Genomic DNA, 115,343 nt, shown 5'->3' with positions numbered 1-115,343 from the left:
ACGTTCCTTCAGCATCACCTCGATCGTCTTCGGATAGATCTTGCGGACTTCGGCATACTGGACCCAGGGAAGCGCCGAGAGCTTGCGGCGGGCCGAATCGATATCGAGGGCGACAAGCGAGGTCGTGCCGTCGAGGCCGAGAAGCTGCAGGATGTCGATTTCGGAGGTCTGGTCGTTGCCCGAGACGCGGACGTCCTCGATCGCAAAGCCGACTGCTGCCGTGGTCGCCTGGGCGACCGTCTGGCCGTGACCGCCAAGCGACATGCCGTAGAGACCGACCGCCGCGAAGAAGCCGGCAGCGGCAACCGTCCCGGTATGGGCCGGGATATGGATGCGGCCTGTGGCGAGGCTGACGCAGAAGCGGAACACCCGGCGAAGCGGGCGCGGAAGCACCCGGCGCTCTTCGGCACCGAGATAAAGAGCCTGAGAACGGCCACGCGGTCCACCCGCCTTTCTGCCGATCAACGCAAACACGTAGCGTCCTCCACCATCCAACGGACGAGCTCACCAAACGAGTGGCCGGCATGGCCGGCCATTTCGGGCACCAGCGATGTCGGGGTCATGCCCGGCTGCGTGTTGATTTCCAGCCAGATAACCTCGCCGTTCTCGGAGAACCGGTCGTCGTAGCGGAAGTCGGAGCGACTGACGCCACGGCAGCCCATCGCCTGATGCGCCTTGAGCGCTAGTGTTTGAATCTTTTGGTAAATATTCGGTGAAATTTGCGCCGGGATGACGTGTTTCGAACCACCCTCCGCATATTTCGCATCATAATCGTAAAATGCGTGGCTGAGCGGCACCACTTCGGTAACCCCAAGCGCCACGTCGCCCATCACGCCGCAGGTCAGTTCGCGGCCATAGATATAACGCTCGACCAGGACGCGATCGCCGTAACGCCATTCGGACGAGCCGATGATCTGCGGCGGATGCGACTGATTCTCCTGAACGATCACGACACCGAAGGACGACCCTTCGCGCACCGGCTTCACCACATAGGGCGGCTTTATCGGATGGGCGCTGCCGATATCGAAGCGGCTCATGACCTTGGCTTCGGCGACAGGAATGCCGGACGCCTTGGCGACATGCTTGGCCTGGTGTTTATCCATGGCAAGCGCCGAGGCAAGCACGCCGGAATGCGTGTAGGGAATCTCGAGGTATTCGAGGATGCCCTGGATCGTTCCGTCCTCGCCGAAAGGTCCGTGCAAGGCATTGAAGGCAACGTCCGGCCGAAGATCCGAGAGAACGGCCGCGACATCCCGGCCGACATCGACGCGGGTGACGCGATAGCCTTCGCCTTCGAGAGCATCCGCACAGGCAGTGCCCGAGGACAGGCTGACAGGCCGCTCGGAGGAAAATCCTCCCATCAAAACAGCCACGTGCTTGTCGCCCATCAATCACTCCCGCCAAAAAGGACTACACTCTAAGCTACGGCGCTTGCGCCAGCCTGTTCCCAGACGATTCCCGCCGGATGTTAGGCATGCCTGCATTAGTGCCCGAATATGGTTAACAAACCGTTTACCTTGATTAACCCGGGCAGCCAAAATCATGAAAACAAAGGAAAAATCGAATCGCAGAATGTTAACGCGCAGTTTGCGGCAACATTCGGATCGGCAATAAGATGATGGTCGGGTCTCTCGAATCGGGGGGGGCGATTCCTGAGATCGAGACACAGAAAAGCCCGCGAAGCATTCGGCTTTGCGGGCTCTTTTACGTCGGCGGAACGCGCCGTTCTTCTTAAGATCAGGCTGCGGCCCGCTCTTCCGAATCGTCCACCAGCTTCCACGCCAGCGCGCCGAGGACGGCACCTACGATCGGAGCCGCCCAGAAAAGCCAAAGCTGTCCGAGAGCCCAGTCCCCGACGATCAGCGCCACACCGGTCGAACGGGCAGGGTTGACGGAGGTGTTGGTGACCGGGATCGAGATCAGGTGGATCAGCGTCAGCGCAAGGCCGATTGCGATCGGAGCAAACCCGGCCGGCGCCTTCGGCCCGGTTGCGCCGAGAATGATGAAGATGAAGAAACCGGTCAGAACCAGTTCTATCAACAGCGCGGAGGTCAACGAATAGCCGCCAGGCGAATGCTCGCCATAGCCGTTGGACGCAAAGCCGCCGAGTTGGAAACCAGCCTTGCCGGAGGCGATGAGATAAAGAACCAGGGCCGCGACAATGGCTCCCACTACCTGGGCGACGACATAGGCCAGGAGGCTGGATGCCGGGAACCTGCCCGCAACTGTCAGTCCCACCGATACCGCCGGATTGAAGTGCCCGCCGGAAATACCGCCGACCGCATAGGCCATGGTCAGCACCGTCAGGCCGAATGCGAGCGCGACGCCGACGAAACCGATACCGAGATCGGGGAACGCAGCAGCCAGAACCGCGCTGCCGCATCCACCGAAGACAAGCCAGAAAGTGCCGAAGAACTCGGCCGTTAATTTTTTGAACATTGGATATCCCCCTGCTCGTGCCCCGGCACCTTGCCGGTTTTCGGCACGAATCTCATTCACGACAGGATCATTATGCAATACACGCTCATGAATGCTCAATGAATAAGCAGGTCCTGAAAAACAGGTTCACATTACGGCGGCGGTTCTGGCCCGGTTTATGAAACCAAGAAGTGAGAGAACCGCCGTAAATCTCCGTTTTTGAATCTTCGCAGAGAACGCGTGATCGGCGCGTCGCAGGATGCTTTCACCTCAGCCTGCCGGCCGGTCTCCTGTCATTCGCTCGTCACGCCGTGGAACGGTTTCACCTCGCGGCCAGGCATGAAGATGCCGAGGCGCTTGATTTCCCATTCGAGCTTGATGCCGGAATGCTCGAAGACCCGCTGGCGGATGGTCTCGCCGAGATATTCCAGATCGTAGCCGCTGGCATGGCCGATATTGATCATGAAATTGCAATGCAGCGACGACATCTGTGCGCCGCCGCTGACCAGTCCGCGGCAGCCCGCCTCGTCGATCAGCTTCCACGCGGAATGGCCTTCCGGGTTCTTGAAGGTCGAGCCTCCGGTCTTTTCCTTGATCGGCTGTACCGTCTCGCGATGCTGGCGCACGGCATCCATCTCGGCGCGGATCTTCGACCGCTCCTCGGGATACCCTTCGAAGACCGCGTGGGTGAAGATCATCTCGGCCGGAACCGATGAATGGCGGTAGCTGTAGCCCATCTCGGCAGCCGAGAAGACATGGCTGACGCCCTTGCGGTCGACGGCATGCACTTCGACGACGCGCCCGGCCGTCTCACCGCCATTGGCGCCTGCATTCATCCGCAATGCGCCGCCGATCGAACCGGGAATACCGTAATAGAAGGCGAAGCCGCCGATGCCATTGTCCATCGCCATCGCCGCAATGTGCTTGTCGGGGCAGATCGCACCGGCCTTGATCCGGTTCTCGCCGACAAGATCGACCCCGCCAAAGCCCTTGGCCGAAAGGCGCAGAACGATGCCGGGAATGCCGCCGTCGCGGACGAGCAGGTTCGAACCGACTCCGACCACCGTCAACGGTACTTCCTCCGGCAGGATCTGCAGGAAGGTCACGAGATCATCGACGTCATGGGGCTGGAACATCAGTTCGGCGAGTCCGCCGGCCTGGAACCAGGTGACACGATCCATCGGCGCGTCCGGCGTCAGCCTTCCGCGCAGTTTGTTGACGTCATCCCCCAACGACGCCAGAAGCTTTTCCCCATTCACCTGTTTCATTTCCTATCGTCCCGATATGCTTTCCAGTTCCTTCGGCAATGCTGCCGCCCACTGCGTGATATTGCCTGCCCCCAGAAGAACCACGAAATCACCCGGTTTCGCAATGCCCGATACAATCGAAGCGAGTTCCGTCGGTGATGCCATGTATCGTGCGTCGCGATGACCGCCCGACCGGATGCGCGAAACCAGGGCTTCCGAATTGGCGCCTTCGATCGGCTCCTCGCCCGCGGCATAGACCGGCGCCAGGAGGATGCTGTCGGCATCGTTGAAGCAATTGGCGAAGTCCTCGAACAGGCTCGAAAGGCGCGTGTAACGATGCGGCTGGTGGACGGCGATGATGCGGCCCTGGCACGATTCGCGCGCCGCCCGCAGCACTGCCTTGATCTCCACCGGGTGGTGGCCGTAGTCGTCGAAGATCGACACGCCGTTCCAGGTGCCGGTCAACGTGAAGCGCCGCTTGACGCCGCTGAAATTGGCAAGCCCCTTGCGGATATCCGCTTCCGAAATGCCGAGCCGGTTGGCGACCGCGATCGCCGCGGTGGCATTGGAGATATTGTGGCGGCCGGGCATCGGCAGGGCCAGGTCCTTGAACTGAAACACCCGGCCGGTACGACGGCGGCGGATTTCCACGTCGAAGATCGACTTGGTGCCTTCCATGCGGACATTCGAGAAACGCGCGTCGGCTTGCGGGTTTTCGCCATAGGTGACGATCTTGCGGTCCTCGATGCGGCCGACCAGCGCCTGCACTTCCGGATGGTCGAGGCAGAGCACGCCGAAACCGTAGAACGGCACGTTTTCGACGAACTGCCGGAAGGCGGCGCGAACCGCATCGAAATTGCCGTAATGGTCGAGATGTTCGGGATCGATATTGGTGACCACGGCGACATCGGCGGGAAGCTTCAGGAAGGTGCCGTCCGATTCGTCGGCCTCGACCACCATCCACTCGCCCTCGCCCATGCGCGCATTGGTGCCGTAGGCGTTGATGATGCCACCGTTGATGACGGTCGGATCGAGATTGCCGGCTTCCAGAAGCGTCGCGACCATAGAAGTCGTCGTGGTCTTGCCATGCGTGCCGCCGATGGCGATCGCATTGCGGAAGCGCATCAGCTCCGCGAGCATTTCCGCCCGGCGCACGATCGGCAGCGATTTTTCACGCGCTGCCATCAGTTCTGGATTGTTCTTCTTGATGGCCGTCGAGACGACGACCACCTCGGCGTCCCCGATGTTTTCGGCCTGATGACCGACGAAGACCGGGATGCCTTTGTCGCGAAGGCGTTGGACATTGGCGCCGTCGGCCTGGTCCGAACCCTGGACCTTGTGGCCGAGATTGTGCAGCACCTCGGCGATACCGCTCATGCCGATACCGCCAATGCCGATGAAATGGACGAGCCCGATGGCCTTCGGCATCTTCATGAATGCACTCCCTTAAATTCCGAAATCGATTTCCGCTCGGCGATGGCCACCACCAGATCCGCGAGCAGGCCGGCGGCATTCGGCCGTCCGGCGGACTTGGCGGCTGCCGCCATTCTTTCGAGCTTGTCCGGATCCTTCATCGCACCCGAAATGATCGCGGCAAGCTTTTCCGGAGACAGATCCGACTGCTGCACCACCTTGGCGCCGCCGGTCGCTACCAGCGCCTGCGCATTCGCTGCCTGGTCGTGATCCAGAGCATGCGGGTAAGGCACGAGGATGGCCGGCCGGCCGATCACCGCGATTTCCGACACCGTAGAGGCACCGGAGCGGCAGATGACCAGATGTGCCGTCGCCAGCCGCTCGGCCATGTCCGAAAAGAACGACGAAATATCGGCCGGCGCCTTCAGCTTCGCAAAACAGGAACTGACCCGATCCTTGTCTTCCGGACGCGCCTGCTGGGTGACGACGACACGGTCACGCTCGGCCTGGTCGAGCAGGCTGAGCGCCGTCGGCACGGCCGACGAGAAGAACTGCGCGCCCTGGCTGCCGCCGAACACGACCAGCCGGAAGGGATCATCGCCGCGGGACGCCACATAAGGGATGTTGGAGGCCGCAAGCACGGCAGGACGCACCGGGTTGCCGGTCGTCACCGTCTTGTCCGCATAGGGACCGCCGCCCTCCGGCAGGAAACCGCCGGCGATCGCCTGGACCTTGGCGGCCAGCGCCTTGTTGGCGCGGCCCATCACGGCGTTCTGTTCATGGATCATCGTCGGCACGCCCATGGCCGTCGAGGCCATCAGCGGCGGCACGGTCGGGTAACCGCCGAAACCAACGACGGCGAGCGGCTTCAGCCGGCCGATCAGGCGGCGCGCGGCCCGCAGGCCCGTCCACAGCTTCCAGCCGGTGCGGGCAAGCGCGATCGGGTTCTTGGATCCGAAGGTGGCGGACGGAACGACATGGATTTCGTCGGCCGGAAAGGTGCCGGCATAACGTTCAGCCCGGCTGTCGGTGACGAGATGCACGGAATAACCGCGCTCCCTCAGTTCGTGTCCCAGCGCTTCTGCCGGAAACACATGACCGCCGGTTCCCCCGGCGGCAAGCAATATGATGCCCTTGGTCATTGGACTTTTACTCCGCGGGTACGCCCTGGGCGACCCGGAACAGGCTCCGCTCTTGCGCTCGCTTCTCCGGACGGTGGCGGGTGAGCGCCAGGATGAAGCCTGCTGTGATGCAGATCGCGATCATCGAGGAGCCGCCATAGGAGATCAAGGGGAGCGTCATGCCCTTGGCTGGCATGAGTTCGAGATTGACGCCGATATTGATGAGCGACTGCATGCCGATCTGCAGGACGAGGCCAGCGACCGCGAACCGGTTGAAGTCGTTGCGCTCCTTGAAGGCGTGGTTCAGGCCGCGCAGCACGATGAAGGCGAAGATCGCCACCAGTGCCATACAGAAGATAATACCGAATTCCTCGGCTGCAACCGAGAACACGAAGTCCGTGTGGCTGTCCGGCAGGATGCGCTTGACGATGCCCTCGCCCGGCCCCTGCCCGAACCAGCCGCCCTGGAGGATGGCTTCATGCGCGGTCTCGATCTGGAAACGGTCGCCCTCGCCGGTCAGGAACTTGTCGAAACGGGCGGTGACGTGCGGCAGCATGTAATAGGCGGTGACGATGCCGCCGGCGCCCACGCCGCCGAGCAGCACGATCCACAGCCAGGGCATGCCGGCCATGAAGAACATGCCGCCCCAGACGACGCTCGTCAAAATGGTCTGGCCAAGATCGGGCTGGGCGACGAGCAGGGCCGCGACGATGCCGAACAGGATGATGGCGAAGAGATTGCCGGGGATTTCCGGCTGCCGCGCGTGCTCGGCGAACAGCCAGGCGCAGACAACCACGAAGGCCGGCTTCATGAATTCCGACGGTTGGATGGAGAACATGCCAACGCCGATCCACCGCCGAGATCCCTTGACCTCGACGCCGAAGAACAGTGCCAGCACCATCAGCGTCAGCGAGATGATCAGCAGCACGATCGCGGTCCGGCGCACCTGCCGCGGCGTCAGGAAGGACAGGCCGACCATCACCACCAGCGACGGCAGCAGGAAGAGCGCGTGACGCTCGACGAAGTGGAAGCTGTCGAGGCCGATCCGCTCCGCCACCGCCGGCGAGGCGGCGAAGGAGAGCATGAAGCCGACCCCCATCAAAAGCACGAAGGCGACGAGGAAGAAACGGTCGATCGTCCAGAACCAGTCTGCGAGCGGCCCACGGTCTGCGCGGCTTACCATCTGTCGTTCCCCTTTTCCGTCTCGATCAATCCAAATCGACCAACATCGTGACGCCATCGAGGCCCGCGACATGACCGACAAAGGCATCGCCGCGAACCTCGAAATTCTTGAACTGATCGAAGCTGGCGCAGGCCGGCGACAACATCACCGCGGACGGTGTCGTATCGGCGCTCGCATCCGCCGCGGCATGCGCGACCGCTTTCTCGAGCGTGCCCGAAATCTCGTAGGGCACCGCCTCGCCAAGCGTCGCCGCGAATGCCGGTGCGGCTTCTCCGATCAGATAGGCCTTGACGATACGCGGGAAGAGTGGAGCGAGGCTGACTATGCCGCCCTCCTTTGGCAGACCGCCGGCAATCCAGTAGATCCGCTCGTAGCTGGAGAGCGCCGGCGCCGCCGCATCCGCATTGGTCGCCTTCGAATCGTTGACGAACACCACCTGCACCCGGCGGCCGACCGGCTGCATGCGATGCTTGAGGCCGGGAAAGGATTTCAGCCCCGCACGGATCTCATCCCTCGAAATGCCGACAGCCAGGCAGGCCGCGATTGCCGCCGCGGCATTCTGGGCGTTGTGGCTGCCTTTCAGCGTCTGGATGCCGTCGAGATCGACGAGCTGCGACGCAACTCCGCCATGCGCCTCGATGATCCGGCTGCCCTCGGCATAAACACCGTCGGCAACGACGACGCGCTTGGAAATCCGCTTGACCGTAACGCCGGTCCGTTCGACGCGGTCGGCAATCAGGGCGCAGAAGGAATCATCGACACCGATCACTGCCGTCCTGCTCCCGGCGACGAGGCGTTCCTTGACGTCGGCATAGTGCTGCATGGTGCCGTGGCGGTCGAGATGGTCGGGCGTGAGGTTCAAAAGAATGCCTGCGGTCGGATTGAGCGTCGGAGCCAGATCGATCTGGTAGGACGAACATTCGACGACGAAGAAGCGCTGATCCTTGGGTGGGTCGAGCGTTAAGATCGCCGTGCCGATATTGCCGCCGAGCTGCGTGTCGCGACCGCTGGACCTCAGAATGTGGGCAATCAGCGCCGTGGTGGTGGATTTTCCGTTGGTGCCGGTAATCGCAATGAACGGGCAATCGGGTGCACGCGCCCGGCGCTCGCGCACGAAAAGCTCGACATCGCCGATGATCTCGACGCCGGCGGCGTGGGCGAGATCGACGCTCCAATGAGGTTTAGGATGGGTGAGCGGCACGCCCGGCGACAGAACGAAGGCGGCCTGCACAGACCAGTCGATGACGCGCAGGTCGGCGGTCGCGATCCCCTCGGCCGCGGCCTTGGCGACGCTGTCGGGATTGTCGTCCCAGGCGACGACCTGGGCGCCGCCCGCGACGAGCGCCTTGGCGGTCGCGAGGCCCGAGCCGCCGAGGCCGAACAGCGCGACCGGCTTGTCCTTGAATGTGGTGACTGCGATCATCCCCGCATCACCGCAGCTTGAGCGTCGAAAGGCCGAGCATGGCAAGGCCGACGGCGATGATCCAGAAACGGATCACCACCTGGCTTTCCGTCCAGCCGAGTTTTTCGAAATGGTGATGGATCGGCGCCATCAGGAAAACGCGCCGGCCGGTCATCTTGAAGAAACCGACCTGGATGATGACAGACAGAGTCTCCATGACGAAAAGGCCACCGACGATCGCCATGACGATCTCGTGCTTTGTGGCAACCGCGACGGAGCCGATCAGGCCGCCGAGCGCCAGAGAACCGGTATCGCCCATGAAAATCGCGGCAGGCGGTGCATTGAACCACAGGAAACCGAGACCCGCCCCGATCACCGCGCCGAGGATAACCGCAAGCTCGCCGGTACCGGGCACGAAATTGATCTGCAGGTATCCCGCAAATACCGCGTTGCCGGCGAGATAGGCGATGATGCCGAACGAGGCCGCGGCGATCATGACCGGCACGATCGCCAGCCCGTCGAGCCCGTCCGTCAGGTTCACAGCATTGCCGGCCGCAACGATGACGAAACCGCCGAACAGTACGAAGAAGATGCCGAGATTGATGAACAGGTCCTTGAAGAAAGGGAAGGCGATAGAAGTGCCGAGCGTCGGATTGCTCGACTGGCCGGTCGTGAGCGCCACCCGCATCATGAAGAAGACCGCAATGCCGGCGATCAAGAACTCGATGCCGAGACGCGCCTTGCCGGAAAAGCCCTTGTCGGTCTGCTTGGTGACTTTCAGATAGTCGTCATAGAAGCCGATCGCGCCGAAACCGAGCGTCACGAGCAGGGTCGCGACCACATAGACGTTGGAAAGGTCGGCCCAGAGCAGCGAGCCGCCGACGATGCCAGCGAGGATCATCAGGCCGCCCATGGTCGGCGTACCGGCCTTCTTGAAATGGGTCTGCGGCCCGTCGGCGCGGATCGGCTGTCCCTTGCCCTGGCGCAGGCGAAGCGACGCGATGATCATCGGCCCGAACAGGAAGACGATCAGCGCAGACGTGAAGAGCGCAGCGCCCGTCCTGAAGGTGATGTACCGGAACAGGTTGAAAAATTGGACTTTGTCCGCCAGTTCCACAAGCCAGATCAGCATTCAGCGCCCTTTCCAGAAGCCCGTCTCAATTAGTGGCGCTCCGTGTCGGAGAATGCCGGGTAGTTGTCAATAAGCGCGGCCACGATCTTGCCGAAACCGATACCAAGCGAAGATTTCACCATCACCACGTCGCCCGGCATCACCGACCGCACCGCGTAATCGGCGAGATCCGCCGTTTTTTCGAAATACGTCACTTGGACGTTTCCCGGCAGCGATTCCTTGAGTGCCGCCATTTCTTTTCCTGCGAGCCAGACATGTTCTATGCCGGCGGCAAGCAGCGGACCTGCCAGGTCCTCATGCACCTTGGCCGAAAATTCGCCCATTTCCAGCATGTCGCCGAGGACCGCGATCCGCCGGCCGGTCAGTTCCGGCACCGAGGATGCGAGAAGCGCGATCGCCGCCCGCATCGAGGCCGGGTTGGCGTTGTAGCTCTCGTCGATCAGCGTCAGATGACCCTCGCCGATACCGAGCCGGTGGCGTTCGCCCCTGCCCTTGACCGGCTTCAGCGCCGCAAGCGCCGCCGTGGCGCCGGCCATGTCCGCGCCGACCAGCAGGCAGGCGCCGAGGACAGCCATGGCGTTCTCGGCGATGTGTCGGCCGGGAGCGCCGATATGGACTTCCGACGTCTCGCCGTTCAGCACCGCCCAGACGACCGAGTTCTCGGCATTGCCTTCGAAATCCGCCAACCGGAAATCCGCCTTGGCATGCTGGCCGAAGGTGTGGATATGCGAGACACCCGCTTCCTGCGCCTTCTTCTGAAGAAAGCCGAACTGCTTGATGTCGCGATTGAGGATCGCAGAACCGCCAGGCTCCAGGCCTTCGAAGATCTCGGCCTTGGCGGCGGCGATCTCTTCGAGGTTCTTGAAATGCCCGAGGTGGGCTGCCGCGATCGTGGTGATGATCGCCACATGCGGGCGCACCATCTTCACCAGCGGGCGGATCTCGTCGGGATGGTTCATGCCGATCTCGAAGACGCCGAAATCGATATCCGCCGGCATGCGGGCAAGCGTCAGCGGCACGCCCCAGTGATTGTTGAACGATGCGACGGCGGCATGCACCTTTCCAGAGGGCGCCAGCGCATGACGCAGCATTTCCTTGGTGGTTGTCTTGCCGACCGAACCAGTCACCGCAACGATACGGGCTCTGCTGCGTTCGCGCGCGGCGAGCGCCAGTTTTCCAAGGGCGGCAAGCACGTCTTCGACGACGATCATCGGCACGCTCAGCTTGCCAAGTGCGGGCAGTTTCGCTTCGTTGACGACGATCAGCGTCGCGCCGTTGGCGACGGCGAGGCTTGCATAGTCATGACCGTCGACGCGGTCGCCCTTGATGGCGAAGAAAGCCTCGTCCTGGCCGATGGAGCGGCTGTCGATCGAAATACCGGTAATGCCCGCCGGAAGCGCACCGATCGGCCGGCCGCCCATGGCAGACGTCAAATCCTCCGAGGTCCATAACCAGCTCACGATTTCAGCTCCTCCAAAGCCTTGCGGACTTCGACGTGATCGGAAAACGGCAGGACCGTGGTGCCGATCGTCTGGCCGTGTTCATGGCCCTTGCCCGCAACGATCAACGTATCGCCCGACTGCAGCATATTGACTGCCTCGCGGATCGCGTTCGCCCGATCGCCGATCTCGATTGCGCCCGGAGCAGCCGCCAGAATCTCGGAACGAATGACTTCGGGAACCTCGGAGCGCGGATTGTCGTCGGTAACGATGACGATATCGGCGAGCCTCGTCGCCACGTCACCCATGATCGGCCGCTTGCCCTTGTCCCGGTCGCCGCCGCAGCCGAACACCACGATGACGCGGCCGGTCGTGAAGGGCCGGACGGATGTCAGCACGTTTTCCAGCGCGTCCGGCTTGTGGGCATAATCCACATAGGCAAGCGCGCCGTCCTTTGTCTGGCCGACCAGTTCGAGGCGACCCGAGGCGCCGACCAGCTTTTCGAGCGCGGCCATGGCGACGGCGGCCGGAACCCCGGTCGACATGGCAAGCCCTGCCGCGACAAGCGCGTTCGCCACCTGGAAATCGCCGGCCAGCGGAATATCGACTTCGAAGATCTGGTCGCCGATATGGATCTCGGCCATCTGCTTGTGGCGGAAATGCTCGACCCGCTTGAGGCAGATATAATCGCCCCTTCGGCCGACCGTGCGGACGTCGAGGTCGGCAACCGTCGCCACCCGCATCGCTTCTTCCGACCAGGCGTCATCAGCGAAGATGACGGCCGGCGAGCCCTTCGGCATCAGCGTATCGAAAAGCCGCATCTTGGCGGCCATATAGCTCTCGATCGTCGGATGGTAATCCATGTGGTCGCGGCCAAGGTTGGTGAAACCGGCCGCGGAAAGACGCACGCCGTCGATCCGGCACTGGTCGAGGCCATGACTGGAAGCCTCCATCGCGGCATGGGTGACGCCTTCGGCAGCCAGTTCCGCCAGCAGCTGCTGCAGTTCGACCGGATCCGGCGTGGTCAGCGTTCCGTAATCGTTGCGGGTCGGGGAAACGACACCGGTCGTGCCGATCTGGGCAGCAGGATGGCCGGCATGCGCCCAGATCTGGCGAGTGAAGGAAGCGACCGACGTCTTGCCGGCGGTGCCGGTGACAGCGACCATGGTTTCCGGCTGCGCACCGTAGAAGCGGGCGGCGGCCAGCGCCAGCAGCCGGCGCGGATTGGAAACAGCAAGGACGGGAATGCCCGCCTCCGCCCCATGCCCCGCAATCGCCGCGACCGCGCCGCGCGCGGCGGCATCGCCGATATAGCTCGAACCGTCCGACTTGGTACCGGCAAGTGCCGCAAACAGCATGCCGGGTTTTACCTGGCGGCTGTCGGACGTGAGACCGGTCACCTCGAGATCACCTGCCGGCCCAGCCATCAGGTCGGCTATTTCCGGGAAGTCTCGTCCGGCGAGTTCTCGCAATTTCATCGGCTGATTGTCCATTCTGAGCGTCGTCCCCTCGATTCGTCCGCCCACGTTGTTATCGCTCAATAAGACACAAGCAGGGCAGAGCCGTCATTGCCGAATTTCGGCTTCACACCGAGAATGGGCGCAGCCCGGGTAATGATCTCCTTGACCATCGGAGCGGCGGATGTGGCGGCAAGAGCCGCGCCATTGCCCTTCTCGGTCTTTGGCTCGTCGCAGAAGGTCAGCACGACGTATTGCGGATTGTCCATCGGGAAGGCGGCAAGGAAGGCGTTGAAGTTCTTGTCGTGGGCGTAGCGCCCGTTGACGACCTTGTCTGCCGTCCCCGTCTTGCCGCCGACGTTGAAGCCCGCGACGCGCGCATTTCTGCCCGATCCGTTGACGCCGTTCCATTCGAACAGGAAGCGCATGTCCTTGCTGGTCGAGGGCTTCAGCACCTGGGTCGCGATCTTGTCGGCCTCCGCGCGGTTGCGCGGCAGGAAGGTCGGCGGGATGTATTTTCCGCCGTTGACGAGCGCGGCACCGGCGACCGCCGTCTGCAGCGGCGTCGTCGAGACACCGTGGCCGAAGGAAATGGTGACCGAGTTGATCTTCTTCCATTCCCGCGGCTGGCTCGGCGTGGCGACTTCCGGAAGTTCGGTACGCATTTTCGTCAGCAGGCCGAGCTTGGTCAGGAAATCCTTGTGGCCTTCGATGCCGACCGTATCGGCAATCTTGGCGGTGCCGATATTGGACGAATACTGAAAGATTTCCGGAACGCTCAGCATGCGTCCCTTGCCGTGGAAATCCTTGATGGTGAAGCCGCCAATACGGATCGGGAACCGCGCGTCGAACATGCTCTGCAGGTTCACCTTGCCGGAATCGAGACCCATGGCAATGGTGAAGGACTTGAAGGTGGAGCCCATTTCGAACGTGCCGTTCGACATGCGGTTGAACCATCCCTCCTCGCCGCCCTCGGCCGGATTGTTGGGATCGAAATCGGGCGCGGACGCCATGGCGACGATTTCGCCGGTATGGACGTCGAGGACAACCGCGCCGGCCCCGATCGAGCTGTACTTGCCGATCGCCTCGGTCACCACCTCGCGGACGATGGACTGGACGCGCAGATCGATGGATAGCTTGACCGGCTCCAGCGGCTGGCTGGACGTCATGCCGACCGCCGCCAGATCCGCAAGGCCCTGATTATCGACGTAACGCTCCATGCCGGCTACGCCGCGGTTGTCGATGTTGACGTAACCGACGACATGCGCGGCCGTCGGGCCGCCCGGATAGAAACGGCGCTTCTCGGGCCGGAAACCGATGCCCGGAATGCCGAGCGCCAGGATCTGGCTCTGCTGCTTCGGGGTCAGCTGGCGGCGCAGCCACTGGAAACGCGAGTTCGAGGTCAGTTTCGAATAGGTGCCCTTGACGTCGAGATCGTTCAGGACCGTCCCGAGCTTCTCGATCACCTCGTCGGCATCGATGATCTTGTTGGGCTCGGCAAACAGCGAAACCGTGCGGATGTCGGTCGCCAGAACCGCGCCGTTGCGGTCGACAAGGTCGGGACGCGAGGCCAGCAGCCGGTCGGCCGGCAGGATGCTCGACGTCGTCAGCGGCTGTGCCACGCCATATTGCATCAGGCGGCCGCCGATGACGCAGTAGAAGACCGTGAAGCCGGCGATCAGCAGACCGACGCGGTTTTTTGCCTGGGCGGACTTGCGCTTGCGGGTCCCCTCGAAGGACGCCTTTTCAGAGCTTCGGCCACGGCTGCCGGACGAAAAATGCGCGCGGCTCTTGACGATCATGATGCGGGACAGGAAAGACATCAGCGTTTCACCGATCCTGTGGAAATGACTTCGATGGGACCACGCCGCAGCGGCACAGGAATTTTCTGAGCGGGCTTGGCCTTGGCGGCGGCAACCCCCTTCAGCGCGGCGGCAACCTCGCTGTTCTTGCCGGCGATGATGTCCTCGATGGTCGTCTCGGGCTGCGGCAGCCGCGCCTTCGGCATCGGCAGTTCCTTCGGCATCGCCAGCTGCGTCGTCTCGGTCGGCGCCAGCGCCAGCTCGGAACTGTAGACGTTGATCAGCCGGTGCAGGCGGTTCGGCTGCGTGAGCAGGGCCCAGTCGGCCTTGAGCAGGTCGATCGTGTCCTTCTCCAGCTTGATTTCGGACTCCAGCCGGCGAACCTCGTTGAGCTTTTCATCGGCGCGGTGCTTGATCGAATAGGTGACGACGGCCGCCGCCGTCATCACGCCGATCAGGACAAGATCGAAGCTACGCAGCATGTATCAGGCTCCCATCTTTGCGAGGCTGGCGAGATCGGGCAGATCGAATATCGACATGTCGGCGGCCCGCGGCGGGGCTTCCGTCCGGATACCGGCGCGAAGCTTGGCGGAACGGGCGCGCGGATTGAGCTCCGCCTCCTCGTCGCTCGCCGAGATCATCGACTTGCCGAGGGGTTCGAAGATCGCGGGCTTGGCCTCGACCATCGGCAGGTGTCGCGAGCCGGAGGCCTTGCCGGAACGGTCGGCGAAGAACTGCTTGACGATCCTGTCCTCGAGCGAATGAAAGGTGACGACCACAAGCCGACCGCCCGGCTTCAAAGCCCGCTCGGCGGCAAACAGTGCCCCGGCCAGCTCGCCGAGCTCATCATTGACGAAGACGCGCAGCGCCTGGAAGACGCGGGTCGCCGGATGGATCTTGTCCTTGGCCTTGCGCGGGTTGACGGTCTCGATGAGATTGGCGAGCTCGCGCGTGGTGGTGAACGGCTCGGTGAGGCGGCGCTTCTCGATGGCGCGGGCGATGCGGCCCGACTGCTTTTCCTCGCCGAGGAAACCGAAGATGCGGGCGAGATCGCCAACCTTGGCGCGATTGACGACATCGGCCGCCGAAACGCCGCTCGAAGACATCCGCATGTCGAGCGGACCATTGCGCTGAAAGGAGAAGCCGCGGTCGGCCTCGTCGATCTGCATCGAAGAGACGCCGATATCGAGCACGACGCCATCAAGCCCGCCCTCCGGCGCGTGATCGGCAAGGTTGGAAAACTGCGAGTGAATGAGGCTGAGGCGCCCCTTGTGGGCATCGACCAGCGCCTTGCCGGCGGCGATCGCATTCGGATCGCGATCGAGCGCGATCACCTCGGCATCCGCGGCAAGGATCGCGGATGTGTAGCCGCCCGCCCCGAACGTGCCGTCGAGAATGACCTTGTCGGCCCGGGGCTCGAGCGCCTCGAGGACTTCCTTCAGAAGAACCGGAATGTGACGAACCGGTCCGCCTTCGGGCTCGGTTGTTCCGTCGCCTGGATTCGCCGCCATTCCGTTCCCCTGTCTTACGCGGGGCGCGAACCGAAGCGCCCCTCTCTCGCCGCCGCCTGCGCCTCGTGAAACGCCTGCGGCTGCCAAAGTTGAAAATGATCCGAGCGCCCAACGAAGGTGATGTCCGAGCTGATTCCCGTGAAGTCGCGGATGAAATCCGTGACCATCAGCCGGCCCTCCGCATCGAGCCGCATGAAGACGCCGCCACCGTGAACCAGCAGCGACATCCGGTTCGCTTCCGGCGAAAACGGATCGACGGAAGCGATCTGCCGCTCGTAACGATCGAGCAGATCCGGCCCGCCGACGCTGATCGCCGGATAGGTGAAATCCTGGAGGCAATAAAGCTCCTGGATCCCACGCTCCGAAAGGACCGAACGAAAACTCGCCGGAACGGAAACCCGCCCCTTCGCATCGATCCTGTTCGTCGCATTCGACAGGAAGCGGCTCATCACGCCAAACATCCGCCTCGTTATGGCTCAAGACGGAAGCCCGTCCGCCGGTTAGCACCACACCAAACACAGCTTCGCCGTCCGGATGGGCGGATAACCGCCCGGCCGCAGAACGACCGAAACTCTGGGATTGGCGGGCGCTCATTCGCCCTTGTGCAGTGCGATTTTGGGATACCATGGGACCATATGGGCGTCAATGGGAGAAGCCCCGCTAGCCACTCCCAGATAGGATTTATTTATAAGCTGTTAAGTTTAACAAAGGGTTATTAGGGGAAGCGAAGAAACCGCCTTGGCAGTGCCCGGCAAGTCGATTTGGGACACCCAGTAAGCTGCGGAAAATCAAACAGCTTTCAAAATTCCTCATATAAAAGACAAGGCCCCAAAATGGGCCGCCTGCGACGCCTGCCTCGTATCTGGCAGGCGTACACAGAATCGCGAGGAAGGGGAAAACGCCAGTTGGCCTGTAAGCCGGGTTCTGTATGGCCCCGATGCAAGCACCGGAACGTGGCAGCCATTCATCTGGGACGATATTTGCATATCGCCTCACGCAACCCACCCGGATGACTGGCCCGGAAACAGGCTGCAGCCACGTTTTCACGCGGCCCGCGTCATCCCTATTCGGTCTTGCTCCCGGTGGGGTTTACCTTGCCGCCGCTGTTACCAGAAGCGCGGTGGGCTCTTACCCCACCCTTTCACCCTTACCCCGCCAGCTCTGCCGCTTTGTCGAAGCGGTACAGCAGGCGGGGCGGTTTCCTTTCTGTGGCACTTTCCCTAGGGTCGCCCCCGCCGGACGTTATCCGGCACCGTGTTTCCGTGGAGCCCGGACTTTCCTCACCCTACCGCCTTTCGGCATTGGTAAAGCGCGGCTGCCCGGCCAACTGGCAGGCGGTCCATAAACGAGATGAATGACGAAAGCCATAGGCCAGGCTCGATTGGATCAGAGATAATCGGCCCGGAAATCCGTCGAATAGGCGTCGTCCCGGATTCTCCCATGGAAGATCAGCTCGGCACCAAGCCGGCCGATCTCGTCGGAACTCTTGGCCGCCGCCCCGCAACCACCGCTGAGGATGCCGATCCGGGAGGCCTCGGTCATCGCAATCGCCGGATAACCCGTCGGGGTGAACGAGGTGACGCAGGCCGTCATCGACGAACGGGAGAGATCGAGCTCCGGCATCAGCCGCGTCATGATCTCGGCAAGCCGGGCGCGCGTGCTTTCGCGCCCGCCCGAGCGGAACCAGGCGCGGATGTCCGGCTCGGTCGGCAGCAGCAGGTCGTCCGGATCGCCGCCGATCTTCAGATAGATCCTGCCGTCGGGATAACGTACCGGCGGCAGCAGGTAGATGCCGTCCTCGCCCTCGCGCCACTTCCAGATCAGCGAAGGCACCCTGCCCCAGACATCCATCGCCGCCTCGTCGACCTCGAAAAAGGCGACGGTCCGGGCATAAACCTCCAGATCAAGCCGCGCGCCCAAGAGATTCTCGTTGATGGAGAATCCGCCGGCCGCTACCAGCACTTTTTCTGCGCGATAGCTCTCGCCCTCGGCGGTCGTAACCGTCACGGAATCGCTGTCCTGCCGCACGGAAACCACCGTCTCCGGAATGATCGTCGTGCCCTGGCGCTCGGCAATCAGAGCCTGCGCCTTCACCAGCCGGCGCGGATTGATGTGCCCGGCATTCTTCGGTTCCCAGACGCCTTCGCTCTCCCTGGGGAAGGAGAAGAAGCCGAATCGCCCCGCGAGATCCGCATCCGACAGCGTCTCGGTCGAAACACCGAGCTTATTCGCCGCCTCGAGAACGTTGCCGACATAAGACGGCCCGTCGCCGCGCTTGGGTCCGACCAGCAGGCAGCCCGATTCGGAATAGAAATCCACGCCGCTCTCGCGGGCGATCTCGCCGTACCGTTCGATCGAACGGTTGGCGAGGCGCGCCCACACGGGATCGGGATCGATCGTCCGGGTGATGCGCGCCTCGTCGTAGTGGCTGGCAAAGACGCCGTCATGGCGCTCGTAGTCCGCCGGCTCACCGGGACCGACCAACGCAATACCGTCGGTCCATTTCGAGAGGTAGCGGGCCGCCGCAGCGCCCATCATGCCCCTCCCGATCACGATAAATCTGAACCGCTCCGTCATGCCCTCGCCTTTCGATTCCACCGGCCGAAATGTCTTATCCTGGAGACACTTCTAGCCGCTTTCGGAATCAAAATGCCACAGGCGAAAGCGACGCAGTCTGTTCGGTCGTCTGCTCCGCGGTCTCGATCACCGCCTGGACCCGATTGCAATAGCGCTTGGAAACCGGGTTCATGCGTTTGGCGCCGTGGCCGGCATTGTATTTGAGGATGGTGCCGCAGATCTTGCCGCCGCCAAGCTCATGGGCGCCGGCCAGATATTTCATGCCGTAGCGGATATTGGTCTCCGGATCGTAGAGACCGTAGTCCGGCCCCCGGTAACCCATCAACCTTGCCGTCGCCGGCTTGATCTGCATCAGCCCGATCTCGCCGGCGCTGCCTTTGACCGTCGGGCGAAAATTGCTCTCGATCCGCACCACCGCCAGGGCGAGTTCTTCCGGCACGTCGTATTCGTCCGCATATTTCGAGATCAACTGAGAATAGTGAAGCTGCCGAACCAACAGTCTCGCTTCGTCTGTGGGCGCAGCAAAACCGGTTTCGCGCGTTTCCCACGGAATGATGAGGGGCTTGGTATAGACATTGACGCTGTCGTCTTCAGCGCGCACGAGTTCGGTTCCCGCGACCAGCATGGCAAAGCCCGCCGCGGCAGCAACAATCATTTTATTCATAGAGGTGAGGTGTCTCCGGACCAACAGGAACCGCGGGTGTCGTTACGCAAACACCCACTCATCGCGTCGCCGGATTGACGGTGCGATGTTTCACGAATCCTGGTCGTTTATCTTTGCAACCCCCGTCCACATGGCGGCTGCCGTTAGCGGGTCCTTTAGACCGGGCTAATAAGGAGATGATGTGGCACTGCAAAATTTTGCGGTTTTGGCGCGGCCTCAAACGACCGCCACGGCGCCCGCGCTAATTGAATTTTGGCAAGGATTTGAGCAGCCGATGAAGCGTGTCGATCGTCGAGAAATCGGCGATCCCATCGACGAGTTGCGGCCGGAAATGCCGCTGGAAGGCTTCGACCACGCCCTTGGTGCGCTCGCAGAAAGTGCCGGTGATTTCAATTCCATAGCCATAGAGCGACAGCATCGACTGCAGGGCCTCGATAGGCTGGCCGCTCTCGCCGAACTGGAAAAACCGTCCGCCGCTGATTTGCGCTGGATCGATCCAATGACCTATCCCGTCAAGGTGCAATTTTTGCCAGGGGAAATTTTCGCCCGGATCGACCTTGCGGATCGGGGCGACATCGGAGTGCCCAAGCACCCTTTCCGGTCGGATTTGCCACCTTTGGCCGCAATCGCGACACAATTCGACGACGGCCTGGATCTGCGCGGACGGATAGTCCGGCAGGCCTCCGGGGTGGCCCGGATTGGCGATCTCGATGCCGATGGAACAGGAATTGATGTCGGTTTCGCCGGCCCAGGAGCTCTTGCCGGCATGCCAGGCACGGCGGTCCTCCGGTACGAGCTGCACCACGCCTCCGTCCTCGTGGACGAAATAGTGGCTCGAGACCTGGCTTTCCTCGTTGCAGAGCCAGGAGAGCGCCTGATCGCCGCTCGGCATGCCCGTATAATGCAGGATGATCATGTCGGGCCTGCGCCCGCCGGCGCGCTCGCCGTGATTGGGGGAAGGCCTTACCGTCGCGCCGGCATAGTCGGCGTTGAACGGCGTCATGCGGCGCGGCGCTCTTTCTCGATCGCCGAATATGCGGCATTGAGTGCCGCCATGCGCTCATTGGCAGCGGCATGCAGAGAAGCCGGAACGCCGCGGGCGATCAGCCTGTCCGGATGATGCTCGGACACCAGCGTACGATACTGCTTGCGGATCTTTGCAAAATCGTCTTCCGGCGAAACGCCAAGCACCAGATAGGGATCGCGGCCGTCGAGATGCACGTGCCGCGCCATGATGCGGCGGAAATGCCCCTCGTCGATGCGGAAGATCTCGGCGATGCGCGACAGGAACGCCAGTTCCGCCTCATGTACCAGACCGTCCGCCTTGGCGATATGGAACAGCCCGTCGACGACGTTTTCCAGCATCGGGCAATTATTGGCCTTGCCGGCGCCTGGGCTGCACAATCCGGCGAGCTTCGTCGCATAGGCTTCGTAACCTGCAACGTCCTGGCGCGCGAGGTTATAGAGGCGCGCAACGTTGCGGGCTTCCTCGTCGGGAAAATCGAATATTTGCTGAAATGCCTTGACCTCGGCCTCGCTGACGATACCGTCGGCCTTCGCCATCTTCGCCGACAGCGCGATGATGGCGACCGAAAAAGACACCTGCCGGCGTGTTTCCGGATCGCCCTCGAACACGGTGCGGATCGCATCGACGACGCGGCCGAGCGCGTTGCCGGCGGCGTCGCCCACGGCGCCGAGAAGCCGTTCCCAAAGGGAGGAAAAGTGAAGGCAGGCAAAATCCCAGATCATGAGTGCAGTGGACCAGATTATAGTTGAGATTGCAAGGCGACCTGCGGTCCGTCTCAGATTAAACTATGTTCATGTTTTCCGAACAATCACCGGCGCTCACAGGCAGGTGACCATGCACTTCGGGACAATTGGGAAGCCTCCGGATTTCCTTTTCCACAGGCGGGACCCGAGGCGCCGAGGTGGTTGAATCGATTATATTAGGCTCTCCTGCGCCCAAGAGTCGAAGCTGCGGTTTTTCTTGAGAAATTCACTTTACAGGGGCCGGTCTCTGTCGCATCCATTCCAGCGGTTTTGAACTGTACGCGGGCATGCGCGTGAAGGAGGATCGATGGCCAAACAGAAAGTAGCAATGCTGACCGCAGGGGGCCTCGCGCCCTGTCTGTCCTCCGCCGTCGGGGGCCTGATCGAGCGCTACAACGACGTCGCGCCTGATATCGAGATGGTGGCCTATCGCTCCGGTTATCAGGGCGTCCTGCTCGGCGACCGCATCGAAATCACCAAGGACATGCGCGAAAAAGCCCATTTGCTTCACCGCTACGGCGGTTCGCCGATCGGCAACAGCCGCGTCAAGCTCACCAATGCCGCAGACTGCGTCAAGCGCGGCCTCGTCAAGGAAGGTGAAAACCCGCTTCGCGTTGCCGCCGACAGGCTGGCTGCCGATGGGATAACCATCCTTCACACGATCGGCGGCGACGACACCAATACGACGGCTGCCGACCTCGCCGCCTATCTCGGCGCCAACGGCTATGATCTCACCGTCGTTGGCCTGCCGAAGACGGTCGACAACGACATCGTGCCGATCCGCCAGTCGCTCGGCGCCTGGACGGCTGCCGAAGTCGGCGCCTATTTCTTCGACAACGTTTCCAACGAGCAGAGCGCCGCTCCTCGCACATTTGTGATTCACGAAGTGATGGGACGCCACTGCGGCTGGCTTACCGCCGCGACCGCACGGGCCTATATTCAGAAGACCAAGGGCAATGAATATGTCGAGGGCTTCATGATGAACAGCGCGATGAAGAACATCGACGGTGTCTACCTGCCGGAAATGGCCTTCGACCTCGACAAGGAGGCCGCACGCCTCAAGGACGTCATGGACAGGCGCGGTTTCGTGACCTTGTTCGTTTCGGAAGGTGCCGGCCTCGATACGATCGTCGCCGAGCGGGAAGCCGCAGGCGAATCGATCAAGCGCGACGCGTTCGGCCATGTTAAGATCGACACGATCAATGTCGGCGGCTGGTTCCAGAAGCAGTTCGCGGCGCTGATCGGCGCGGATCGCTCGATGGTGCAGAAGTCCGGCTATTTCGCCCGCTCGGCGCCGGCAAACGGCGACGACCTGCGTCTCATCCAGGGCATGGTGGATCTCGCGGTCGAAAGCGCGCTCAACAAGGTTTCGGGCGTCACCGGCCACGACGAGGATCAGAACGGAAAACTGCGCACGATCGAATTTCCCAGAATCAAGGGTGGAAAACATTTCGATCTGACGGCAAAATGGTTCGGCGAAGTGATGGATCATATCGGCCAGCCCTTCGAAGCGGCTTGAGACAGGAAATTGGCGGGCGCCGCTCACGGGCGTCCGGGAGGAAATGGAATGACGGCTGACATCTGGCTCGCTTTTGCTGCGACCGCGATCTTTCTCGCCCTCCTTCCGAGCCCTCTCGCTTGTCTGACTGCCAGTTTCTCTCTTCAACGCGGTCGCCGCACGGCGATCGCGACGGTCCCGGGGCTTGCCGTCGGAATGTCGGCCGCCCTGATCGTGGCGATGATCCCCATGGTCCTGATCGCCGTCTACCTGCCCAAGCTCATCGACGTGATCTCCTGGGCGGGACTGGGCTATCTGATGCTCTACGTGCTCTGGTCCTACCAAGACCCGCGAATCTCCGGCCCGATCGCCGACAACGACAATCTTCCCGAATGTCGGGCAGCGCGAATCTTCGGATGCCTGTTCGGCAAATCCGCCTTTCAGGCGCGTTATGCCGTCGTCCTTGCGGCCGTGCTTGCCCAGTTCGTCGATCCCGACCGGTCGCTCCTGCCCCAGCTTCTCGAGATGCAGGCGACCTTCCTTGTTTGCGCAGCCCTTGGAGCCGGAATTCACGTGCTTTTTCCGCGCCGCGTGCTCAGCCGCAGACGCCGGCCGGCCAACCTCAACTCCGCCTCGCGCAAGCCCCAGACCCGCTTCATTTCCCGCCGCGCCGTCACCGCCGGCTATCGCCGGATCGCCGCCTGACGTTCGCCGTCTTGCCGGACGCCGCCCAATAGGTTAATCAAAACACTCTTTTGGTGGCGTTTGGGCGACTGGGGTAACCAATTTTTCATGAAAGCGACCCAATGGCGATAATCCGATTCCTCGGCCGCGGGACGGTTGTGGTGTGCGCCGTCTCTTCGGCTCTCGCCGGATGTTCGAGCGTCGAACGCGAGCAGAAGCTCGCAGCGACGCAGACAGCTGCCCCGACCAACGGCCAGGCGACCGGACCTGTGCAGACGGCCTCCGCGGATGGCCAGACGACGATCCATAAGGCCGACCTGCCCGTGTACGGGCCGCAGGTTGCCGGCCAGATGCCCCCTCCGGGAGTTCAGCTTGCTTCGGCCACCCCGGCAGCCGGCACACAACCGACCGTGGCGCTCGCCAAGACGACAAGACTTCCCATTCCAATGCCCGCCACCGCCGATGCGATATCCGTTCAATCGGCCGCTATGGCATCGCCCACCATGGCGCCGCTCGTCGCCTTTGCCCCGACGCCCGGCCCGGCGATGATGCCGCCCCCCGTTGCTCCGACCACATCGACAATTCTCGCGTCGGCCCAGCCTGCGAACCTCGCGACGCCGAAAGGCGGCCGCCTGGTGTCGCCGCCCATCGCGCCAGCGGTCAGCGAAGGCAAGATCCAGCCGGCGGCAGCTTCGGCGATCGCGCTGGACGAGCGGGAACTGACGCCGGACATGGTCGCGTTGCAGACCGTTGTTCCCACCCCACGCCCCGACACCGCAACGCTTGCCTATGCATCGCAGCCGAGAGCCATCGCCGCACTATCCGCCATGGAATTCCCTCCGGCCCCCGGCGAGCCGATGCCGACCACGGCGTCCGATGCGCCGCCGGAATTGAAGAAACTCATCAAGCGTTACGCCGGCATGTACGGCGTGCCGGAATCGCTGGTGCACCGCGTTGTGCACCGGGAAAGCAAGTACGATCCCAAGGCCTATCACAAGAACGGCTACTGGGGCCTCATGCAGATCAAGTATTCGACCGCCAAGTCGATGGGCTACGAAGGCCCGCCGGCCGGCCTTCTCGACGCCGAGACCAACCTGAAATACGCAATCAAATACCTGCGCGGCGCCTGGCTTGTCGCCGATAACAGAAACGACAACGCTATCAAGCTCTATGCGCGCGGCTATTATTATGATGCCAAACGCAAGAATATGCTGGACGTCCTGGAAAAGTAACCGGGCTGAAAAATGCCTGGTGGAAAATGTTCAGCGGCGCCTCAGGGCGCCGTTGTTGCTTTCACCACCTCGGCGACAAGCCGGGTCGGATCGTAGCGGTTCCAGCTCGGTGTCAGCCCCAGCCGCACCACCACCAGATCGAGCGACGGGATGACCGTAATGGTCTGCCCGTCATGCCCCTGCAGGAAAAAAGCGTCCGCCGGCATGTCGGGATTGTTCTTGCCGGGCAGCCAGGACTGCATTTTCGAATAGCGCCCGTTCGACGTGGCGTTCGGCTGATGCATCAACTCGACAAAACCTTCCGGAAGCATCCTGCTGCCGTTCCAGACGCCGTCATGGGCAAGCAGAAGCCCCATCCTGGCCCAATCGCGCGCGGTCGCATACATATAGGAACTGCCGACGAAGGTGCCTGCCGCATCGGCCTCCATGACGGCGCTTTGCATGCCGAGGGGACCGAACAGGGCGGCGCGCGGATAGGAGAGCGCCGCAGCCCCACCGCCGATCTTGTCCATCCAGATCTTTGACAGCATCACCGCCGTGCCGGAAGAATAGCTGAAGCGCGAACCGGGATCCGCCTCGAGCGGCTGATCGGCGGCGAAACTCGCCATGTCCGGCTCCAGGTAGAGCATGCGGGTGACATCGGCGACCGCGCCGTAATTCTCGTTGAACGCGAGCCCGCTCTCCATGGCGGCGAGATCGGCAATCCGGATATCGCCGCGCTGGTTGCCCTGCCATTGCGGAAACAGGCCCCTGTCGTCCAGCGAAAGCTTTCCGCCGCGAATCAGCGTGCCCAGGATCGCCGCGTTCACGGTCTTGGTCATCGACCAGCCGAGCAGCGGCGTATCCTTGGAAAAGCCAGTCGAATAGGTCTCGCCGACGATTCGCCCCCGCTTGACCACCACCACCGCTCGCATGCCCGGACCGGCAAGATCCGCGTCTGAAAGAATCCGCCCAACCGACGGATCGGATTCCACTTTCCCCCCTTCCGGCCAGAGCTTGGACGGATCGACTGACGTAACGGCAGGCACCGGAATACCGACAGCTGCCACCGGTGTCCCATCTGGGACCACGGCGCAGCCGGATCCCTCGCGATAGACCGCGTCATTGCCGGCAAAAATGCCGAGCAGGGCTGCATGGACCCGCTTTTCCGTCCGATCGACGGAGACCCGCATCAATCTCAGAAGCGGGTGACCAGGAGCCTGCACATCGATGGCGAGAACCTCGCCGCTGTCGCGGCCGGCAAGGAAGACGTTCGAGCAGACCATCTTGGCCGAATAGCCGCTGCCCACCCTCAGCAGTTCCGGCGGCGAGGTATGGAGCCAGATGCCGAGCCCGACCAGGCCGACGACGATGACGCCGCAGAGGATTTTTACGAACCGCACAAACAACCGCATGCTGCCTCCCATTCCAAGGCCGCATGCAATCAGGATTCTCGGGGACAAGGAAGGGGTGATCGGTCGCGGTCGCGTGGAAGTGGGACTGGCCACAGGCAGCGTCATCAATCTGTAGCATGACGGGTTTACACGCCCTGAAACTCTGGACAAGGTGGGACTCGACCATGGCGGATATTGCACAGGAAGCCGGTTTTCGGAAAAACCAGAAGCTGAAGGACGCACTTCTGCAGCATAAAGCTCTGTCCCGACAGGGTTTCTCGGAAAGGCTTTTCGGCCTGCTGTTCTCCGGTCTCGTCTATCCGCAGATCTGGGAAGACCCGGAAGTCGACATGACCGCCATGGAGCTTTCCGACCAGCATTCGATCGTCACCATCGGTTCCGGCGGCTGCAACATGCTTGCCTATCTGTCCCGCTCGCCGAAAAAGATCGATGTCGTTGATTTGAACCCGCATCACGTCGCGCTGAACCGCCTGAAGCTCGCAGCCTTCCGTCACCTGCCCGGCCATGGCGATGTCGTGCGCCATTTCGGCATGGACGGCGTCCGCACCAACAGCAAAAGCTACGACACCTTCATCGCGCCGAACCTCGATGCGGCAACCCGTGCCTACTGGGATAAGCGCTCGATCGCCGGTCGCCGTCGGATCGAAGTGTTCGACCGCAACATCTACAAGACCGGTCTGCTCGGTCGTTTCATCGGCGCCGGCCACCTGATCGCCCGCCTGCATGGCATCGACCTAACCGAAATGGCCAATGCCAAGTCGCTGCGCGAACAGCGCCAGTTCTTCGACGACCGCATCGCTCCGCTGTTCGACAGGCCGCTGATCCGCTGGATCACCAGCCGCAAGAGCTCGCTGTTCGGCCTCGGCATCCCGCCGCAGCAATATGATGAGCTGGCAAGCCTTGCTTCCGACGGCTCGATTGCCCCGGTCCTGCGCCAGCGCCTCGAAAAGCTCGCCTGCCACTTCCCGCTGCGCGACAACTATTTCGCCTGGCAGGCCTTCGCGCGCCGTTATCCGAAGCCCGAGGAAGGCACGCTGCCGACCTACCTCAAGGCCGAAAACTATCGCGCCATCCGCGACAACGCCGAGCGCGTCACGGTCCATCATGCAAGCTTCACCGAGCTTCTGGCCCAGAAGGCCGCCGGTTCGGTCGATCGCTACGTCCTGCTCGATGCGCAGGACTGGATGAACGACGAGCAGCTCAACGACGTCTGGTCCGAGATCACCCGCACTGCCGCCCCCGGCGCCCGCGTGATCTTCCGCACCGCCGCCGAAAAGAGCGTGCCCGACGGCCGTCTTCCATCTGCCCTGCTCGACCAGTGGTCCTATCTGCTAGAGCGCTCCAACGAACTTAACCTTGAGGATCGCTCGGCGATCTACGGCGGTTTCCACATCTACGTGAAGAAATCCTGATGACGACGGATATGGCGAGCAGCCCCCTGTCGAATGGCCACGCCGAACGCATGGACCGGATGTACCGGTATCAGCGCCATATCTACGACATCACCCGCAAATATTACCTCTTCGGCCGCGACCGGGCGATTGCCGGACTGAATGTCCCGCCGAATGCGTCGCTACTCGAAGTCGGCTGCGGCACGGGCCGCAATCTGGCCCTCGCCCACCGCCATTATCCTGCGGCGAAGCTCTACGGCCTCGATATCTCCGCCGAAATGCTGGAAAGCGCCCAGGCCAATTTCCGCGGCAGGCCTGTCACGCCTGAATTCCGCGTGGCCGATGCGACGAACTTCAAGGCGGAGGAATTCGGCACCACCGGCTTCGACCGCATCCTGATCTCCTACGCGCTGTCGATGATTCCCGATTGGGAAAAGGCGATCGACGCCTCGCTTGCGGCTCTCGCACCACACGGTTCGCTGCATATCGTCGATTTCGGCCAGCAGGAACGGCTGCCGGGCTGGTTCGGACGGTTTTTGAAGGCGTGGCTGACGCGTTTCCACGTCACGCCGCGGCCGAACCTGTACGAAGTGCTGGAGAGCAAGCTGGCCAGCGCCGATGCCGACATGATCTTCGAGGAGATCGGCCGGGGTTATGCCTGGCATGCCGTCATCCGTCGCCGAGGCTAAAATCCCGCGCATCCCGCCATTCCAGGCCGGAAACCCTCTTGCCCTAACCGATTTTTTACGACGTTATGGTGAATATGGAGTTCATGCCTCCCTGTTTTGCGTCGAACGGGGCAAGAGGCTTCCACATCGACACCATACGGGATGTTCATGCCTCGGCTCCTTCTGGCCCTCCTTGCGACCGCGCTCCTTGCCACGGGGTGCACATCTTCAAGCTATGACCTGATGGAAACCTCTTCGGTCAAGAAGATGCGGTTCAAGGACAGTGATCCGCAGGATTTCGGCAAGAACCATCCGGGCCTGCACGAAATCCATGGCATCGACGTCTCCAAGTGGAACGGCACCGATATCGACTGGCCCGCCGTCAAGAAGTCGGGGATCGCCTTCGTCTTTATCAAGGCGACGGAAGGCAAGGATCGCATCGATCCGACCTTCGAACTGAACTGGCGGGGCGCCGCATCGGCCGGCATTCCTTATGCGCCCTACCACTTCTATTATTTCTGCTCGACGGCCGACGAACAGGCCGACTGGTTCATCAACAACGTGCCCCGGGACGCGGTGAAACTGCCGCCGGTCCTCGACATGGAATGGAACCAGTCCTCGCCGACCTGCAAGACCCGTCCCGACCCCGAAACGGTGCGCGCCTCCATGCAGCGCTTCATGGACCGGATCGAGGCCTATTACGGCAAGCGGCCGATCATCTACACGTCCGTGGATTTCCACCGCGACAATCTCGTCGGCGCCTTCAGCAACTACCATTTCTGGCTCCGCGCCGTGGCACAGCATCCGACCAAGATCTACCCGGATCGCCGCTGGGCTTTCTGGCAGTATACCTCGACGGGCGTCGTGCCGGGAATCAAAGGCGAGATGGATATCAACGTCTTTGCGGGCACGTCCAAGAATTGGCATAGCTGGGTTGCGGCAACCGCAAAGTAAACCCCGTTCCCATGGCGAATAGGTGTCTGGCAATGTGTGAGCAGTTGCGATAAAAACTGCGCCAACATGGCTGCCGCCCACGTTTCGGTCACAAAATTTTCCGAGATCTGACGGCGCTTACTCAGATTCTAGGAACGCCGAATGTCCGCTCGCTTTGCCCGTCGCCTCGCCCTTGCCTTCGTCATCACCAGCTGCCTTGCCTCCACCGCGCTTGCCCAGTCGCCGGCCCCTGCCTGCGGCGGCGATCTCGGCGCTTTCCTGAACGGCGTAAAAGCTGAAGCCATTTCCATGGGTGCTTCGGCAAATGCGGCGGATGAAGCGCTTTCCGGCGCCCAGATCGATCAGAAAGTTCTGTCACGCGACCGGGCTCAGGGCGTCTTCCGCCAGACCTTCCTCGAATTTTCGCAGCGCACCGTCAGCCAGGCGCGCCTCGACATCGGCCGCCAGAAGATCAAGCAATATGCGGACGTCTTCGCGCGCGCGGAGAAGGAATTCGGCGTGCCGCCCGGCGTCATCACCGCCTTCTGGGGGATGGAGACCGATTTCGGCGCCGTCCAAGGCGATTTCAACACGCGTAATGCCCTGGTGACGCTCTCGCATGACTGCCGCCGCCCGCAGCTTTTCCGCCCGCAGCTGATCGCCCTGATCGAGATGGTCCAGCACGGCGACCTCAATCCGGCGACCAATACGGGCGCATGGGCGGGCGAGATCGGCCAGGTCCAGATGCTCCCCGAGGATATTATCGCGCACGGCGTCGACGGCGATGGCGATGGCCATATCAACGTCAAGACCAGTTCCCCGGACGCCATCCTGACCGCCGCCAAATTTATCCAGAGCATGGGCTTCAAGCCCGGCCAGCCCTGGATGCAGGAAGTGACGCTGCCCGAGAACCTGCCCTGGGACAAGTCGGGCCTCGGCAACGAGATCCCGGCAAGCGAATGGTTCAAGCTGGGCGTCACCCCGCGCGATGGCGTGACCACTTTCGGCAACCTGCCGGCAGCCCTCATCCTGCCACAGGGCCGCAAGGGACCGACCTTCCTGACCTACCCGAACTTCAACATCTATCTGGAATGGAACCAGTCGTTCATCTACACGACCTCGGCCGCCTATTTCGCGACCCGGCTTGCCGGCGCTCCGACCTATCAGAAGGGGACGCCGGAACAGGGCCTCGACGATGGCGGCATGAAGGCGCTGCAGACCAAGCTCGAAGCGCTTGGCCACGATATCGGCAAGGTCGACGGCATCCTCGGATCGGGCACCCGCCAGGCCGTCCAGAAGGAACAGGCACGCCTCGGCCTGCCGGCCGACGGATGGCCGACCCAGTCTCTGCTCTCTGCTCTTTAAAAATCGCAACCGTCGCCGCCCGAACGAAATCGGGTGGCGACTCGCGCACCGTAGGGTTATTCCCTCGCGTTGACCGCGAGGGAGATACCGCATGACAACCGCCGCCATTTCAAAGCCCAGCGTCACCGTCTGGGCACTGATCCTGCTGCTCGGGCTGATCTGGGGCGGATCCTTCTTCTTCGCACGCATCGCGGTCCTGGAAGTGCCGCCCTTCACGCTCGTCTTCCTGCGGCTCTTCCTGGCGGCTCTAGCGCTGCACATCTATCTGCATGGCCGGTTCGGGCTCTATGCGACGCTCGGCACCCATTGGCGGTCTTTCCTCATCATGGGTTTCATCAACAACGCCCTGCCCCACACACTGATCTTCTTCGGCCAAACCGAGATCGGCGCGGGCCTCGCTTCGATCCTCAACGCGAGCACACCAATCTGGACGGTGCTGATCGCCAATCGCTGGACGACCGACGAGAAACTGACGAGGGCGAAAATTGCCGGCTGCCTGGCAGGCTTGGCCGGCACCGCCGTGCTGATCGGCCCCGGCATCACGCCGGCCGCATCCGTGCCGTTCTGGGCGCTGATCCTGCCGATCCTTGCGGCAATCTCCTACGGAGTGGCAGGCACCTACGGCAAACGTTTCGGCGGCTTGCCGGCACCGGTCAGTGCCACGGGACAGCTTACCGCCTCCACCCTGATCATGCTTCCGGTGTCGCTGATCGCAGACCAGCCCTGGGCGCTACCGACGCCATCGTCGCATGCCGTTCTTGCGATCCTCGCGTTGGCGCTCCTGTCGACTGCCTTCGCCTATCTCCTCTATTTCCGTATCCTTCGGCTCGCCGGCGCTACGAATGCCTCTCTGGTTACGCTCGTCGTGCCCCCGAGCGCGATCCTTCTCGGCGCGCTTTTCCTTGGCGAAAGATTGGAGGCAACCGACCTCGTCGGCATGCTGCTGATCGGTTTTGGCCTGGTCCTGCTCGACGGAAGGCTCCTTCGCAGGCGCAGCAATTCACCGTCCAGCGCGTCGTAACGGGTCGAAACCATCACGGAATATGTCAGAAGTTAACAGCCGTACACGGCTTTTTAACTTTGCGGAAATTAAGATTAACAGATGATTTACAACAAGAAATCAATAGCTTACGCAATCATCGCCGAGGCGATCCGGACAAGTCTGCGGCACTGCAGCACAGAAACACGCTTCCCAACCGGCACAAAACCGACATAAAGTCTGCCCGTCAACGCAAGGAGGCAGACATGGGACGTACATACTCTCTCAATGTCTTGGTAGTCGGTGCAGCGTTTGTGTTTGTGGCATCCATGCTCTTCATTTGAGCGCCACCAGTTCCACTACCAGTTCAAGATATCGCATCCACGACCGTTTGATAATCAGCACTTCTGGTGAAAACGCATGCTCCTTTCGTAGGAGCATGCGTTTTTTTTCAATGCGCTCAGGCAGCAGCGATCCGCGGCGTGCGGATCTGCCGGCGGCCAAGCCGCTGAAGGACGGCGGATACGAGCGGTGCTCTGTTCATCGTGTAGACGTGAAAATCGCCAAGGCCGCGGCGGATCAGGTCCTCGATCTGTTCGGCGGCGATATCGGCAGCCACGCTCGCGCGATCCTCGGGTTTGTCGTCCAATCCTTCGAAACGGGCATCCAGGAAGGACGGAACCGAGGAGCCGCAGCGTCCGGCGAAACGCTTGAGCTGGGTCAGGTTCTGGATCGGCATGATGCCCGGGACGATCGGGATTGCAATGCCGGCGGCGCGGACCTTTTCAAGGTAACGTTCAAAAACGTCGTTGTCGAAGAAGAACTGGGTCAGTGCCCGGGCGGCACCGGCATCCGCCTTGCGCTTCAGCATCTCGATGTCTGCGCCGAGATCGGCGCTTTCCGGATGTTTTTCGGGATAGGCGGAAACGGAAATGTCGAAGCCGCCGAGTTCCGTCAGGCCGCGCACCAGCTCCGCCGCATTGGCATAACCCTGCGGATGCGGGCGATAGTCGGTGCCGATACCGCTCGCCGGATCGCCGCGCAGGGCAACGATGTGGCGAATGCCAGCAGCGCGATACTCGCCGACGACCGAATGCGTCTCTTCGCGCGTCGCGTCCACACAGGTCAGGTGTGCGGCGGTCGCCAGTGAGGTTTCGCCGACCAGGCGGCGCACGGTGTTGATCGTCGGCGCCTTGGTCGAACCGCCGGCACCATAGGTGACAGAGACGAACCGCGGGTCCCAGAGCGCCAGTTCGTCGACCGTATCCCAGAGCTGGCCCTCCATTTCCTCCGACTTCGGCGGAAAGAATTCGAAGGAAACGCTGAAAGTTTCGCTATCGGCGGTCATTGGTTCAGCTCCCTTAAAGGACGGTTTGCGATTGAGCGGATGCATGATGGGCGGCGATCAGCAGGCGGCGGTCGCGGGCAAGCCAGACGGTGGCCGTCAGGCCGCCTTCCTTGCCGGAACCGAGATCCAGCGCCTGCTCGACTTCGAGGCCCACCTTCTCAAGCCACTCGGCCATCACCTGATGGGAAAAGCCGAGACGCACATGGGCATGGTCTTCGCGCAGATATTCGAGCGTATGCGGTGCGAGATCGACGATCAGCAGGCGACCGCCCGGACGCAGCACGCGGGCCGCCTCGGCGATCGCCAGCTCCGGCTGGTCGAGGAAGTGCAGCACCTGGTGAACGGTGATCAGGTCGAAATCCTGCCCTTCGAGCGGCAGGTTGAGAATGTCGCCGTGGCGGACCGACGCCTTGACGATGCCGGCCTTGTCGAGGTTGGAGCGGGCGACCGAAAGCATGTCTCGGCTCGCGTCGATGCCGACGGCGCGACGGTAGAGATTGGACAGAAGCTGCAGGATCCAGCCGGTGCCGGTCCCGAGATCCAGAAGCGCATCGACCGGCGTCGTGCCGATCAGCTTGAGCAGCGCCGCCTCGACGGCGGCGTCGCTGATATGCAGGCGGCGAAGCTCATCCCATTCGGAAGCGTTGCGGCTGAAATAGGCCTGGGCCCGCTCGGCATGCAGGCGCTTGACCATCGTCAGCCGCTCGCTGTCGCGGAGCAGGACCGGATCGTCCTCCGATGAAGCGGCGAGCAGCGTCCTGACCAGCGTTGCCGCCTTGCCTTCCTGCTTCAGCCGGAAATAGGCCCAGGCGCCTTCCTGATAGCGATCAATCAGCGCTTCCTCGGCAAGCAGCTTCAGATGCCGCGAAATACGTGGCTGCGATTGACCCAGGATTTCGGTAAGGTCGGTGACGGTCAGGTCCCCGGCAGCAAGAAGCGCGAGCAGGCGAAAGCGCGTCGGCTCGCCGGCTGTTTTCAGTACGTCCACCAGGGTGTCGAGCGCCAATCCCATTCAGCCGCATCCTCACGCAATCAAGATATAAAGATATGTTTATATGATTTTGTCACTTTATGCAAGCGGCAACTGATGGATCCGATGAGGTTGCCTGAAACGCAGAAGGCGGCCGAAGCCGCCCTCTCAAGTTTTATTCGTGCCAGGAAGATCAGAATTCTTCCCACTCGTCGGGGGATTGCACGAGGGCCGTATTTCCGCGTGAAACCGGAGCACGGGCCGGAATCGGACGGCTCGGTGCGGCTGCGACCGGGCGCGAGACCGGAGCTGTCGGTGCCCGCATGCGGCTTGCGGTCTCACGAAGCTGGCCCGACGCGCTGCCGCCGAGCTGGAAGTGCGAGAGGAGATCGCTGAGCTTGCCGCTTTCCTGGGCAAGACCGGCGCCTGCGGCATTCATCTCTTCGACCATGGCGGCATTCTGCTGGGTCGACTGGTCCATGTGGTTGACAGCGGTGTTGACCTGCGCAAGGCCGACCGACTGTTCCTGTGCCGCGATTGCGATCGCATCCATGTGACCGTTGACGGTCTGGACCAGTTGCTCGATGACGCTGAGCCCCTCGCCCGTCTCGCTGACGAGCTTGACGCCTTCGCTGACCGCAACCGCCGAGTTGGAGATCAGCGATTTGATTTCCTTGGCGGCGTTTGCCGAGCGCTGGGCGAGTTCGCGGACTTCCTGTGCGACGACCGCAAAACCCTTGCCGGCTTCACCGGCACGCGCAGCTTCGACACCCGCGTTGAGTGCGAGAAGGTTGGTCTGGAAAGCAATCTCGTCGATCACGCCGATGATCTGGCCGATCTGCTGAGACGATTTCTCGATCCGTTCCATCGCAGCGACCGCATTGCGGACGACCTGGCCCGACTGGTCGGCACGGGTACGGGCGTCACGGACGACGTCGCGGGCTTCGCCGGTGCGCTTGGAGGTAGAAACAACGTTCGCGGTGATCTCTTCGAGCGCTGCCGCTGTTTCTTCCAGCGAAGCAGCCTGCTGCTCCGTGCGCTTGGACAGGTTGTCGGACGCGTCGGAGATTTCTCTCGAACCGCTGGTGACGGTGGCAACCGAATTGCCGACGCTGAGCAGCGCGTCGCGTAGCTGGCGGACCGAGGTATTGAAGTCGTGGCGCAGGCCTTCGAACTGCGGCGCCAAAGCTTCGTTGACTTCGCAGAGCATGTCGCCGGCGGCAAGACGGCGAAGGTTGGCGGCAAGCGCACCGGTAGCCTGGGTCAGCTTCGCCTCGGCATCCGCCTCGCTCCGGCGCTGCATTTCGATGCGCTCGGCTTCCGAGCGACGACGGCTTGCCTCCGCCTCTGCTTCTAGCTCAAGATTGCGGATAGCGGCTTCGCGGAAAACCTCGACCGAACGGGCCATGGCGCCGATTTCGTCCTTGCGGTCGGCGTAGGGGATTGCCTCCTCGGTATTGCCGGAGGCAAGGCTCGCCATCCGGTCGCCGATCTTGCGGATCGAGCCGGACAGGCTGCGCGCGATCATCACGCTGAGCCCGATGACGGCCAGGATGAAGATCGAGAGCGACGCAAAGAGAATCTGCAGGCTGGACGCTGCGTCGGAAGATTTCTGATCGCCCAACTGTTTCAATTCGCTCATGGCCTGAGCGATGATACCGGAGGTGAACACGCGGCGGTTTTCCATGGCGCGCGCCCAGGCGCTGAAGTCGTCGGCGGCCGGCGTATAAGGCTTCAGACTGTCGAGCGCCTTCAGCGTATTGGTGATCAGCTGTCCGTCAGGCGTCTGGAAATAAGCGTCATATTGCGCAATCAACTTGGGGGACAGGAAAGAGCGCATCGGCTTCTCATAGAGCCGGACCTGCTGCCGCCCCTGCATGAAACGGGCGGCCTCGTCCACGGTCAACGCACCGTTTTTGGTATACTGCTGCCCCATCCGGTTGACGATGACGTAGCCGTTGCTGAGTTGGACAAGCGCATGGAAGCCGTCCACGTAGCGAGCAAGCGCCCGGTCCTCCGTCAGACCGCCGACAAGGCCGATGATATCGAGCGTCTTTTCGGATACCGGCGTGACGTATTGCGCAGACAGAAGCTGGTTCGTATCGCCGCTGTCGATCTTGGCACGATATTCCGGCATCCGCAGGAAGCGCTCATCGACTGCCGCGACCAGCTCGCGCAAACTAGGTTCGCCGTAACCTTGTGCGTCGATCGCCTTATACTGGTTCACAAGTCGCTTTTCCGCCGCATCCACGCTTGCACGGGCCTGAGGCCGCTGCGCCAGGGAACCAAAACTCTCTTCCGGGATGGCATTCATCAACTCGCCGCCGGCAAGCGCCAGACCTTCAAGAGCGATCGCACGATTCAGCTCCCGGTATTGGTTGTAGGCTTCCCAGCTTGCGAACGCGCCGAGTCCGATCACGGCCAGAAGCGGGACAAAAGCAAGAAGCGTCAAAGATATACGGAAGGGCAAACGTTCGATCAAGTTCAGCATGAATAAAACCCTCTGAAACGGGCCGTCATCATGACAGCGTCAAGACCCAAGCAGACATGGTCTCCCGGGCGGAAAATGCGCCGGGAACCTTTGCGATTGTCTTTATCGGGCTAGGTTAAAAATACCCATGATTTTGGGGGTTCGGATTTTAGCTTTTGTTAACTTCACACAAAACAAAAACCCCGGCAGAACCGGGGTTTAACTTAGGCAAGACTAAAAAACTTAACGAGTCAGACGCTTGTGAGCCTGGCTTCCTGGATTGAGGGCGTCGGGGCCGAGTCGGCGGACCTTGTCCTGCTCGTAGTCCTCGAAATTGCCTTCGAACCATTCCACATGGCCGTCGCCTTCGAAGGCAAGGATATGCGTCGCCAGGCGATCGAGGAACATGCGATCGTGGCTGATGATGATGGCGCAGCCGGCGAAATTCTCCAGCGCGCTTTCGAGCGCACCCAGCGTTTCCGTATCGAGGTCGTTGGTCGGTTCGTCGAGGAGCAGAACGTTGCCGCCGGCCTTCAGCATCTTGGCGAGGTGCACGCGGTTGCGCTGGCCGCCCGAGAGATTGCCGACCTTCTGCTGCTGGTCGCCGCCCTTGAAGTTGAAGGCGCCGCAATAGGCTCTGGAGTTCATGTCGAACTTGCCGAGCTTGATGATTTCGGCGCCGCCCGAGATTTCTTCCCAGACGGTCTTGTTGCCATCGAGCGCATCGCGGCTCTGGTCGACGTAACCGAGGTGGACGGTCTCGCCGATCCGGATCGAACCGGCATCCGGTGTTTCCTGGCCGGTGATCATCCGGAACAGCGTGGTCTTGCCGGCACCGTTCGGGCCGATGATGCCGACGATACCGCCCGGCGGCAGCTTGATCGACAGGTCGTTGATCAGCGTGCGGCCCTCAAAGCCCTTGGTGATGCCTTCCATCTCGATGACCACCTGGCCGAGACGCTCGCTGACCGGGATGATGATCTGCGCGTCGCCGGGACGCTGCTTTTCAGCCGCTTCCACCAGCTGTTCGTAGGACTTGATACGCGCCTTGGACTTGGCCTGGCGCGCCTTCGGGCTGGAAGCGATCCATTCCTGTTCGCGGGAAATCGCCTTCTGGCGGCCGGCCTCTTCCCGGTTTTCCTGCTGCATGCGCTTGGCTTTTGCGAGCAGGTAGGCCGAGTAATTGCCTTCGTAAGGAATGCCGCGGCCGCGGTCGAGCTCGAGGATCCAGCCGGTGACGTTGTCGAGGAAGTAGCGATCGTGGGTGATCATCATCACGGCACCTGGATAGTCGCGCAGGTGCTTTTCGAGCCAGGCGATGGTCTCGGCGTCCAGATGGTTGGTCGGTTCGTCGAGCAGCAGCAGGTCCGGCTGCGACAGCAGCAGGCGGCAGAGTGCCACGCGGCGGCGTTCACCACCGGACAGGCTGGTGACTTCCGAATCGCGCGGCGGGCAGCGCAGCGCTTCCATGGCCATCTCGACCTGGTTTTCCAGATCCCAGAGGTTCTGGCTGTCGATGATGTCCTGAAGCTTGGCGCCCTCTTCCGCGGTCTCGTCGGAATAGTTCATCATCAGCTCGTTGTAACGGTCGAGGACAGCCGTCTTCTTGGCGACGCCTTCCATGACGTTCTCGAAAACGGTCTTGGCCGGGTCGAGATGCGGCTCCTGTTCCAGGTAGCCGACGGTCGCGCCTTCTGCGAGCCAGGCTTCGCCGGTATATTCCTTGTCCTTGCCGGCGATGATGCGCAGCACGGTCGACTTACCGGCGCCGTTCGGGCCGAGGATACCGATCTTGGCGTCGGGGTAGAAAGACAGATTGACGTTCTCAAGGATTTTCTTGGCGCCGTAGGACTTGTTGAGTCCCGACATGTGATAGATGAACTGACGTGCCATGGATAAAAGTGCTCCGGGGGGAATTTCGGTTTGCCGCTATGTAGGCGAATTGGGAGCCGGGAGCAATGCGCGAACGGTCGAGGGAGCGAGGATGTTCGACGAAACGAGGCGGTTTACGAGCCCGACGGGGGCAAACCTTGCCTATCATTACCAGCCAGCGGCCGCGCCGGCGCATGCCATCCTCATGATCTCGCACGGGCTTGCCGAGCATTCCAGGCGCTACAGGGCTTTCGCCGAGGCGATGGCCGGCCATGGTTTCCACGTCTATGCCTTCGACCATCGCGGCCACGGCGAAACGACCGCGCCGGACGCGCCGATCGGCCGTTTTGGCAGACACGACGGCGTCAGACTGGTACTGGAAGACGTCAAGGCTATGCGTGACATGGCGGCTGCAGCTCATCCCGGCCTGCCGGTCCTGCTCTTTGGCCACTCGATGGGCGGCCTGATCGCGCTCAACGCCGCCATCGACCATCCCGACAGTTTTGATGCCCTCGCGGTCTGGAACTCGAATTTTCATCCAGGCCCCGCGGGCCGCGCCGCGCAGGTGATCCTGCGCATCGAAAAAGCCCTGAAGGGCTCGGACGTGCCGAGCGGGCTTCTGCCCAAACTGACTTTTGGCGCCTGGGGCAAATCAGTTCCTGGCCACCGCACGGAATTCGACTGGCTGAGCCATGAACGGGATGCCGTCGACGCCTATATCGCCGACCCCTTGTGCGGTTTCGACGCCAGCGTTTCGCTGTGGCTCGATCTCTTCGAGCTCACTTTTCGCGCGCCCGAACTCATCGATCGATTGGCGAAAAACCTGCCGATCCATCTGATCGGCGGAGCGGAAGACCCCGCAACCAATGGCGGGCGCGAAATCCTGTGGTTGTCCGAGCATTTCAAGCGCAACGGCTTTTCGAACGTCACCACCAAGATCTGGCCGGGCACCCGCCACGAAACGCTGAACGATACGGTGCGGGCTCGCGCCACCGCCGAGTTTGCCGCCTGGGCCAGGGCCGCCCTGCCCGTTTCGGCGCCAGCAAACTGAGACACTCACCGGACTCAAGCGGCCCTTCATATCAAACGGAATGAGTTCATGACATTTAATCAAGTGCTTCCGGCATCGGTCCCGGCTATAGGAAATCCATGAATTCGTCGCCCGCAAACCTTGCAGCATCAGCCCCGAACCGGATCGTCAACGGCCTCGGACTGATGATCGTTGCGATGCTGATCGCCCCGTTCATCGACATCTTTTCCAAGCTTGCCACCGATACCGCATCGCCCACCTTCATCACCGCCGCCCGCTTCCTCTTCCAGGCGCTCTGCATGCTGCCGATCGTGCTCTGGAACGGTTACTGGCGGGCATTTTCCTGGCGGCTCAGCATCTTCCATGCGATCCGCGCGACCCTGATCACGGTCTCCATGGTCTGCTTCGTCGCGACCCTGGCGGTCATGGAAGTGGCCGATGCGATCGCCATCTTCTTCGTCGAGCCGATCATCCTGACCGTGCTTTCCAGCATCTTCCTCAAGGAGACCATCGGCTGGCGGCGGTATACCGCCTGCGCGGCCGGTTTCCTCGGCGCCATGATCGTCATTCGCCCCAGCTTCCAGGAGATCGGCTTCGTGGCGCTGCTGCCGATCGTCACCGCTTTCTGCGTGGCCATCTTCGCCATCCTGACGAGGGCGCTGGCGCATCGCGAAGATCCCTGGTCGATGCAGTTCCAGATGGCGCTCTGGGGGATTCCGATCTCCGCCATCCTGCTCTTTGTCGGCGATCGGACCGGCATCGCCTTCCTGGCGCCTTCCATGCCGGACTGGACGACCCTGCTGTGGCTCGCGGGCGTCGGCGCCTTCGCGGCCCTTTCGGGCATCCTTGCCGTCTATGCCTATCGCGCCGCCCCGGCATCCGTGATCGCGCCATTGCAGTATTTCGAAATCGTTTCGGCGACGCTGTTCGGCTGGCTGGTGTTCGGCGACTTCCCCGATCCGGTCAAATGGCTCGGCATTTCGATCATCATCGGCTCCGGCCTCTATATCATCTGGCGGGAACGCCGCGTTGCCTCCATCAAGCCGGTCACCGGCGCCGCCAAGTCAACCGTGACCCCGTGACATGACCCAGACACCTAAAAAACCACCGCTTACCGGCATCCGCGTCATCGAACTTGCCCGCGTGCTCGCCGGTCCCTGGGCCGGGCAGATGCTGGCGGATATGGGCGCCGACGTCATCAAGGTGGAAAACCCCGATGGTGGCGACGACACCCGCGCCTGGGGTCCCCCCTTTGTGGAGGGCAAGGACGGCAAAAACCTGTCCGCCGCCTATTACCACTCCACCAATCGCGGCAAGCGCTCGATCGCCGTCGACCTGAAGACCGAGGAAGGCCAGGACATCGTCCGTCGGCTGGCCGCGACCGCCGACGTGCTGATCGAGAACTTCAAGCTCGGAGGCCTCGTCAAATACGGGCTCGACTACGAGAGCCTTAAAAAGATCAATCCGAAGCTGATCTATTGCTCGATCACCGGTTTCGGCCAGAACGGCCCCTACGCCAATCTCGCCGGCTACGATTACATCGTCCAGGGCATGTCCGGCTTCATGTCGATCACCGGCGAGCCGGACGGCCAGCCGATGAAGGCGGGCGTCGCAATCGCCGACATCTTCACGGGCATCTATGCGGTGACCGCCATCCAGGGCGCGCTGATCCACGCGATGAAGACCGGCGAGGGCCAGCATGTCGACATGGCGCTGCTCGACGTCCAGGCCGGCATCCTCGCCAACCAGAACATGAACTACCTGGTCTCCGGCGAGGCACCGGTGCGGCTCGGCAATGCCCATCCGAACATCAGCCCCTATGAGGTTGTGCCGACCGAGGACGGCCACCTGATCCTTGCAGTCGGCAATGACGGCCAGTTCCGCCGCCTCTGCCGTATTCTCGGCATCGTGCAGGTCGCCGACGACGAGCGCTTCGCCACCAACAAGGCGCGTGTCGCCAACCGCGTCGAGGTGCGGCGGCTGATTCTGGCGCAGACCACGAAATGGAAGAAGGCCGAACTGCTGGCCGCCTGTGGCGACAATGCCGTGCCGGCCGGGCCGATCAATTCGATCGCCGAAATGTTCGACGACCCACAGGTCAAGGAGCGCGGACTGCGAATCGACCTCGAAGCGGCCGACGGCACTGTCATCCCGGGCGTGCGCAGCCCGATCGTGCTGTCGGAAACGCCGCTTGTCTATCACCGGCCGAGCCCGGCGCTTGGCGAACATACCGCCGACGTGCTGGCGCAACTCGATCAAATCGAAAAAGAGGGGAGAGAAAGATGAACACCGTCATGAAGACCGGAGGGCAGCTCATCGTCGAGGCGCTGAAGGCAAACGGCGTCAAGCGCATCTCCTGCGTTCCGGGCGAAAGCTATCTCGCGGTGCTCGACGCCCTTTATGAAAGCGGCATCGAGGTGCTCGTCTGCCGCCAGGAAGGCGGTGCCGCGATGATGGCCGACAGCTGGGGGCGTTTGACCGGCGAACCGGGTATCTGCATGGTGACCCGCGGCCCCGGCGCCACCAATGCCTCCGCCGGCCTGCACATCGCCCGGCAGGACTCCATCCCGATGATCCTTTTCGTCGGCCAGATCGGCCGCGACATGAAGGAACGCGAGGCCTTTCAGGAGGTCGAATACCGCCGCGCCTTCACCGAATTCGCCAAATGGGTGGGCGAAATCGACGATGCCCGCCGCATTCCGGAATTCGTCACCCGTGCCTTTGCAGTCGCCACGTCGGGCCGCCCCGGCCCCGTCGTGCTGACCCTGCCGGAAGACATGCTGGTCGAGGAAGTCGAGGCGCCGGATGCTCGCCCTTATATGCCGGTCGAGAGCCATCCCGGCACAAGCCAGATCGCCGCATTCGAAACCATGCTCAAGAACGCTGAGCGTCCGATGTTCATCCTCGGCGGCACCCGCTGGAGCGAGCAGGCGGTTGCGGATTTCCAGGCTTTCGCCAGCCGCTTCAAAGTGCCTGTCGGCTGTTCCTTCCGCCGCCAGATGCTGTTCGATCATCTGCATCCATCCTATGCCGGCGATGTCGGCATCGGCATCAATCCGGTGCTCGCCAAGGCGGTGAAGGAGACGGACCTGCTGGTGCTGATCGGCAGCCGCATGTCGGAAATGCCCTCCTCCAGCTACACGCTAATCGACATTCCCTATCCCAAGCAGAAGCTCGTCCATGTCTTCCCTGATCCGGAAGAACTCGGACGCATGTACCGGCCGGATCTGCCGATCTGCGCCGCTCCGGCAGAATTCGTCGCCGCGCTGAAGGACCTCGAACCGCCGGCCGCGCCGATCTGGGCCGAACGGAAGTCAGCGCTGCACGACTCCTACCTGAAGTGGTCGACGCCACCGGAGTCCGGGCCCGGCCCGGTCAGGATGGGTCCGATCATGCAATGGATCGAGAAGAACGTGCCCGACGACGCGATCTTCACCAACGGCGCCGGCAACTACGCCACCTGGCTGCACCGTTTCCACCGCTTCCGCAAATACAACACCCAGTCCGCCCCGACCTCAGGCTCGATGGGCTACGGCCTGCCGGCCGCGGTTGCCGCCAAACAGCTCTTTCCGGAACGCGAAGTCGTCTGCTTTGCCGGCGACGGCTGCTTCATGATGCACGGCCAGGAATTCATCACCGCGGTGCGTTACGGCCTGCCGATCATCACCGTGCTCGTTAACAACGGCATCTACGGCACGATCCGCATGCACCAGGAGCGGGAATATCCGGGCCGCGTCAGCGCCACCGACCTCGTCAACCCGGACTTCGTCGCCTATGCCAAGGCTTTTGGCGGACACGGAGAACTGGTCGAGAAGACGGAAGAGTTTGGTCCGGCCTATGAGCGGGCGCGAGCAAGCGGCAAGCCTTCGATCATCGAGGTCCGGCTCGACCCGGAAGCGATCACGCCGGCCAGGACGCTGACCCAGATCCGCGAAAAGGCCTGAAATAGAAAAAGCCGACCTATCACAATGATAGGCCGGCTTTCTGATTCAATATCGCAGCGATCAGATCGCAGCGGTAACGATAAACTCGACCTTGTACTTCGGCGCAGCGAGCTTGGCTTCGCTGGTGGCGCGGGCCGGCGGGTTGGCCGGATCGATCCAGGCTTCCCATACGGCATTCATTTCGCCGAAATAGGCGATGTCCGAGAGGTAGATGATCGTCTGCAGGATCTTCGACTTGTCGGAACCGGCAGCGGCCAGCAGGCGGTCGACCTCGGAAAGCGCGTCCTTGCACTGGTCGGTGACCGATTCACCTTCGCCAACCTGGCCGGCGAGATAGACGGTGTTGCCGTGGACAACGGCGCCGCTCATGCGGGCGACCGGCTCGATACGCTGGATGCTCATGGAATTCTCCTCAAAAAAATTGAGCTACGGGAAAGGGCCCCACGCCAAAAGCACGAGGCCGGGGGAAATCTTTAGCCGCGAAGATGCTGGCTCTTTTCGTAGATTGCCGTCGAACGTGCGCCGGAACGGCAGAAGCCGAGCATCGGGCGCGGAAATTCGTCAAGCGCATCGACCATCGCGTTGACGCCCTGTTCATCGACGCCCATGCGGCCGACCGGGATATGGCGGATGTCGAGGCCGAGTTCCTTGGCGCGGGCTTCGATCTCGGCGAAATGCGGCTGACCCGGCTCTTCGTCGTCCGGACGATGGCAGACGACCGACTTGAACCCCATGGCCTTGACCTGGTCGAGATCCTCGACGGTGATCTGGCCTGTGACGGAATACTCGTCGTTGATCTGGCGGATATCCATGGACTTAGCCCTCCGTTCTATTTGAGGCGCAAGCATTACGACGGTGCCCTTTAGGCGTCAATCACCGAACCGCAACTCTCAGACGAAGCAGAAGCGCAGTCCGTATTCGGCGCTTTCGCCGGGCTTGATCCAGCCGAGTTCTCCGTTCGCCGTAAGTTCCTGACGGCTTGCGAGGCGATGCGAAACCGGCTCGATCCCGAGCACATGGGCCGGCGCCTTCTGGTTCCGCCAGACCTGCAGATGCGGAAGCGTATCGGTCCTGAACTTCACCTTCAGCGTCAGTCCGCCGATCGCCGCTACCGGTCCGAGCGCAATTTCGGCCCACGGCTCGCCCTCGACGACGGCCGGGACGCAGAATATGCCGCCGGTCTCGCCGCCGAAGGTCCAGGGGAAACCGCCGCCTTCGAGCATCCTGCCGTTAAGCCGGACGTGATCGTCGAACAGCCAGGCGCCGATATTCATGTGGTACATATGCACCCGCGCGAACGGCTTGGTGCCGGTATTGGTGACCTTGTCCGACAGGCTCACCTCACCGGTTGCGCCATCGATCCGCCAGTGGCGTTCGAGGAGAGCGGTTTCACCGGTCGCAAGCGTCACCGGCACGCGGGCACGGCACTCCGCATCCTGCCCTTGCGCATCCCAGAACACGATCTCGGCGGGATGCGAGGAGAAGGATCCATGCAGCGGATATCTCCTGCCATCGGCCGAACCTTCGATGGCCTCCGGGTGGCGAATATGGTCAGGCCCGCAGGTGAAGAGAAAGCCTTCCAGCGAGTGATCGATTCGCGGATCTCCGTCGTCCGGAATGGCCCGGCCCGGAGCAAGATCGATATCGCCGATAAAGCAGCCTCCGATGTCGAGAACGGAACTCTCGTCGAGGAAAATCCTGGGGCCCTTGGCGGCGGAAAAAGCCTTCATAATCATTCCCTTCACGGTTTCGTCAAAACTTCTAACCGATCGTGAGGTGAATTTAACGGTGTGTTCATGACGAATTCACTTTTTCCACACTACGGTCAAATTTAACTTGTCTGTGGCGACAGGCGAACGGGCGGGAACCAATGTGCGATTTCCCGATTACGTTTAAGTAGGAAACAAGGAAGTCGGTGACATCGTGAAGCGGCTATTTTTTGCATGCGCAAGTCTGGTGATCCTGACCGCGGCGCAGGGAATTCCCTCCGCCGAGGCGCAGAGCCGCTATGGCCGCTATCCCTCGGAAACGATGCTCGTCGCTCCTGACGGTTCGATCCTGGACTATGAGCCGGATCGCCGTGACGTCATCATCAGCCGCGACGGCATGGGCCGCCGTGTCCTGATCGACCACTTCGGCAATGTCGTCGCAACCGAGATCCGCCAGGAAACCTATCGCCCCAACCGGAGGCAGGAATATCCGCCGGTGCCGGGCGGTTACCGCTCTCTGCGCGATTCGGGCGGTTACCAGCAGGGTGCAGGCGGTTATCGCGATTACCGCGAATACCGCCCCGGCGAACCGGGCGCCATCACCGGCGGGATCCCGGGGCCAGGCTCGGTCAGCCGCATGCCGCTCGATGATCAGGCCCTCCCCGAGGCTGACACCGGCTACCCGCAGGAAGCCTCGATCGAATCGGACCAGCGGCCGGCGGAAACGCTTCTGCCGCAGAAGCCGATCATCACCGTCACCAAGAAACCACAGGCCCAGATCGCAGCACTTCAGGTCTTCCTGGACCGGGAAGGCATCTCGCCCGGCGTCATCGACGGCCATCTCGGCGACAACGTCAACAAGGCGATCGCCGCCTGGCAGGAAATGACCGGCGAGACGCTCGACCCGAACAATTCCGAGGACATCCTGCAGCGGCTGACCTATTCGGGCGGCCTGCCGATCGTCGATTACACGATCACGCCGGCCGATGCAGCCGGTCCCTATGTCGCCTCGATCCCGGAAGACTATGCGCATAAATCGCAGCTTCCGGCGATGTCCTATACGTCCGTGACCGAAAAGCTCGCCGAGCAGTTCCACATGGACGAAGGTTATCTCAAGGCGCTCAATCCCGGCGTCGATTTCACCATCCCCGGCTCGACCATCAAGGTCATCAATCCGGGACAGCCCAAGGCCGGTCAGGTCACCCGCATCATCGCCGACAAGAGCAAGAAGCAGGTCTTCGCTTATGGCGTGGACGGACGCCTGATCGCCGCCTATCCGGCAACCATCGGCTCGACCGACACGCCTTCGCCGACCGGAACCCACACCGTCGAACGCATCGCGCTCGATCCCGGTTACACCTACAATCCGAAGATCAATTTCAAGCAGGGCAACAACGACCAGATCCTGCAGATACCGCCAGGTCCCAACGGCCCGGTCGGTACAGTGTGGATTGCGCTCTCGAAGCCCACATACGGCATCCACGGCACGCCGGAACCCTCCAAGATCGGCAAGACCAACAGCCACGGCTGCGTACGCCTGACCAACTGGGATGCCAAAGAACTCGCCAAGATGGTCAAGCCCGGCACGACGGTTGAATTCACCGAGTAAGGTCCGTCACCCCCGGAACGACACCTGAGCCGTCGGCACTTTGTTTGCCTGGCGATCTGGCTTCGGGCAAAAGCAGCACTAGTTTTTCGCTGGAGACAAGTGCATCGGCGGTGGATGAATGAACTTTTCAACGAGACTGAAAGGCGCCCTGTCGCTCCTGTTCGGACGCGGGGACGATGGAGCCGTCTGCTCCTTTTGTGGCGAGAACCGCCGCGCTGTCGAAATGATCATTGCCGGCCCGGCTACCACGGCGATCTGCAATCGTTGCATCTTCGTCTGCAATCAGGTCATGCTTGAAAATTCCGGCCCACCTAACTTCCATCGCCATGCCGAAAAAGATCATGAAAAGACGATCGCGATATCACTTGCCCATGACGAAGTCCTGCTGGGCGCTCCCGAGCGTGTTGCGCTCGAACAAATGCTGCACGTCCTCGTCGCGTCGCTTCCGCAAAGCAGACTGATCGGATGGAGCTATATGCATTCGGAGAATCGATTTGACCTGCTGACGGTCGAGATCCTGACCACATCGGGGATGCCGCCGAGTGAAATCAGCAACCTCGCCCAGCAGAACTGGCGTCAGATGCGCGACCGGTTCGTCGCCGCGCGCAGCGTGCCGGCCAATCAGGAAGAGCCGGACCTGATCGCAACTGCGGCCGCAGCCACCCAAGCGGCCAGCGCGTATGCGAAGGCGGCCGGCTCTTTCGAACCGACCGCCTCCTAAGCGAAGTCCTGGGATGGCCCGGAGGGCGATCAGGCGGCGTAGCGGCCCAGTCCAAAGAGGCGCGACGCGACAGACCGGGTGATCTTGACGGGCATAAGGCGCATGACTTCCTGGGCGTAGGACCGGGCGTTTTCCTTCGCCTTGTCGATATTGCTGACCTTGGCGGGATCCAGCGTGTGGAGCGTTCCGCCGATCTCGAACAGTTCCTTGAAGGCGATCCGCTCGCCGATCGGCGTATCGAGGACGTGCACGCCGCGGGCAGCCAGAAGACCCTTGATGGTCAGCAGCGCCTTGGTGGTGACCATGGACGTCACCCGCGTCAGCACCACCGAATGCGGGATCACCAGGCCTGCCCTCTCCTTCATGTAGGCGAGAAGGTCGAGGATCTGCGCCGCACCCTTGGCGTCCATGGCCGACCCCTGGACCGGGATCATCACGTGGTCCGAAAGGCCGATCGCCGTTGTGACCAGCGCATCACGGGCGCCGGCGAGGTCGATGATGAAATAGTCGGTGCGCGAAGCCATTTCCCGGAGATGACACTGGAGCGATGCGAGGGTTACTTCCGATACCACCTCGATGTTGCGCACGGTGCCGGAGGTTTCGAACCACTGGCTGATCCAGCGCTGCGGATCGGCATCGATGACGGTGACGCGAAAACCCTGATGGGCAAGTTCGGTAGCGAGCAGGAGCGCAGCGGTCGTTTTTCCGGCTCCACCCTTGGCATTGGCAAAGGAAATTACAGGCATTGTCGGTCCTCGAACAAGGCTAGAGCCACATCGCTCACGAGGACACCGGGAAGCATGGTGTCATGAATGCCATCCTTTCCAAACATGGTTAACGAATTGCAAATTTAGACACCATTAATATCACTCAGGAGATTTAGCTTCCGGTTCTAAAATGCGGAAAAGCCCGGAGGTTTTGGCCTCCGGGCTTCGTTAATGCCGACTTTCCCGTGCCTCGAAAGGCTTAAAAGCAGTCGAGGAAAAGCGCCTTGGTGTTTTCCGTCGTCATGGTGACCGGGTTGCCGCCGCAGCTCGGGTCCTCCATTGCCATGGCCGTCAGCTCATCGATTCGGTCCGGCTTGATTCCCATGGCCGTGAGATTGTCCGGCACGCCGAGTTCCGAGCGCAGCGACAGGACGTAGTCGTAGAACCCGTCGAACCCGCCGGCGATGCCGAGATAGGCTGCGGCGCGGGCGATCTTCTCCTCGATCGCCGGACGGTTGAAGCGCAGAACCGGCGGCATGACGACCGCGTTGGTCATGCCGTGATGGGTGTTGTAGACCGCCCCGATCGGATGCGACAGCGAATGGATGGCGCCGAGCCCCTTCTGGAAGGCGACCGCACCCATGGCAGCGGCCGACATCATGTTGGTGCGCGCTTCGAGATCGGCGCCGTCCTTATAGGCGCGCGGCAGAAATTCCTTGACCAGCCGCATGCCTTCGAGCGCGATGCCGCCGGACATCGGGTGATAGAAAGGCGACGAATAGGCTTCGAGGCAATGGGCAAAGGCGTCCATGCCGGTGCCGACGGTGATCGCCTTCGGCATGCCCATCGTCAGTTCCGGATCGCAGATGACGACGCCCGGCAGCAGTTTCGGGTGGAAGATAATCTTCTTCACATGGGTGACCGAATTGGTGAGTACCCCTGCCCGGCCGACTTCCGAACCGGTTCCGGCCGTGGTCGGCACCGCGACGATCGGCGCGATCTTGGAGGCGTCGGCACGGGTCCACCAGTCGCCGATATCCTCGAAATCCCAGACCGGCCGCGTCTGGCCGGCCATGAAGGCGATCAGCTTGCCGAGATCGAGGCCGGAGCCGCCGCCGAAGGCGACGACGCCGTCATGGCCGCCGTCCTTATAAGCCTTGATGCCGGCTTCGAGGTTGTTCTCGTTCGGGTTCGGATCGACATCGGCAAAGATAGCCCGGCCGAGGCCCGCCTCTTCGAGCACGTCGAGCGCATGGCCGGTGATCGCCATCGAGGCCAGTCCCCGGTCGGTGACCAGAAGCGGTTTCTTGAGGCCGAGCGTCTTGCAGGCGTCCGCCAGTTCCTTGATCCGTCCGCGGCCCAGCTTGACGGCGGTCGGATAGCTCCAGTTCGCGACGATATTCATTTCGTGACCTTCTTCAGGTGGTAGGATTTCGGGCGGGTCAGGTTGTGGAAGCCGAGCACGGAGAGCGAGCCGCCCCGCCCGGTTTCCTTGACGCCGGTCCAGACCAGCGCCGGATCGAGATAATCGGCGCGGTTCATGAACACCGTACCGGTTTCGAGCTGGCTGCCGATCCGGTTGGCGCGATCGACATCCGGCGTCCAGAGCGACGCCGTCAGCCCGTAGCGGCTGTCGTTCATATAGCCGATCGCCTCGTCGTCACTCTTCACCTTCATGATGCCGACAGCCGGGCCAAAAGTCTCTTCGCGCATGATCTCCATGGAGTGATCGACGTCAACCAATACCTGCGGCGCAAGATAAGCGCCGCCGTCATCGGCCGGGAAAAGCTTCGGATCAACCAGAGCCCTGGCGCCGCTCGCCACCGCGTCAGCGATCTGCTGGCGCACAACCTTGGCGAACCGCTTGTTGGCCATCGGCCCGAGCGTCGTTTCCTTGTCGAGCGGATTGCCGAGCTTGTAGTTCGACACCCAGGCGACCGACTTTTCGACGAAGGAATCATAAAGCGATTCATGCACGTAGATGCGCTCGATGCCGCAGCAGCACTGCCCGGAATTGTATGTCGCACCATCCATCAGCGTATCGACGGCGGCATCGAGATCGGCGTCCTCCATCACATAACCGGGGTCCTTGCCGCCGAGTTCGAGCCCTATGCCGGTAAACGTACCGGCGGCGGCCCGCTCGATCGAACGTCCGCCCTCGACCGAGCCCGTGAAATTGATGAAGTTGAACATCCCTTCCGAAATCAGCCTGGCCGTCGTCGCGTGGTCGAGGAAGATATTCTGGAAGACATCCTCCGGAACGCCGGCCTCAACGAAGGCACGCACCATGCGCTCGCCGACGAGCAGCGTCTGAGCGGCGTGTTTCAGCACAACGGTATTGCCTGCCATCAGCGCCGGCGCGACCGTGTTGATCGCCGTCATATAAGGATAGTTCCAGGGCGCGATGACGAACACGACGCCATGCGGCTCGCGTTCGATGCGCCGTTCGAACGTAGCGCTGTCCTCGACGCGCAAAGGTGCCAGCGCATCCGCCGCAATCGACGCCACATAGTTGGAACGCTCGTTGAACCCCTTGAACTCGCCGCCGTAACGCACCGGCCGGCCCATCATCCAGGCAAGCTCCGGCACCACCTCGTCGACCATCTCATTGAGGCGCGCAACGCCTTTCAGCACCAGCTGGACACGCTCTTCGAGCGGCCGCTTCGCCCAGACCTTCTGAGCCGCGCGGGCGCGCCCAACGGCCTCCGCCGCAGCCTCCGGCGACATGGCCGGACGTTCGGCATAGACCGAGCCGTCGACCGGCGAGATACATTGGATCATCGTCATGATCGGTATTCCCATTGCTGATTGTAATGTGTGCGGAGAGGTCTACACCCTCTCGAACCCTCTCGCCACTTCCCAATCCGTCACGCGGCGGTCGTATTCCTCCTGCTCCCATTGGCCGGCGCGGACATAGTGGTCGATGACGTCGCTGCCGAAGGCGGAACGCAGAAGTTCCGATCCGTTCATCAGATCGACCGCATCGCGCAACGTTTTCGGGATTTCGCGAATATCCTTCCCGCCATAGGCGTCGCCGACGAAGGCCGGCTCCAGCGCCATCTTCTTCTCGATGCCGTCGATTCCGGCAGCGATCAGCGCCGCCATGGCAAGATAGGGGTTGAGGTCGGAACCGCCGACGCGGCATTCGATGCGAATCCCCTTGCTGGCCTCGCCACAGAGACGGTAGCCGGCGGTGCGGTTGTCCTTCGACCAGACGGCCTTGGTCGGCGCGAACGTGCCGGCCATGAAACGCTTGTAGGAATTGATATAGGGCGCCAGGAAGTAGGTGATCTCGCCCGCATGGGCGAGCAGCCCCGCGATATAATGTTTCATCAGGTCAGACATGCCGTGCTCGCCGTCCTTGTCGAAGAACAGCGGCTCGCTTCCGTCGGCGCTCCACAGCGACTGGTGGATGTGGGACGAGCTGCCGGCAGCCGCATAGTTCCACTTCGCGAGGAAGGTGATCGCCTTGCCCTTGCCCCAGGCGATCTCCTTGGCCGCATTCTTGATGATCACGTGCCGGTCGGCCATGGTCAGCGCATCGGCATAACGCACGTTGATTTCCTCCTGGCCGGCCGATGCCTCGCCCTTGGAATTCTCGACCGGAATGCCGGCGCCCTGCAGCCCGGTGCGGATTGCCCGCATGACCTCCTCTTCCTTGGTGGTCTGGAAGATGTGGTAATCCTCGTTGTAGCCGCTCGCGAGCTTGAGGTTGCGGTAGCCGCTTTCGCGGGCCTGGTCATAGGTCTGGTCGAACAGGAAGAATTCGAGTTCGGTCGCCATGAAGGCGGACATGCCCATCGCTTCCAGCCGCTTCACCTGAGCCTTCAGGATGGCGCGCGGCGAATGCGGCACTTCGGCATGGGTGTGATGGTCGAGCACGTCGCAGAGAACCAGCGCCGTACCTTCCAGCCAGGGCAGTTTCCGCAATGTCGAGAGATCCGGCTTCATCGTGTAGTCGCCGTAGCCCTGCTCCCAGCTCGTCGCCTTGTAGCCGGAAATGGTCTCCATCTCGATATCGGTGGCAAGCAGGTAATTGCAGCTATGGGTCTCCTTATAGGCGCTCTCGACGAAATATTCCGCCTGGAACCGCTTTCCCATCAGGCGGCCCTGCATGTCCACCTGGGCGGCGATAATCGTATCTATGCGGCCATCGGCGACGTCGCGTTTCAGATCGTCGAAAGAGTAAATCGGGGTCATGCCTCACATCCGTTTCAAAAGGGTGAACCGCCACAACCTTTCGAGTGTCGTGGCGGCGGGATCATTGGGGCGTTAAGCCCGGTCGCGCTTACGTTTCTCCGACAGCCGCTTCCGCAGCAGCGATCTCGGCCTGCCGCTTTGCGATGGCATCGCCGATCGGCGGCCCCATGAAACGCCGGTTCTCGAAGGCGAACCAGACGATTCCGGTCAGCACCAGGAAGCCGACGGTGATTTCGAGCGCCCAGTCGTTCGGCGGCTGGATGCCGATGAAGAAGATGACGATCATCGAGATGATCGCCAGGATGGCGACCAGCCGGTAGACCGGAATACCCATGTTCCAGGGACCCATGCTTGGCCATTTCGCCGTGCCGATGGTGAACAGCCCGAGCGCGATCGGCAGAGCGAAGGACAGGAACAGGAAGATGACCGTGCAGGACACGACGATCGAATAGGCCGGCGTGCCGGCAATGGTGATCGCCGAGGTGAACCAGACGAACAGGACGGCGAGGATGGAGCCGGTCCAGATCGCCGCGACGGGCGAACGGTATTTCGGGCTGACCTTGGCGAGCACCGACGACGCAGGCAGGCCCTTGTCGCGCGAGAAGGCGAAGATCATCCGCGATACCGACGTGACGGTGGCCAGGCCGCACAGCAGCTGCGAGATGAAGATCAGGAAATACAGGATGCTCTTCACGGTCGGGTTCATCTGCGCGTCCATCGCCCAGAAGAACACGTTCCAGCCCTGCTTGGCCGCATCATCCATGTTGGGAATCATCAGTACGAAGGCGCACAGCATGATGTAGCCGAACACGGCGGACCATACGACGGCCGAGACCATGCCGCGCGGCACGGATTCCGCCGCCTTGACGGTCTCCTCGGATGTATGGGCCGAGGCGTCATAACCGGTGATCGTGTAGATCGGCAGGAGCAGGCCGAGAAGGAATGCCATCACGCCGGACACGCTGTTCGGCCAGACGAGCGCCGCCCCCTCAGTGCCGGTATAGTTGGCGAAGGTGAAGAGCCGCGCGAAATCGAAGCCGGGGGCTGCGATAAGGCATGCGATCGTCAGGAGGATCGCGGTCGCGAAGATCAGATAGCCGGAAAAGTCGGTGAGTTTCGCCGTCAGACCTATGCCGAAATGATTGATGCCGGCCTGCAGCCCGGTGATGAGGGCAACGAAAACCACGCGATGCGTCAGCGTATCCTCGATGCCGAAAGCCGGCCCGAAGGCGCCGAAGAAGAAATAGAACGTCCCGACATTGATGGCGCCGAGCACGGTGACGAGACCGAGCAGGTTGAGCCAGGCGGAAAGCCAGCCGGTAAAGCGGTTGCCGAGGATGGAACCCCAGTGATAGAGGCCGCCCGCCGTTGGATAGGCCGAGCCGATCTGCGCCAGCCCGAGCGCGAAGATGCCGGAAATCAGGCAGCCGAGCGGCCAGCCGATGCCGATTGCCGCACCGCCGGCGCCGGCAGTCGCCTGCCCCAGCGAGTTGATGCCGCCGGAGAGAATGCAGATGATGGAAAACGAAATTGCAAAGTTGGAAAACGAGCTCATGCGACGCTCGAGCTCCTGCGCATAGCCCATGGAATGCAGGATATGAATATCCTGCTTTTTGTCGCCTTCGGTATACTCGGACATGACTTCCCCCTGTTGGCAGAAAGACCGCGCCATCGCGGCCATCCGGTTTGTCCTTCCCGCGGAAATCCACCGCGGGCATGCGAGCTGCTGCTCCCCGGGTCTTTTATCTTTGGACGTCTGCGAGGCTTTCCCGCAGCAATCCTGTCAAGAAATCGGCCACGACCCCCTGGCCGGTTTCGTCTGTTATGAGATCGTTCCTGATTTCGATCATCACGTTGAGAAGCCCTGCCGGCAAGGCGTGGACCTCCAGCGTGTGCGTCACGCCGTCCGCCGGCCCGTAAGGCTCGTTGCGCTCGACGCGGTAGAGATGCGTATCGGATGCGGCCTGCAGCACCCGGTCGGCAAGCCGGCTGTCGGTATCGTGAAGCACGCCGATCTCGACAGGCCGCTCCTTGCCGAAATAGACCGGCGTGAAGCTGTGAATGGTGACGAGCACCGTCTGCAGCCCCCTCGCCCGCCGCGCCGCGATCTCCTCGCGGATCCGGCCGTGGAACGGCAGATAGAGAGCCGTGGTCCGGCGCGATTTCTCCGCCTCGGTCAGGTTCTCGTTGCCGGGGATCCGGAAGATCTCGGACACGTCGCGGATCGCTGCGGGCGAATCCGGCGGCCGGTTGCAGTCGTAGATGAGCCGCGAAAACCGCTGGTGGATCAGCGTCGCGTCGAGGCTCTTCGACATCAGCCGGGAGACGGCAAGCGCTCCCGGATCCCAGGCGATGTGCGAGGCAAGCGCATCCGCGGAAAGCCCCAGATCGCCATACCGTTCCGGCAGGCGGCGCGAGGCGTGTTCGCAGACGAGAAGCACGTCTCCGCGGCCGCCGGTATTGTCCACCGCGACGGGCTCGCCATCCGCCTCCGTGAAGAATTCCGACTGGACCAGCATCAACGCCTTCCGGAAAAAATCGTTTAAATTGGATTAAGAAGAGAATTCTTCACTTTCCGGCTGCCGTCAACGTGATTCTGAAAATTTCTCTTCACCCGCTCCATTGACACCTGTCACAAAAGTACTTTTAACTCGTGTCATAAACCGGCGAAGACCGGAGGGAACAGCTTTCGTGCCACCAACTGCACGCACCGTATCAGATGTCATTCGCGTTCGTTACGACGGCCTGACGCGTGCGGAAAAACAGTTGGCGGACAGCCTATTGGAGAACTATCCGGTGTCGGGGCTCGGCAGCATCACTGTGATCGCGGAGAACGCCGGCGTTTCGACGCCGACGGTGGCACGCATGGTGCAGAAGCTCGGCTACAAGGGCTATCCGGAATTCCAGTCGCATCTCCACCAGGAGCTCGAGGCAACGATCTCCAATCCGATCGCCAAGCACGACCGCTGGGCCTCCAATGCGCCCGGCACGCATATCCTCAACCGCTTCGCCGACGCCATCACCGCCAATCTGCGCGACACGCTTTCGGATCTCGACACCACGACTTTCGAGGGCGCGGCCGCACTTCTGCGTGATCGCAATCGGGGCATCTACTTCGTCGGCGGCCGCATCACCGGGGCGCTGGCCGAGTATTTCTTCACCCACATGCAGGTCATCCGCCCGAAGACGACCCTGATCTCCACCAATTCCAGTTCCTGGCCGCAGCATGTTCTGAACATGAGTGCCGGCGACGTGCTGGTGATCTTCGATATCCGCCGCTACGAGCAGGAGATGGCGACGCTGGCAGAGGCCGCACGGGCCAACGGCGTCGTCATCGTCTTGCTGACCGACGTCTGGGCCTCGCCCGTCGCCAAGCACGCGCAACACACATTCAAGGTGCGGATCGAGGCGCCCTCGGCCTGGGACAGCTCCGTCATCACCCTGTTCGTCGTCGAGGCGCTGATCGAGGCGGTGCAGAGCGCAACCTGGGAGGAAACCCGCGAACGCATGAACTCTCTGGAAGGCCTCTTCGAGCGGACGATGCTGTTCCGCCGGCCGGGCCGCCAGGGCCGTCCCGATTGACAGTCGGGGTCAAGAAATATGCCGGTAATTCCGGGGGCTTATGAGCAACCGCTCATCCTCCGGCCTGTCATATACGATACATAAACTGGCTCTACGAGTCGCGCCGAACGATCCGGACCACACGACCTGAACCCCTAGGAGGATACCGTGCCCAACAAGACCCAACGTCTTCTTTCCCTGACGACCGCCCTCGTCGTCGCCTCCACCGCCATCGCCGCCGCCGAGCCGAGCGCCGAGCTGATCGCGGCCGCCAAGAAGGAAGGCACGCTGACCACGATCGCCCTGCCCCACAGCTGGTGCGGCTACGGCGACGTGATCGCCGGCTTCAAGGCGAAGTACGGCCTCGAAGTCAACGAACTGAACCCGGATGCCGGTTCGGGCGACGAAATCGAAGCGATCAAGGCCAACAAGGGCAACAAGGGCCCGCAGGCTCCTGACGTCATCGACGTCGGCCTGTCGTTCGGCCCGTCCGCCAAGGCCGACGGCCTGATCCAGCCCTACAAGGTCTCCACCTGGGATTCGATCCCGGCCGACGCCAAGGATGCAGACGGTTACTGGTACGGCGACTATTACGGCGTTCTCGCCTTCCTGGTGAACAAGGACCTCGTCAAGACCTCTCCGAAGGACTGGCCCGACCTCCTGAAGTCCGACTACGCCAATGCCGTCGCGCTCGCCGGCGATCCGCGCAGCGCCAACCAGGCCGTTCAGGGCGTTTATGCCGCCGGCCTCTCCGGCGCCAACGGCGACTCCGCCAAGGCCGGCGACGAAGGCCTGAAGTTCTTCGCGGAACTCAACAAGAAGGGCAATTTCGTTCCGGTCACCGGCAAGGCCGCCCCGTTCGCACAGGGCACGACGCCGATCATCGTCGCCTGGGACTATAACGCCCTGTCCTGGGGCGAAAGCCTGAAGGGCAACCCGCCCTTCGAGGTCGTGGTTCCGGCAAGCGGCGTCGTTGCAGGCGTCTACGTCCAGGCGATCTCCGCTTTCGCTCCGCATCCGAACGCTGCCAAGCTGTGGATGGAATACCTCTATTCCGACGAAGGTCAGCTCGGCTGGCTGAAGGGATATTGCCACCCGATCCGCTTCAACGATCTTGCCAAGAACAACAAGATCCCGAAGAACCTGCTCGACGCCCTGCCCCCGGCAGCAGCCTATGAGAAGGCCGTATTCCCGACGCTCGCCCAGCAGGCTGCCGCCAAGGAAACCATCACCAAGAAATGGGATAGCGTGGTCGGCGCCAACGTCGCAAAGTAATCGGAACAAGATTGACCTCCCGCGCCGTCCGGCGCGGGAGTTTTCCCGTTTTCCCTGGATCGCCAGCCTTCATGACCACCGCTTCCACGTCATTCATCGACCGCCGGACAGTCATAGACTGGCTCGGCATCGTGCCGTTCATGCTATTTGCGCTCGCCTTCCTGATTGTTCCCACGGTCTATCTGATCGTCGGCGCCTTCTTCAATCCGGCGGGCGAATTCACGTTTCAGAATATTGCCGACCTCTTTTCGCCGTCCATCCTCGGCGCCTACTGGATCAGTATCCGGGTATCCGTCGCGTCTGCACTCGGCGGCGCGTTGATCGGCTTCTTCCTCGCCTGGGCGGTCGTGCTCGGCGGCGTGCCGTCCTGGATCCGCTCCAGCCTGCTGACCTTTTCGGGCGTTGCGTCGAACTTCGCGGGCGTGCCGCTCGCCTTCGCCTTCCTTGCGACACTTGGTCGGACCGGGTTGGTCACGGTCTTCATGCGGGACTGGCTCGGCTTCAATCTCTATTCGACGGGGTTCAACCTCCTCTCGTTCTTCGGCCTGACGATCACCTACATGTTCTTCCAGATCCCGCTGATGGTACTGATCCTGACGCCGGCGCTGGACGGATTGAAGAAGGAGTGGCGCGAGGCATCCGAAATCCTTGGCGCGTCCACCTGGCAATACTGGCGCATGGTGGTGCTGCCGATCCTCTGGCCGAGCCTGATGGGCGCCACGCTCCTCCTTTTCGCCAACGCTTTCGGCGCGATTGCGACCGCCTTTGCGCTGACCGGTGCCTCGCTCAACATCGTGCCGATCCTGCTCTACGCCCAGATCCGTGGCGACGTGCTGCATAATCCCAATCTCGGTTATGCGCTCGCCCTCGGCATGATCGTCATCACCGGCATTTCCAACATCCTCTATATCTGGCTGCGCAGCCGCGCCGAACGGTGGCAGAAATGAAGGCGCACAAGATCTTCGCCTGGATCGCGATCGCCATCGGCGCCATCTATTTCTTCGTGCCGCTGATCGGGACTTTCGAGTTCTCGCTGCGCATGCGGCGCGGCGTCTATTCCTTCGATGCCTACCAGTCGGTGTTTACGGACGCTCAGTTCCGCGCCACCTTCGGCTTCTCGATGCTGATGGCGCTGGTGACGATCGTCGTCGGCATGCTGCTCATCGTGCCGACCGCCTATTGGGTGCGGCTACGCCTGCCGCAGATGCGGCCGGTCGTCGAATTCATCACGCTGCTGCCGCTCGTCATTCCGGCGATCGTCATCGTGTTCGGCTACCTGCGTCTCTACAATTCCTCGTCCTGGATCCCGTTCACCGGCTCGACGCAGGGCACCAACATCCTGCTGACATTCTCCTACGTCACGCTGGCCCTTCCATACATGTATCGCTCGGTCGATACCGCGATGCGGACCATCGATGTGCGGACGCTGACGGAGGCCGCCGAAATCCTTGGCGCCAAATGGCCGACGATCATGTTCCGCTGCATCTTCCCGAACGTCATGTCGGGAGTGCTCTCGGGCGCCTTCATCACGTTTGCGATCGTCATGGGAGAATTCACCATGGCGGCCCTTCTCAATCGTCCGGCCTTCGGTCCTTACCTCCAGCTCGTCGGCGCCAACAAGGCTTACGAACCTTCGGCGCTGGCGGTCATCGCCTTTGCCATCACCTGGCTCTCGATGGGTCTGATCCAGCTCGTTTCCCGCTTCAGCAAATTGACGCCTTCCAGGCCTTAAGGAATTTTGATGTCGTTCCTCGTTCTCGAAAGTATCAAGAAGAGCTTCGGCCAGACCCAGGTGGTCAAGGACTTCAATATGTCCATCGAGAAGGGTGAGTTCGTCTCCTTTCTCGGACCGTCGGGCTGCGGCAAGACGACCGTGCTGCGCATGATCGCCGGCTTCGAAAGCCCGAGCGATGGCGCCATCTCGATCAACGGCAAAAACCAGAACACGTTGAAGACCAACCAGCGCAATATTGGCATGGTCTTCCAGGCCTATGCGCTGTTTCCCAACATGAACGTCTTCGACAACGTCGCCTTCGGCTTGAAGGTCGCCGGCAAGTCCAAGACGGAGATCGAAACGCGCGTCAAGGAAATGCTGAAGCTCATCAGCCTCGAGCATCTGGCCGACCGCTACCCCTACCAGATGTCCGGCGGCCAGCAGCAGCGCGTGGCGCTCGCCCGCGCGCTTGCGCCGAAGCCGCAGGTCCTGCTGCTCGACGAGCCGCTGTCGGCGCTCGACGCCAAGATCCGTGTTTCATTGCGCGAGGAGATCCGTGAAATCCAGCGCCAGCTCGGCATCACCACCGTCTTCGTGACGCACGACCAGGAAGAGGCCTTGTCGATCTCCGACCGTGTCGTCGTCATGAATGCCGGCCGCGCCGACCAGATCGGCACCCCGTCGGAAATCTACAATCGTCCGACCACCCGCTTCGTCGCCTCCTTCGTCGGCACGCTCAACATCATCGAGGCGACCGTCGTCGATCCGGCGGCCAACACCGTCAAGGTCGGCGAGAATACCATCAGGCTGCGAGAATCGATCGGCGCGCTGAAGGGCGGCGACAAGCTCTCGATCGCGCTGCGCCCTGAAGCCGGTTCGCTCCTGGAAAATGCCAAGGGCGATACGTCGCTGACCGGTCAGGTCCTCTCCTCGCATTTTCTGGGGTCAGTCATCCGCACCAAGCTCGATGTCGGAGGAAACCAGATTTCCTTCGACATGTTCAATTCCCCGGATGCGGTCCTGCCGCAGTCGGGCGAAACCCTGACGCTGCGCTTCAACGCCCACGATTTCCTGATCATCCGCGACTGATCGCAAACGTAAAACGGCATCCTCGCGGATGCCGTTTTGCATTCGGGCAATCTCAGGCGGCGCCTTCCTCAGGCCGCGTCGTCGACCGCATCCTGGCCGGACGTCGGCACGTAGTTAAGGACCGGGCCGAGCCAGCGCTCGATCTCCTCGATCGACATCCCCTTGCGCTTGGCATAATCCTCGACCTGGTCCCGCTCGACCTTCGCCACTCCGAAATAGTAGGATGCCGGGTGGCCGATATAGAGGCCCGAGACCGACGAGCCGGGCCACATGGCGTAGCTTTCCGTCAGGATGACGCCGGTCGCCGCTTCCGCATCGAGCAGCCGGAACAGCGTCGCCTTTTCCGTATGGTCGGGCTGGGCCGGATAACCCGGCGCCGGGCGGATGCCGTTATAGGCCTCGGTGATCAGCTCTTCCGCCGAGAATGTCTCGTCGGGCGCATAACCCCAGAATTCCTTGCGGACCTGCTCGTGCATGCATTCGGCAAAGGCTTCCGCGAAGCGGTCAGCCAGCGCCTTGACGAGGATCGAGGAGTAATCGTCGTTCGCCCGTTCGAACCGCTCCGCGATCGCCACTTCCTCGATGCCGGCCGTGACGACGAAACCGCCGACATAGTCCTCCAGGCCGGTCTCGGCAGGTGCGACGAAATCCGACAGCGCCACGTTCGGGCGACCGTCACGCTTCGAAAGCTGCTGTCGCAGCGTGAAGAAGGTCGCGAGTTCTTCCGCGCGGCTCTCATCGGCAAAAACGCGAATATCGTCCCCCACCGCATTGGCCGGCCAGAAGCCGATCACCGCCCGCGGCCGGAACCATTTTTCCGCAATGATCTTGTCGAGCATCGCCTGCGCATCGGCATAAAGCTGGCGCGCCGCCTCGCCCTGCTTCTCGTCCTCGAGGATCGCCGGGAACCGCCCCTTCATCTCCCAGGTCTGGAAGAACGGCGTCCAGTCGATATATTTTGCCAGTTCCGCCAAGTCATAGGTCTCGAACACCTTGGTGCCCGTGAATTGCGGCTTCTTGGGCTGGTAGGACGACCAGTCGACCTTCTCCGCATTGGCGCGTGCACGCGCGATCGGCAGGCGGGTCTTTTCCGCTTCAGAGCGGGCATGGGCCGCCGCCACCTTGGCATATTCCGCCTGCACCGTGCTGATATAGCTCGGCTTTCCGTCTTCGGAGAGAAGCGCGGACACGACGCCGACGGCGCGGCTCGCATCCGTCACATAGATCGCCTGGCCGCGATCATAACGCGGATGGATCTTGACCGCCGTATGGACGCGGCTGGTCGTCGCCCCGCCGATCAGCAGCGGAATGTCGAAACCCTGGCGCTCCATTTCGGACGCCACATGCACCATCTCGTCGAGCGACGGGGTGATCAGGCCGGAAAGCCCGATGATATCGACCTTCTCGGCAATCGCCGTTTCCAGAATCTTGGTCGCCGGCACCATCACGCCGAGATCGATGATCTCGTAATTGTTGCAGGCGAGCACGACGCCGACGATGTTCTTGCCGATATCGTGGACGTCGCCCTTGACGGTCGCCATCAGCACCTTGCCGGCGGACTTCTTCTGGTCCCCGCCATTGAGGCGCTTTTCCTCTTCCATGTAGGGCAGAAGCACGGCCACGGCCTGCTTCATCACGCGGGCGGATTTCACCACCTGCGGCAGGAACATTTTTCCGGAGCCGAACAGGTCGCCGACCACGTTCATGCCGGCCATCAGCGGACCTTCGATCACATGCAGAGGCCGCTCCGCATTCTGGCGCGCCTCTTCCGTGTCGATATCGATGAATTCGTTGATACCGTTGACGAGCGCATGCGAAAGGCGCTTCTCCACCGGCCATTCGCGCCAGGCGAGATCTCTCTCCTTGGCTTCCTTGGCCCCGGTCCCGCGATAACGCTCGGCGATGTCGAGCATCCGTTCCGTCGCATCGTCGCGGCGGTTGAGCACGACGTCCTCGCAGGCCTCGCGCAGTTCCGGATCAATGTTTTCGTAGATCGCCAGCTGACCGGCATTGACGATGCCCATGTCCATGCCCGCCTGGATGGCGTGGTAGAGGAACACCGCATGCATCGCCTCGCGTACTGGCTCGTTGCCGCGGAACGAGAAGGACAGGTTCGAGACGCCGCCCGAGACATGCACGAGAGGCATGCGCTCGCGAATCGTCTTCGTCGCCTGGATGAACGCGAGCCCGTAGCCGTTATGCTCCTCGATCCCCGTCGCGACCGCAAAGATGTTCGGGTCGAAGATGATGTCTTCCGGCGGGAAATCCGCCTCTTCGGTCAGGAGCTTGTAGGCGCGTTCGCAGATCGCCACCTTGCGCTCGTAGGTATCGGCCTGGCCCTGCTCGTCGAAGGCCATGACCACGACGGCGGCGCCATAGTTGCGCAGCAGCTTGGCCTGGGCGATGAACTTCTCCTCGCCTTCCTTCATGGAGATCGAGTTGACGACCGGCTTGCCCTGCACGCATTTCAGGCCCGCCTCCATGATCTCGAACTTGGACGAGTCGAGCATGATCGGCACCCGGGCGATATCCGGTTCGGCGGCGATCAGGTTGACGAATTCGACCATCGCCCGCTGCGAGTCGATCAGGCCCTCGTCCATGTTGATGTCGATGATCGAGGCACCGTTTTCCACCTGCTCGCGGGCGACCACGAGAGCTGCGGTAAAATCGCCTGCGGTGATCAGCTTGCGGAATTTCGCCGAGCCGGTGACGTTGGTGCGCTCGCCGACATTGACGAACGGCACGTCCTTGGTGAACTCGAAGGGCTCCAGGCCCGCAAGCGACATGAACGGCCGGTGTTCCGGCACTTCGCGCGGCTTGTACGGCGCGACCGCTTCGGCAATCGCGCGGATATGTTCCGGCGTCGATCCGCAGCAGCCGCCGACGACGTTGACGAGGCCTTCCTCGGCAAAGCCTTTGATCTGGCGGGCCATGTCTTCCGGCGTCTCGTCATAACCGCCGAACGAGTTCGGCAGGCCGGCATTCGGATAGGCGGAGATGAACGTGTCGGCGACGCCCGAAAGCTCCTGCAGGTGCGGCCGCATCGCATCGGCGCCGAGCGCGCAGTTGAGGCCGACGGTGAAGGGCTTCGAATGACGGATGGAGGACCAGAAGGCCGACGGCGTCTGGCCGGACAGCGTGCGGCCGGAAAGATCGGTGATCGTGCCGGAGATCATCACCGGCAGGCGGATGCCCTTCGCCTCGAAACGCTCGGCACAGGCGAAGATCGCCGCCTTGGCGTTCAGCGTATCGAAGATCGTCTCGATCAGGATGATATCGGCGCCGCCGTCGATCAGGCCGTCGAGCTGTTCGCCATAGGCGATGCGAAGGTCGTCGAATGTCACCGCCCGGTAACCGGGATTGTTGACGTCGGGAGAAATCGAGGCGGTCCGGTTGGTCGGGCCGATGGCGCCGGCGACGAACCGGCGGCGGCCGTCTTCCTTCTCAGCCCTCAACACCGCCCGCCGCGCCAGCCGCGCGCCGTCGCGGTTCAGGTCGTAGACCGCGTTCTCCATCTGGTAGTCGGCCTGCGCGATGCGGGTCGAGGAGAATGTATTGGTTTCGATGATATCGGCGCCGGCCTTGGCATAACGGTAATGGATTTCCTCGACCGCCTGGGGCTGCGAGAGAATCAGAAGGTCGTTGTTGCCCTGCTGGTGGCAGGCGCATCCGGCAAATCGCTCGCCGCGAAAATGGCCTTCGTCGAAACCCAGGCCCTGGATTTCGGTGCCCATCGCACCGTCAAGGATGAGGATGCGCTCACGAGCCGCGGCCTTGAGTGCCGCCAGAATCTCCGCGCCGTCGCGCGCGGCGGCCTCGGGACCAAAGAGTTCGTCGAACATGGCACATCCCTTCATCGTTTCGATTTCGCTCAATAACCGCATAAAGATATCTTTATGTCAATATATAACCTCTGGAGTGCTTGATACCAGCCTGCTTAGGATAAGCGATTTAACAAGAGCCATGACAGGCAACCAGCAGGGCGCTATAGGCGTTCAGAGCGACACAGGTCCCAAACCGATTCCGAGGTTTTCATGAGCGACACCGGTCAGACAAAAGCCAACTGGGCGAGCCTCCCCTATCATCGTCGCTGGCTCCTGGATCAGGCCGACGGGCTCTTCGATTTCTTTCAAACCCGGGCCATCAACCCGATGGGCGGCTTCTTCGATCTCGACGACCAGGGCTTGGCCCTCGGCGGCGCCAACCCGACGCGCGGCATCCATGCCTCGGCTCGCATGGTCCATTGTTTCTCGATCGGCTACCTGCTCGGCCGGCCCGGCTCGGGCGATATCATCGACCACGGCATGCGCACTCTGTGGGAACGCCATCGTGATACGGAATATGGCGGCTATTTCTGGCAGGTCAACGACGACGGCGCAGCCGATTCCGCCAAGCAGGGTTATGGCCACGCCTTCGTGCTGCTCGCCGCCTCCTCGGCAAAAGTTGCCGGCCATCCGCTCGCCGACAAGATGCTGGCCGATATCAGCGAGGTTCTGGAGACCCAGTTCTGGGAGCCGCGTCACGGCGCGATTATGGAAGAATTCAATCGCGACTGGTCTCCGATCGATGGCGGCGGCTATCGCGGCCAGAATTCCAACATGCACCTCACTGAAGCGCTGATGGCCGCTTTCGAGGCAACTGGCGAGAAGGCCTATCTCGACAAGGCGGAAAGCATCGCCGACCTCGTCATCCGCCGCTCCGCCGGCAGCGTCGGTTTCCGGGTTGCCGAGCATTTTGATCCGGAATGGACGATCGACAAGGACTATTACCATCCCGACGAGATGTTCCGCCCCGCCGGCACCACGCCCGGCCATTGGCTGGAATGGTCGCGCCTCCTGCTGCAACTCTGGACGCTCGGGGACAAGAAGCACGCCTGGATGCCGGACGCGGCGAAATCGCTGTTCGTTCAGTCCATGTCACTGGGCTGGGACAGTCAAAAGGGCGGCTTTTTCTACACGCTCGACTGGGCCGACAAGCCCGCCAAGACCAACAAGCTCTGGTGGCCGATGTGCGAGGCGGCGGGTGCCGCGCATTTCCTCAACGAGCACCTGCCGGCCGACCGCTTTTACGAGGACAGCTACCGGCTGATCTGGGGCACGATCGCCAACCACTTCATCGATCACAAAAACGGCGGCTGGCACGAGGAACTGACCGAGGATCTCGTCCCCTCCCACACCCTCTTCCCCGGCAAGGGCGATATCTACCACGCCCTGCAGGCCTGCCTCATCCCGCTCTTTCCGGCAAACGGCAGCCTGACGAAGGTTATCGCCGAGGCCGAAGGGCGTATCTGAGGGTTTTCGCCGCAACGTCACCCGCCGGTGACGGAACCATCCAAGCCCGCGCCAGTTTCCGATGTCATGTCACTGTGACATCGGAATATCGCGACCATGCTCAACACGCTTGCCGAAGAGTTTTCGCACCAGGCGCCCGTTGCGATCGAGGTGCTTCTGGTGAGATTGATCGGCGCCGCTGTTCTGTGCGGCCTGATCGGCCTCGAACGCGAGTTGCGCAACAATTCCGCCGGCCTGCGCACCAACATGCTGATCGGTCTTGCCGCAGCCGTCTTCACGCTGGCCGGCCTGCAGGTCATGCATGAATTCGGCAATCAGCCCAATACGGTCCAGATCGACCCGATCCGCCTCATCGAGGCCGTCACCGCCGGCATCGCGTTCCTCGCCGCCGGCGTCGTCTTCCAGATGCGGGGCGACGTGAAGGGCCTGACCACCGGTGCCAGCATGTGGCTGTCCGGCGCGATCGGGCTCTGCGTCGGCCTCGGCATGTGGATCGTGGCAATCGCAGCGACCGGCGCCGGCATCGTCATCCTCAGGCTGCTGCGCAAGACCGAAGTGGCCGGGGGCATGAAGATGAATAGCGGATTCAGCCCACGAGGAAGGATAACGGCTCAGTCGACCGTACGCGGTGTCACCATCGCCCGGATACAACTCGTCAGCAGCTCGTAATCGTAAGGCTTGGTGATCAGCGCCGTCTGGCCAAGCCCCTCCGAGCCCGGCACGTTGCGGTCGCCGGTCGCAAAGATCACCGGCAGATCCGGCAGCGTTTCGCGCAATTTCAACGCAAGCTGCAATCCACTCATTTCGGGCAGATGGACATCCGTGATGAGAATGTCGATCGGATCGCTGCCGGCCGCTGCGAGCGCCTCGACGGCCGATCCGGCCTCGATCACGGCCATGCCGGAATCCTGGAGGAAATCCGCCGTCGAGATGCGGATCAGCGCCTCGTCTTCCACCAGGAGAACGGCAATCGCCGGATCCGGCGCTGATGGTTGCTCGACGGCAGGTTTCACGGGAGGCGTCTCGGGAAGATTTTCCGGCAAGCGCGGCGGAACAGCCTGCCGGTTCTGATCGATCACCTGGCGGATCTTCCGGGCGAGCGCCTCCCGCGTATAAGGCTTGCTCAGCAGATTGACGCCCGGGTCGAGCCGCCCGCCATGGACGATCGAATTTTCGGTGTAACCCGAGGTGAACAACACGCCGAGATGCGGCAGCCGTTCCTTGGCCCTCTTGGCGAGATCGCTGCTCTTCAGCCGCCCAGGCATCACCACGTCGGTGAACAGGCAGTCGATCGGCACGCCGCTTTCGACGATCGCAAGCCCACTGTCGGCATCCTTTGCCCGCAGGACCCGGTAGCCGAGTTCGGCAAGCAGGCTGACGGTGATCTCCCGCACCGCTTCGTCGTCTTCGACGACCAGGATCGTCTCGTGACCGCCAAAGGCAGCGCCACTGGTATTTTCGACGACCAAATCCTCGTCCTCCATCGATCGCGGAAGATATATCCTCACGGTGGTGCCATTTCCCGGCTCGCTGTAGATGCGGATATGGCCCCCCGACTGTTTGACGAAACCGTAGACCATCGACAGGCCGAGCCCCGTCCCCTTGCCTTCCGGCTTGGTGGTGAAGAAGGGATCGAAAACCTTGTCCAGAATGTCAGCCGTCATGCCCGTACCGGTATCGGTGACCGCAAGCATCACATATTGGCCGGCCTCGATGTCGAACATGTGGCGCGCATATTCGTCGTCGAGGAAGGCGTTGCCCAGTTCGATCGTCAACTTGCCCTGCCCGTTCATCGCATCGCGTGCGTTGATCGCAAGGTTGAGGAGTGCATTTTCGACATTGCTCGGATCGACCAGCGTGTTCCACAGCCCGCTTCCGACGACCGTGTCGATCTCGATCGCTTCGCCGAGGCTGCGCCTCAAGAGATGATCCATCTCCCGGATCAGGCGGCTCAGATTGACCACCTTCGGCGAAAGCGGCTGACGCCGGCCGAAGGCGAGAAGCTGCGAGGCGAGCCGGGCGCCGCGCGACGCCCCCGCAAGCGCGCTGTTCAATCGTCTTTCGGCCACTTCGTCACCCACGAAGCCCCGGCCGAGAAGCTGAAGGTTGCCGGTAATCACCTGCAGGAGATTGTTGAAATCATGGGCGATGCCGCCGGCGAGATTGCCGATCGCCTCCATCTTCTGGCTCTGGCGAAGCACTTCCTGCGTCCGCTCGAGCTCGATCGTTCTTTCCTCGACGCGGTGGCCGAGGGTTTCGGCGAGGCTGGAAAGCTCCGATTCCGTCTTCTTCTGCTCGTCGATATCGGTATTGGTGGCAACCCAGAGCGTGATCTCGCCCTCGGCATTCTTGATCGGCACAGCACGGCTGATGAACCAGCGATAGACGCCGTCGTGGCGGCGAAGGCGGATTTCCGTCTCCAGACGGTCTCCGGTGCGCAAGGCCTCGACCCAGGCGGCGGCAATCCGGGGGGAATCGTCCGGATGCAGCATCTCGGAGCGCCGCTCACTGTCGAAATAGAAGGACTCCAGGCCGCTATAGGTGAAGATCTGGTCGTTGCACCATTGCATCCGGCCATCCGGCGTCGCCGTCCACACATGTGTCGGCAGGGATTGGGCGAGCGTCCGGAAACGGTCCTCGTTTTCGCGGGCCGCCTCCTGCGCCCGGCGAAGCTCCGTAACGTCCTGGCCCTGCACGAAAATACCGCTGACTCCACCATCGCGATCGCGGATCGGCTGATAGACGAAATCCAGAAACCGCTCTTCCGGTTGAACGCTTTCGGAGGGCTGCAGAACGACGCGCGCGCCAAAGGCGCTGTAAGGCGTGCCGGTTCGGAAAACCTCGTCGAGCAGTTCGTAAAAGCCCTGGCCGGCAATATCCGGCAAAGCCTCGCGCACGGTCTTGCCGATCAGGTCCTCGCGGCCGACGATCGTCCGGTAGGACCTGTTGACGATCGAGAAAACATGCTCCGGGCCACGCAGCACCGCCATGAAGCCGGGCGCCTGCTCGAACAGCATGCGCAGATATTCCCGCTCCTCGCCAAGCGCGACATTCTGCCCCTGGACGGCATCGGCCCGACGCATCAGATCCGTATGAAACTGCAGGCCGGCGTCGCCCGCCGACCGGCTGCGCAGCAGGTGAAGTTCGGTCACATCCACGGTGTGCTGCAGGATGAAGGTGAGCTTGCCGGTCTCGTCCTTGATCGGCGTCTGGGTGGCGCTCCAATAACGATCCTCAAGCTCTCCATCGGGACCCTGGATCGGATAGGGGACGAGCGGCAGGTGATCCACCTCACCGGTGGAGAGCACCTTGGCGAAGGATTGGCGCAGCAGCCGGCCCGGAACGGAATCCGGTTCGCTCGGAAACGCATCGAATATATTGCGGCCGACAAGCTCGTCGCGGCTACGCCCCGTCACCGCCAGATAAGCGTCGTTCATCCCGACAAGCCGCAATTCCCGGTCGAGAATGACATAGGGATTGGGCGAGAGATTAAACAACTGATTCAGATCGATTTCGGAAAGCTCCGTCAGTCTGAACATGCGCCGTCCTTGATGCCAATGCATCACAGGTTATAGGGTTTCCGCGATTGTTGACAATTGAAATCGGGAGGGTTCCGGAAATCTCCCACGGGATTATCGCAATACGCTAAAAGATATCTAACACCCCGATTTTGCTTCCGGTTCCGGCACCGCCTCGTGTGGCACCAAGCCGAATTACTTGGCTCGGATAAGCCGCGTTTCGATCGGCTGTACGAAAAGCCGGGCGACCTCGTCGGCCGGCATCGCCTTGCCGTAACGATAGCCCTGCCCCGCCTCGCAGCCCATCAGGCGAAGCGCCGCCTCCTGCTCCTCGGTCTCGATGCCTTCGGCAATCGTCTTCAACCCCAGCTCCCTGCTGAGCGTGATCAGAGCCCGGGTAATGGCCGCGTCGCGCGGCTTGGTCAGGAGATCGCGCACGAACCCCATGTCGATCTTGAGCGTCGTCAGCGGATAGCGCTGCAGCGAACCGAGCGAGGCGTAGCCCGTACCGAAATCATCGAAGGCGATGCCGACGCCGAGTTCACGCAGCGCCTGGATCGATTCGAGCGACTGGTCGTCGTCGTTGAGCGTCACCGTTTCGGTGATCTCGATCTCCAGGAGTTGCGGATCGAGCCCGTAGCGGGCGATCAGGTCGGCGACGCTGCGCGCCAGATCGCCGGCCCGGACCTGTGCGGGAAACAGGTTGATGCCCATCTTGATCGGCGGATAGCCGGCCGCATTCCAGGCGGCCATCTGACGACCCGCCTCGTCCAGCACCCAGAAGCCCACGTCGAGCGCGATCGAACTCTGCTCCAGGGCCGGGAGAAAAGCGGCCGGCGACAGGAGCCCGCGCTCCGGATGCTGCCAGCGGATGAGTGCCTCGACGCCGAATACTTCGCCGGTGTCGAGCGTCACCTGCGGCTGGTAGTGCAGCACCAACTCGCGCTTGTTCAGCGCCCGCAGCAATTCGTCCCGCAGCATTCGCCTTGCCAGGGTCTCGCTGCGCATCGACTGTTCGAACATGCGCACGACGCGACCGCCGGCCTGCTTGGCACGGTAGAGTGCGAAGTCGGCACTGGCGATGAGCTCCTCGGAATCGGAACCATGGTTCGGCGCAAGCGAAAAGCCGACGCTCGCCCCGACACGGAACGTGTGCCCGGCAACCGCGAACGGTATCTTGAAAGCCTCGATGACCGCATTTGCGGTTTTCTGCGCGACGAGGGGATCCCCGGTTCCGGGAATGAGAATGGCAAACTCGTCGCCGCCGAACCGGGAGACCGTGACGTTACGGTCGAGAACGGCCGGCAATCTGACACCGATCGCCTGCAGCAGGGAATCGCCGACGCCGTGCCCCAGGCGATCGTTGACATCCTTGAATCCGTCGAGGTCGAAGAGCAGCACGGCGAGCGGTTGTTTACGTGCCAGCTCCTCCCGCAGAAGGTCTTCGAAACGGTGCCGATTGCACAAGCCGGTGAGCGTATCCTGGCTTGCCAGCCTCAGGAGCCGAACGTCCCGATCGCGGCGTTCGGATATGTCCTTGATGATCGTGCCCACGCCGATGCCACGCTGATCGTGCCAGATCGAAAGCGCCATCTCGACCGGAAACTCCGTGCCATCCTTGCGGCATGCCGAAATCTCGACGGTCTTGCCCTTGAGCTTGGAACTGCCACCCGCGGCCACCCGCGCGAAACCGGCATTGTGAGCGGCGCGGAAGCGTTCGGGCACGATCAGGTCGAGCGAGCCGCCGATCATCTCCTCCCGGCTGAAACCGAACATATCGAGCGCCGCCTGGTTGACGAACTCGACCCGGCCGGAGGGATCAACGGTAATCAGCGAAAGGTCGGTGGCATCCGCAAAGTTGGCAGCCGTCGCCTGCGGTATACCCTCGCGACGTAGTTCCATATGCTCCATGACCATGGCGGCAAGGCCCGCGAGCGCCCGCCTTTCCCGCTCGGAAAAACTATCCCGCACCTGCGTGTCGGCGATGCACAGCGCTCCGAGCCGGAAACCGTCCGGCGACATCAGCGGCGCGCCGGCATAAAACCGGATGAATGGCTCGCCGGTGACGATCGGCAGGCTTGAGAACCGAGCGTCCAGGCGCGCGTCGGACACCACGAGAACATCGTCCGTACGGATCGTGTGGTCACAAAAGGATTCGGATCGGTGGGTCTCTTCGATATCGAGACCAGAACAGGCTTTGAACCATTGCCGATCCTCTTCGATCAGCGTCACGAAAGCCATGCGCGTGGAAAAAAGCTCGGAGGCAAAACGGCAGATACGATCGAAGCGATTTTCCGGCCCGGAGCCGGCGATGCGGTAATTCGCCAGAGCGTCAAGCCGTCTGCGCTCCGCAATATCGATGCTGTCGGCGTAAGACATCTCTGCTCCAGAGGAGGGCGGTAGTGCCGCTACCATAGAAATCCATCCATTAGAGAAAGCATAACGAGGCGCCCCCAAGAAATGAATGGTGTTTGGCAAGGGGAACACCCGTTTAGCGGGATGGAAGAGAGCTTTTTCGACTTAAAATGAAAAACCTCCCGGAATTGCCCCCGGAAGGCTGCTTCGGCAAGGCACAATGTCCCGAATTGGATCATCCTATCGGGGAAGATAGTAACGGCCGCGCTCGTCACGCTCCAGCCCCTTGGAGCGGAAGGTGTCGAGTTCGCGCACGACCTCGCGGCCATCGCGGCTGCCGACGGCGGCCATCAACTCCTCGAAATGTTTGGCGCCATCCCTCAATGCCGCTTCGAGCGATGGGAAGCGCGCACCGGGATAGGTCGGAGCCTGCGGCGTGACGAGCTCCCAGTTCTGAGCATGCTGCATCGGCCAGGTCAGGTCGTAGCCGGCCTTGGCGCCGGACCGGGCGCCGTGAAGCGACGGATCGAGCGGCGACAGCCGAACGCCGGTCGCGATGACCAGATCCCGGTCCGCCTGGAAGCGGGTACCGAACGCCCATTCCATCTGGCTGTCGTCGAAGATGTCGATATCCGGATCGACTACGAAGACGTTCTTGACACCGACGGCGCCGAGAACCGCATAGAGCGCCGAACGGGCCTCGCCCGGATAGGTCTGGCGGATGGAGAAGCGCATGCTCATCGAACCGCCGGCGGCAACCGGCGCGTAAACGGCGACCGGCTGGCGCACGACGTCGCCGAGCGTCTTCCAGACGTTCATCTCCATGCGCAGCGCCTCGAGATTGGACGTATCGGTGAAGTCCATGCGATTGCCGCTGATCGTCGCGGTCTGGAAGAGTGCGTCCTTGCGGTGGGTGATGGCGGTGACATGGAAGACCGGATTGGTCTTCACGACGCCGTAATAGCCGAGATATTCGCCGTAAGGCCCTTCCTTCTCCACATAACCGCGTTCGTCGAAATAGCCCTCGATGACCATTTCCGCATCGGCCGGAACCATGATGTCGTTCGTCACGCACTTGACGACCGGCAGCGGCGCGGCGCGCAGCGAGGAAATCAGCTCCAGCTCGTCGACCGGCTCCTTCATGGTCGCCGAAACCATGTCGATCGGGTGGCAGCCGACCACGTAGGCGACGTTCAGTCGCTCGCCACGCTCGGACGCGGCCATGTACATGACGCGCAGGTCGCTCGGCGCGATCAGGTCGACGCCGGCTTCCTGCGGACCGCGCAGCATCAAGCGGCGCATGCCGCAATTGTAGCGTCCGTCCTTCGGATCGATCGTGTAGTCGATCGTTGCGGAAATATAGGGAGCGCCGTCGAGCGCGTGCTGTACGTGCACCGGCAGCTTGAGAAGATCGGCGTCGGCGCCGGTCAGCACCACCTGTTGCGCGGGGGCCTCGTCCCTGGAAAGTTTCACCAGTTCCGGCTTCAGCGACAGACGGCGGCGCATCTCGCGCGCAACATCGGCCGCGGGCACGCCGAAAGCCTTTGCAAGACGGGAACGGCTGCCGACCACGTTGCCGATCAGCTGCTGGCCTTCCGGACCGGCATTCTTGAACCAGACGGCCTTCGGGTTGTTCTGCAGGATGGCCGCGACATCGGCCAGATCAACCTTGTCCTCGCGGATCTCCAGTTCGTCGGCGCTCAGGCTCTCGACGAAATTCTTCAACCGGAAGCGATCGAGATCAAGCGCGGCGGCGGATTGAGTTGTCGTATTGGCGGTCATTCTTCCTCTCCCGAAAACGCGTTTCTGCGTGGGACGTTTTCTATCCAGAACAGTTGATTAAATCAAATATAATTATACATTATCGCATGAGGTCGCATCGGGGAGGTGTGGCCGACCGGCGTACATTGCGAGACCTGGTCATCCATGGGAGGAAATTCATGCAGACTGTCACCCGTCGTTTCATGCTTGCCGCATCGGTCGCCGTTGCGGGTAGCGCCTTCGGTCTTTCGCCAGCCACGGCGCAGGCCGATTATCCAAACCAGACCATCAGCATGATCTGTGCGTTCCCGGCAGGCAGCGGTGCCGATGTCATCGTCCGCTTTTTCGCCGAAAAGATCGCCAAGGTTTCAGGCGCCACCATCATCGTCGAGAACAAGCCCGGCGCCGGCGGCAATATTGCCGGCCAGTATGTCACGCGCTCCAAGCCGGACGGCTATACGATCTTCTTCCACACCGGCAGCGCCGTTGCCGGCAACATGCATATGTTCAAGACGCCGCCCTTCGACGTGGTGAAGGACCTGCAGGTCGCAGCCACGGTCAACAAGCAGCCGCACATGATCGCCGTTCCGGTATCGAGCCCGATCAAGACCATGAAGGAACTGACCGAATACCTGAAGAAGGAAGGCTCGAACGCCAGCTACGCCATCAACAACACATCCGGCAAGGTGCTCGCCGCCATCTACAAGCAGGAAGCCGGTCTCGAAACGGTCGAAGTCGCCTACAAGAGCAGCGCCGATTCGATGAACGACATCATGAGCGGCGCCATGGCGTTTGCCGCCCAGGACCCGGTTTTTTCTCTGTCGCAGCTCCGCGAAGGCCGCTACCGCCTGCTGGCCGTCAGCTCCGCCAGGCGCATTCCGGGCGCTCCCGATGTTCCGACCATGACGGAAGCCGGTTATCCGATGGACCAGGTCGGCTGGTTCGCGATGATGGTCCCCTCGGCGACCCCGAAGGATATCGTCGACAAGATCAATGGCTGGACCCGGCAAGTCCTCGGTCAGGAAGACGTCAGGAAGTTCGTGACCGACCAGGGCGGCGACGTCTTCGTCTCGACGCCGGAAGAAGGCCAGGAATATCTCAAGAAGGAGGTCGCGGCCTGGGCCGGTTATGTCAAGGTGGCCAATATCCCGCAACAGTGAACCCTTGGCCCCTGGGGTTCGCGCAAGCGGCGCATCGTCGCCGCTTCATTCGTGCCGGCACCGCGCCGCACGTCGGCATAAATAAACGCGCAAAAGTATATGCTTTTTAAGCTACAACCGGTTCCGACGTTGGACGCCGCAGCCGCGCTCATGCTAGAACGAATTCAGGGACAGGCAGTCAGGTTTCAGATGCACAAAGGAATGGGGTTCCTCCTGCAGACGATCGGCTTCGGGTAAGCATCATGGCTTCCAAAACGTTCGCCGATAAGAAGGATGACTATATTCAGTCTTTCTTGAGCCGTCGGTTTTCATCCGCCGAGGTCTATGTCATTGCGACCGTCGCCGTGCTGATCGCGTTCGGGCTGCGCATTTCGCTGCATGGTGTCCTCGACGAAAGGGCGCCTTTCACGTTCTTCATTCCGCCGATCCTGGTTGCCGCCCTTATCGGTGGCATGCGGGCCTCGCTTTTCGCAGTGGCCCTTTCCGTCCTGGCAGCCTACGTCATCAAGGAATTGACGCCGCGCGGGGCGCATTTTTCGGAAATGGCCATGATCGGCATCGTCGGCGTGGTGATCGCGTTGCTCGGCGAAATCCTCCACTCCGCCCGCAAGGCGATCGGAAAAGCCCAGGCGAAGGCTGATTCCCGCGAAGCCCATCTTCGCTCCGTCCTCGACACCGTTCTCGATGCCAGCATCGTCAGCACAAGGGACGGGACGATCGTCTCCTTCAACGCCGCCGCAATCCGCCAGTTCGGCTACAGCGAGGATGAGGTCGTCGGCCAGAACCTGCGCATGCTGATGCCGGAACCTTACCACCGCGAACACGACGGTTATATGGAAAGGTATCTGAGGACCGGCGAGAAGCGGATCATCGGCATGGACCGCGTGGTCGTCGGGCGACGCAAGGATGGCTCGACCTTCCCGATGAAGCTTGCTGTCGGCGAGACCCATACCGGCGGAGAAACCTTCTTCACCGGCTTCGTGCGCGACCTGACCGAGCGCGAGGAATCAGCCGCACGCCTGCAGGAGATCCAGGGAGAGCTCGCCCGGCTCGCCCGCCTCAATGAAATGGGTGAAATGGCGTCCACCCTCGCCCACGAATTGAACCAGCCGCTCTCGGCGATCGCCAACTATGTGCATGGCTGCGCACGCCTTCTGCGCGACATGGACGAGGCCGTCGCAGTGCGCATGCGCGAGGCGCTGGAAGAAACGGCGCATCAGTCGCTCAGGGCAGGCCAGATCATCAAGCACCTGCGGGAATTCGTCACCAAGGGCGAGACGGAAAAGGCGCCGGAAAACATCCGCCGCCTGGTCGAAGAAGCCGGTGCCTTGGCGCTGGTCGGTTCGCGCGAAAAAGGTGTCCGAGCGATTTTCGAATTCGCGCAGGGACCGGAGATGGTCACCGTCGACCGCATCCAGGTCCAGCAGGTGCTCACCAACCTGATGCGCAACGCCATCGAGGCGATGCGCGACTGCCAGCGGCGGGAACTGGTCATCCGTACCCTGCAGGAAGACGAAGACATGATCCAGGTGATCGTCCAGGATACCGGTACCGGCATCCCCGAAGAGATCGCCGAGCAGCTTTTCAAACCCTTCGTCACCACCAAGGCCGGCGGCATGGGGATCGGGCTTTCGATTTCCAAGCGCATCGTCGAAGCGCACGGCGGCGAGATGACGGTGACGCGCAATGCGGCCGGAGGAGCGACGTTCCGTTTCACACTCCCGATCGACAAGGAGGAACGCGAAAATGCAGACGGGTGACTATACGATCCATATCGTCGACGACGAGGAGCCGGTCAGAAAGTCCCTTGCCTTCATGCTGACCATGAACGGCTTTGCCGTGCGCATGCACGAAACCGCCTCGTCCTTCCTGCAGTTCGCGCCGAGCGTGCGAAACGGCGTCCTGGTCACCGACCTCAGGATGCCGGACATGACCGGCGTCGAACTGATCCGCAAGCTGACCACCAGCCGGACTGGTATTCCCTCGATCGTCATCACCGGCCACGGCGACGTGCCGATGGCGGTGGAGGCGATGAAGGCAGGCGCCATCGACTTCATCGAAAAACCGTTCGGCGACACCGTCATCATCGAAGCCATCCAGCGGGCTGCCCAGCTGCTGTCGGACAAAATGATCGACACGGAGGACCTGGCCGAGGTCGAGACGCGGCTTGAAAGCCTGAGCGAGCGGGAGAGGCAGGTGCTGGCGGCCGTGGTTGCCGGTCTGCCGAACAAGTCGATCGCCTACGATCTCGACATCAGCCCTCGCACCGTCGAGGTGCATCGCGCCAACGTCATGGCCAAGATGAAGGCGAAAAGCCTGCCGCAACTCGTTCGCATGGCGATAGCCGCCGGTTTCGGTCCCAATTGAAGGCGGGAAAATTTATTGGAATTTCTTGATCTATCGCAAAGCGCTGCCCCCGACGCAGGCTCTAGATGTCTGACTTGAGCGGCTCTCCGGCTGCCCCACCCGCGCGGGAAGTTTGGTGTTATCACAAGCGAGAAACATAGTCGTCATCGCGCCCGATCTCGGTCTCAGGCAGTCGTTGACATTCGCACTCGAGGTGGAGGGCTACCGCGTCGAGGCCCATGAATCCTGGCGCAAGAACACCGTCATCCTCGGTCCGACGCTTTGCATGATCATCGACGACCAGGTCCTGCGCTCCTCGAGCGATATCCTGCAGCGCCTGCTCCAGTCGAGCCAGGCAGTGATCCTGCTCACCGACGGCATGTCTCCCCCCATCGAAGGCGCGCTCGGCCCGATCCTGAGCCTCGCCAAGCCGTTCAACGGCGCCGATCTTCTGGGTCTCGTCAAAAACCTTGCGCTCACGGCCTGAGCCGCTTCGAAGCTGTCCTCCCGCCTGCCCTACGTACATCCCCCTAGTGATACAACCCAATTTTTCTCCTGCACGTCTTCTGTCATCTTGAACCTACAGCAAGGGGAGACGTGAACATGCACACCGCAGCCGCTCATGCCACGAAGTTGGAGCTCACCAAGAGCCAGATCGTGATCGCCCCCCAGACAGCGGGTCTCTTCCGGGCCAATTCTGTGACGACCTTCAATGCCGGTGCCGAAATCTACGCCCCTGGCGACAAGGCAGGAACTTTCTATCACGTCGAATTCGGTGCCGTGCGGATCCACCGCCTGTTGTCGGACGGACGCAGGCAGGTCATCGCCTTCCACCTGGCCGGGGAAACTTTCGGGTTCGAGGCTGACCGGACCCACAGCTTCTTCGCCGAAGCCATCGCTCCGACAGGCTTGCGGGCCATCAACCGCACCGCCAATGACCAGGCCCTGCCGGAACTGCTCTCGCTGGCGCTGCGCGGCATGCTGCGCGCCCAGGAACATATCATGATGATCGGCCGCCAGACGGCGGTGGAACGGATCGCCGGCTTCCTCGTCGACATGGCGGAACGCCAGGGCGGGCTCGAACATTTCGACATACCCATGACCCGGCTGGATATAGCCGACTATTTAGGCCTGACGATCGAAACGGTGTCGCGCGTTTTCGCAAAACTCCGCTCGGCCGGCCTTATCAAACTGCGGAGCATTCGTTGCATCGAGATCAAAAAGCACGAAGCACTCCGCAGCCTCTGCGCATGACAGTGAATGACAGTGCCTAGCAGTGCATGAGCGGACGAACGGCGGTCGTCCGTAGACCAAGCAAGTGCATACCTCCTCGATTTCATAACATCCTCCCTAACTGCTGAGCGGCAGGTCGTCCTCCCCCGGACAGCCTGCCGCAAAGTCGTGCCTGATGATCGGCAGATGCCGAAGCGTCAGCCCCGCGCAGCCCCCAGCTCATCGAGCAGACCGCGCATCTGCCCAACGATCTCGCCGCTCGTCTCGTGGGAAACAGGTGCCTGGAAACCGAAGGCAACGGCGCGCTCATCCCTGCCTTCGATCGGCCGACGGCAAGAACTGTGTACCTCGTGCACGCCGGTTTCCCGAACCACGCGTTCGACGGTCGAGAGGTTGATGCCGCCGCCGGGCATGATCGACATCCTGCCCCCTGCCCGCTCGACCAGCACCTTCAACATCTCGATCCCATCCGGCCCATTGACCTTGAGGCCGGACGTCAGGACACGCTCGACGCCGAGATCGATCGCCTGTTCCAGGGCTTCAAGCGGATCCGGCACCAGATCGAAGGCGCGGTGAAGCGTCACGCCGAGGCCTTGTGATTGCGCCATCAGCCGCTTCAGCAAGGGCATGTCGAGCGCCATGTCCGGACGGCTCGCGCCGATCACGACGCCTGCGAGGCCTGCCGCGCGCACCGCGTCGATATCGGCCATCATAGCGGCCTCGTTGCCGGCGTCGAAAACGAAGCTGCCGGCGCGCGGCCGGATGATCGCATAAACCGGGATCGGCGCCTTGGAGGCAAGCGCGATCATGCCCGGCGGAGGCGTCAGCCCGCCGACATCGAGTGCGGCGCAGAGTTCGATCCGATTTGCGCCGCCGGCGATGGCGGCCGCCAGACCTTCGGGACTATCGACGCAGACTTCGAGCAGGATGGACAGGATCAATCTCCTTGATGACCGGCACTCACGTAAACCTTGGCCGCCTCTTGGCAACCCTAAACGGCGCTCTGATGGCCGAGCACGGCGGCGCCGACCAGCCCGCCATCCTCCTGCCGAAGCGCAGGCGTCACCAGCTGGTGATCGAACCGGTTGAGGATACGCTTGCGCACCGCCCGGTCGAGCGCGTCGATGAGTGGCGTGACCGAGGCGAGCCCGCCGCCGACCGGCACGATCGAAGCGCCGGTGACATTCACCGACAGCGCCAGCGGATCGGCGAGGAGTTCGAGATAGGCGCCGACAGTCCTTGCCGCCCTCGCCTCGTCCGCCTGCCAGTCTTCGAGGATCCGGTAGCTCGTTTCCTCGCAGCCATGCAGGAAATGATGCAGCCGCTCGATACCGCGCGCCCCGCCGATCGTGTCGACGCAACCGGACTGGCCGCAGCCGCAGGAGAAGCGCGGAATATGGAGCGTCTCGCCGTTCAGCACGACTGTCGTGTTGAGGATCGGGCCATGACCCCACTCGCCGGTGACCCCGCCCGCCCCGCGCACCAGCCGCCCGTCGATCGCCAGCCCGCCGCCGATGCCGGTGCCCATGATGGCGCAGAAGACAACCGAATGGCCGCGCCCGGCGCCCTCGTTGGCTTCGGCAAGGGTCAGGCAGTCCGCGTCATTGGCAGCCAGTACCGGCCGCCCCAGGATCGCCGAAAGCTCGTCGCCGATCCGCCGTCCGGTGATGCAGGGAATATTCGCCGAGGTGGCGATGCCGTTTCTGGGATCGATGAGACCGGCGATCGACAGCGCCAACGGCGAAGCCGGATCCCCCGCATGCGCATTGCGCACGATCAGCGCCGAAAGCGAGGCGCCAAGCTCGTGCCAGTCCGCGGCCGGCGTCGCCACCTTTTCGAGCGGCACCAGCGCGCCCGGCGCCGGCGAGACCGCGAATTTCATGAACGACCCGCCGATATCGACGCAGAAGACCGGCTTTGCCGGCGCAGCGCTGCCAATTGCTGGCTGGCCTGACGTGCGGGGTGTGGAGCCGGTGCTCATTTGCGCGGATCCAGAAGGTCGCGAAGACCGTCGCCGAGGATGTTGAAGCCGAGCACGGTGATCATGATCGCAAGGCCGGGAAACAGCGACATCCAGATATTGAGGCCGAGATAGTTGCGGCCGTCGCTCATCATCGCGCCCCATTCGGGAAGCGGCGGCTGGGCGCCGAGGCCGAGGAACGACAGGCTTGCGGCCGACAGGATGACCGTGCCGGCGGTCAGCGTCGACTGCACGATGATCGGCCCGATCGCGTTGCGCAGGATGTAATGGCTCATGATGCGGCGGCGCGAAATGCCGAGCGAGATGGCAGCTTCGACATAGTCCATGCTCTTCAGGCCAAGCGTCAGGTTTCGGCTGAGCCGGGCGTAGACCGGCACGGAGAAAATGGCAATGGCGATCAGGAGATTGATCAGGCTGGTGCCGAGCACGCTGACGATCAGGATCGCAAGCACGATGCCCGGAAAGGCAAACAGGATATCCATCGTCCACATGATCGCCTGGTCGACATACCGGCCGCTCATGCCCGACAGGATGCCGAGCGGCACCCCGACAAGCACCGCCAACCCGACGGCCAGAACCACCTCGGCCAAGGAAATGCGCGCTCCAAAAATGACGCGGGCAAAGATATCGCGGCCGTTGTCGTCGGTGCCGAACGGATGCACCAGCGACGGCGGCTCCATGATCGCCAGCAGGTCCTGGACATAGGGATCGGCCGGCGCGATCAGCGGCGCGAAGATCGCGGCGAGCACGATGATGCCGATCAGGAAGCCACCGATGGTGATGCTGCGATGGGTCGCCATCCAGCGCAGTCCCCGGTAGACCGCAGGCCGGCGCAACGCGATATCGGTGTCAACGGATGCCATCAGTCGAACCTTATCTTCGGGTTGAGGAAGGCGATCAGCATTTCCGCCAGGAAATTGATGACGACGACGCCGGTGACGGCGACGAGGGTCACGCCCTGGATGACGGGATAGTCGCGGTAACGCACCGCATCGACGAGGAAACGTCCGATGCCCGGCCAGTTGAAGACGGATTCGGTCACGACAGCGCCCCCCATCAGGCTGCCGAAATTCAAGCCCACGATGGTGATGATCGGCAGCAGCGCATTGCGCAGCGCATGGCTCCAGTAGATGTTCCTCGGCAGGACGCCCTTGGCGTAAGCCGTGCGGATATAATCCTGGCTCATCACCTCGATCATGCTGGAACGCGTCATGCGGGCGATGACCGCGGTCGGCAGTACGGCCAGCGTGATCGACGGCAGGATGAAGCTCTTCCAGGATGCGGCGCCAAGCAGCGGCAGCCAGCCGAGCTGCACGGAAAACGTATTCATCGCCATCAGCGCCAGCCAGAAATTGGCGATCGAGGCGCCGGCAATCGCAAGGATCATCACGATCTGGTCGGGCCAGCCATGCCGGTAGATCGCTGCGATCATGCCGGCCGGAACGCCGATGCCGATGGCAATCAGGTAGGCGGTGATCGCAAGCCCGATGGTGAACGGCAGGCGCTCGGCGATCTCATCGACGACCGGCAGCTTGGATTTGATCGAAATACCGAGATCGCCCCTCACCGCGCCATAAGCGAAGGAAGCGTATTGCGCCGGCAGGCTGCGGTCGAGGCCAAGCCGCACGGTCATGTTGTCGACGGCCTCTTGCGTAGCCTCGGGTCCGGCCATCAGCCGCGCCGGATCGCCCGGCAGCGCGCGGATCGCCACGAAGACCAGCAGCGACACGCCGATCAGGATCAGCGGCAGGGCCAGCAATTTCTTGGTGATATAGGCTTTCATCCGCCTGCTGTCTCTCGAGGCCCCGGACGGGGCCTATTCACTGAAAAAGGAAACGGCGGGCGGATTTCTCCACCCGCCGTCGTTTCACGATCCTACTGCTTCTTGGCGTCCTTGACGACGATCAGGCCGCCGGGGATCACCCAGGTGCCCTTCACGCTGGCGCGCGTCGCAAACAGGTCCTGCTTGGTATAGAGCAGAACATGCGGAGCCTGCTCGTTCACTTGTCTCTGGGCGTCGACATAGATCGCGTTGCGCGCCTTTTCGTCGAGCGTCGAAGCGGCCTTGTCGATCAATTCATCCAGCTTGGCATCGGAGAAGAAGCCGAGGTTCGCGCCGGCGGGCGACGCGCTCTTCGTGTAGTAGAGCGGGCGGAACTGCAGGTCAGCGCCGTTGACGCCCGAAGACCAGGAGGCAATCGACGAGCCGATATTGTCCTTCTCCTTGCCGGCCGGATCCTGGAAGGCCGCCTTCGACCAAACGCCGCCTTCCATCTTGCGCACCTCGAGCTTGACGCCGGCCTTTGCCCACATCGCCTGCAGCAGTTCGCCGATCCGCGATTCCTGCTCCTGCACGATAGTCGACATGGAGAACCCGTCCGGATAACCGGCTTCCTTCAGGAGCTGCTTGGCCTTCTCGACATTGTACGGATAGGGATTGAGCGTCTTGTCGTAACCGGGGGTCACGGGCGCGAGCGGCGAGTTGGCCGGCGTCGCATAACCGTTCATGAACGCCTTGACGATGCCGTCGCGGTCGGTCGCATAGTTCAGCGCCTGGCGGACGCGTACGTCGTCGAGCGGCTTCAGCTTGGTGTTGAGCGATACCCAGAAGACGGCCGAACCATCGGTCGTCGAGAGCTTCATCTCCGGGTTCGCCTTGACCTGCGCGGCAAACGCAGCCGGGAACGGGTTGATGACGTCGGCGTCACCGGTCTGCAGCGCCATGTTCATCACCGAAGGCTCGGCCGTCCAGGTCCACTTGATCTGGTCCTCGCCCTTCGGCGCGCCGCCCCACCAGTCGGTATTCTTAGCCTGGATCACGTATTCGCCGGACTTGTATTCCTGCAGCTTGTAGGGGCCGGTGCCGACGGCCTTGGAGCCGACCGTGCCGGCCGCATCGGCAGTCGGGCTGACCATCAGGCAGGGGCCGGTCGTCAAAAGCGCGATGAAGGCCGGATATTGGGTCTTCAGTTTGAACTGAACGGTCATCGGATCGACGGTGGTGACGCCTTCGAGGAAGGTGCGCAACCGGCCGCTGGCGGCAAGGCCGCGCTTGGTATCGAGGTGACGGGTGAAATTCTTGACCACGGCATCGGCATCGAACGCCGTGCCGTCATGGAACTTGACGCCCGGACGCAGCTTGAAGGTCCAGACGAGACCGGAAGCGTCTGCCGACCATTCGGTGGCGAGCGCGGGCTTCAGCGACAGGTCGGGATCGCGCTTGACCAGGCCTTCATACATCGGGTCGAGCAGGGCTGCGGTATAGGTCGCAGTCTGGTCGCCCGGGTCCATGGAGCGCGGCGCTTCGGTCTGCATCACGTTGAGCGTCGCGGCGCTCGCCGCAACCGGAAACACGAGGCTGCCGGCAACCGCGCAGGCCAGCGCAAAATGACGGCTTTTCAGGAACATGGTCATGGTTGTTCACCCTTGGTTTTGTTGACATGAGGGCGGACGTTGCCGCCTTAGATCATTTTTATAATTTATTGGCGTTGATTTGTTCATTTTCTGAACTTAGTGTCAAGCCACATTCACAAACCGAAAACGGCCGCCTTTGAACGCCTTGCTCACCTCCTCCCAGCGCCAGCTCGTGCGCGTCATCAGCGAGTCCGGTCCGCTCAGCCGGACCGAGATGGCGAACCTGCTGGGCCTGAGCAAGGCGGCGATGAGCGGCATTGCCCGCGACCTGATCGACCTCGGCGTGCTGCACGAAACCGAGACGGTCTATGGCCAGGGCCGGCCCTCGGTCCGGCTCGACCTGCATCCGGAATGCGCCTTCTTCGTCGGCATCTCGCTGCTCGAAGACCCGGCGCCGATGATCCTTTGCGACCTCAACGGCAAGATCATCGCCCGCCAGTCGATGCCGCTGTCGCGCGATCCGCAGGTCATCGCCGAGGCGATCACCGAGGGACTGCCGAGCCTGCTCGAAGCCCATCCGTCAGCGAAGGAAAAACTCTCGGGAATCGGCGTCGCCCTCTCTGGCTTCGTCGATGAGACCCAATCGAACTGCGTCCAGTCCACCCTTCTCAACTGGCAGGACGTGCCGCTCGCAAAAATCATCCGCGAGCGTACCGGCATCGAGACTTTCATCGAGAACGACGCGAAGGCGGTCGCCGTCAGCGAAAAACTGTTCGGCAGCGCCCGCGAGATCCAGAGTTTCAGCGTGGTCTCGCTCGGCGACGGCATAGGCTGCGCCCATTTCATCGACGGCAAGCTCTATCGCGGCAATCACGGCGGCGCCGGCGAAATCGCCCATTGCACCATCGAGCCGGGTGGCTCGCCCTGCCGCTGCGGCAAGCGCGGCTGCCTCGACACGGTCTCCTCGATGAAGGCCATCAAGGAGATGTCGCGCGCCGAGGGGCTCGAATGCGTCTCGCTTTCCGATATCGAGAACGAGGCCTCGACCGGCAATGCCGCCGCGATCCGCATCCTGCACCGCGCCGGATCGGGACTGGGATTGGCAATCGCCAACCTCATCCAGATCAACGACCCCGGCCTGATCCTGATCACCCATGTCGAAGGCTCGTTCGACGGCCTGTTCGGCACGGTGGTCAACCAGGCGATCGAAACCAACGTGCTGCCGCGCTACGCCGGCCAGACGCCGATCCGCATCAAGCGCGTCGATGGCGATGTCTGGGCGCGAGGCGCGGCCAGCATCGCAGCCCATAATTTCCTGATCGGCCCCAATACAAACTGAGGTATCCCATGCGCATCGCTGTCGGCGGCATCCATATCGAATGCAGCACCTATAATCCCGTTCTCAACGAGGAGAAGGATTTCCGCATCGTGCGCGGCGAGGACCTGATCGCGGCCCCCTATTTCGCCTTCCTGAAGGATTACGACGCGGAGTTTTTGCCGACCATCCACTGCCGCGCGATTGCCGGCGGCCCGGTCTCCCGCTCGACCTACGAGCGCTTCAAGGCGGAATTCCTCGATCGTCTGAAGCCGCTACTGCCGCTCGACGGTCTCTATCTCGCCATGCACGGCGCCATGTATGTGCAGGGCATGGAGGATGCCGAGGGCGACTGGATCACCGCCGCCCGCGACCTGGTCGGCCCCGACTGCACCGTCTCGGCCAGTTACGACCTGCACGGCAATGTCAGCCAGCGGATCATCGATGCGCTCGACATGTATTCCACCTACCGCACCGCGCCGCATATCGACGTCGAGGAGACCATGCGCCGCTCGGTGAAAATGCTGGTCGAAAGCCTGAAGAGCGGCGTCAAGCCGGTGCTGCTCTGGGCACCGATCCCGGTCGTGCTGCCCGGCGAGCGCACCTCGACGGTCGATGAGCCGGCCAAGAGCCTCTACGAGATGATGCCGGAGATCGACGCGATCGACGGCGTCTGGGATGCCTCGCTGATGGTCGGTTACGTCTGGGCCGACGAGCCGCGCGGCACCGCCGCCGCGATCATGACCGGCACCGACCGCGCCGTCCTTGAGCGGGAAGCCAAACGCGTCGCCAAGGCCTATTGGGATGCGCGTGAAAAATTCGTGTTCGGCTGCGAGACCGGCTCGATCCAGGAATGCGTCGACAAGGCGATCACCTCGAAGACCGGTCCGGTCGTGCTCGCCGAATCCGGCGACAACCCGACCGGCGGCGGCGTCGGCGACCGCGCCGAGGTGCTGGCCGACCTGATTGAGAAGAAGGCGACCGGCGTCGTCTTCGCCGGCATCGCCGACAAGGCGGCGACCGAGGCCTGCTACGCGGCCGGCGTCGGAGCGGAACTCGACCTCACGATCGGCGCCTCGCTCGACACGATCGGCAGCAAGCCGGTCAAGGCCAGGGTCACGGTCCAGTTCCTCCACGAAACGTCCGACCTTGCCGACCGGCAGGCCGTGGTCGCCATCGACGGCATCGAACTGGTCCTCTCGGCCAAGCGCCGCCCCTATCACTACATCGCCGATTTCACCCGCCTCGGCCTCGACCCGAACGGCGCAAAGATCATTGTCGTGAAGTCCGGTTATCTCTCGCCGGAACTGGCGCCGATCGCCAATCCGAACCTGATGGCCCTGTCGCCGGGTGTGGTGGACCAGTTCGTCGAACGCCTGGAACGCCACCGCAAACTGAAGCCGACCTATCCCTTCGACAAGGATTTTACCTACGAGCCGCAGGTGTATGTTTCGGCGCGGTCGAAGTAAGGCTCGCCTGATTCCCTTAGAGCGCGAGACCTTCGCCTACCGGTTTGCCCCTCACCCTAACCCTCTCCCCGCAAGCGGGGCGAGGGGACGTGCCTCGCTCGAACTTCGAGGGGCGGAAAACGCCGCGGCATATGTCCTTCTCCCCGTCAAAACGGGGACGCTTTCAGCACTCACAAAAAATTCTTCGTCCAGCTTCAAACACTTAGCCGCATTCCCTTCCCCATCCGTCCCCGCCTCCCGCAACCGCCCGCATAATCCTCTCGTCATCGGATGGGAAACCGGGTTCGCGAACCGGCCGCATCATCCGGCTCGCAAGGTCCGGTTTCCGGTGACGGTCGAGGAAGCGTTGGAAGGGGGCTCGGAAATCCCCGGAAAGCGCAGAAAACGGCCGGGGCGGGCGGAAAGCCTGAATACCCAATACCCAAAATACCCCGCCTGCCCCATTCCCGCAAAACGGAACCGCCGGATTTTTCATCCGAGCGGCCAAAAGTGCTGTCTGGAAGGAGGTCGTGGCATCGACCGGCCGACTATTCTCCGGCAGCCGCGAACACCGCGCTGGCGTCGCTGACGATCGCCACATGCGAATAGGCCGCCTGCCCCGCAGCAACCGCATCGGCGCGGATGATCGCGGTGACGATCTGGTCGTGCTCCTCATAGGATTTCGCAAGGCGCCCCGGCAGGCGGAACTGTGCGCGGCGGAAAGGGGCAAGCCGCGCCCGCGTCTGCGTCACCATCTCGAAGACGTGGTCGTTATGGGCGCCGCGATAAAGCCTTGTGTGGAATTCGGTATTGTGCGCCGCATAATCTTCTTCGGCACCGGCATGCACGAGCCGCATCGAACTGCGATGTTCGAGTTCCAGCGCCCGCCGTTCATCGACCGTCATCCGCTCCGCCGATAACCGGGCGCAAATGCCTTCGAGCTCGGCCATCGCCTCGAACATCGAATGCAGATAGGTCCCGGTCACGTTAGTGACGACGGCGCTGCGGTTCGGCTCGCGCCCGACAAGGCCCATGGCACCGAGCTCGCGCAGGGCCTCGCGCACCGGTGTGCGGGACACTTCGAAGCGCGAGGCGAGCGTGATCTCGTCGAGCTTCTCCCCCGGCAGTATGGCTCCCGTGACGATCATGTCGGCGATGGCGCGCACCATCTGTTCGACGGTGGTTCCGGTACGGATGACTTCTCTGCGCCTGACCTGCTTCACGGGACGATTCTACTCACACTCGCAACCTGCATACAGATGCCGTTCCGGATTCGATAAGTCAAATGACGCCGGCAAGACATTAATAGTTTTCAGCTTTCTGACGCCGGAAAATCCCACCGTCAATTGCCGTATTGCTCCGCATGCGAGATTGCTGAACAAATCATAATGACTGATTATTTATTAAGCGAAGATGCGATGAATCTGTATGCACTTTTTATCCTCGCTTTTCCGCCTGTAAAAATTCGAACGCAATAACAACAGCTTGAAGCCTGGCACACACATTGCATGCACTTTCCTGTACCCGTTCGAAACCGGCCCAGCGCCGCAAGGAGCATTCCGATGACCAAACTCCTTCCCATGAACCGCCGTAACTTCCTCCAGGCTTCCGCTGCCGGCCTGGCCGCCGGCACCGTGCCGGGCCTGTTCGGCTCGCAGGCCATGGCCCAGACGGCGCTCACCGTCGGCTTCATCTATGTCGGCCCCAAGGACGACTATGGTTACAACCAGGCGCATGCCGAGGGTGCGGCCGTCATCAAGAAGATGCCGGGCATCACGCTGGTCGAAGAGGAAAACGTCCCGGAAACCGTCGATGTCCAGAAGACCATGGAATCGATGATCAATCTCGACGGCGCCACCCTGCTCTTCCCGACCTCCTTCGGTTACTTCGACCCCCATATGCTGGCCATGGCTGCCAAATATCCGAAAATCCAGTTCCGCCATTGCGGCGGCCTGTGGACCGAGGGCAAGCATCCAGCCAATACCGGCTCCTATTTCGGCTATATCGGCCAGGGCCAGTATCTGAACGGCATTGCCGCCGGTTACGCCACCAAGAGCAAGAAGATCGGCTTCGTCGCAGCCAAGCCCATCCCGCAGGTCGTGCAGAACATCAATTCCTTCCTCCTCGGCGCCCGTTCAGTCGATCCGACCATCACCTGCCAGGTGATCTTCACCGGCGAATGGTCGCTCGCCGTCAAGGAGGCCGAAGCCACCAACGCGCTGATCGACCAGGGCGCCGACGTCATCACCTGCCATGTGGACAGCCCGAAAGTCGTGGTCGAGACGGCCGCCGGCCGCGGCGCCTTCGTCTGCGGTTACCACGCCAACCAGAGTGCGCTCGCCAAGGACAAGTACCTGACCGGCGCCGAATGGGCCTGGGGCAACGTCTACACCAATTTCATCAAGACGGCCCAGAGTGGCGGCAAGCTCGGCAATTTCGTGCGCGGCGGCCTGAAGGACGGCTTCGTCAAGATGAGCCCGCTCGGCCCGGCCGTTTCCGCCGAAGGCCGCAAGAAGTTCGAGGCGACGCTTGCCGAGATCATGTCCGGCAAGTTCTCGGTCTTCAAGGGCCCGATCAAGGACAACAAGGGCAATGTCGTCGTCACCGCCAGCACCGCCTTTGCCGAGGATGCGATCGAGCTCGAAAGCATGGGTTACCTGGTCGAGGGCGTGGTCGGTTCGACCTCCTGACGTGATGTCCTGACCTCACGTCCCTAACCTCACGTCAAGGGGGAGAAGCGCCATGACGGCCGAAGTGAACGATCCGAGACTATCCATCGCGGCGGGGGGCAGTGCGTCCTTCCGCCCCCTCCTCGAATGGCTGGCGCGACGGGCGGAACCCGTGGCGATCGGGCTCGTGGCGATCCTGATCGGCCTGGCGCTTTTCTCCCTCTTCATCCTGGCGGTCGGCAAGTCGCCGGTTACCCTCTTCCAGCTCATGTACACGGGCGGTTTCGGAAGCTGGTTCTCGATCCAGAACAGCCTGTCCCGCGCCGCGCCCCTGCTGCTGACCGCGCTCTGCGTCGCGTTGCCGGCCCGCCTCGGCCTCGTCATCATCGGTGCCGAGGGCGCGGTCGTGCTCGGCGGCGTCGCGGCGGCGGCCAGCGCCATGCCCTTTATCGGCGTGGTGCCGCCGATCATGCTGTTCGTCTTCATGGGCGTCGCCGCCATGGTCGTCGGCGGCATCTGGATCGGCTTTGCGGGCTTCCTGCGCCACTACCGCGGCGTCAACGAAACGATCTCCTCGCTGCTGCTGGCCTATATTGCCATCGCCCTGATGAACCAGTTCGTCGAAGGACTGCTGCGCGATCCGGCGAGCTTGAACAAGCCCTCCACCAAACCTCTGCCGAAGGACTACATGCTCGGCCAGATCCCCGGCATGGACGTCCATTGGGGCCTTGTCATCGGCGTCGTCGCCTGCATCCTCTCCTGGGTGCTGATCGAGATCACCAGCTTCGGTTTTGCCGCCCGCATCGCCGGTGGCAATGTCCGCGCCGCGCAGATCCAGGGCCTCCCGGTCGGCAAGCTGATCGTCGGCTTCACCGCGATTGCCGGCGGCTTTGCGGGTCTCGCGGGCATGATCGAGGTCGCAGCGGTGCAGGGCAGCGCCAATGCCTCGCTCGCCGCCGGTTACGGTTACACCGGCATCCTCGTCGCCTTCCTGGCGCGCCACAATCCGCTGGCGATCATCCCGGTCGCCATCCTGCTCGGCGGCATCTCCGCTTCGGGCGGCCTGATCCAGCGGCGCATGGGCCTGCCGGATGCCACCGTTCTGGTGCTGCAGGGCACGCTGTTCATCGTCATCCTGTTCTGCGAGACCTTTTACGGCCGCTTCAAGATCTTCAATCCCGACCTCTGGAAAAGGAGCTGACCGATGGAAGACACAGGTATCGGCCTCTGGGGCGTGCCGCTGGCGATCTTCGCGGGCGCCATCCGCGTCTCCACCCCCTTCATCTTCGTCTCGCTCGGCGAGACGATCACCGAACGCTCCGGCCGCATCAATCTCGGGCTCGAAGGCACGCTCGTCTTCGGCGCCATGACGGCCTATGCGGTCGCGGTGATGACAGGCTCGCCGACACTGGGCGTACTGGCCGCCATGGCGACCGGCGCCATCTTCGGCACGATCCACGGCTGGATCTGCAAATGGCCGAAGGTCAACGACATCGCCATCGGCATCGCCATGATGCAGTTCGGCCTCGGCCTCGCCTTCTTCCTCGGCAAGTCCTTCATCCAGCCGGTCGCGCCGAAACTGCCCTCCATTCCGCTCGGCGGCTGGTCGGCGGTGCCGCAGGTGCAGGCGGCGCTCAACATCAACGTGCTGTTCTTCATCGGCGCCGCACTCGCGCTCTTCCTCTGGTGGGCGTTCAGGAATACTCGTATCGGCCTCACCTTACGCGTCGTCGGCGACAGCACCGATGCCGCCCGCGCCATGGGCATCAGCCCGGACCGCGTCCGGCTTCTGGCGACTGCCGCCGGCGGCTCGCTGGCGGCGATCGGTGGCGCCTATCTGTCGCTCTATTACCCCGGTTCCTGGAACGAGGGTATTTCCTCCGGCCAGGGCCTCATGGCCGTGGCGCTGGTGATCTTCGCCCGCTGGAACCCGATCGGCTGTTTCCTCGCCGCCCTGCTCTTCGGCGGTGCCGGGGCGCTTGGGCCGGCCCTGCAATCGGTCGGCGTGACGCAGGGCTATTACCTGTTCTACGCGGCACCCTACGTGCTCACCCTCATCATCCTGATCGCGACGTCCTCGCCCACCCGCTCGCTTGCCGGCGCGCCGGGCGCGCTGTCGCTGACCAAATAAGGGAGATCGGTCATGAACGGATTGGGCGGCCTCAACAAATCGGAGCATGGCGTCGGTATCGGCCTCGTCCAGCTCCAGCTTCCGGTGACCGTCACCCGGGCGGATCTCGCCCGCCAGACCCAGGTGATCGTCGATCTGGTCGCCAAGGCCCGGCGCAACCAGCCAGGCATGGATCTTGTCGTGTTTCCCGAATATGCGCTGCACGGACTGTCGATGGACATCAATCCGGAGATCATGTGCACGCTCGACGGCCCTGAAGTCGCGGCCTTCCGCAAGGCCTGCAGGGACAATGCGATCTGGGGCTGCTTCTCGATCATGGAGCTGAACCCCGGCGGCATGCCCTACAATTCCGGCATCGTCATCGACGATAGTGGCGACCTGAAGCTATATTACCGCAAGATGCACCCCTGGGTGCCGGTCGAACCCTGGGAGCCAGGCGATTTCGGCATTCCGGTGATCGACGGACCGAAGGGCGCAAAACTCGCCCTGATCATTTGCCATGACGGCATGTTCCCGGAAATGGCCCGCGAATGCGCCTACAAGGGTGCCGAGATCATGATCCGCACCGCGGGCTATACCGCGCCGATCCGCGAAGCGTGGCGCTTCACCAACCAGTCGAACGCCTTCTGCAACCTGATGGTGACGGCGAGTGTGTGCATGTGCGGCTCGGACGGCACGTTCGATTCCATGGGCGAAGGCATGGTCTGCAATTTCGACGGCACGATCATCGCCCATGGCACGTCCGGCCGCGTCAACGAGATCATTACCGCCGAGGTACGGCCCGATCTGGTGCGCGAGGCCCGGCTCGGCTGGGGCGTCGAGAACAACATCTACCAGTTCGGCCATCGCGGTTACGTCGCTGTATCCGGCGGGGCGGGTGATGCGCCCTACACCTACATGCACGATCTGATTGCCGGGAAATACAGACTGCCCTGGGAGGACGCGGTGAAGGTCACCGACGGCACCTCCTGCGGCTTCGACAAACCCGTGCGGTCTTATGGCGAGACTTTCAAGCTGGCTGGCGAATAGGAGAGACAATGATGGACGCGATGGTTGAAACCAAAGGGCATTATATCGACGCCGATCCCTATGCCTGGCCCTATAACGGCGACCTGAGACCTCAGAATACCGCCCTCGTCATAATCGACATGCAGACCGATTTCTGCGGCAAGGGCGGGTATGTCGACCACATGGGTTACGACCTGTCGCTGGTGCAGGCGCCGATCGAGCCGATCAAGACGGTGCTCGCCGCCATGCGCGCCAAGGGCTACCACATCATCCACACCCGCGAAGGCCACCGCCCGGACCTCGCCGACCTGCCGGCCAACAAGCGATGGCGCTCGCAGCGCATCGGCGCCGGCATCGGCGATCCCGGTCCCTGCGGCCGCATCCTGACGAGGGGCGAGCCCGGCTGGGACATCATTCCTGAACTCTACCCGATCGAAGGCGAAGTGATCATCGACAAGCCGGGCAAGGGCTCCTTCTGCGCCACCGACCTCGAACTCATCCTCAACCAGAAGCGCATCGAAAACATCATCCTTACCGGCATCACCACCGACGTCTGCGTCTCGACGACGATGCGCGAGGCGAACGACCGCGGTTTCGAATGCCTGATGCTGGAAGACTGCTGCGGCGCTACCGACTATGGCAATCACCTAGCCGCCATCAAGATGGTCAAGATGCAGGGCGGCGTCTTCGGGTCCGTCTCCAACTCCGCTACCTTGGTGAGCCAGCTGCCATGAACAACATTGTCCGCGATACGCCCCTACCCCAGGCCGGCAAGGCGGTCGGTATTGAAACGCTCGGCATGACCATGCGCTTCGGCTCCTTCACCGCGCTCGACAACGTCTCGATCGACGTGCCGGCCGGCTCATTCCATGCGCTGCTCGGTGAAAACGGCGCCGGCAAGTCGACGCTCGTCAAATGCATCATGGGCTTCTACCACGCGACCTCGGGCTCGCTTTCGGTCGATGGACGCGAGGTCTCGGTCGCCTCGCCCAAGGACGCCGCCACCTACGGGCTCGGCATGGTCTACCAGCATTTTACGCTGGTCCCGTCGCTGACCGGGGCCGAGAACCTGGTGATCAGCCGCACTTCCGTGCCGTCGGTGATCAATTGGGCGAAGGAACGCAAGGATCTTGCCGCCTTCATGGAACGCATGCCGTTCCAGATCCCGCTCGAACGGCCGGTCAGCGAACTGGCGGCCGGCGAGAAGCAGAAGCTGGAAATCGTCAAGCAGCTTTATCTCGGCCGCTCCTTCCTCGTCCTCGACGAACCGACCTCGGTCCTGACGCCGGCGGAAGCCGACGAAATGCTCGGTATCGTGCGCGGCATGACCGAACGCGGCGAGCTGACCGTGCTGATGATCAGCCACAAGTTCCACGAGGTGACGAAATTCGCCGACGCGGTGTCGATCCTGCGCCGCGGCAAGCTGGTCGGCACCGGCAAGGTCAGCGAACTTTCAACCGCCGACATGGCGGCGATGATGATCGGCGACGTCAAGCTCGCCGAACTCGACAGCCGCCTGCCGGTGCCGGAAGCTGCGAAATCGGTGCTGAAGGTCGAACAGGTCAAGGCACCGGATCGCTCCGGCCTGAAGACCATCGAGATCGACAATCTTTTTGTCCGTTCCGGCGAGATCGTCGGCATTGCCGGCATTTCCGGCAACGGCCAGAAGGAACTGACCGAAATCCTCGCTGGCCAGCGCCCGACCGACCGAGGCACCGTGACCGTCAACGGCGAGGCCTATGGCGCCACAAGGCCGGAGACGCGCAAGAACAACGTCCGCTTCATTCCGGAAGAACCGCTGCAGAACGCCTGCGCGCCAAAAATGACGGTCAGCGAAAACCTCGCCTTCCGCACCTTCGACCTGAAGGGCGACGGCAAGGATGCGATCTGGCTGAACAAGGGCGAGATGAAGAAACGCGCGACCTCGCTGATCTCGGATTTCAAGGTAAAGACCGCCTCGTCCTCCTCGCCGATCGCCGCCCTCTCAGGCGGCAACGTGCAGCGCGCGGTGCTCGCCCGAGAACTGACCGGCGATGTCGATCTGCTGATCGTCTCCAACCCCTGTTTCGGCCTCGATTTTTCCGCCGTCGCGGAAATCCGCGCCCGCATCATGAGGGCCCGCAACTCGGGCACCGCCGTGCTGCTGCTTTCCGAAGACCTCGACGAGCTTCTGGAAATGTCGGACCGCATCATGGTGATTTCGGAGGGCAAGCTGGTCTACGAGACTCCGATCCGTGCCGCCGATATCGGCGTGATCGGCGCCCATATGGCGGGGCATCACTGATGGCCGAGGGGATAATCGAGATCAAGGCAGAACCCTTCGCCTTTCCGGCGAAACCGGATGCGCTGGCACTCATCGTCATCGACATGCAGCGCGATTTCGCCGAACCCGGCGGTTTCGGCGCCAGCCTCGGCAACGATGTCGGACGGATCACCAGGATCGTGCCGGATGTGAAGCGCCTGATCCAGGGCTTTCGCGATGCCGGCCTGCCGGTCATCCACACGATGGAATGCCACAAGCCCGATCTTTCCGACCTGCCGCCCGCCAAGCGCGACCGGGGCAATCCGACACTCAGGATCGGCGATGTCGGCCCCATGGGGAGAGTGCTGATTTCGGGCGAGCCCGGTACAGCGATCATTTCCGAACTTGCGCCGATCGACGGCGAAGTGGTGATCGAAAAACCCGGCAAAGGCGCCTTCTATGCCACCGAACTCGGTGACGTGCTAAAGGCGAAAGGCATCAGCCAGCTCGTCTTCGCCGGCGTGACGACGGAAGTCTGCGTCCAGACGACGATGCGCGAGGCGAACGATCGCGGTTACGAATGCCTGCTCGCCGAAGAGGCGACCGAGAGCTATTTTCCCGAGTTCAAGGTGGCCGCCATCGCCATGATCCGCGCCCAGGGCGCGATCGTCGGCTGGACTGCCCATGTGGACGACATTCTGGAGCGGATCGCGCCAAAGGGGGGAACCGATGCCTGAATCAACTCGCGAACTCCTGACGCTAGGCGGCTGGAAAGATTTGGAATTCGAGCCCTTTCGCGACGAGGTCACGATCCACTGGATCCGCCCTTTCGCAGGCGACCAGCCGGGCGTCGCGCTCTTGAAATACGAAGCCGGCGCCGGCGTTCCCCGCCATCGTCATGAAGGCCTCGAAACCATCCTGGTGCTCGACGGCGTGCAATCCGACGAGGCCGGCGACTACGGCCGCGGCAGCTATATCGTCAATGCGCCCGGCACCGAACACTCCGTCTGGAGCGATACCGGCTGCGTCGTGCTGATCCAGTGGGACCGGCCGGTGACAATACTGGAAGAGGAAATGGCATGATTGCGACACCAGCCTTCGATATCGCTTCGCTTCACGCGTTTTATCAAGACGGCGGCAGTGTCGCGCAGATCGTCGAAGCGGTTTTCATGCGTATCGCCGAGGTCAACGATCCCGGCATCTTCATTCACCTCGCCGGCAAGGATGACGTGTTGGCGCAAGCCGCAAAACTCGGCGCCTTCAACCCGGCAAAACCGCTGTTCGGCATTCCCTTCGCCGTCAAGGACAATATCGATGTCGCCGGCATGCCGACCACGGCCGCCTGCCCGGACTATGCCTACATGCCCGATAAGGACGCAACCGTGGTCGGCCTGCTCAAGGCAGCCGGCGCGCTCGTCATCGGCAAGACCAATCTCGACCAGTTCGCGACCGGTCTCGTCGGCGTGCGCTCGCCCTACCCGATCCCGAGAAACGCCATCGATCCTAGGCTCGTGCCGGGCGGTTCCTCCTCCGGCTCGGCGGTCGCGACCGCCCAAGGCATCGTCAGCTTCGCTTTAGGCACCGACACCGCCGGCTCAGGACGCATCCCGGCCGGCCTCAACAATATCGTCGGACTGAAACCGAGCGTCGGCGCGCTGTCGACCACCGGGGTGATCCCCGCCTGCCGCACGCTCGACTGCGTCTCGATCTTCGCGCTCACCACAGATGACGCCTGGAAGGTCTTCTCCGTCGCTGCGAAATACGACGAAACGGACGCCTATTCGAAGGTCGTTCCGGCGAGCGGTTTCGGCACCGCACCACCGGTGCTGACGATCGGCGTGCCGGCCAAGACGGACCTGCAATTCTTCGGCGACACGGTGATGGAAGCCGCCTATGGCGATGCCGTGTCGATGCTCGCGAGATTGGGGCACCGGATCGTCGAAGTGCCCTTCGGCGATTTCTACAAGGTCGCCAACCTTCTCTACGAAGGTGCCTGGGTGGCCGAGCGTTATGCGGCGGTGAAACCGTTCTTCGATGCGAAGGAGGATAGTTTTCACCCGGTGACGCGAAAAATCTATGGCGGCGCCAAATCGCTCTCCGCAGCCGACGCCTTCAAGGGCTTTTATGCGCTGCAGGCGCTCAAGAAGACGCTGGCGCCGCTGATCGCCTCCGTCGATCTCTTCTGCGTGCCGACCGCCCCGACCCACTATACCCGCGCCGACCTGGAGGCCGAGCCGATCCGGGAGAACTCACGGCTCGGCACCTATACGAACTTCGTCAACTTGGCTGACATGTGCGGCATTGCCGTGCCGACCGGCACCCGTTCGGACGGCCTGCCGGCAAGCGTGACGCTGCTCGCCCCGTTCGGCCGCGACGGCCTCACCGCGTCCGTTGCCCGAGACCTTCATCAGGCGAGCGGCCTCACCCTCGGCGCCACCGGCTGGCCGCTCCCGCCGCTATCCGAGCCGCCTGCAGTCATTGCAGGCGACGACCTGATCGACATCGTCGTGGTCGGCGCGCACCTTTCCGGCATGCCGCTCAACCATCAGCTCCTTGAGCTCAACGGAAGCTTTTCCCGTGTCGCCAAGACCTCCGCAGCTTACAGGCTCTATGCTCTCGCTGGCACAGTGCCCCCGAAACCGGGCATGGTCCGTGTCGCCGAAGGCGAAGGCGGCGAGATCGAGGTGGAAGTCTGGAAGCTGACGCCGGCAGCCTTCGGCCTGTTCGTCGCTGCGATCCCGGCGCCGCTCGGCATCGGCACCGTCACACTCTCGGACGGCACATCGGCGAAAGGGTTCCTCGCCGAACCGTTTGCGCTTCAGGGTGCACTCGACATCACCGCCTATGGCGGCTGGCGGAGCTATCTCAAGGAGTTCGCATCGCTGCCGCGGGTCGGCCAAACGGCCTGACCTCGCCTGCATTGTTAAACCGCCCATTTCTCCGGATGATCTGCGGCGGCTGGCCGGGCGTGCCCATGGATATCTGCAAAAAGATGCGGATGACGGGAACGCCTTTCCATGCCGTCCGTTCGAACACAGCGCCAATCAGGCGCTGGAGGAGAAATCATGGGTATCGAACAGGCTCCGACCGAAAAGGGCCGGCAATCCGCCCGCGGTCTGAAACAGAGCACCCGCAAGGAAGAGAAGAAGGTCGAGGCCCAAAAGGGTTCGGACCTCGCCAAGGGTGCCGATCGTTTCGAGGAAAGGTCGAAAAGTTCGGACGGCAAGAGCGCAGGCGCCAAGCAGAAATAGGGCTCGCACCGCCCTGCCCCTTACATGGCCCAGGTCTCGCTGATCTGGCGAATGCATCGCAGCAGGTTGACTGTCGGCGGCGTCATCAGGCCCTTCTTGCGGCGGTAGACACGGAACGTGCGCTGCCAGTCGAGTTCGGGCACGTTGACGCGTGCCATATCGCCTCGTTCCACCTCCTCGCGCACCAAGGGCAGCGGCATCCAGCAGAACAGCGCTTCCGAGAGAACTGCGGCTTTCAAAACCGGCACCGAGCGTGAGATGATCGACGGGGCATTCGGCTCCAGCGCATTGTCGTGGAACCGCCGCTGCCACTCCCTGACGGTCGGGGTTCCGGGTGGAGGCATGGCCCAGTCGAAGCCCGCCGCCTCCGCAAGCGTTACATGCTCTCGCTGGATGGTCGGGTGATCGGATCTGGCAAAGACCGACACCATGTCGTGCATGATATCAGGCGTCGCCATGATGATGTCGTCGTCGAGATAGGGTTCGGGAGAGATTGCGATGTCGATCGTGCCGCCCTTCAGCCCTTCCAGCACCCGGTCCTCGAGGTCCTCGATGACCTGGTACTGCACTTCCGGGTGCTGTTTGCGCATTTCGCCGATCACGGCGATGATGAAGCCGCCGACGACGCTCGCCACTCCGCCGATCCTGACCACGCCGCGGCTGGCGCCCCGCATCTGCTGGATGACGTCCGTTGCGTTGCCGATCTCGGACACGACCAGCTTGGCATAGGGAAGCAGGGCATCGCCGAACACGGTTGGCACCACACCGCGCGTAGTCCGTTCGAAGAGAGGAACGCCGTAGCTGTCCTCAAGCCGCTTCAGCATGCGGGTGATGGCCGGCTGCGTCATGTTCAAGGCGGTGGCGGCCGCGCCGAGGCTGCCGCGCCGCGCGCATTCCAGAACGATTTGAGCCGAGCGCACATCCAAAGTCATGCCTTGGTGTAATGGATTATTGGAAATTCTTCAATTCCAAGAGGAGGCGCTATCTGCAACACTTCCCCGACAGGATATGCGCTCGGGGTGGGAGCCCTGAAGGCTGGAGGAGGCCTCTGACAATGAACAAGATGTCGCTGGATTTCCTGTCCGGCAGCACCAGGTTGCGTGGACAAACCGTAAGCGAAGCGGTTTTCGACTTTCTGAGGCAGAAGGGCATAGACCGCATTTTCGGCAATCCGGGATCGACCGAGCTGCCGATGTTCGTCAACGTGCCGGAGGATTTCTCCTATGTGCTCGGCCTGCAGGAATCGATCGTCGTCGCGATGGCGGACGCCTATGCGCAGGTGAGCCGCAAGCCGGCCTTCGTCAACCTGCATTCCGCCGCCGGCCTCGGCCATGCGCTCGGCAATATCTACACGGCCTATCGCAACCGCGCGCCTCTCATCATCACCACCGGCCAGCAGAGCCGCGAGCTGCTGCCGCACGATCCGTTCCTGTTTGCCGAAAGCCCGACCGAGTTTCCAAAGCCCTATGTGAAATGGGCCTGCGAACCGGCTCGCGCAGAAGACGTGCCGGCAGCGATTGCCCGGGCCTATTACATGGCGATGCAGGCGCCGCGCGGCCCGGTCATGGTGTCGGTCCCCTTGGGCGACTGGCAGGCACAGGCAGCGCCGATCGCCATCCGCGACGTGGAAACGGTGATCAGTGCGCCGGCTTCCGCGATCGACGACCTCGCCCGCCGGCTGAACGACGCCCGCGAGCCGGTGCTGGTCGTCGGGCCGGGCATCGATATCGACAATGCCTGGGATGCCACGGTGCGGCTGGCGGAAATCCTGCAGGCGAAGGTGTGGGTCAGCCCGCTTTCGTCGCGCTGCAGCTTTCCGGAACGACATCCGCTGTTTGCAGGCTTCCTGCCGGCCTTCCAGCCGAAGCTCGCGAACTGCCTGCATGGCGCAGACCTCGTTCTGGTGCTCGGCGCGCCGGCCTTCACCTATCATTTCGCAGGCTCCGGCCCGGATATCCCGGCGGGCGCCGAACTCTGGCTGATCACCGACGATCCGGCCCAGGCGGCGAGCGCCATCGTCGGCAACGCCATGGTCTCGAACCTGCGCGCCGCCACCGAAAGCCTCGTCTACCGCCTGCGCTGCCGCCCGCAGCGCACCGGCGGCCCGGCCCGCACCATTCCAAGCCTGAAAACGCCGAAGGGCATTACCCAGGAATTCTTCTACCAGACGCTCGCCGATGTCCGCTCGCCGGACAGCATCGTTTTCGAGGAAGCCCCAAGTGGCCGTGACGCGCTACACGACTTCTTCCTCATCGAACGGCCCGGCGGCTTTTTCGCCACCGCCAGCGGGGGGCTCGGCTATGCCCTGCCCGGCTCGGTCGGTGCCGCTCTGACTAGGCCGGAACATCCGGTCATCGCCGTGATCGGCGACGGATCGAGCCTCTATTCCATCCAGTCGATCTGGTCAGCCGTCGAATACGATGCCGATCTGATGATCGTCATCCTCAACAACGGCGGCTACAAGGTGCTGAAGGCGATTGCCGAACGGGCCGGCTCCGGCCGCATCGACGGCGTCGATATCGGCCACATGGATTTCGTCAAGATCGCCGAGGCACAGGGCTGCAAGGCCGTCCGCTGCGAAAAGGGCGAGGAGCTATCGTCTTGCCTGCGGGACCTTCTGAAGATGAAGGGGCCGCGGCTTTTGGAAATCATTCTATCAGAGGAGGAGACTGAAATGAATGTCGCTGTCAGAAACGAACAGGTCCTGAGAACACCGGAAAAATTCTTCATCGGCGGTCAGTGGGTCGCCCCGCTCGGCACCAACAAGCTCGACGTCATCTCACCGGTGACCGAAGAAGTGCTGATGAGCTATCCCGAAGCCAGCAACGCCGATATCGACAAGGCCGTGGCGGCTGCCCGCGATGCCTTCGACAATGGCCCGTGGCCGCGCATGACCTTCAAGGAACGCGCCGGTTACCTACGCAAGGTCGCCGACCTCCTGACTGCCCGCCTCGACGAGATCGCCAATGCCTGGACCACCCAGGTTGGTGCGCCGATCTTCCTGACCAAAAAGCTGGTCGGCCAGAACCCCGGCCTCTACAACTACTATGCAGGCCTGATCGAGAACGACGAGTTCGTCGATCAGCGCAAGCGGGCCGACGGCGGCGAAGTCCGCGTCGTGCGCGAGCCGGTCGGCGTCTGCGCCGCGATCACGCCGTGGAACGCGCCGATGGTGCTCCTCAACTACAAGGTCTCGGCAGCGCTTGCCGCTGGCTGCACGATTGTCGCCAAACCGTCGCCGGAGACCCCGCTGGACGCTTACCTTCTGGCAGAGTGCATCGAACAGGCCGGGTTGCCGAAGGGCGTCTTCAACCTCGTTCCTGCCGGCCGTGAAGGCGGTGATTACCTCGTCCGCCACAAGGGCATCGACAAGGTGTCGTTCACCGGCTCGACCATTGCCGGCAAGACGATCGCTGCCGCCTGCGCCGACCGTCTGGCCCGCGTCAGCCTCGAACTCGGCGGCAAGTCCGCGGCCGTGCTTCTCGACGACGCCGACTTCACCAAGGCCCTGCCGGCGCTGATGGTCTATTCCATGCCGATCACCGGCCAGGTCTGCTTCTCGCTGACCCGCATCCTGGTACCGGAATCCCGCAAGCAGGAATTCATCGACCTCTATGTCGGCGCGGTGAAAAACATCAAGGTCGGCGATCCGGCTGATCCGACCACCCAGATGGGCCCGCTCACCATGGCCCGCCAGCTTGCCCGCGTTGAAGGCTACATCGCTGCCGGCCGTGCAGGCGGCGCGACGGTTGCCTGCGGTGGCGGGCGCCCGAAGGGCCTCGACCGCGGCTACTTCATTGAGCCGACCGTCTTTACCGACGTGACGATGGACATGAAGATCGCCCAGGAGGAAATCTTCGGCCCGGTCGTGTCGATCATTACCTACAAGGACGATGACGAAGCGGCAAGGATCGCCAACGACACGACATACGGCCTGTCCGGCGCGGTGTTCACTGCCGATCCGGAGCGCGGTTATGCGTTTGCCCGCCGCATGCGCACCGGCAGCGTCACCGTCAACGGCATGATCGTCGACATCCATCATCCGTTCGGCGGCTTCAAGCAGTCCGGCATCGGCCGCGAAGGCGGTCCTGAAGGCCTCGAAAACTATTTCGAGGTCAAGACGATCCACATGGCCTGAGGCCAGCTGGGTTTCATAGTCAACAAAAAGGCCGCCGGATTCGTGATCCGGCGGCCTTTTCTATTTCTCGGTGAACTGGTGAATCAGAGCACTTCGAAAACACCAATCCTGACCGCACTTGCCAGGCGCTCGCCGGTGCCGATGAACATGGTGTGGTTCAGCCACGCATATCGCGGATCGCCCGTCTGCAGGCGCGGCGTGGTACGCATGTAGTAGAGCGCCGGATTGACGGTCTCGCCGGCCGCCAACCTCGCCAGCACGTCCGGCGGTCCATGCCGGAAACCGAAATTGCGGATGTCGATCATCGCTCCGTCATGGGTCTCGATCACATAACGCGTATCGAGTTCCGCATAGCCGGCGTCATAGACGCTCTGCCAGTCCGCGCCGAGATTGAGGACACGCCCGGAAAGGCGCTCCCCCTCGACCACGCCGCCGACGATCGGGATGATCCGCCAGCGGCCGCCCGGGCCGCCTCCCTTCTCGATCGGCGCGCCGAGTTCGGCGCGGATTTCGCAAAGCTGTCTGAGGCTCGGTGCCATCATGTGCGTTATCTCATCGTTTGCGGTAGCCAGAGCGAGATCACCGGGAACGCCACCAGCAGGAAAAGCCGGACGATATCGGTCAGGATGAACGGCATGACGCCGCCGTAGATCGTTGTGATCTTCACATCCTTCGCAATCGAATTGATAACGAAGACATTGATGCCGACGGGCGGCATGATCATGCCGAGCTGGCAGGCGACGACGATGATGATGCCGAACCAGACCGGGTCGAAGCCAAGATGGCTGATGACCGGGAACACGATCGGCACGAGCAGGATGATCATCGCCATCTCGTCCATCAAGGCCCCCGCGATCAGGAAGATGACCAGGATCAGCGTCAATGTTCCGTATGGCCCGAGATCCATCCCGACCAGCAGTGCCGTCAGTTTCTGCGGCGACTGAGTGATCGCCAGGAAATAGCCGAACAGGATGGCGCCGACCAGCACGCTGAACAGCGAAACCGACGTCCGGAGCGACTCCACGAGGCTCGCCATAATGGAGCGATAATTTAGCCGGCCGCGCAGCAGACCGATGACCATGGTCATCAAGGCGCCGACCGCCGCCGCTTCCGTTGCGGTAGCGATACCGAGATAGATGACCCCGATGACCGAAATGAAAAGAAGCATGACGGCCCAGACATCACGAAGCGAGGCGAGAGCTTCCCTCAGCTCGAACGGCTTTCCGGGCGGCAGGCGCTTGCCATGGGCGATCAGCACGGTGGCCATGTACATCAAGGTCGCCATGATGCCGGGGATGATGCCGGCCATCAGCAGCTGCGCGACATCCGTCTCCGTCAGAAAGGCGTAGACGACCATGATCACCGAAGGCGGGATCAGGATGCCGAGAGTACCGCCTGCGGCGATGACGCCGGTCGAGGTGGCATCGGCGTATTTCGCCTTGCGCATCTCTGGCAGCGCGATGCGGGTCATGGTCGCGGCGGTCGCAATCGAGCTGCCGCAGATCGCCGCAAAGCCGGCGCAAGCGCCGATCGTGGACAGGGCCAGCCCTCCCCGGAACTGTCCGAGCCAGGCATTGCCCGCCCTGAACAATTCCCGCGACATGCCGGAATTGGTGGCAAAGGCCCCCATCAGGATGAAGAACGGCACGAGCGTCAGGTTGAAGTCGGTAACGACCCGGATCGGCGATGTCGTCAGCAGGTTGAGCGCCGGCGACATGCCGCGCATGGCGGCAAAGCCGAATATGCCGACCAGCCCCATCGAAACCCCGAGCGGAACGCGCAGGCCCATGAGCACGAACATGGCGACAAAGCCGCCGATAGCGACGAGATCAGCGGTATTCATACGCCATGGCCCTCGAGCGGATCGATGTCTTCAGGTTCGCGCCGAACGAAAGGCGAGATCGCGGTAGTGACCACGGCCGATGCGCAGCCGAGCCAGATCAGTCCGATCAATGGCCAGACGGGGATGCGCAGATCGAACGTCGCTTCATTGCTCCGATAGGCGCTGGCGAGGCGGAAGAACATCATGTAAGCAAGCATGGCCGTGAAGGCGAGGAGCAGCGCCCAGGCGATGAAATTGAGGACGCGGCGCCCCCGCGGCCCCATCGGCTCGTAGAGCAGGTCGACTGCGATATGCCCGCCGCGATAGCCGAGCGACGCCAGGCCCCACATGATGCAGGCGCCGATCAGATAGCGCGAAACGTCGAAGGAATCGGGTATCGGCCACGCGAAGACATAGCGGCCAACGGTGGACGCGACGATCAGGATGGTACACAGCCCCAGCAGGATGCCTGCCACAAGATCGACCAGGTCGCTGAAGCGTTCCAGATAGCGGTTCATGGATAGCACTCGATGGACGGATGGAAACGGCGGGCGCCGCGACAGCACCCGCCTGCGAACGGTCCCGCACGCGCTATTTCACGTCGGCGCCGTATTTCTTGAGTGTCTCCTGCAGGCTCGCCCAGGCCGCCTTCGCGTCAATGCCGGCCTTGGTGGCTGCGGTCTCCCATTCGCCTTGCAGCGAAGCCGTCGCCTTTTTCCAGAGGCCCACCTCGTCCGGGGTCGGCTTGTAGAGGGTGTGACCGCCGGCATCGATCATCTTCTGGCGCCCGGCCGCTTCGGCGTCCGCCCATTTGCTGGCCATCTTCTCGGCCCATTCGGGCGTGCAGTGATCGTCGATCACCTTGCGGTCGGCAGCGGTTAGCCCGTCGATCTTGGCCTTGTTCATCACGAAGGCGAAGGTCGTGGCATAGAACGGCAGGTCGAGATGATGTTTTGTCACGTCCTGCAAACCGAACGTATAGATCGAATTCCAGGGCGAGGCGGTCATGTCGGCGCCTCCCTTGGAGATCAGTTCGCGCATTTCGCCCGCCGGCACCTGCACCGATGCGGCGCCGAGCGAGCTCACCATGCGGGCCATGGTCGCGTGCGCCGGGCGGATGTTCTTGCCCTTCAGGTCGGCAGGAACCTGGATCGGCCCCTTGACGCCATGCAGCGTTCCCGGGTCATGCACGTGCACCATGCACACGTAGACGTCCTTCATTTCCTTCTGGGCGTACTGCCCATACCATTCGTCGAGCGCCCGCGATCCGCCCTTGGCATTGGCGATCAGGAAGGGAATTTCGCCCGCCGCGATGATTGGGAAGCGCCCTGGCTGATAACCCGGATTGATGAAGCCGATATCGACGATGCCGTCGCGCGCCATGTCGTAGTGGTCGGGCGCGGCACCGAGCTGAGAGGCCGGGTAAATGGTGATATTGATGCGCCCGCCGGACGCTTCCTTGATCGATTTCGCCCAGGGCTCCATCCCGCCCGGCTGCAGCGCATGGGTGGCGGGGACCCAGTGCGACAACGTCAGTTCCACGTCGGCGGCGTGAGCGGGCGCGGTCAGCGCCGCGAGGCAGGCCGAAGCGAGCAATGCCTTCAGTTTCATGCGTTCTCCTCCCTTTGAGATCAGAGGCCGGCGGGGCTCCCTCCCCGTTCCGGCCGGCGAATATCGCGGTCAACCCACCCGGAGAGTTGAAGTCCCGGGCGGATCGGCAAAGTCGATGGAAATTCCGTGAAGAGACGCAATAGCGGGGCGTAAAAAACAGCCGGCAAAAGATGCGCCGAAAGGTCGGCGGCGACGCGGCCGCGCGTCATCTCCGCAGCCGAAACCGAACCCGCCATGTGTGTGGCAGATGCAACTGTCCCGGCCAGTTGTGTATACATCAACTTCCTCCCATGTCCGGTCTCCCAAGGCGACGCCATCCTCCCGACATCGCCTACCCGAACATTCGAATTTCAACACATCCAGGCTGGAACGACAAGCTTCCATTTCATTTTAGGATACAAAAAGTCAGGGTGCCTGAGATTTTTCCGATAGGCACTTCAACCGCGGCTCAAACCGGCTAGAATGTCGCGGCGGCACTTCGTGCATACACGGCAGGATGAATGCGCCAGCAAGGCGGGGTGGGAGACGCTGATCTGAAGGAGGGAATGTTCGGCCGGGAGAAACTGCCGGCCGATCGGTTGGGATACGCTATCGGCGTCCAAAACCGTTCGCGGAAACGCCGGGACGCGCCGGGATTTCCGGCCCTGGTTGCTCTGGATCCGTACGCGATCGAGCTTTGGGCACGATCATTTCAAGTCGTCATTGCGGCATCAGGGAGGAAGAAAAAATGGATGATCTCGTCACGCCGGTCGGTCAGGCGATTGCGAAACTTAAGGGCATTCTCGGCGACAGGCTCGTGACCTCGGCTTCCGTTCGAGAGCATCACAGCCACGACACGTCGCGGCTCGAGCCATACCTGCCCGACGCCGTCGTCTTTCCGCGCACCGAAGAGGAGGTCCAGGCGATCGTCTCGGCATGTGCTGCGCATGGCGTTCCGGTCGTGCCCTTCGGCGCGGGATCTTCGATGGAGGGCCACACCATCCCGATCCGCGGCGGCATTTCGCTGGACACCCGTGAGATGAACAGGATCGTCGAGATCCGGACGGAAGATCTGCTCGCCGTCGTGCAGCCCGGCGTCACCCGCAAGCAGCTGAATGTGGACCTGCGCGAAACCGGCCTGATGTTCTCGGTGGACCCCGGCGCCGACGCCTCGATCGGCGGCATGGCCTCCACCCGCGGCAGCGGCACCACCTCGGTCCGCTACGGCACGATGCGCGAAAACGTGCTGGCTCTCCGGGTGGTGACACCCGATGGCGAGGCCATCCAGACCGGCTCGCGGGCGCGAAAATCCTCGTCCGGCTACGACCTGACGCATCTCTTCGTCGGCTCGGAGGGCACGCTCGGCGTCATCACCGAATTGACGGTCCGCCTGCATCCGATCCCGGAGGCCGTTTCATCGGCGATCTGCTCCTTTCCAACGGTCGCCAACGCCGTGGAAGCGGTGATCGAGGCGGTGCAATATGGCATCCCGGTCGCCCGCGTCGAATTCCTGGACGAGGTGGCAATCGCCTCGACCAACAACTATTCCAAGCTCGACCTGCCGGTCGCCCCCACCCTGTTCTTCGAGTTCCACGGCACCGAGGCCTGGGTGAAGGAACAGGCGCAGCTCGCCGAGGAGATCACCAGGGGCCATGACGCGATCTCCTTCCGCTGGACCGCGGACGCCGACGAACGCGCCAAAATCTGGCAGGCCCGCCACGATCTCTATTGGGCGACCAAGGCGATCATTCCCGGCTACGAACTCTATACCGGCGATATCTGCGTACCGATCTCCAGGCTTGCCGAAAGCATCGTCGCCGCCCGCGCCGATATCGACGCCTCGTCGCTGAAGGGCCAGATCATCGGCCATGTCGGCGACGGCAATTTCCACACCGCCTATCTGATCGATCCAAATAATCCGGAGCATCTGAAGGAGGCCGACGAGATGGCCGACCGCGTCGTCGAACGGGCGCTCGCCGTCGGCGGAACGGCCAGCGGCGAACACGGCATCGGCATCGCCAAGCTCAAGTTCATGCGCAAGGAGCACGGCAAGGCGGTGGATGTGATGAAGAAGATCAAGAAGGCACTGGATCCGCTGGGGATCATGAACCCGGGCAAGATGGGGGATTCTGGCTGAAAACGGGGGAGCAACTGTCGCTCATCGCCGAAGCCAAACGAAAAACGGCGCCCGGAGGCGCCGTTCTCATGCAACATCCTGGGAGGATATCAGACCTTCTTGGTGCGCCAGCTTTCGGCATAGTTTTCGCGGGCTTCGGCCGCATAGGGGGTGGGCGAAACGCGGACGCGGATCTCGGTCTGCTTGTGGCCCTTTTCGATCGAGGTCTTGGCCGTGCCGCCGTTCGGTTCGCCCCAGATGAGCGTCAGAACGTCGCCTTCCTGGACGTCGGCATCGACGATGCCGAGCGACAGCATGCAGCGTTCGTTGTAGCTGTAGCCGTTGAACATCGACATGCCGACCACCTTGTCGCCATGCATGATCTTGTCGGCGCTGGATGATGCATAGTTCGGCTGCGGCAGGTCGATCCACTTGTAGGCTTCGCCGCCGGGAACGAAGTTCGAGGCGATGACCTTCATCACGTCTTCCGCGTTCCACTCGAAGGTGACCTTCTTGCGCTGCGGCTGACCCTTCATCTTTTCGAGGGCCTCGCGGCCGACGAAGTCGTGGTCGAATTTGATGTAGATGCCGTAACCGAGTTCGTACGGATTGACGTAGTAGTCTTCGATATTGTCGGAGACGAGGCTGCCGCCGATCGAGCCGGTCGCCTCATAGCTGTCTTCCGTCAGCCAGTCGCGATAGCCCTGCAGTTCGGCGCCGGTGTAGATGCCCGGCAGCGGTGACGGAATCCAGCCGGATTCCAGCGTGTTGGTCGAGTATGCGCGCGCACCGACGAGATAGAGGTCGACGCCGGCATCCTTTGCGGCCTTGACGATGATCTCGCGGACCTCGTCCTTCTCGGCATAGGGACCCCAGACTTCGAGGCCGGGAGCGCCGGCCATGCCGTGGCGAAGGGCCTGGACCTTCTTGGAGCCGATATTGATCCAGTCGACATGGAAGAACTTGATCTCGGGGATCGGGCCGCCGTTCATCTTTTCGAAGATCTTCGGAGCGTCCGGACCCTGGATCTGGAAGCGGTAGTGAACGCGATTGACTTCCTTGCCATCCGGGCGCGAAGGCGAACGCGGATCGTGGGTGAGCTTGACGTCATGCTTGCCCAGCGACGCGTTGTAACGGAGCCAGTTGGCGGTCGGCGCACGGCCGACGAGCACGAACTTGTCATCACGCTCACGGAAGATGATCATGTCGCCGATGACATGTCCGGCAGGCGTCACCGGAACATAGTGCTTGGCGCGGTCGACGCCGAAATTGGCAAAGCTGTTGATCGCCAGGCTTTCCAGGAACTTGGCGGCGTCCGGGCCTTCGACGATCAGCTCGTCCATGTGGTGGGACTGGTCGAACAGGACCGCCGAATGGCGCCATGCCATCTGCTCGGTGCGCCAGTTCGAAAATTCCGGTGCGACGACCGGATAGATATACATGCCGATGCGCGAATTGCGCAGCATCTCGACAGTATTGCCCTTTTCTTTCAGGATCTGGGTCAGATTCTTAGCCATTTACTTAACCTTCCCTCGGTTGCTCTCCTGCATGTCGCCCCCAACGGAAAACGCATTCGGGATACGGTATGCATCGTCTCAAGATGTCTCATGCAATTGAGGGTCAGCGGTCTCCTCCCGCCATCTCCCCTGAACAGCCCGGTTCTCGAACCTCGCCTCGACGGCTTGGCGGAAATCGAGGCCTCCTCCCGGTCGAAGCAATTCATAGAGCAATCGATTTTGGGATACAATACCCATATTGGGCCGATCGACGAAAAGCGCCACAACAGCCTATTAGAATTGCGCTGTTTCTATAATATATGGGTAATAATTGATGCAGTGCGGAAAAACCAACGGGACCCGGATTAGCGCCCATTAACGGGAAATTCGATAACTTGGGATCCCAAACGGGAATCTCTATGCGCCGGTACGTGGGCCTAGTCTTCGTTTTCGTCCTGCATCAGGCCGTTGATATGGCCTGCCGGACTGTCGAGGTCGAAGATCGGCAGGATGCGCGAACCGTCGATCGCAAAAAGCCCCTTGCTGATGCCGAGGCTGATCTTCACGCCTTCCCCATGCTCGCGAAAAAGGCTTTCGGCACGGGCACCGTCGCGGGCGATCAGCGCCGAGACCATGTGATGGTGCTGCCAGTGCGCATAATGCAGGTGCTGCGCCCGCTCCTTGCGGGTGATGTTGTCGAAGCGGATCGAATCCGGGGCGCCGAAGGGCACGCGGTCGAAAAGGCTGGTAAGCTGGTGCAGGAGATTTCCACCGGCGGCCTCGATGATCAGCGTGTGGAAACGCAGGTTCATCACCGCATAACGTTCCTCGTTGACCGGATCGTCGATGCCGCCGTTCTCGAAGATATCGTCACCCTCGCGCAGGCAATCCTTGAGCTCGGCAATCAGCGTCGGCGACGGGCCTTCGCTGGCGATCTTCTTGGCCGCATAACCTTCGATCATCGAGCGCAGCTCGATCGCCTCGATCACATCGGCCACCTTGTAGGCCCTGACCCGATATCCGCGGGCGCCGACGCGCTGCAGCACGCCCTCTTCGACGAGCACGGCCAGCGCATGCCGGATCGGCGTGCGCGACACGCCGAGCGCTTCGGCAAGCCCGGATTCGGAGAGTTTCTTGCGCGGGTCGATCGTGCCGTCGCTCGCCCAGGTCCTGAGCTTGTCGATCACGTGCTGCTGGCGGGTCTCCTGCTTCTCAGGCCCGGGAGGATTCTGAGTTCGGGTGCCTGTGGTCATGCTCGGGCCTCACCTGCGCCATATCGAAATGCGGATCGCGCCAGACGAGACATGCCGGCGGGAACATCGCTTCAATATTGAATATCTGCGACAAAACGCAAGTTTTCCATATCCGTGGCCAGCCGAAACGATCAGTTGCGCACGGCCCAGGCGGCCTCCACGGGTGCGGCGACCGTGACCGGACGGCCGATATCGACGTTCGAAAGCGACGATGCCTCGACATGCAGCGTCTGCGCCGGCGTCTTGACCATGATCGAGCGGTGCGAGCCGCGGAAGATCGCCTGCGAAACCTCGCCCGACCAGGAGAGATCGCCGTTCACCTGGCCCGCATCGCGGACATGCAGGTTTTCGGGTCGCACCATGACGGTGACATCCGCTCCCTTCGGCATTTCGGTTGCCGCATGACAGTCGCCGGACCAGCCCTGGCCTTCGACCGAGAGCTTGTAATATTGCCCGCCATTCGGACGGCAGTCCTTGACCGTCGCGTTCAAAAGGTTGGGCGTTCCGAAGAAGGCGGCGACCTGCCGGTTTTCCGGCCGGCGGTAGATCTCTTCCGGCGCGCCGACCTGCAGGATCTTGCCGCCATGCATGACGACCACCCGGTCGGACAGCGCCATGGCTTCCGCCTGGTCGTGGGTGACGTAGAGGGCGGTGATCTTCAGACGCTGCTGCAAGGCGCGGAAATCGTCGCCCATCTGGGTGCGCAGGCGCGCGTCGAGGTTGGAGAGCGGCTCGTCGAGCAGCAGCACTTCCGGCTCGAACACCAGCGCGCGGGCGATCGCCACGCGCTGCTGCTGGCCGCCGGAGAGCGCCGGCGACGGACGTTCGGCATATTGCTCCATCTCGACGAGACGCAGTGCGTTCATGACGCGATCCCGGACTTCCGTGTCGGGCCGGCGGCGGATGCGCAAGGGGTAGGCGACATTGTCGAACACCGTCATATGCGGCCAGATCGCGTAGGACTGGAAGACCATGCCGAGACGGCGGCGTTCCGAGGGCACGAAATAGCCCTTCTCCGAATCCGAGACGACATTGTCGCCGATCGCGATGCGGCCGCCGGTATTCTTCTCGAGCCCCGCCACCATGCGCAGCGTCGTCGTCTTGCCGCAGCCCGAGGCCCCCAGCAGCGTGACGAACTCGCCGCTCTTGATCTTCAGGTTCACATTGTCCACGGCGGTTATCGCGCCATACATGCGGCTCACGTTTTCGAGCGTCACCGAAGCCATATTTCTCTTCCTTGTCGAACACGGATTGCAGAAATCCGCTTATTGAAAACTTGACGATATGGCGGCGGCAGCAACCGCCGCGCAGGGTCAGAGCTTGCTGATGCGAGCCTTGATGAAGCTGAGCTGCACCCAGCGGAACACGATGACCAGGAGCATCATCATCAGGCCGATGACGCTCACCTGTTCCGCATTGCCGTTGGCCCAGAGCTTCATCAGCACGACCGCCAGCGTTTCCGATCCCACCGAATAAAGAAGGATCGACGCCGACAGTTCGCGCATGATGCCGAAGAAGGTCAGCACCCAGCCGACGGCGAAGGCCGGCCAGGCGAGCGCCACCATGATCCGCCACATGGTCTGGGCCCAGGTTGCGCCGTGAACCCGCGAACATTCTTCCAGATCATAGGAAAGCTGGTGATAGGCGCCGGTCATCACCCGCACGGACACCGGCGTACCGAGCGCAATATAGGCAAGCAGAAGCGCCCAGATGGTGCCGTAGATCGGGATCGGTCCCGGCAGCATCGCAAACGCCCAGAGGAACCCGACGCCGAGAACCATGCCCGGCATCATCCACGGAAGCCAGGCCATGCTGTCGATCAGGTTGCGGCCGCGCCAGCGGGTCCGCACCGAGATGTAGGCAACGATCGCGCCGAGCGCCATGGTCGCGGTGGCGCCGAGCAGGCCGAGCACCATCGTATTGCGCACCGCCCGCCAGAATTCGCTGTTGGCGAAGACGGCCCTGTAGTGCTCCAGCGTCAGCATGTCGTAGGTGTAGAAGCCGAAGAAGCGGAAGAACGAGCCGAGCATCAGCTGCCCGATCGGCAGTACGACCGTGATGAAGAAGAACAGCACACAGAAGGCGAAGGTGACCCAGCGCCAGGGGCCGAGTTCCATGACGCTCGGGCGAAACCCCTTGCCCGTGACGGTCTGGAAACTCTTGCCACGCAGCATCCACCACTGCCAGATGACGAGCAGGAACATCAGCCCCATGATCGCGAAGGACAGCGACGTCGCGTACTGGTAGTCGGGCGTCGCGCGGTGGTTGATCGACTCGTAGATGTCGGTGGTGATCACCTTGATGCCTGCGGGCAGGCCGAAGAACAGCGCCGATTCGAAGGTCTCGATGCCCTTGATGAAGCTCAGCATGAACGAGCTGGTCAGCACCGGCAGCATCAGGAGCAGGGTGATCTTGCGGAAGGTCGTCCAGCGCGACGCACCGCACATCCGGCTCGATTCCTCAAGCGACGGGTCCATCGCCCGGAAGGCGTCAACCATGAACAGGAACAGGAAGGGGATCGAATACTGGCACATGTGCCAGATGACGCCGCCATAGGAATAGATGTTGACGAGCGGATCGGTCGCGCCGGTTGCCCAGCGCCAGACCATGTTGATGACGCCCACCTGCGGGTTGGCAAGCATGCCCCAGGCCATGGCCGTCAGGATCGGCGGAATGAAGAACGGCAGCGTGATCAGCACTTCCAGCGTGCCGCGGAACGGCGTGTCGGTGCGCGCGACGATCCAGGCGAGAAACACCGCGATCGTCAGCGACGGTATGGTCTTGGCAAGCGAAATGCCGATCGTGTTGGCCAGAACGATGAGGTTCTGGGTGGTCATGATTGACCGATAGCCATTGAGATTGAACTCGCCGGCCATGCCGGGCGGCGTCGAATGCAGGCTGCCGTAGAGCAGCATGGCGAGCGGATAGATCGTCAGGAATCCGAGGATCAGGATCAGCACCAGCATGCCGATCAGACGCCACAGCGATCCGCCCGAAAAGGCGCGCGTGAAAGCATTGCCGGCAAGCGTCGGCGCAGTTTCGGCAATGTCGTCTAGGGGGCGATTGTGGATAATCGTCATGGGATCCTCGCGGCTCCGGGTATGAAGAACGGCACCGCCGGCCCGAACATCGGACCGGCAGCGGCCCTGGGAGGCTTACTTGAAGATGTCCTTGGACTTGGCCAGCATCTCGTTCTGGCGGGTCGTGTCCGTCGTGCCATAGAGCTTGGCTTCGGAAATTGCCTTCACGTCCGCCGGCAGGCCTTCGGTCATGCCGGGAAGGACGGGACCGTAGCCGAGACCCGCGTAGATTTTCTGCACGACCGGGCCTTGCATGAAATCGAGATAGAGCTTGGCGGCGTTCGGGTGCGGAGCCTTCTTGAGCATGACGTTGCCGTAAAGAACGTAGGGAACGCCCTCCTCGGGAATGATGAACTTGACCGGCAGCCCCTTCAGATCAGAAAAGTCGGTCATGATCACCGGCATGTAGATCGAATATTCGCCGCGTGCGGTGCGGCGCTGCGATTCGCGCTGGTCGCGGGTGAAGACGAGCTTCTGGCTCGCGACCTTCTTCACATAGTCTTCGCCAATCTTGTCATAGGTCGAGAAGAACCAGAGGTAACCGGCGCCGATCGCGCGCGGATCGTCGGAGAGGATCTTGCCCTGCCACTTGGGGTCGGCAATGTCTTTCCAGCTCTTCGGCTCGTCGGCCGGCTTCACGAGGCCGGTATTGATCATGATCCCGTAGGGAATGGTCATGACCGAGGCCATCGGCACCTTGAGCTTGAACTTGTCGCCGATCTTTTGCGAATTCGGGGTCACCGGCAGCGGATCGACGGACTTGTCCTCCTTGTCGTAGAGCATGGTCTGCCCTTCGCTGGTGAACATCACGTCGGCGGCAAACCGGCCGGCGGCCTGCTCGACGCGGACGCGCTCGCGGATCTCGCTGGCACGAGCCTCGAGAATTTCGACTTCTATACCGTATTCCTTGGTGAACGCGGCGGCGATCTGCTTGGTGCTCGGCTGGCCGACCAGCGCGGTATAAAGGATGAGCTTGCCTTCCTTCTTGCCCGCCTCGATCACCTTCTGCCACTCGGCGTCCTGCGCGAAGGCAGGCATGCCGGCCGCGGCCGAAATGGCCAGGCTGCCCGCAGCCGCCATGAAAAACCGGCGCGACCATTTTTGAATGGCCGAAGTCATGGATGTGTTTGTCGTCACGTGTCTCTCCTCCCTGGAACCGACGATCGAGCATCTCGCCCGGGACCCGGTCCCGGCACTCGACGCTCAAAATTTCTGCGGCCACCGGCCGCGATCTCCTTTGTCACCGCAAGCGGTGCCGCTTTCCCGAACGGCTACTCAATCTCGACGGCTTACCGATCGCTTCGAAACGATCTGGCGCGTACCCTGCAATTGACAAGGTCCCTGATAAGCGCCGCATGATGCGGAACATTTGGGCCTTCAGCTCGGACAGGATTGGCCTTGGCCAAGTGCAAACTCCCTTTTTGAATTCCGATCTGCGCCGGCTCTCCCTGCCAGTCGCGGCGATGCCACCCGGCACCGGAATTCCCTCTTCTGTTAGATTGACCTTTTCCCGTGCAGGGGAAAAGCACCATTTTTTTACATTCACTTTTCTCGAAAATAGAAAGATGAATTGTGCTACCGTTTATGCGGAGGGTCGCTCGACAGGGCGACATGGGAGACCTAAGACATTGGATACGCTTATCAATATCCGCACGTTCCTGGCGGTTGCCCGGTCCGGCAGCTTCTCGGCGGCGGGCCGTCATCTCGGCGTCGCACCATCGGTCGTGACCAAACGCATCAGCCGGCTGGAAGACCAGATGCGGGTGAAACTCTTCGTCCGCTCGACCCGCCAGATCATCCTGACGGAGATCGGCGAACGCTACCTGCCCCGCTACCAATCCCTGGTCAAGGAGATCGACGATGCCATCAGCGGAGCGGCGGCCGTCGCCCAGCGGATCGAAGGACATTTGAGGATAAAGGCGCCGACGACGGTGACGATCGCCTTCCTCGCCCGCATCCTTAGCGACTTCCAGCAGGAGAACCCAAACGTCACGATGGATCTTGCGCTGGTCGACCGCTCCGTCAATCCGGCGGAAGAGGGATATGATATCGCGCTGGGCGCCCTGCCCGCCTCCTATTCAAACGTCGTCGACGAACCGCTCTGCCCCTATCCGCGAAAACTCTGCGCCGCTCCCGACTATCTCGCAAACCGTGGGCTGCCGAAACATCCGCGCGACCTGGTCAATCACATCTGTCTGACGTTCCACGCGACGGGTTCGACCTGGTCGTTTCGCAGCCCGGGCGGGCCGATCGATGTCGAAGTCAGGTCCGCCTTCAGCGCCAACGATACCCAGATCCTGCACGACCTGGCGCTGCGGGGCCGCGGCGTCGCCATGGTGGCGAATTACGTGGCGGAAGAATCCATCCGGACGGGCAAGCTGATCGAACTCCTGCCGGACTATCCCGTGGCGGAACTCTGGCTGAAGGCGCTCATCCCCCAAACCCAGGCGCGTAAGCCGACCGTGCGCGCGCTGATGGAATGGCTGCGCATCCATATGCACGCGGCTCTCGTTCCGGGTGATCGAGCAGCGTGAGCACCGCGCCTTTGCTTCAGGAGAAAAACTGAAAGCCGATTGGCTTTCTCGAATCGAGAAAGCCGCTACGATGAAAAAGCATATTCTCTTGGCCCCCCGTGCCGCTTACCCTCCCAAATCGAGGAAACGCATCGCTGATGCGAGGGTGGCCACCGTCTGTCGACGCGCCGCCCGGGAGTGAGGTTCAGGCCTGCCGCACGAGGAGCAGTCGGCTGACAGACAAGGGAGGTTTTAAGCGGTGGATACTGCTGTGACCCAGCAGCGCCCTGTGCTTTCGCAATTGGGCGCGATCGATTGTGACGTTCATCCGGACGCGCCGCTGCGCGAGGATCTTCTTCCCTATTTCGACGACTACTGGCGCGAGATCGTTACGACGCGCGATGTCGACCGTCTGGAACTCACCAATTTCCCGACCCGCACCAAGCCCTTCTTCCGGGAGGACTGGAAGGCGACGGAGGGCAAGGGCGTCGAAAAGCTGCGGAAAAACCTGCTCGATCCCTACGGTCTCAAATATGCGATCCTCAACTGCGTCACCGCCGTGCACGCGATCTACGATCCCTATCTCGCGACCGCCGTCTGCCGCGCCACCAACGACTGGCTGAAGGCGGAATGGCTGGACCGCGACCCGCGCCTGCGCGCTTCCCTCGTGCTGCCGATGCAGAACCCGGAAGCCGCCATCGAGGAGATCGAGCGCTTTGCCGACGACAAGCGTTTCGTGCAGGTGCTGACGCTCTGCATGGGCGAAATGCCGC

95 protein-coding genes and 1 other RNA gene (2 of these 96 cut by a window edge) are annotated in these 115,343 nt (G+C 62.3%); 42 read left to right on the top strand and 54 right to left on the bottom strand.

Annotated elements, in window-relative coordinates; genetic code table 11:
* The 20 genes from J2857_RS06845 to J2857_RS06750 form a co-directional block, all read right to left on the bottom strand.
* Positions 1-474, bottom strand: the 5' portion of a protein-coding gene (locus tag J2857_RS06845; RefSeq protein WP_210009282.1) for a cell division protein FtsQ/DivIB. Its footprint begins 459 nt before the window's first position; the window shows 474 of its 933 coding nt (coding positions 1-474); it begins with the start codon at positions 472-474; its stop codon lies off the left edge, out of view.
* Positions 462-1,388: a D-alanine--D-alanine ligase gene (locus J2857_RS06840; RefSeq protein ID WP_210009281.1), complete on the bottom strand. Its 927-nt coding sequence runs from the start codon at positions 1,386-1,388 to the stop codon at positions 462-464. The genes J2857_RS06845 and J2857_RS06840 overlap by 13 nt, the downstream gene beginning before the upstream one ends.
* A gap of 349 nt (positions 1,389-1,737) precedes the next feature.
* Positions 1,738-2,439 (bottom strand): aquaporin Z, encoded by a 702-nt coding sequence (gene aqpZ / locus J2857_RS06835; RefSeq protein ID WP_210009280.1) that lies wholly within the window; start codon positions 2,437-2,439, stop codon positions 1,738-1,740.
* Between the two features lie 272 nt (positions 2,440-2,711).
* Entirely contained in the window at positions 2,712-3,686 is a 975-nt protein-coding gene (murB, locus tag J2857_RS06830) for a UDP-N-acetylmuramate dehydrogenase (protein ID WP_210009279.1), read from the bottom strand.
* A 3-nt stretch (positions 3,687-3,689) separates the two neighbouring features.
* Positions 3,690-5,099, bottom strand: a complete 1,410-nt coding sequence (gene murC / locus J2857_RS06825) for a UDP-N-acetylmuramate--L-alanine ligase (protein ID WP_210009277.1) — start codon at positions 5,097-5,099, stop codon at positions 3,690-3,692.
* Positions 5,096-6,220, bottom strand: a complete 1,125-nt coding sequence (murG, locus tag J2857_RS06820) for an undecaprenyldiphospho-muramoylpentapeptide beta-N-acetylglucosaminyltransferase (protein ID WP_210009275.1) — start codon at positions 6,218-6,220, stop codon at positions 5,096-5,098. Before murG ends, murC begins: the two co-directional genes overlap by 4 nt.
* 7 nt (positions 6,221-6,227) lie before the next feature.
* Complete coding sequence (gene ftsW, locus J2857_RS06815) at positions 6,228-7,382, bottom strand: putative lipid II flippase FtsW (RefSeq protein ID WP_210009274.1); 1,155 nt, start codon at positions 7,380-7,382, stop codon at positions 6,228-6,230.
* Positions 7,383-7,407: 25 nt separating this feature from the next.
* Positions 7,408-8,805, bottom strand: coding sequence for a UDP-N-acetylmuramoyl-L-alanine--D-glutamate ligase (murD, locus tag J2857_RS06810; RefSeq protein WP_210009273.1), 1,398 nt, complete (start codon positions 8,803-8,805; stop codon positions 7,408-7,410).
* Positions 8,806-8,812: 7 nt separating this feature from the next.
* Complete coding sequence (gene mraY, locus J2857_RS06805; RefSeq protein WP_210009272.1) at positions 8,813-9,916, bottom strand: phospho-N-acetylmuramoyl-pentapeptide-transferase; 1,104 nt, start codon at positions 9,914-9,916, stop codon at positions 8,813-8,815.
* Positions 9,917-9,945: 29 nt separating this feature from the next.
* Positions 9,946-11,376 carry a UDP-N-acetylmuramoylalanyl-D-glutamyl-2,6-diaminopimelate--D-alanyl-D-alanine ligase gene (locus J2857_RS06800; RefSeq protein WP_210009271.1) on the bottom strand — a complete coding sequence of 477 codons (1,431 nt, stop codon included), beginning with the start codon at positions 11,374-11,376 and terminating at the stop codon, positions 9,946-9,948.
* Positions 11,373-12,833: a UDP-N-acetylmuramoyl-L-alanyl-D-glutamate--2,6-diaminopimelate ligase gene (locus tag J2857_RS06795; RefSeq protein ID WP_210009270.1), complete on the bottom strand. Its 1,461-nt coding sequence runs from the start codon at positions 12,831-12,833 to the stop codon at positions 11,373-11,375. Before J2857_RS06795 ends, J2857_RS06800 begins: the two co-directional genes overlap by 4 nt.
* Before the next feature lie 59 nt (positions 12,834-12,892).
* A complete protein-coding gene (locus tag J2857_RS06790; RefSeq protein ID WP_210009269.1) occupies positions 12,893-14,635 on the bottom strand; it encodes a peptidoglycan D,D-transpeptidase FtsI family protein in 1,743 nt (580 codons plus the stop codon).
* Positions 14,635-15,096 (bottom strand): cell division protein FtsL, encoded by a 462-nt coding sequence (gene ftsL / locus J2857_RS06785; protein ID WP_210009268.1) that lies wholly within the window; start codon positions 15,094-15,096, stop codon positions 14,635-14,637. Before ftsL ends, J2857_RS06790 begins: the two co-directional genes overlap by 1 nt.
* Positions 15,097-15,099: 3 nt before the next feature.
* Entirely contained in the window at positions 15,100-16,125 is a 1,026-nt protein-coding gene (gene rsmH / locus J2857_RS06780; protein WP_210009266.1) for a 16S rRNA (cytosine(1402)-N(4))-methyltransferase RsmH, read from the bottom strand.
* Between the two features lie 14 nt (positions 16,126-16,139).
* Positions 16,140-16,574: a division/cell wall cluster transcriptional repressor MraZ gene (gene mraZ, locus J2857_RS06775; RefSeq protein WP_037087442.1), complete on the bottom strand. Its 435-nt coding sequence runs from the start codon at positions 16,572-16,574 to the stop codon at positions 16,140-16,142.
* 448 nt (positions 16,575-17,022) lie between these two features.
* Positions 17,023-17,456: RNase P RNA component class A (rnpB, locus tag J2857_RS06770), an RNA gene on the bottom strand.
* Positions 17,457-17,511: 55 nt separating this feature from the next.
* On the bottom strand, positions 17,512-18,702 hold the full coding sequence (locus J2857_RS06765) for an NAD(P)/FAD-dependent oxidoreductase (RefSeq protein WP_210009264.1): 1,191 nt from the start codon (positions 18,700-18,702) through the stop codon (positions 17,512-17,514).
* Between the two features lie 67 nt (positions 18,703-18,769).
* On the bottom strand, positions 18,770-19,366 hold the full coding sequence (locus J2857_RS06760) for a lytic transglycosylase domain-containing protein (RefSeq protein WP_210009262.1): 597 nt from the start codon (positions 19,364-19,366) through the stop codon (positions 18,770-18,772).
* A gap of 241 nt (positions 19,367-19,607) precedes the next feature.
* Positions 19,608-20,369: an N-acetylmuramoyl-L-alanine amidase gene (locus J2857_RS06755; RefSeq protein ID WP_210009260.1), complete on the bottom strand. Its 762-nt coding sequence runs from the start codon at positions 20,367-20,369 to the stop codon at positions 19,608-19,610.
* A complete protein-coding gene (locus J2857_RS06750; protein ID WP_210009258.1) occupies positions 20,366-21,115 on the bottom strand; it encodes a J domain-containing protein in 750 nt (249 codons plus the stop codon). The genes J2857_RS06755 and J2857_RS06750 overlap by 4 nt, the downstream gene beginning before the upstream one ends.
* 328 nt (positions 21,116-21,443) lie before the next feature.
* Between J2857_RS06750 and J2857_RS06745 the strand changes: the two genes are divergently transcribed.
* The 3 genes from J2857_RS06745 (at position 21,444) to J2857_RS06735 (ending at position 24,550) form a co-directional block, all read left to right on the top strand.
* The gene (locus tag J2857_RS06745; protein ID WP_210009256.1) at positions 21,444-22,655 is read left to right on the top strand and encodes a pyrophosphate--fructose-6-phosphate 1-phosphotransferase; all 1,212 of its coding nucleotides are present in this window, start codon (positions 21,444-21,446) and stop codon (positions 22,653-22,655) included.
* 48 nt (positions 22,656-22,703) lie between these two features.
* Positions 22,704-23,339, top strand: coding sequence for a LysE family translocator (locus J2857_RS06740; protein ID WP_210009254.1), 636 nt, complete (start codon positions 22,704-22,706; stop codon positions 23,337-23,339).
* Positions 23,340-23,440: 101 nt separating this feature from the next.
* Positions 23,441-24,550 carry a lytic transglycosylase domain-containing protein gene (locus tag J2857_RS06735; RefSeq protein WP_245363037.1) on the top strand — a complete coding sequence of 370 codons (1,110 nt, stop codon included), beginning with the start codon at positions 23,441-23,443 and terminating at the stop codon, positions 24,548-24,550.
* A 41-nt stretch (positions 24,551-24,591) separates the two neighbouring features.
* On the opposite strand, the gene J2857_RS06730 is transcribed toward J2857_RS06735, so the two are convergent.
* Positions 24,592-25,944, bottom strand: coding sequence for a serine hydrolase domain-containing protein (locus J2857_RS06730; protein WP_210009252.1), 1,353 nt, complete (start codon positions 25,942-25,944; stop codon positions 24,592-24,594).
* Between the two features lie 164 nt (positions 25,945-26,108).
* On the opposite strand from J2857_RS06730, the gene J2857_RS06725 reads away from it, so the two are divergent.
* The 5 genes from J2857_RS06725 to J2857_RS06705 all read left to right on the top strand — a co-directional run bounded on the left by J2857_RS06725 (position 26,109) and on the right by J2857_RS06705 (position 31,322).
* Positions 26,109-27,356, top strand: coding sequence for a DUF3419 family protein (locus J2857_RS06725; RefSeq protein WP_210009250.1), 1,248 nt, complete (start codon positions 26,109-26,111; stop codon positions 27,354-27,356).
* Positions 27,356-28,024: a class I SAM-dependent methyltransferase gene (locus J2857_RS06720; protein ID WP_210009248.1), complete on the top strand. Its 669-nt coding sequence runs from the start codon at positions 27,356-27,358 to the stop codon at positions 28,022-28,024. Before J2857_RS06725 ends, J2857_RS06720 begins: the two co-directional genes overlap by 1 nt.
* 147 nt (positions 28,025-28,171) lie before the next feature.
* On the top strand, positions 28,172-28,957 hold the full coding sequence (locus tag J2857_RS06715) for a glycoside hydrolase family 25 protein (RefSeq protein WP_210009246.1): 786 nt from the start codon (positions 28,172-28,174) through the stop codon (positions 28,955-28,957).
* Between the two features lie 141 nt (positions 28,958-29,098).
* Positions 29,099-30,301, top strand: a complete 1,203-nt coding sequence (locus J2857_RS06710) for a lytic murein transglycosylase (RefSeq protein ID WP_210009244.1) — start codon at positions 29,099-29,101, stop codon at positions 30,299-30,301.
* A gap of 91 nt (positions 30,302-30,392) precedes the next feature.
* The gene (locus tag J2857_RS06705) at positions 30,393-31,322 is read left to right on the top strand and encodes a DMT family transporter (protein ID WP_210009242.1); all 930 of its coding nucleotides are present in this window, start codon (positions 30,393-30,395) and stop codon (positions 31,320-31,322) included.
* A 418-nt stretch (positions 31,323-31,740) separates the two neighbouring features.
* Here J2857_RS06705 and metF read toward each other — a convergent pair whose 3' ends face one another.
* The 4 genes from metF to ettA form a co-directional block, all read right to left on the bottom strand.
* Positions 31,741-32,628, bottom strand: a complete 888-nt coding sequence (metF, locus tag J2857_RS06700) for a methylenetetrahydrofolate reductase [NAD(P)H] (protein ID WP_210009241.1) — start codon at positions 32,626-32,628, stop codon at positions 31,741-31,743.
* A 13-nt stretch (positions 32,629-32,641) separates the two neighbouring features.
* Positions 32,642-33,640 carry an ArsR/SmtB family transcription factor gene (locus J2857_RS06695; RefSeq protein ID WP_210009240.1) on the bottom strand — a complete coding sequence of 333 codons (999 nt, stop codon included), beginning with the start codon at positions 33,638-33,640 and terminating at the stop codon, positions 32,642-32,644.
* Positions 33,641-33,791: 151 nt separating this feature from the next.
* The gene (locus J2857_RS06690) at positions 33,792-36,089 is read right to left on the bottom strand and encodes a methyl-accepting chemotaxis protein (RefSeq protein WP_210009239.1); all 2,298 of its coding nucleotides are present in this window, start codon (positions 36,087-36,089) and stop codon (positions 33,792-33,794) included.
* A 222-nt stretch (positions 36,090-36,311) separates the two neighbouring features.
* Complete coding sequence (gene ettA, locus J2857_RS06685; RefSeq protein WP_210009238.1) at positions 36,312-37,961, bottom strand: energy-dependent translational throttle protein EttA; 1,650 nt, start codon at positions 37,959-37,961, stop codon at positions 36,312-36,314.
* Between the two features lie 91 nt (positions 37,962-38,052).
* On the opposite strand from ettA, the gene J2857_RS06680 reads away from it, so the two are divergent.
* From J2857_RS06680 to J2857_RS06665, 4 genes are all read left to right on the top strand, one after another.
* Positions 38,053-38,991 carry an alpha/beta fold hydrolase gene (locus J2857_RS06680; RefSeq protein WP_210009237.1) on the top strand — a complete coding sequence of 313 codons (939 nt, stop codon included), beginning with the start codon at positions 38,053-38,055 and terminating at the stop codon, positions 38,989-38,991.
* Between the two features lie 98 nt (positions 38,992-39,089).
* On the top strand, positions 39,090-40,052 hold the full coding sequence (locus J2857_RS06675) for a DMT family transporter (protein ID WP_210009236.1): 963 nt from the start codon (positions 39,090-39,092) through the stop codon (positions 40,050-40,052).
* Position 40,053: 1 nt separating this feature from the next.
* Positions 40,054-41,256 carry a CaiB/BaiF CoA transferase family protein gene (locus J2857_RS06670; protein ID WP_210009234.1) on the top strand — a complete coding sequence of 401 codons (1,203 nt, stop codon included), beginning with the start codon at positions 40,054-40,056 and terminating at the stop codon, positions 41,254-41,256.
* On the top strand, positions 41,253-42,914 hold the full coding sequence (locus J2857_RS06665) for a thiamine pyrophosphate-binding protein (RefSeq protein ID WP_210009232.1): 1,662 nt from the start codon (positions 41,253-41,255) through the stop codon (positions 42,912-42,914). The genes J2857_RS06670 and J2857_RS06665 overlap by 4 nt, the downstream gene beginning before the upstream one ends.
* Before the next feature lie 60 nt (positions 42,915-42,974).
* Here the strand turns inward: J2857_RS06665 and J2857_RS06660 are convergent, their stop codons facing one another.
* The 3 genes from J2857_RS06660 to J2857_RS06650 all read right to left on the bottom strand — a co-directional run bounded on the left by J2857_RS06660 (position 42,975) and on the right by J2857_RS06650 (position 44,644).
* A complete protein-coding gene (locus J2857_RS06660; protein ID WP_210009231.1) occupies positions 42,975-43,316 on the bottom strand; it encodes a RidA family protein in 342 nt (113 codons plus the stop codon).
* Positions 43,317-43,387: 71 nt separating this feature from the next.
* Positions 43,388-43,726 carry a TIGR01244 family sulfur transferase gene (locus tag J2857_RS06655; RefSeq protein WP_210009228.1) on the bottom strand — a complete coding sequence of 113 codons (339 nt, stop codon included), beginning with the start codon at positions 43,724-43,726 and terminating at the stop codon, positions 43,388-43,390.
* Positions 43,727-43,804: 78 nt separating this feature from the next.
* Complete coding sequence (locus tag J2857_RS06650; protein WP_210009226.1) at positions 43,805-44,644, bottom strand: DUF4432 family protein; 840 nt, start codon at positions 44,642-44,644, stop codon at positions 43,805-43,807.
* 193 nt (positions 44,645-44,837) lie between these two features.
* Here J2857_RS06650 and J2857_RS06645 point away from each other — a divergent pair, with 193 nt between their 5' ends.
* Entirely contained in the window at positions 44,838-46,232 is a 1,395-nt protein-coding gene (locus J2857_RS06645; protein ID WP_373426803.1) for a L,D-transpeptidase, read from the top strand.
* Positions 46,233-46,350: 118 nt separating this feature from the next.
* A complete protein-coding gene (locus tag J2857_RS06640) occupies positions 46,351-46,953 on the top strand; it encodes a ClpX C4-type zinc finger protein (protein WP_281068600.1) in 603 nt (200 codons plus the stop codon).
* 29 nt (positions 46,954-46,982) lie between these two features.
* On the opposite strand, the gene J2857_RS06635 is transcribed toward J2857_RS06640, so the two are convergent.
* The 6 genes from J2857_RS06635 to J2857_RS06610 all read right to left on the bottom strand — a co-directional run bounded on the left by J2857_RS06635 (position 46,983) and on the right by J2857_RS06610 (position 54,379).
* Positions 46,983-47,699: a ParA family protein gene (locus tag J2857_RS06635; RefSeq protein ID WP_210009222.1), complete on the bottom strand. Its 717-nt coding sequence runs from the start codon at positions 47,697-47,699 to the stop codon at positions 46,983-46,985.
* 220 nt (positions 47,700-47,919) lie between these two features.
* A complete protein-coding gene (locus tag J2857_RS06630; protein WP_210009220.1) occupies positions 47,920-49,065 on the bottom strand; it encodes an iron-containing alcohol dehydrogenase in 1,146 nt (381 codons plus the stop codon).
* Positions 49,062-50,447 carry an aldehyde dehydrogenase family protein gene (locus J2857_RS06625; RefSeq protein WP_210009219.1) on the bottom strand — a complete coding sequence of 462 codons (1,386 nt, stop codon included), beginning with the start codon at positions 50,445-50,447 and terminating at the stop codon, positions 49,062-49,064. The genes J2857_RS06630 and J2857_RS06625 overlap by 4 nt, the downstream gene beginning before the upstream one ends.
* 42 nt (positions 50,448-50,489) lie before the next feature.
* Complete coding sequence (locus tag J2857_RS06620; RefSeq protein WP_210009218.1) at positions 50,490-51,860, bottom strand: glutamine synthetase family protein; 1,371 nt, start codon at positions 51,858-51,860, stop codon at positions 50,490-50,492.
* A gap of 88 nt (positions 51,861-51,948) precedes the next feature.
* Complete coding sequence (locus tag J2857_RS06615) at positions 51,949-53,499, bottom strand: amino acid permease (RefSeq protein WP_210009217.1); 1,551 nt, start codon at positions 53,497-53,499, stop codon at positions 51,949-51,951.
* A gap of 103 nt (positions 53,500-53,602) precedes the next feature.
* Positions 53,603-54,379 (bottom strand): N-formylglutamate amidohydrolase, encoded by a 777-nt coding sequence (locus tag J2857_RS06610; RefSeq protein ID WP_210009215.1) that lies wholly within the window; start codon positions 54,377-54,379, stop codon positions 53,603-53,605.
* Between the two features lie 172 nt (positions 54,380-54,551).
* On the opposite strand from J2857_RS06610, the gene J2857_RS06605 reads away from it, so the two are divergent.
* The 5 genes from J2857_RS06605 (at position 54,552) to J2857_RS06585 (ending at position 59,499) form a co-directional block, all read left to right on the top strand.
* Positions 54,552-55,442 carry a MurR/RpiR family transcriptional regulator gene (locus J2857_RS06605; RefSeq protein WP_037083238.1) on the top strand — a complete coding sequence of 297 codons (891 nt, stop codon included), beginning with the start codon at positions 54,552-54,554 and terminating at the stop codon, positions 55,440-55,442.
* A gap of 147 nt (positions 55,443-55,589) precedes the next feature.
* Positions 55,590-56,696, top strand: coding sequence for an ABC transporter substrate-binding protein (locus J2857_RS06600; RefSeq protein WP_210009214.1), 1,107 nt, complete (start codon positions 55,590-55,592; stop codon positions 56,694-56,696).
* A 71-nt stretch (positions 56,697-56,767) separates the two neighbouring features.
* Positions 56,768-57,643, top strand: a complete 876-nt coding sequence (locus J2857_RS06595) for an ABC transporter permease (RefSeq protein WP_210009212.1) — start codon at positions 56,768-56,770, stop codon at positions 57,641-57,643.
* Entirely contained in the window at positions 57,640-58,428 is a 789-nt protein-coding gene (locus J2857_RS06590; protein ID WP_210009210.1) for an ABC transporter permease, read from the top strand. Before J2857_RS06595 ends, J2857_RS06590 begins: the two co-directional genes overlap by 4 nt.
* Before the next feature lie 9 nt (positions 58,429-58,437).
* Positions 58,438-59,499, top strand: a complete 1,062-nt coding sequence (locus J2857_RS06585) for an ABC transporter ATP-binding protein (RefSeq protein WP_210009209.1) — start codon at positions 58,438-58,440, stop codon at positions 59,497-59,499.
* A gap of 68 nt (positions 59,500-59,567) precedes the next feature.
* Here the strand turns inward: J2857_RS06585 and metH are convergent, their stop codons facing one another.
* Positions 59,568-63,341, bottom strand: a complete 3,774-nt coding sequence (gene metH / locus J2857_RS06580) for a methionine synthase (protein WP_210009208.1) — start codon at positions 63,339-63,341, stop codon at positions 59,568-59,570.
* 192 nt (positions 63,342-63,533) lie between these two features.
* Between metH and J2857_RS06575 the strand changes: the two genes are divergently transcribed.
* Positions 63,534-64,790, top strand: coding sequence for an AGE family epimerase/isomerase (locus J2857_RS06575; protein WP_210009207.1), 1,257 nt, complete (start codon positions 63,534-63,536; stop codon positions 64,788-64,790).
* Positions 64,791-64,886: 96 nt separating this feature from the next.
* Positions 64,887-65,459, top strand: coding sequence for an MgtC/SapB family protein (locus J2857_RS06570; RefSeq protein ID WP_210009206.1), 573 nt, complete (start codon positions 64,887-64,889; stop codon positions 65,457-65,459).
* Here the strand turns inward: J2857_RS06570 and J2857_RS06565 are convergent.
* From J2857_RS06565 to J2857_RS06555, 3 genes are all read right to left on the bottom strand, one after another.
* The gene (locus tag J2857_RS06565; protein WP_210009205.1) at positions 65,402-68,329 is read right to left on the bottom strand and encodes a hybrid sensor histidine kinase/response regulator; all 2,928 of its coding nucleotides are present in this window, start codon (positions 68,327-68,329) and stop codon (positions 65,402-65,404) included. The genes J2857_RS06570 and J2857_RS06565 overlap by 58 nt on opposite strands.
* A gap of 174 nt (positions 68,330-68,503) precedes the next feature.
* Positions 68,504-70,687 carry a putative bifunctional diguanylate cyclase/phosphodiesterase gene (locus tag J2857_RS06560; RefSeq protein ID WP_210009204.1) on the bottom strand — a complete coding sequence of 728 codons (2,184 nt, stop codon included), beginning with the start codon at positions 70,685-70,687 and terminating at the stop codon, positions 68,504-68,506.
* A gap of 216 nt (positions 70,688-70,903) precedes the next feature.
* The gene (locus J2857_RS06555; RefSeq protein ID WP_210009203.1) at positions 70,904-72,445 is read right to left on the bottom strand and encodes a UbiD family decarboxylase; all 1,542 of its coding nucleotides are present in this window, start codon (positions 72,443-72,445) and stop codon (positions 70,904-70,906) included.
* A gap of 158 nt (positions 72,446-72,603) precedes the next feature.
* Between J2857_RS06555 and J2857_RS06550 the strand changes: the two genes are divergently transcribed.
* From J2857_RS06550 to J2857_RS06530, 5 genes are all read left to right on the top strand, one after another.
* Positions 72,604-73,584 carry a Bug family tripartite tricarboxylate transporter substrate binding protein gene (locus J2857_RS06550; RefSeq protein WP_210009201.1) on the top strand — a complete coding sequence of 327 codons (981 nt, stop codon included), beginning with the start codon at positions 72,604-72,606 and terminating at the stop codon, positions 73,582-73,584.
* A 242-nt stretch (positions 73,585-73,826) separates the two neighbouring features.
* Positions 73,827-75,344: a PAS domain-containing sensor histidine kinase gene (locus tag J2857_RS06545; RefSeq protein ID WP_210009199.1), complete on the top strand. Its 1,518-nt coding sequence runs from the start codon at positions 73,827-73,829 to the stop codon at positions 75,342-75,344.
* On the top strand, positions 75,331-75,951 hold the full coding sequence (gene fixJ / locus J2857_RS06540) for a response regulator FixJ (RefSeq protein ID WP_210009197.1): 621 nt from the start codon (positions 75,331-75,333) through the stop codon (positions 75,949-75,951). Before J2857_RS06545 ends, fixJ begins: the two co-directional genes overlap by 14 nt.
* A gap of 115 nt (positions 75,952-76,066) precedes the next feature.
* On the top strand, positions 76,067-76,417 hold the full coding sequence (locus J2857_RS06535; protein WP_210009195.1) for a transcriptional regulator: 351 nt from the start codon (positions 76,067-76,069) through the stop codon (positions 76,415-76,417).
* A gap of 116 nt (positions 76,418-76,533) precedes the next feature.
* Positions 76,534-77,184, top strand: a complete 651-nt coding sequence (locus J2857_RS06530) for a helix-turn-helix domain-containing protein (RefSeq protein ID WP_210009194.1) — start codon at positions 76,534-76,536, stop codon at positions 77,182-77,184.
* Between the two features lie 176 nt (positions 77,185-77,360).
* Here J2857_RS06530 and J2857_RS06525 read toward each other — a convergent pair whose 3' ends face one another.
* From J2857_RS06525 to J2857_RS06505, 5 genes are all read right to left on the bottom strand, one after another.
* Complete coding sequence (locus J2857_RS06525; RefSeq protein ID WP_210010066.1) at positions 77,361-78,098, bottom strand: copper homeostasis protein CutC; 738 nt, start codon at positions 78,096-78,098, stop codon at positions 77,361-77,363.
* A gap of 56 nt (positions 78,099-78,154) precedes the next feature.
* On the bottom strand, positions 78,155-79,144 hold the full coding sequence (locus J2857_RS06520; RefSeq protein WP_210009192.1) for an ROK family protein: 990 nt from the start codon (positions 79,142-79,144) through the stop codon (positions 78,155-78,157).
* The gene (locus J2857_RS06515; RefSeq protein ID WP_210009190.1) at positions 79,141-80,007 is read right to left on the bottom strand and encodes an ABC transporter permease; all 867 of its coding nucleotides are present in this window, start codon (positions 80,005-80,007) and stop codon (positions 79,141-79,143) included. The genes J2857_RS06520 and J2857_RS06515 overlap by 4 nt, the downstream gene beginning before the upstream one ends.
* Positions 80,007-80,927 carry an ABC transporter permease gene (locus tag J2857_RS06510; RefSeq protein WP_210009188.1) on the bottom strand — a complete coding sequence of 307 codons (921 nt, stop codon included), beginning with the start codon at positions 80,925-80,927 and terminating at the stop codon, positions 80,007-80,009. Before J2857_RS06510 ends, J2857_RS06515 begins: the two co-directional genes overlap by 1 nt.
* A gap of 92 nt (positions 80,928-81,019) precedes the next feature.
* Positions 81,020-82,558: an ABC transporter substrate-binding protein gene (locus J2857_RS06505; protein WP_210009186.1), complete on the bottom strand. Its 1,539-nt coding sequence runs from the start codon at positions 82,556-82,558 to the stop codon at positions 81,020-81,022.
* A gap of 136 nt (positions 82,559-82,694) precedes the next feature.
* Here J2857_RS06505 and J2857_RS06500 point away from each other — a divergent pair, with 136 nt between their 5' ends.
* Both J2857_RS06500 and J2857_RS06495 read left to right on the top strand, forming a co-directional pair.
* The gene (locus J2857_RS06500; protein WP_245363036.1) at positions 82,695-83,837 is read left to right on the top strand and encodes an ROK family transcriptional regulator; all 1,143 of its coding nucleotides are present in this window, start codon (positions 82,695-82,697) and stop codon (positions 83,835-83,837) included.
* Positions 83,838-83,845: 8 nt separating this feature from the next.
* A complete protein-coding gene (locus J2857_RS06495; protein ID WP_210009184.1) occupies positions 83,846-85,282 on the top strand; it encodes a M81 family metallopeptidase in 1,437 nt (478 codons plus the stop codon).
* A gap of 527 nt (positions 85,283-85,809) precedes the next feature.
* Here the strand turns inward: J2857_RS06495 and J2857_RS06490 are convergent.
* Entirely contained in the window at positions 85,810-86,484 is a 675-nt protein-coding gene (locus J2857_RS06490; RefSeq protein WP_210009182.1) for a GntR family transcriptional regulator, read from the bottom strand.
* A gap of 339 nt (positions 86,485-86,823) precedes the next feature.
* On the opposite strand from J2857_RS06490, the gene J2857_RS06485 reads away from it, so the two are divergent.
* The 10 genes from J2857_RS06485 to J2857_RS06440 all read left to right on the top strand — a co-directional run bounded on the left by J2857_RS06485 (position 86,824) and on the right by J2857_RS06440 (position 96,562).
* The gene (locus J2857_RS06485) at positions 86,824-87,951 is read left to right on the top strand and encodes a BMP family ABC transporter substrate-binding protein (RefSeq protein ID WP_210009180.1); all 1,128 of its coding nucleotides are present in this window, start codon (positions 86,824-86,826) and stop codon (positions 87,949-87,951) included.
* A 52-nt stretch (positions 87,952-88,003) separates the two neighbouring features.
* Entirely contained in the window at positions 88,004-89,131 is a 1,128-nt protein-coding gene (locus J2857_RS06480) for an ABC transporter permease (RefSeq protein ID WP_210009178.1), read from the top strand.
* Between the two features lie 3 nt (positions 89,132-89,134).
* Positions 89,135-90,061 (top strand): ABC transporter permease, encoded by a 927-nt coding sequence (locus J2857_RS06475; protein ID WP_037083290.1) that lies wholly within the window; start codon positions 89,135-89,137, stop codon positions 90,059-90,061.
* Between the two features lie 12 nt (positions 90,062-90,073).
* Positions 90,074-91,090, top strand: coding sequence for a formamidase (locus J2857_RS06470; RefSeq protein ID WP_210009176.1), 1,017 nt, complete (start codon positions 90,074-90,076; stop codon positions 91,088-91,090).
* Positions 91,091-91,101: 11 nt separating this feature from the next.
* On the top strand, positions 91,102-91,803 hold the full coding sequence (gene biuH / locus J2857_RS06465) for a biuret amidohydrolase (RefSeq protein ID WP_210010064.1): 702 nt from the start codon (positions 91,102-91,104) through the stop codon (positions 91,801-91,803).
* Positions 91,800-93,353 (top strand): ABC transporter ATP-binding protein, encoded by a 1,554-nt coding sequence (locus J2857_RS06460; protein ID WP_210009174.1) that lies wholly within the window; start codon positions 91,800-91,802, stop codon positions 93,351-93,353. Before biuH ends, J2857_RS06460 begins: the two co-directional genes overlap by 4 nt.
* A gap of 11 nt (positions 93,354-93,364) precedes the next feature.
* Positions 93,365-94,048 (top strand): cysteine hydrolase family protein, encoded by a 684-nt coding sequence (locus J2857_RS06455; protein ID WP_210010063.1) that lies wholly within the window; start codon positions 93,365-93,367, stop codon positions 94,046-94,048.
* A complete protein-coding gene (locus tag J2857_RS06450) occupies positions 94,041-94,394 on the top strand; it encodes a cupin domain-containing protein (protein WP_210009173.1) in 354 nt (117 codons plus the stop codon). The genes J2857_RS06455 and J2857_RS06450 overlap by 8 nt, the downstream gene beginning before the upstream one ends.
* Positions 94,391-96,220 carry an allophanate hydrolase gene (atzF, locus tag J2857_RS06445; RefSeq protein WP_210009172.1) on the top strand — a complete coding sequence of 610 codons (1,830 nt, stop codon included), beginning with the start codon at positions 94,391-94,393 and terminating at the stop codon, positions 96,218-96,220. Before J2857_RS06450 ends, atzF begins: the two co-directional genes overlap by 4 nt.
* Before the next feature lie 156 nt (positions 96,221-96,376).
* Positions 96,377-96,562 carry a hypothetical protein gene (locus J2857_RS06440; protein ID WP_210009171.1) on the top strand — a complete coding sequence of 62 codons (186 nt, stop codon included), beginning with the start codon at positions 96,377-96,379 and terminating at the stop codon, positions 96,560-96,562.
* A 20-nt stretch (positions 96,563-96,582) separates the two neighbouring features.
* Here the strand turns inward: J2857_RS06440 and J2857_RS06435 are convergent, their stop codons facing one another.
* Positions 96,583-97,482, bottom strand: coding sequence for a LysR family transcriptional regulator (locus J2857_RS06435; RefSeq protein WP_210009170.1), 900 nt, complete (start codon positions 97,480-97,482; stop codon positions 96,583-96,585).
* Positions 97,483-97,616: 134 nt separating this feature from the next.
* Here J2857_RS06435 and mdlC point away from each other — a divergent pair, with 134 nt between their 5' ends.
* Positions 97,617-100,700 carry a benzoylformate decarboxylase gene (mdlC, locus tag J2857_RS31225; RefSeq protein ID WP_210009169.1) on the top strand — a complete coding sequence of 1,028 codons (3,084 nt, stop codon included), beginning with the start codon at positions 97,617-97,619 and terminating at the stop codon, positions 100,698-100,700.
* An 83-nt stretch (positions 100,701-100,783) separates the two neighbouring features.
* Here mdlC and J2857_RS06425 read toward each other — a convergent pair whose 3' ends face one another.
* The 4 genes from J2857_RS06425 to J2857_RS06410 all read right to left on the bottom strand — a co-directional run bounded on the left by J2857_RS06425 (position 100,784) and on the right by J2857_RS06410 (position 104,133).
* The gene (locus J2857_RS06425; RefSeq protein WP_210009168.1) at positions 100,784-101,242 is read right to left on the bottom strand and encodes a DUF3237 domain-containing protein; all 459 of its coding nucleotides are present in this window, start codon (positions 101,240-101,242) and stop codon (positions 100,784-100,786) included.
* A gap of 5 nt (positions 101,243-101,247) precedes the next feature.
* Complete coding sequence (locus J2857_RS06420; RefSeq protein WP_210009167.1) at positions 101,248-102,543, bottom strand: TRAP transporter large permease; 1,296 nt, start codon at positions 102,541-102,543, stop codon at positions 101,248-101,250.
* Entirely contained in the window at positions 102,540-103,040 is a 501-nt protein-coding gene (locus J2857_RS06415; protein ID WP_210009165.1) for a TRAP transporter small permease, read from the bottom strand. The genes J2857_RS06420 and J2857_RS06415 overlap by 4 nt, the downstream gene beginning before the upstream one ends.
* A 73-nt stretch (positions 103,041-103,113) precedes the next feature.
* On the bottom strand, positions 103,114-104,133 hold the full coding sequence (locus J2857_RS06410) for a TRAP transporter substrate-binding protein (protein ID WP_210009164.1): 1,020 nt from the start codon (positions 104,131-104,133) through the stop codon (positions 103,114-103,116).
* A 727-nt stretch (positions 104,134-104,860) separates the two neighbouring features.
* Here J2857_RS06410 and J2857_RS06405 point away from each other — a divergent pair.
* Positions 104,861-106,249 (top strand): FAD-binding oxidoreductase, encoded by a 1,389-nt coding sequence (locus J2857_RS06405; RefSeq protein WP_210009162.1) that lies wholly within the window; start codon positions 104,861-104,863, stop codon positions 106,247-106,249.
* Between the two features lie 89 nt (positions 106,250-106,338).
* Here the strand turns inward: J2857_RS06405 and ligM are convergent, their stop codons facing one another.
* The 5 genes from ligM to J2857_RS06380 form a co-directional block, all read right to left on the bottom strand.
* The gene (ligM, locus tag J2857_RS06400) at positions 106,339-107,745 is read right to left on the bottom strand and encodes a vanillate/3-O-methylgallate O-demethylase (protein WP_210009160.1); all 1,407 of its coding nucleotides are present in this window, start codon (positions 107,743-107,745) and stop codon (positions 106,339-106,341) included.
* Positions 107,746-108,161: 416 nt separating this feature from the next.
* Positions 108,162-108,977, bottom strand: a complete 816-nt coding sequence (locus J2857_RS06395) for a GntR family transcriptional regulator (RefSeq protein ID WP_210009158.1) — start codon at positions 108,975-108,977, stop codon at positions 108,162-108,164.
* 131 nt (positions 108,978-109,108) lie between these two features.
* Positions 109,109-110,203: an ABC transporter ATP-binding protein gene (locus tag J2857_RS06390; RefSeq protein ID WP_210009156.1), complete on the bottom strand. Its 1,095-nt coding sequence runs from the start codon at positions 110,201-110,203 to the stop codon at positions 109,109-109,111.
* An 87-nt stretch (positions 110,204-110,290) separates the two neighbouring features.
* On the bottom strand, positions 110,291-112,057 hold the full coding sequence (locus J2857_RS06385) for an ABC transporter permease (protein WP_245363034.1): 1,767 nt from the start codon (positions 112,055-112,057) through the stop codon (positions 110,291-110,293).
* Between the two features lie 75 nt (positions 112,058-112,132).
* Positions 112,133-113,194, bottom strand: a complete 1,062-nt coding sequence (locus tag J2857_RS06380; RefSeq protein ID WP_210009154.1) for an ABC transporter substrate-binding protein — start codon at positions 113,192-113,194, stop codon at positions 112,133-112,135.
* Between the two features lie 491 nt (positions 113,195-113,685).
* Between J2857_RS06380 and J2857_RS06375 the strand changes: the two genes are divergently transcribed.
* Entirely contained in the window at positions 113,686-114,591 is a 906-nt protein-coding gene (locus J2857_RS06375; protein ID WP_210009152.1) for a LysR family transcriptional regulator, read from the top strand.
* 238 nt (positions 114,592-114,829) lie between these two features.
* Positions 114,830-115,343, top strand: partial view of an amidohydrolase family protein gene (locus J2857_RS06370; RefSeq protein ID WP_210009151.1) — the beginning only. Its footprint extends 566 nt past the window's final position; only the first 514 of its 1,080 coding nucleotides appear in the window; its start codon is at positions 114,830-114,832; its stop codon lies off the right edge, out of view.

Origin of the sequence: Neorhizobium galegae, from assembly GCF_017877055.1 — a bacterium.
In the GTDB taxonomy this organism is placed as follows: domain Bacteria; phylum Pseudomonadota; class Alphaproteobacteria; order Rhizobiales; family Rhizobiaceae; genus Neorhizobium; species Neorhizobium galegae_D.
This window is presented reverse-complemented; position numbering and strand designations above follow the sequence as displayed.

Coding starts and splice junctions, on each gene's coding strand:
- J2857_RS06840 (WP_210009281.1), bottom strand. CDS start 1,388: ATGGGCGACAAGCACGTGGCTGTTTTGATGGGAGGATTTTCCTCCGAG.
- aqpZ (WP_210009280.1), bottom strand. CDS start 2,439: ATGTTCAAAAAATTAACGGCCGAGTTCTTCGGCACTTTCTGGCTTGTC.
- murB (WP_210009279.1), bottom strand. CDS start 3,686: ATGAAACAGGTGAATGGGGAAAAGCTTCTGGCGTCGTTGGGGGATGAC.
- murC (WP_210009277.1), bottom strand. CDS start 5,099: ATGAAGATGCCGAAGGCCATCGGGCTCGTCCATTTCATCGGCATTGGC.
- murG (WP_210009275.1), bottom strand. CDS start 6,220: ATGACCAAGGGCATCATATTGCTTGCCGCCGGGGGAACCGGCGGTCAT.
- ftsW (WP_210009274.1), bottom strand. CDS start 7,382: ATGGTAAGCCGCGCAGACCGTGGGCCGCTCGCAGACTGGTTCTGGACG.
- murD (WP_210009273.1), bottom strand. CDS start 8,805: ATGATCGCAGTCACCACATTCAAGGACAAGCCGGTCGCGCTGTTCGGC.
- mraY (WP_210009272.1), bottom strand. CDS start 9,916: ATGCTGATCTGGCTTGTGGAACTGGCGGACAAAGTCCAATTTTTCAAC.
- J2857_RS06795 (WP_210009270.1), bottom strand. CDS start 12,833: ATGAAATTGCGAGAACTCGCCGGACGAGACTTCCCGGAAATAGCCGAC.
- J2857_RS06790 (WP_210009269.1), bottom strand. CDS start 14,635: ATGTCTTTCCTGTCCCGCATCATGATCGTCAAGAGCCGCGCGCATTTT.
- ftsL (WP_210009268.1), bottom strand. CDS start 15,096: ATGCTGCGTAGCTTCGATCTTGTCCTGATCGGCGTGATGACGGCGGCG.
- rsmH (WP_210009266.1), bottom strand. CDS start 16,125: ATGGCGGCGAATCCAGGCGACGGAACAACCGAGCCCGAAGGCGGACCG.
- mraZ (WP_037087442.1), bottom strand. CDS start 16,574: ATGAGCCGCTTCCTGTCGAATGCGACGAACAGGATCGATGCGAAGGGG.
- J2857_RS06765 (WP_210009264.1), bottom strand. CDS start 18,702: ATGACGGAGCGGTTCAGATTTATCGTGATCGGGAGGGGCATGATGGGC.
- J2857_RS06760 (WP_210009262.1), bottom strand. CDS start 19,366: ATGAATAAAATGATTGTTGCTGCCGCGGCGGGCTTTGCCATGCTGGTC.
- J2857_RS06755 (WP_210009260.1), bottom strand. CDS start 20,369: ATGACGCCGTTCAACGCCGACTATGCCGGCGCGACGGTAAGGCCTTCC.
- J2857_RS06750 (WP_210009258.1), bottom strand. CDS start 21,115: ATGATCTGGGATTTTGCCTGCCTTCACTTTTCCTCCCTTTGGGAACGG.
- J2857_RS06745 (WP_210009256.1), top strand. CDS start 21,444: ATGGCCAAACAGAAAGTAGCAATGCTGACCGCAGGGGGCCTCGCGCCC.
- J2857_RS06740 (WP_210009254.1), top strand. CDS start 22,704: ATGACGGCTGACATCTGGCTCGCTTTTGCTGCGACCGCGATCTTTCTC.
- J2857_RS06735 (WP_245363037.1), top strand. CDS start 23,441: ATGGCGATAATCCGATTCCTCGGCCGCGGGACGGTTGTGGTGTGCGCC.
- J2857_RS06730 (WP_210009252.1), bottom strand. CDS start 25,944: ATGCGGTTGTTTGTGCGGTTCGTAAAAATCCTCTGCGGCGTCATCGTC.
- J2857_RS06725 (WP_210009250.1), top strand. CDS start 26,109: ATGGCGGATATTGCACAGGAAGCCGGTTTTCGGAAAAACCAGAAGCTG.
- J2857_RS06720 (WP_210009248.1), top strand. CDS start 27,356: ATGACGACGGATATGGCGAGCAGCCCCCTGTCGAATGGCCACGCCGAA.
- J2857_RS06715 (WP_210009246.1), top strand. CDS start 28,172: ATGCCTCGGCTCCTTCTGGCCCTCCTTGCGACCGCGCTCCTTGCCACG.
- J2857_RS06710 (WP_210009244.1), top strand. CDS start 29,099: ATGTCCGCTCGCTTTGCCCGTCGCCTCGCCCTTGCCTTCGTCATCACC.
- J2857_RS06705 (WP_210009242.1), top strand. CDS start 30,393: ATGACAACCGCCGCCATTTCAAAGCCCAGCGTCACCGTCTGGGCACTG.
- metF (WP_210009241.1), bottom strand. CDS start 32,628: ATGACCGCCGATAGCGAAACTTTCAGCGTTTCCTTCGAATTCTTTCCG.
- J2857_RS06695 (WP_210009240.1), bottom strand. CDS start 33,640: ATGGGATTGGCGCTCGACACCCTGGTGGACGTACTGAAAACAGCCGGC.
- J2857_RS06690 (WP_210009239.1), bottom strand. CDS start 36,089: ATGCTGAACTTGATCGAACGTTTGCCCTTCCGTATATCTTTGACGCTT.
- ettA (WP_210009238.1), bottom strand. CDS start 37,961: ATGGCACGTCAGTTCATCTATCACATGTCGGGACTCAACAAGTCCTAC.
- J2857_RS06680 (WP_210009237.1), top strand. CDS start 38,053: ATGTTCGACGAAACGAGGCGGTTTACGAGCCCGACGGGGGCAAACCTT.
- J2857_RS06675 (WP_210009236.1), top strand. CDS start 39,090: ATGAATTCGTCGCCCGCAAACCTTGCAGCATCAGCCCCGAACCGGATC.
- J2857_RS06670 (WP_210009234.1), top strand. CDS start 40,054: ATGACCCAGACACCTAAAAAACCACCGCTTACCGGCATCCGCGTCATC.
- J2857_RS06665 (WP_210009232.1), top strand. CDS start 41,253: ATGAACACCGTCATGAAGACCGGAGGGCAGCTCATCGTCGAGGCGCTG.
- J2857_RS06660 (WP_210009231.1), bottom strand. CDS start 43,316: ATGAGCATCCAGCGTATCGAGCCGGTCGCCCGCATGAGCGGCGCCGTT.
- J2857_RS06655 (WP_210009228.1), bottom strand. CDS start 43,726: ATGGATATCCGCCAGATCAACGACGAGTATTCCGTCACAGGCCAGATC.
- J2857_RS06650 (WP_210009226.1), bottom strand. CDS start 44,644: ATGAAGGCTTTTTCCGCCGCCAAGGGCCCCAGGATTTTCCTCGACGAG.
- J2857_RS06640 (WP_281068600.1), top strand. CDS start 46,351: ATGAACTTTTCAACGAGACTGAAAGGCGCCCTGTCGCTCCTGTTCGGA.
- J2857_RS06635 (WP_210009222.1), bottom strand. CDS start 47,699: ATGCCTGTAATTTCCTTTGCCAATGCCAAGGGTGGAGCCGGAAAAACG.
- J2857_RS06630 (WP_210009220.1), bottom strand. CDS start 49,065: ATGAATATCGTCGCGAACTGGAGCTATCCGACCGCCGTCAAGCTGGGC.
- J2857_RS06625 (WP_210009219.1), bottom strand. CDS start 50,447: ATGACGATGATCCAATGTATCTCGCCGGTCGACGGCTCGGTCTATGCC.
- J2857_RS06620 (WP_210009218.1), bottom strand. CDS start 51,860: ATGACCCCGATTTACTCTTTCGACGATCTGAAACGCGACGTCGCCGAT.
- J2857_RS06615 (WP_210009217.1), bottom strand. CDS start 53,499: ATGTCCGAGTATACCGAAGGCGACAAAAAGCAGGATATTCATATCCTG.
- J2857_RS06610 (WP_210009215.1), bottom strand. CDS start 54,379: ATGCTGGTCCAGTCGGAATTCTTCACGGAGGCGGATGGCGAGCCCGTC.
- J2857_RS06595 (WP_210009212.1), top strand. CDS start 56,768: ATGACCACCGCTTCCACGTCATTCATCGACCGCCGGACAGTCATAGAC.
- J2857_RS06590 (WP_210009210.1), top strand. CDS start 57,640: ATGAAGGCGCACAAGATCTTCGCCTGGATCGCGATCGCCATCGGCGCC.
- J2857_RS06585 (WP_210009209.1), top strand. CDS start 58,438: ATGTCGTTCCTCGTTCTCGAAAGTATCAAGAAGAGCTTCGGCCAGACC.
- metH (WP_210009208.1), bottom strand. CDS start 63,341: ATGTTCGACGAACTCTTTGGTCCCGAGGCCGCCGCGCGCGACGGCGCG.
- J2857_RS06575 (WP_210009207.1), top strand. CDS start 63,534: ATGAGCGACACCGGTCAGACAAAAGCCAACTGGGCGAGCCTCCCCTAT.
- J2857_RS06570 (WP_210009206.1), top strand. CDS start 64,887: ATGCTCAACACGCTTGCCGAAGAGTTTTCGCACCAGGCGCCCGTTGCG.
- J2857_RS06565 (WP_210009205.1), bottom strand. CDS start 68,329: ATGTTCAGACTGACGGAGCTTTCCGAAATCGATCTGAATCAGTTGTTT.
- J2857_RS06560 (WP_210009204.1), bottom strand. CDS start 70,687: ATGTCTTACGCCGACAGCATCGATATTGCGGAGCGCAGACGGCTTGAC.
- J2857_RS06555 (WP_210009203.1), bottom strand. CDS start 72,445: ATGACCGCCAATACGACAACTCAATCCGCCGCCGCGCTTGATCTCGAT.
- J2857_RS06550 (WP_210009201.1), top strand. CDS start 72,604: ATGCAGACTGTCACCCGTCGTTTCATGCTTGCCGCATCGGTCGCCGTT.
- J2857_RS06545 (WP_210009199.1), top strand. CDS start 73,827: ATGGCTTCCAAAACGTTCGCCGATAAGAAGGATGACTATATTCAGTCT.
- fixJ (WP_210009197.1), top strand. CDS start 75,331: ATGCAGACGGGTGACTATACGATCCATATCGTCGACGACGAGGAGCCG.
- J2857_RS06530 (WP_210009194.1), top strand. CDS start 76,534: ATGCACACCGCAGCCGCTCATGCCACGAAGTTGGAGCTCACCAAGAGC.
- J2857_RS06520 (WP_210009192.1), bottom strand. CDS start 79,144: ATGAGCACCGGCTCCACACCCCGCACGTCAGGCCAGCCAGCAATTGGC.
- J2857_RS06515 (WP_210009190.1), bottom strand. CDS start 80,007: ATGGCATCCGTTGACACCGATATCGCGTTGCGCCGGCCTGCGGTCTAC.
- J2857_RS06510 (WP_210009188.1), bottom strand. CDS start 80,927: ATGAAAGCCTATATCACCAAGAAATTGCTGGCCCTGCCGCTGATCCTG.
- J2857_RS06505 (WP_210009186.1), bottom strand. CDS start 82,558: ATGACCATGTTCCTGAAAAGCCGTCATTTTGCGCTGGCCTGCGCGGTT.
- J2857_RS06495 (WP_210009184.1), top strand. CDS start 83,846: ATGCGCATCGCTGTCGGCGGCATCCATATCGAATGCAGCACCTATAAT.
- J2857_RS06485 (WP_210009180.1), top strand. CDS start 86,824: ATGACCAAACTCCTTCCCATGAACCGCCGTAACTTCCTCCAGGCTTCC.
- J2857_RS06480 (WP_210009178.1), top strand. CDS start 88,004: ATGACGGCCGAAGTGAACGATCCGAGACTATCCATCGCGGCGGGGGGC.
- J2857_RS06475 (WP_037083290.1), top strand. CDS start 89,135: ATGGAAGACACAGGTATCGGCCTCTGGGGCGTGCCGCTGGCGATCTTC.
- J2857_RS06470 (WP_210009176.1), top strand. CDS start 90,074: ATGAACGGATTGGGCGGCCTCAACAAATCGGAGCATGGCGTCGGTATC.
- biuH (WP_210010064.1), top strand. CDS start 91,102: ATGGACGCGATGGTTGAAACCAAAGGGCATTATATCGACGCCGATCCC.
- J2857_RS06460 (WP_210009174.1), top strand. CDS start 91,800: ATGAACAACATTGTCCGCGATACGCCCCTACCCCAGGCCGGCAAGGCG.
- J2857_RS06450 (WP_210009173.1), top strand. CDS start 94,041: ATGCCTGAATCAACTCGCGAACTCCTGACGCTAGGCGGCTGGAAAGAT.
- atzF (WP_210009172.1), top strand. CDS start 94,391: ATGATTGCGACACCAGCCTTCGATATCGCTTCGCTTCACGCGTTTTAT.
- J2857_RS06440 (WP_210009171.1), top strand. CDS start 96,377: ATGGGTATCGAACAGGCTCCGACCGAAAAGGGCCGGCAATCCGCCCGC.
- mdlC (WP_210009169.1), top strand. CDS start 97,617: ATGAACAAGATGTCGCTGGATTTCCTGTCCGGCAGCACCAGGTTGCGT.
- J2857_RS06425 (WP_210009168.1), bottom strand. CDS start 101,242: ATGATGGCACCGAGCCTCAGACAGCTTTGCGAAATCCGCGCCGAACTC.
- J2857_RS06420 (WP_210009167.1), bottom strand. CDS start 102,543: ATGAATACCGCTGATCTCGTCGCTATCGGCGGCTTTGTCGCCATGTTC.
- J2857_RS06415 (WP_210009165.1), bottom strand. CDS start 103,040: ATGAACCGCTATCTGGAACGCTTCAGCGACCTGGTCGATCTTGTGGCA.
- J2857_RS06410 (WP_210009164.1), bottom strand. CDS start 104,133: ATGAAACTGAAGGCATTGCTCGCTTCGGCCTGCCTCGCGGCGCTGACC.
- J2857_RS06405 (WP_210009162.1), top strand. CDS start 104,861: ATGGATGATCTCGTCACGCCGGTCGGTCAGGCGATTGCGAAACTTAAG.
- ligM (WP_210009160.1), bottom strand. CDS start 107,745: ATGGCTAAGAATCTGACCCAGATCCTGAAAGAAAAGGGCAATACTGTC.
- J2857_RS06395 (WP_210009158.1), bottom strand. CDS start 108,977: ATGACCACAGGCACCCGAACTCAGAATCCTCCCGGGCCTGAGAAGCAG.
- J2857_RS06390 (WP_210009156.1), bottom strand. CDS start 110,203: ATGGCTTCGGTGACGCTCGAAAACGTGAGCCGCATGTATGGCGCGATA.
- J2857_RS06385 (WP_245363034.1), bottom strand. CDS start 112,057: ATGACGATTATCCACAATCGCCCCCTAGACGACATTGCCGAAACTGCG.